The organism is Tolypothrix tenuis PCC 7101 (assembly GCF_963874875.1).
Lineage (GTDB): Bacteria > Cyanobacteriota > Cyanobacteriia > Cyanobacteriales > Nostocaceae > Aulosira > Aulosira tenue.
Genome location: NZ_CAWNJS010000001.1, coordinates 6762362 through 6877704 on the forward strand (window position 1 = coordinate 6762362; position 115343 = coordinate 6877704).

Below are 115343 nucleotides of genomic sequence, written 5' to 3' on the forward strand. Positions count from 1 at the left end.
TATATCCCACGGCTGTTGCGATCGCTTGGCTTGTTCTATCGCTTTGAGCATATAACAGTCACAATGCAAATTGTAGACAGCAGCCCAAGTACTTGGCAGATCCTCATCCGCTAACAGATCGACTAAGTGATGAATTCTCGTTCGCAGCAAGTTCATATTTCTCCTCTTAGCCCTCACCAAACAATAGTATGCCCATTTGTTCAGCAATGGTTATAAACTATGGGGAATTGGGCATTGGGCATGGGGTAATGGGTAATGGGTAATGGGTAATGGGTAATGGGTAATGGGGAACAAACACCAAACCCCAAACACCAAACACCCAACACCAAATGACAATTGACAAATGACTAAATATCTATGTTTGAATATTTAATATTTTTAGCGATTTCTACAGCCACATTTGCATTGTTTAGTTTGGGACTGAATTTGCAGTGGGGTTTTACAGGGTTAATTAATTTTGGTCATATCGCTTTTATGACCCTGGGAGCTTATACAACAGTATTATTAAGCCTCAAAGGTGTTCCTATACTTGTTTCAGCTATTGTGGGGGCGATTGTGGCGGCGTTGTTGGGGTTGGTAATTGGGTTTGCTACTCTGCGCCTGCGGGAAGATTATCTAGGAATTGTCACCATTGGGGTGGGAGAACTAATTCGGTTGGTAGTAAATAACCAAGATTTACCAGTAGGTGATACTTGGATATCTGGGGCATTTGGTGTACAAAGTTACCCTATTCCTTTCTCGGAAACGCCCAATCTATTTTTCAGATTTGTGATGATGGGATTGCTAACGCTGCTTTTAGCGGTGACTGCGTTTTCATTGTGGAGATGGATTAACAATACCCGTATTTCTGGTGCTACTGAGAACGTAACGCGCAAAACCAACAAACAGGAATTTGTATCGCGTTTAGTTGTGGGGATAATCTTGGGGCTGCTGGCAATAGCTGTTTATGTTTCTGGCATCATCAGTTTATATAACTACATCCCTAAAGCAGGTTTAATGCTGGTGGCGCTGTTAGTCTTAGCATTTGTTTTCTGGCGATTGGAAATGTTAGTGCGATCGCCTTGGGGTAGAGTACTAAAAGCCATCCGCGAAGATGAGGAAATTCCCAAGGCGCTGGGAAAAAATGTCTTTTGGTATAAACTACAATCACTAATGTTAGGCGGTGCGATCGCGGGGATTGCTGGTGGTTTCTTTGCTTGGCAACTCAGTGCTGTTTATCCCGATAATTTCCAACCACAGCTGACTTTTGACGCTTGGATTATGGTAATTTTAGGCGGTTCTGGGAATAACATCGGCACAATTTTAGGTACGGTGATTTACTTTGCTTACGATGCCATTACCCGCGAACTTTTACCGAAAATTATTCCCCTGGATGAAGCCCGTCTCGGCGCATTCCGCATCATGGTGATTGGTTTAATTTTGATGGTACTGATGATTTGGCGGCCACAAGGTATCTTAGGGAAAAAGGAGGAACTTACCCTTGGTAAATAACCCATCACCCCCACTTCCCCTACTAGCGGCTACTGGACTTTCTAAAAGCTTTGGTGGCATTAAAGCTGTGAATAATGCCAATATCGAAGTAGCTAAAGGCAGTATTACAGGCTTAATTGGCCCCAATGGTGCTGGTAAAACCACCTTTTTTAACTTACTTTCTAACTTCATTCGCCCAGATAAAGGACGAGTGATTTTTGACGGTGAACCCATTCATCACCTGCAACCATACCAAATTGCCCAGCAGGGAGTAGTCCGCACTTTTCAGGTAGCCCGGACTCTTTCGCGGTTGTCGGTGTTAGAAAATATGCTGCTAGCGGCGCAGAAACAAACCGGGGAAAATTTTTGGCAAGTACAATTGCAACCCCACATTGTCGCCAAAGAAGAAAAGCAACTACAAGAACAAGCAATGTTTTTGTTAGAGTCAGTTGGTTTAGCCAAAAAAGCCCATGACTACGCTGGTGGTTTATCTGGGGGACAACGCAAGCTGCTAGAAATGGGACGCGCCTTGATGACAAATCCCAAGCTGATTTTATTAGATGAACCAGCAGCCGGGGTAAATCCCAGATTAATTGATGATATTTGCGATCGCATCCTCAACTGGAATCGCCAAGATGGTCTGACATTTCTGATTATCGAACACAACATGGACGTAATTATGTCCTTGTGCGATCGTGTTTGGGTACTTGCTGAAGGACAAAATTTAGCCGACGGTACACCCGCAGAAATTCAAACTAATCCCCAAGTTCTCGAAGCGTATTTAGGAAAATAATATATTGGGCACGGGGCATGGGGCATGGGGCATTGGTAATTGGTAATTGGTAATTGGTAATTGCTGTTCGTTATTTATTCCCCTTTCTCCCTTCCCCCTTCCCCCTTCCCCTCTTTCCCCAATCCCCAATCCCTCATATCCGCCAATAAACTCCTTCTTCTCGCGTCATTAGTTTATAGCCAATTAATTCTCGCCTTAAGGTAGCGTAGTCAGGATGGTAAAGCTGCAGAGTTTCATTCACTACTCTTTCTGGATACTGAACCCCCTCGTCAAATTTACTCGCCAGCCACTTGAGAATGACTAAGCGCTTTTTGCGGCTAGCGGGAATCTCCTTGAGGCGTGGTACTTCCTCAATATTCTTGCTGTCACTCTCCAAATAGTTTTTTAAGACTTTGCTTTCCCAAGCTGCAACATCTACATCCTCTATTAACGATGCCATTTTCTCAGGGGTGAAAATTTCTTGGCTGAGATTTTGTAGAACTTCGCTATCCAACTGGTAAAAGCGGCTGTTACCCTCTGGGCGCATAGTGACTAAATTTAATTCCTTGAGTTTTGACAGGTGATGTGACACCGTCGGTTCTTTAAGTTGCAATAGCACTGCTAGCTCTTCAACACTACACTCTTGGTTTGCTAATATACCTACAATTTTTAATCGACTCTCGTCTGCCAACGCTTTGAAAAATTGCAGTAGGGTTTGAAACTGTTCTTTCCTCATAATTTGTTATAATCGAATTCGATTCCAATCTAATTAGAGAGAAATCGAATTGGTTATCTTGTCTCCCTCTAAACAAGCGGGGGGGTGTTTTGTCGTGATTGTGAATTATTGTTAATTCTGCGATTTGTTCGGTCAGAAGTTGAGATTTCTTAAGTAGTTCTTCACATTTCGCCATGTTCAGATCATTCACAAATCGAAAGAGAAGGAACGGAAGTATACCCAAACAGGGTACTTCATTTGTACAGGCTGCTAGGTTTTTAGGTGTAGATCAAAGTACTCTCTATATGGCTTTGCAAAAAGGGCAAATTCCCACTAGCAGAAGAAATGGACGCACTGTAATTAGTCAAGGCGCTTTAATGGACTATAAAGCTAGAACTCGTCCTATCTTATAAGCTATTCTGAGCGCAAGTATTAACAATTTAAAACAGTGGCTATCATAACTACCACAAATTCATGTACCCCGAACAAGGATTTATAAATTTGGTAGTGAGGTATTTTCTATTCCAACAATTTTCAATTTAAGCAGCCACCTATAAAGGCACAACATTGTTTGTGTCTTTATTTATAATAATAGGACTTACGCAAGTGTCATATTTTTTTCGTTGAGGTTTGTCCAGGGGAGTCAGTCACGTGCGGAGGTTCCCTCCGTTGAGTGAACTGGCGTTCAAATGTCAAGAGTCCAAAAAACCTAAATTTTTGACCCTTGACTCTTGACTCTTGACTCTTATGCCAGAGGATCACTGTGCCAGTTGCGTAAATCCTGAATAATTTAGGTTGCACTATCAATTATTAATTACAAATTTTCTTAATCTTCTTCATCTTCTGCAAAATTAACTTTCTCATAAAGGTCTCGTAATTCAATTTGAAAATCCACAGTTTGCAGTGATAAAGTTGCAGATTCACCTTCAATTTCTGTAAATGACCATTGGCTTGCGGCAGTTTTTACATATTGCATTACATGATACTGATATTGGTCAATTAAAATATATTCTTGGAATTCTGGAAGAGAGCGATAATAAAGAAATTTATCGCCTTGGTCATAGTTTTTGGTAGATTTAGAGAGAACTTCCGCAATTAATAACGGATTCATAACTGTTGTTGTGCTAGTTCCTGTGTAAATCGGTTCTCCTGCGATTACCATGACATCTGGATATGTATGTTGCCGATAACGGGGTATCCACAAACGCACATCACCAATATAAACATCATAATTTTTGCGTCTTAAAGCAATTTTTAAAGATGCTGCTAAATTCAAAGCAATTTTATTATGATTGGTAGTTCCACCCGTCATCGATACAATTTCTCCATCCCGGTACTCGCTTTTATATTCTGCTTTTTCTTCAAGTTCCAAATATTCTTCAGGTGTGTAATAGCGCTTTTGGGTTTCTAACTGCATATAGCATCTATAATTGTTTGACTATACTAAATTATTTTGACGCAAGTGATAATTTGCAAGTTTTACTTTGCTGCTTATTCCTATCGTACTCAATATTTTTTTGTGGGACACTTAAAGGGTAAATAAAAACTTTTGACCCTTACCCTTCTAAACTAAATTATGAGTCCAAAATCTTTCACTTAAGACTTATTTAATAGGAATTACACAAGTGTTACATTTTTTTCGTTTAGGCTTTCAAGAGTCAAAAGTCAAAAGTCAAAAAAAACTGGATTTTTGAACGCCAGTCGCCTCAAGTCGGGAAACCCGCCCACGGCGCTGGCTCCCCTTGACCCTTGACTGTTGACTCTTAAACCAGAAGATTGATCTACCAGTTGTGTAAGTTCTATTTAATTGTAATAATTTCTTCTTTTGATAGTTCTACTATCATACCAATATTCTTGCGCTGTTTTAATTAAGACTATGGTATGAGTATAAACATTATATTACCATATAGTATAATAGTAGAAAATAACCCATAAAGTATTATTACTTTTCTATGTCAGAAGTTTTTCCTGGGGCATTAAGCCCAGTTGCTGACTATTTTAAAGTCTTGTCTGAAGTTAGTCGGCTACAAGTTTTATGTTGTTTGAAATCGGGTGCCAAAAATGTTACGGAAATTATCGCCTTAACAGGACTCGGACAGGCAAATGTGTCGAAGCACCTCAAAGTCTTGACTCAGGCGGGTATTGTTAAAAGAACACCAGAAGGTGTCAGCGTCATTTATGAAATCGCTGATCCTATATGTTTGCGATTATGTGAGTTAGTATGCGATCGCCTCGCGGAAAGATTAGAGGAGCAAACCCAACAGCTACAAAGCCTTAAGCCTCTAGCTACTGCTAGCAAAAGGTTCTAATCTGGAGTCATTGCTGGTGCGTGGGAGCAAATCCTAACGCACCAATGATGTCTGTAGACTTAGCTAAACTGTTCCTCTGCATCTAGGTTAAATAACATTTGCAGAGTCTGCATACATCGCCGTCTAGCTTCTACATCTTGCTGCGCTCGCAATTGCACCATCGGATCGTGTAAAATTTTGTTAACGATACCTCTCGTTAAAGCTTCGATGACTTCTTGATGCTTTTCTGCGAATTCCGAACCCAAGCGCGACAAAGCTTTTTCCAATTCCTGTTCGCGGATGGTTTCCACTTTATTTCGCAGACAGCTAATGGTAGAGACAGTTTCTAGACTGCGCCACCAAATATCAAAAGCTTCTACTTCCTCATCCAGAATTTTCTCAGCTTCTTGAGCCATTTTGCGGCGGCTTTCATAGTTTTGTGCCACAACCGCCTTCAAATCATCCACGTTAAACGCCTGGACATTTTCTAGCCCATTTACATCAGAATGGACGTTGCGGGGTACAGAAATATCAAATAGCATCAGAGACTGGTTAGGCTCTAACACCATTTCTAATTTCGCACGATCCAAAATGGGGTCTGTAGCGGAAGTGCTGGTAAATACCAAATGACTGTTGGCAATTACTGCCATCATTTCTGATAGCGGATGAATTTCAATTGGCTGATCTGGAAACAGTTTAGCCAATTCTACGGCTCGTTGATTTGAGCGATTTAAAATACTAATTTGCCCAGCGCCTTTAGAAACAAGGTGCTGTACTAGCAAGCGAGACATTTTACCAGCACCGAGAATAGCGACTCGACAAGCTGCTAAGTTTTCTACCTTCATGTGCGCCAATTCCACAGCCGCCGAACTGATGGAAACTGCGCCAGTACCAATGCTAGTTTCCGTACGAACTCGCTTACCCGCTGTTAAAGCTTGTTTAAATAATCGATTGAGAATTGTTTTTATACCGTTATATTGTTGTCCCAGTTTGTGGGTATTTTTCACCTGAGCGAGAATTTGCCCTTCTCCCAGTACGAGACTATCTAACCCAGCAGCTACGCGCATCATATGCATCACAGCATCTTCATGCAACAGCATGAATAAGTGTTGGCGTAAAGATGTGACAGGTAATTTGCTGTATTCGCCCAGAAACTGAGTTACTTCCCGAATCCCATGTTCGGTTTCACCAGTGACGATGTAAATTTCCAGACGGTTACAAGTGCTGAGAATAGCAACTTCGTCAATATGGGGAAAGCTGGTAAGTTGAGCGATCGCGCTTTCTGTTTGAGGTTCTGGAATACTCAGCTTTTCCCGGATTTCTACTGGGGCTGTTTTATGGCTTAACCCCACCACTGCTATATTCATCTGCTAATTAGTAATTGCTAAATGGTGATTGGTAAGTGGTGATTGGTCAGTTAGGAGTTCATAGAATTCATAACTCCTAACTGAAAAAGTGCTGAGGAATAATCAAGAGACTATAGTCTGGGAGTACTACTGGGTACTCAATACCTCAGCGGTTCAGTCAGAGTGGCGAAAGCCGCCACTCTCAACTGCGGTGACTCCGCGCTACAATTGATTACCGCAATTGTACGGTCTTAGGATTATCAAACATGTGAATGGTATCCACAAACCGAGCGGTGTTTGATTGGTTGGAAATAACTAGACTTTGAGTTCTGGCTCCACCTTTGAAGAAGCGTACACCTTGCATCAGATTTCCAGAGGTAATACCACTAGCAGCAAAAAGTACAGTTTCACCAGATGCGAGTTCATGAGCATCATAGACCTTATCAGGGTCGTTGATATTCATGGATTTCAAACGATCTAGGTTAGCTTCTTTGCTTTCGCCAATTAAGCCTGTTTTGACGATCGCAGGGTCATAAATCAACTGACCTTGGAAATGCCCACCTAGAGCGCGCATAGCGGCGGCGGAAATTACTCCTTCTGGTGCTGCACCAATACCCATTAGGGCATGGATATTAGTTCCAGCGAAACCACAAGAGATGGCTGCACCCACATCACCATCGGAAATTAGTTGTACTCTCGCCCCAGCATCGCGGATTTCTTTAATCAAATCGTTGTGGCGTTCGCGCTTCATGACAACTACCACAAGTTCTTCAATAGAACGATCTAGACACTCGGAGAGAATTTTGAGGTTTTCCGTTGCTGACTTGTTAATGTCCACCTTGCCTTTAGCTGCTGGTGGTGCTGCTAACTTCTTCATGTAGAAGTCAGGAGCAGCAAATAAGCCACCTTTTTCAGAAATTGCCAATACAGCCATTGAGCCAGGTTGGCCGTATGCTACCAAGTTCGTACCTTCACATGGGTCAACGGCAATGTCAATTTCAATCAATTCATCTGGGTTACAGAAGTCCTTAGCATCTGGACGGGCGCAGATACCCACCTCTTCCCCAATATATAACATGGGAGCATCATCACGTTCGCCTTCGCCAATGACAATGCGACCACGCATATAAATTTTGTTCATTCTTTCCCGCATAGCTTCCACTGCAACTTGGTCAGCAGTGTTCTTTTCGCCCTTACCCATCCACTTGGCGGATGCGATCGCGGCTTGCTCTACTACCTCAATAATCTCTAATCCAAGTGTATTTTCCACAGAGTCGCCCTCTCAACTGCTTGACTTCGCGTCGTTTTTTCTAGCTATTCCAGTCTTCAAGTCTACCAAAGGGCGGATACACGTGGAAAATAGTCTTAATGAGGCTCTATGTTAAGTTTTAATGCTAACTAAATTTTAAAGTTATATTTATAACTCGTTATTACTTGAATATACTTACATAAAATTGCTAAATATTCCTAAAAGATAAAGCTGTATCTTTAGAGCAATATACAAAACATCAACTCAAAGGTATTTTCTAGTAAACGCTCTGGAGATAAATCATGTTTATTGACTACATCACTTTGATGTTAATCAATATGGTAGCTGGATTATTTCTACTAGCAGATTATGTCTATCGGGGGATAGTTAGCGATCATCAGAAACATTGGATTCCTGGCTTTGGGGTAACAGGAGCGATCGCATTAACTACGGGGTTACACATGAGTTTTACTTGGCCCATTGGCGGTAGTTTTAACATCGCTTTTGGTGAAACCACAATTTTATTAGGAATATTATTTATTGGTGCTGCGATCGCGCTGGCTTTGGGATGGGATTTACTCACACTTGCAATTTACGCATTCTTTGCGGGGTTAGTTGCAGTTGTTATCGGTTTCCGTATTATTAATTTGGGACTGACAAAACAACCTTTAATTTCAGGAATAGGTTTTATCCTTACAGGCTTAGGAGGTGTTTTTGCTGCACCTACTCTCTATTTGAAAACCAACCGAACTTGGCGCTTAATTGGCGCAGCCGTTCTCATCGCAGCAGCCCTAATTTGGGCATTTATCGGTTATATGGCTTACTGGAATCATTTAGAAAGTTTCCAACAATGGGTTCCTGCGCCAATGCGGTAACCTACAATAGCTTCAAAAATTAGTAATTTGTAACTCTCATCTACTTTTCAATTACGAATTACGAATTACGAATTAATAATTGTCATGTTTTAAGCTAGAGAAAATTCAGATAAATCTACCATCTCTTAAAATATGCTGGACTTTCTCAATCCGCTTTTAAATCGACACCCAGAGCGAGTAAAAGCCAACGTCGAAATTTATACTTGGCAAACTTGCCCTTATTGCATTCGCGCTAAAATGCTGCTGTGGTGGAAAGGTGTGCAATTCCAAGAATACAAAATTGATGGCAATGAAGCTGCTAGAAGTCAAATGGCAGAACGTGCTAACGGTCGGCGTACAGTACCACAGATTTTTATCAACACTCAACATATTGGTGGTTGTGATGACCTTTATGAGTTAGATACCAAAGGTCAACTTGACCCCTTATTAGCTGAACCGGCTTAACTTGCAATACTTGTCGGTTAAGGGGAAAAGGGGAAGGGTTAAAGGGGCAAGAAAAAACCTTTAACCCTTACCCTTTCTCCTGTGGAGACGCTACGCGTAGCTTGCTTCCCCGAAGGGGTACACCTTTTCCCCAAACCAAATTCCGAGTTGAAAATCCTTAACCGAGCAGTATTGGCTTAACTTGCATTTCTCACAAGCAGCAGATGTAGGTTGTTTTAAGCGCAACGCAACCCAACATGGATTTTGAAAGCTGAACCTATATTTCCTTGTTGGGTTTCCTGACTGGCTCCCCAACCTACTAATCTGGTGAGAAATTTGGGTCATGCTTCCTATTAATTTATCTCGGCAACTTCTGGAAAAATATTACTGATGTCATGATGGTTCTGACCCCTCATAATTAACAGTTTTATAAACTTTTCAAAAACAACACAGAAAGTTTATCTAGTCTTGTCTTTACGAAAATAAAAAATTCAATAACTGTCACTACATTGAAAATTTAAATATAACAAAAAATTAAACTTTAAATTTTATTAAAAATTGCATTAAATTTCATTTAAAAGACCACACTATTTGCACTTTTTAGCGGTTAATTGTGGCAGATTTCAATGTGTCATAAATCCGGAAATGTTCCCAAAAAATGACTACAATAAGTATATATAGTTACTTATAAAATTGCTTGGTGGAGGACTACTATGAAAGATTTTCGCCTCCGGATTAAATCTCAATTAGCCTGGCTTTTAGCTCTAGGTGCTGCTATCGTCGCGCAACCCGTAATAGCACAGACAGCAAACTTTGGCACACTGAAGCTATCAGCAGGCTTTAATCCAGCGCAAGGAGTTGTGGAAGGATACACAGGCGGATCTTACTCACTATCTGCCATTAGTAACCGCGATCGCGAGAAAAAAGCCTGTATCGGTTTTGCAGATCCCCAGCCAGATCACATCATTACCTTAGAGAAAGACTTTGCTCGCCTCAAATTCCTAGTTAATAGTGGCGGATACGACACCACTATGCTCATCCAAGGCCCAGACGACTCAACAATTCGCTGTGGCGATGATACTGGTAAAAGTAAAGATGCCAGCATCGATGATCGCGACTTCAAAAGCGGAACTTATCGGATTTGGATAGGTACCTTTAACTCTGGAGACAAGCATAACTACACTCTGACAGTGCAGCAGCCGTAGAGGGATTGGGTATTGGGTATTGGGGACTGGTGACTGGGGACTGGGAAGAAAAGGAAGAAATAACCTTTGACTTTTGACCTTTGACTCTTGACTCTTGACTCCTACCCAATTTGTTACGAGTTACACCGAGAAAGATAATATGGGAAGGTAGCTCGTTTTGCTTTCCGAGGTTACTATCTCGTGCTATCTACAATGCGTGCCGACTTTAGCATCATCTTTGAACGTGACCCAGCTGCTCGCAACTGGTTGGAAGTTTTATTCTGTTACCCCGGTTTGCAAGCTTTGCTATTTTATCGGCTGGCTCACTGGCTGCATATGATTGGTATTCCTTTTATCCCCCGGTTGATATCTCATTTAGCTCGGTTTTTGACGGGGATTGAAATTCACCCAGGTGCAACCATTGGACATGGCGTGTTTATTGACCACGGTATGGGTGTAGTAATTGGCGAAACTGCGATCGTGGGAGACTATGCCCTAATTTATCAAGGTGTCACCCTTGGTGGTACTGGTAAAGAAAGCGGCAAACGCCATCCAACTTTAGGCGAAAACGTGGTAGTTGGTGCAGGTGCAAAGGTACTAGGAAATATCCAAGTTGGTAATAATGTTCGCATCGGTGCTGGTTCGGTAGTGCTACGTGATGTACCTTCTGATTGCACCGTTGTTGGTATACCTGGCCGGATTATCTATCGTTCTGGAGTTCGGGTTGCACCTCTAGAACACAACAACTTACCAGACTCCGAAGCTGAAGTCATTCGTGCTTTAGTAGACCGAATTGAAGCATTAGAAGAACAAATACAAGTTCTTCAGCGTAAACAACCTGCTGATAAAACACCTGTTTTTGCAGGTCACTTAGCTGTTGAGGAACAGGAACACACCAAAGAAACTGCTTGGTGTAACCTCAGAGATAAAGCCATTCAGCAGTTCTTAGATGGTGCTGGTATATAGCAATTGTCATTGGTTATTGGTCATTTGTCATTTGTCATTAGTTATTTCTTCTCGTACCCCTACCTTTTAATTAGGGATTAATTTCTTCACTAGACCATTCTTGCTGCTCATGGCGATGGTACAACCAGCGATTTTGGGGTTCACCACGTAACTTTAAATGATCTACTTGTGTAGGGTCTAGTAGGAGTAAGCAAAAATTGGGTAATGGCTGACTGGGATCTGGTGGGGGTGGAGAAAAGGTAGCTTGTTCATCTTTATTTCTCACTTTACCTGGATGAGGCCAAGCAAATTGTATCCGCGCTGCATCGCTTAATTCTCTCCAAGTAGAAATACGTGCTAATGCTAATTCTGGTTGAGAATTATCGCTTTCGACTAAGGTTAAGTTACCAGTAATCCTAAATTGCTCTCTGGAATTGGGGAAGTACCAGCAGACTTCTGCCCAAGACTGTTGCTGTATCTGTTCAGCTTTCTCACTGCGAGAATCAGTAATAAATTTTAGCTGGTTGGTATCTGCTAAAAAGCCACGAAAAACTATAGTTCGATTGGCAGGTGTACCATTTGCCCGTACTGTTGCTAATTGTACGTAACGGGCATAAGCCAGACTACGATTTTGATGGAGGGCGTGAGCGATCGCACTTCGCCAAGGAGCAAGAGACATGACGCTGAAAAACGGAAACAATATTATACATTATTGCCGAATGTTGCATTTTGTACTGTTGTGAAGTAAGCGCAAGTTGTCCCTTTTGGCAATCTTTCATCCTAAATCTACTTAGTCTATAGTCTTAATCTGTCAGCACGCAACAAGACTGGATTTATGGTTCGAGAGCTTGAAAGAAAACGCCAGAGTACAAGGTTTCCCGAAACTGCCCCTGCAGCTAATCCTGTATTTTTCAGAACCTATAGCCGCCGCAGCCCGGCAGGTTTGAGAGAAACTTGGGATGAAGTATGCGATCGCACTCTTCAAGGCTTAGTGGAATTGGGGAAACTCAGCCGCGAAGAAGCCGAGATTTTAGACAAGATGCAGCGTAATATGAAAGCCCTACCTAGCGGGCGCTGGTTATGGGTTGGTGGTACCGATTGGATAGCCAAGCCAAAAAACTTTTCTGGGGCTTACAATTGCACTTCTACCAACCTACAGGACTGGAAAGCCTTTGGGTTGATGATGGATTTAGCAATGATGGGCTGTGGTACCGGAGCCATCATCGAACCAAGATATATTAATCAGTTACCGCCAATCCGCAATCGCCTTAATGTCAAAGTTCAGGGTGAAATTGGTGCTACTCCCAAAGACCAGCGTCGAGAGTATACGGAAATTTCTATACAGGGTAATCAAGTTACTATCTACGTTGGCGATAGCCGTGAAGGTTGGGTGGAATCTTATCAAACCTTATTAGAACTTTCTACAGATGAGAAATTTAGTGGAGAAGTTCAAGTATTTGTTGATATTAGTGATGTTCGCCAAGCTGGAGAAACCTTAAATGGCTTTGGTGGGGTGGCTAATCCAGTTAAATTGCCCGTCCTTTACCAAAATTGTGCATCTATCCTAAATAAAGCTTTAGGAAGGCAATTAAATTCTGTTGAGTGTTGTCTATTAATCGATCAGGCTGCTGTAACAATTGTTGCAGGTAACATTAGAAGAAGTGCGGGCATGAGGCAGTTCAAGTCTGACGATGAACTAGGCGCTACTGCCAAAGATAATTTATGGCAGCAAGATGCAGAAGGTAACTGGAGCATTGATCCAGAGCGTGATGCTCTCCGGATGGCAAACCATACCAGAGTGTTTCATCGCAAGCCAACATTAGAAGAATCTATTGATGCTGTTCGTAAACAATATTACAGCGGTGAAGGCGCAATTCAATGGGCTGGAGAAGCTGTAGCTAGATCTAACATTGATTTACTACCAACATCAGCATTGAAAGTTGATTTCTTGAAGGCTTACGAACAGGGAACAGCAAAAGATTGGTTGCAAAAACGTTATCCAGAAATGGATGCTGAGGAATTAGAGCATCGTTTAGCTCGGTTTGGCTTAAACCCGTGTGGTAAGTAGTTTTGCCTCACGTAAAAAACCCTGCAAATACGGGGAAAGCTGAGATGCTAATCCCGTGGTAATCAATGGATCTAAAAAGCCGTTGACACCGTACAGCGTAGAGAGTGAAACTAGATTGCAATGAAAATTGTTTTTTAGAATATAACCTCTCCAAGAGTGTGGGGGTACGTGTGACTAGTACTTTCTACGGCTACTCAGGTTTTTACGGTGAGCATTGTCTCCGGTCTAGTCTTGAATACATTTACGCAAGATATTTAGACTATATGAACATTGGTTGGACATATGAACACAAAACCTATTCACTCTCCAACGGAGTTAGGTATAAACCTGATTTTCTGCTGGAGACAGGAGAATATGTTGAAATCAAGGGTGCTTTCAACTTTCAGTATGACCTACCAAAAGTTCAGCTTTTTGAGTCTGAGTACAATGTAAAAGTTAGCATTCTGCAAGAAAAAGACTTAAGACAACTCATCAAACCAACTCCTTTTATATTTGAACACTTAAAACACGAATGGAAATCTCTTGCTAAAGTCAGAGGTATGAATAGCTTTGGGAATAAAAACCCAATGTATGGTGTTAATCAAACTCAAGAAACCAGAGCAAAAATTCGTGCCCAGGCAATAGCCAGATTTGCAGATCCTGAATTTAAAGAGAAGTTTCTCAATAGTCCCAAAAGGAAAGCTTATCACCAGTCTCGAAAAGGGCAAAAAACAGGTCTAATTGCCCCTAGATATACTTTAATTTGTGAGTTCTGCCAAAAAAACTTTGAGGTAATACGGCATAAAGTATCTCAACGACGTTTTTGCTCAAAGCATTGCTCAGTCCAAGCGCAACATGGCAAAACATCAATCACAAATCCAGGTATCCAAGCCCTAGCCTATACTTTTGCATTAGACAATTCTGAGAAACTGTATTCTTTAAAACTCAATAAGCTGAAGGAAGTTTTTCAGCCTTTGTGGGATTTAATTCAAGAGGAGTACAACATTTTGGATATCAGGACTATCTGCCAAATTGTTGTAGGAAAACCCTGTAGTCGTAAGGAATTTCTCTATTATTTACGGTCATACGTACAAAATGTACGCGGAGCTACAGGGAATATAGAACCTGTAGAACTAGAGGATAAAAAGCCTCTAGGTTAACAAAAATGGAAATTATTGGTAGTAACTTTCACTGTAATTTGTCAGAAATTCACCTGAATCAACTTGACCCAAAAAATTACAAAGAACAAGAGGAAGCTTTCACTGCTGGGGCGCTTTCTGTAGCCTCACTTTTAAACCATAAATTCCTCGAACCTCGCTATCAAAAAAGCCGGGAATTAGACCCAATTGTTGGGGTTTCTTTTACAGGCTTATTTGATTTCTTTGTTCATGCTTTTGGTGTTGATTGGTTGCGTTGGTGGGAAGCAGGAAGACCTGCTACGGAACAAGGATTAGCATTTAAGCGCCAAGAAGCGGAATACCTGAGTTACTGGAAGGATATTGTACATCGGGCAGTTTGGGATTATTGCGATCGCCATCATCTCAAACGTCCCAATCGCTGTACAACTGTCCAACCTAGCGGTACTAAAGCACTATTAACAGGTGCTAGCTCCGGTTGGCATCCCCCCAAAGCGCAAAGATTTATTCGCCGCATTACTTTCCGCAAAAATGACCCCGTAGCCTTAGCTTGTATTGACTATGGTTACAATGTGATTCCTTCTCAATCTGATAAAGATGAAAATGGTCATTTGCTCAATGATCCCTTTGATCCTCGTGTCAGCGAATGGTTAGTAGAAATCCCAGTTGCTGTACCTTGGGCTGATTTACCAGGAGCAGATCAAATTGATGTTTCTAAGTTCTCTGTTTTAGCTCAATTAGATTTTGTGATGCAAGTTCAGAAGCATTATGTCACTCATAATACCTCTGCAACTTTAGAACTACGTTCTGAGGAAGTAGAGCCTCTGGGACAGCGGATTTACGAAGCTATTCAAAATGATGAAGGATATATTTCTGCAGCGCTTTTAGCTCGTTTTGATGATTTACAATCCTTCCCTCGTTTACCTTTTGAACCAATAGATAAATCCACCTACGAGCAATTGAATCAAGAAGTCAAAGCACGAAGAATTACAGATGATTTCTGTGCAGTACTAAGTCGCTATGATTTAGGTGAATTGTCTGAAGCAGGCCCATCTGGTTGTGATTCTGATAAATGTATGTTCCCTGAACAGCAGCCAACCTCATAATGCACAATAACAAGCAAATTAGGATGAGGTAAAAATCTAGATACCCGACTTAATTTAATAAGTCGGGTATCTACGTATTCGGGACTTTTGTATACTACGCTACTAATAATCTAATTTTGATTTCCACGTTACGATCAATAAAGAAGTAATAATTTTATAAGGCTATTACCAGGAGACTCTTAATGTTCATTGATGAATTGTCACCTATTTTCAAAGAATTTACCCAGCACCCAGCCTCATTTTTGGGAGGGTTTTTTTCAGGTGTGTTTCGGCTTAACCTTGCAGATGATCCCGTGAAAAGCTGGCTAGATAAACAAACTGGCTCAACCACTTACACGCCAACTGGAACTGACGCTCATAATGGTAAAGCATCTGGGCCTCAACAGATTACGATTGATTAAACCTCCGCATCAGGCAAATCCAGCTTGAAAAACAAAGCTAAGGATTAGCAACTAGTAGTCCACCACTTTGATTCATCTATCAAATTTAATGTGGTGTACTACTAGTACCGCTGTGCTAAATTCAAAAGTCAAAAAGTTTATAGTTCCAGGCTGTTAGCTCGTTGACCTACGTAGCACTGTACTAGACAAATTTACAATCTTTACTATTAAGTAATTCTTATATATAATCAGTATAAAAATTAACTATTATACGATAAAATTAGAAAAATATATAATAACTATTAATTTTATGTTATGAGGGTTTGTAAAATCTCATACTTTGAAAAATATCACGATCAGTTATTATATGAGCGTATGAGTAAGTTCAGCCACATGGCCCATCTAGTTGTACACCACCCTACAATTAGGGTTCCAGCGCTACAACATTCGCCATATGTGAATCAGAGGAAACTGTGCCAGAGTTGCAAGTTATATATATCTGTTTTTTAGCTGAACTCATCGCTCCTTGTTGAAACTTACGTGATCCCACATGACTATTTACGTTGGAAATCTCTCCTACCGCGCTACCGAAGCGGATTTAAGAGCAGTTTTTACAGATTATGGTGAGGTAAAAAGGGTAGTTTTACCTACAGATCGAGAAACTGGCAGACTGCGGGGCTTTGCATTTGTTGATATGACTGAAGATGCCCAAGAGGATGCTGCTATTACTGAATTAGATGGTGCAGAATGGATGGGCCGTCAACTCAGAGTCAATAAAGCTAAACCACGAGAAGATAATCGGCGAGATAGCTGGGCTAAAAAACAAGAGATATAAAATCTATGAGATACGATAATAGCAAATAGGTTTCTAGTTACGCAATACCTGAGTAGGTAAAATATACTAGAAGCAATTTTCCATCATAGTAATTATCTAAAAATTAGACCCGACTAGTTGCGATCGCTAAACAGATTCCGATCTCTGGTCGGTTTTTCGCATTTTCAGCAAAATCAATACATGGCTGTGCAGGCTACATAAACTTTGAGATGGGATGTAGCTACAGGATAAAATTGCCAAATAATTTAAGTATATTTGCTTAAATCTATTACTTAAGGCGTAACAGCCAATAAATTTTCATTTCTTTAGTTTATCTAAAAACAGATATAGGTTATCAAATTACCTTTCTAAGATAGAGGCAGAGACTAGATAATTTGCCATCAACGGCATCAGCCGAACGAACACAAAATCCTAGGGAGAACAACAAAATGGCTCAAGCACCTGAATCTTTAGATTTGTCTAAAAAATTCGGTGGAGATAGGGCTTTAGATCGTGATTGTACAACGTTATCCCGTCACGTTTTACAGCAATGTCAAAGTTTTGCAGCAGAGGCGCAGGATTTGAGCGCGCTGATGAATCGCATCGCTCTAGCAGGCAAACTAATTGCTCGTCACATGAGCCATGCTGGATTGATGGAAGGTGTTTTGGGATTTACTGGGGATGTCAATGTCCAGGGAGAATCCGTCAAAAAGATGGATGTCTATGCCAATGATGTATTTATTGCAGTTTTTAAGCAAAGCGGCTTAGTTTGTCGCCTAGCATCTGAGGAAATGGATAAACCTTACTATATCCCCGAAAACTGCCCTATTGGTCGCTATACCTTACTCTATGACCCAATTGATGGTTCATCGAATACCGATATTAATCTCAGTTTAGGTTCAATTTTTTCTATTAGGCGGCAGGAAGGCGATGATACTGATGGTAAAGCATTAGACCTACTCACCAATGGACGCAATCAGATAGCGGCGGGATACATCCTTTATGGCCCCAGCACTATGCTTGTCTATACTATAGGTAAGGGCGTTCACTCATTTACCCTCGATCCCAGCTTAGGTGAGTTTATTCTCACAGAAGAAAATATCCGCATTCCGAATCACGGCGCAGTCTACAGCGTGAATGAAGGGAATTTTTGGCAGTGGGAAGAATCTTACCGAGAATATATCCGTTATGTCCATCGTACAGAAGACTATACTGCTCGCTACAGTGGGGCGATGGTCAGCGATATTCATCGAGTGTTGATTCAAGGTGGAGTGTTCCTCTATCCAGGGACAATTCAAAAACCAGAAGGTAAGTTGCGCTTACTTTATGAAACTGCTCCCCTAGCTTATGTGATTGAACAAGCAGGTGGCCGGGCGACGACAGGATTGGTAGATATCTTGGATGTAGTACCGAAAAAACTGCATCAGCGCACACCTCTAATTATTGGTAGCAGAGAGGATGTAGCTAAAGTGGAGTCTTTTATTCAAAACGGCCACTAATACTCAAAGGTCAAACGTTAAAAAGCTGATAATGTCAGCTTTTTAGAGATTTTAACTTTATTGCATGAGGAGTTAGAAGCTGATACAAAGACACTGCGAACATCAGCCTAAAGTAAATAAAAGTTAACTATGGCGATTGGGAATGCAGAATAGCACTTTTGGCAAGTGAATTAAACATTATCTCACGTGGCCGATGCAATAAGTGATTGGCAACGCCAGAATTCAAAAGTCACCATCAAACTTTGATGGGTTTTGCCAAATTCACTTAGAAACATCTTTACAGGAGTGAAACAAACTAGAGCTATGGCAACCAATCATTTATTGGAAATTAAACAATACGGTCAAAGTATCTGGATGGATAACTTGAGCCGTGACATTATCCAATCCGGCGAACTCAAGAACTTAGTGGAAAATCAAGGGATTTGTGGAATTACCTCCAACCCTGCGATTTTTGAAAAAGCGATGTCTGGCGACAAGACGCAAGGCGTCAACGCCGGTAATGTGATTTATGATGCCGATATAGAAGCAGGAGTTCGTGCTGGTTTACCAACATACAAAATTTATGAATCTCTAGCTTTTGCAGATATCCGCAATGCTTGTGATATTTTGCGCCCTGTATATGAAGCATCAAATAGGCTAGATGGTTATGTGAGTATAGAAGTACCACCAACCATTGCCCATGATACTGAAGCCACCATTAAAGAAGCCCGTCGCTATTTCCAAGAAATTGAGCGGGAAAATTTGATGATTAAGATCCCTGGGACAGAGGCTGGTTTACCAGCAGTGGAACAGGTGATATCTGAGGGGATGAATGTCAACATTACATTGCTATTCTCAGTAGATAGCTATATCAATACAGCTTGGGCTTATATTCGCGGCTTAGAAAAACGGGCCGCAGCAGGTGAAGACATTAGTCGCATAGCTTCCGTCGCTAGTTTCTTCCTCAGCCGCATTGACAGCAACATTGACGCTAAGATTGATGCTAAGTTGAAAAAAGGCGTTGATGATATTGCCATCGAGGCAAAACTGAGAGCTGTGAAAGGGAAAGTGGCGATCGCAAATGCTAAGATTGCTTATCAAGAATACAAAAAGATTATTGAGAGCGATCGCTGGCAAGCTTTAGCCGCAAAAGGAGCTAAAGTACAACGCTTACTTTGGGCCAGCACCAGCACTAAAGACCCTCACTACAGCGATGTGATGTATGTCGATGAGTTGATAGGGCCTGACACCGTTAATACCGTACCACCTGCCACAATTGCTGCTTGTGCAGATCATTGCGATGTTGCTAATCGCATTGAAACAGGTATAGAAGAAGCTTACAACCTGATAGCCAACCTCAAAGATCCGGACATCAATATCAATATCGATGATGTGATGGACGAACTTTTGGTTGAAGGAATTGACAAATTTGTTCAGCCTTTCCAGTCCTTAATGAACTCTTTAGAAGACAAAGTCAAGCTATTGTCACCAGTATAGGGACTAGGGACTAGGGGCTAGGGACTGGGGACTAAGGAAGATTAACCAATCCCCTTTTTCCCCTTCACCCTTCCCCTTTTCCCCTTCCTACATCCCAAATCTCAACCCTCAAATTGCAAATTCCTATGGTCAGTCTCTTAGAAAATCCCCTGCGCGTTGGTCTGCAACAGCAAGGGATGCCCGAACCCCAGATTATAGTTATTTTTGGCGCTTCCGGTGACCTTACCTGGCGCAAACTCGTACCCGCACTTTTTAAATTGCGGCGGGAACGGCGTATTCCCCCAGAAATCACGATTGTGGGTGTGGCGCGCCGTGAGTGGAGCCATGAATACTTCCGCGAACAAATGCAGAAGGGGATGGAAGAGGCTCATAGTGATGTCGAACTAGGAGAACTCTGGCAAGATTTCTCTCAAGGTCTGTTCTATTGCCCAGGGGATATAGATAACCCAGAAAGCTACCAAAAACTGAAAAATTTATTGAGCGAATTAGACGAGAAACGGGGAACAAGGGGAAACCGGATGTTCTACCTTTCTGTCGCTCCTAACTTCTTTCCGGAAGCGATTAAGCAACTAGGGGGAGCAGGAATGCTAGACGATCCCTACAAACACCGTCTAGTCATTGAAAAACCCTTTGGTAGAGACTTAGCTTCTGCTAAAAGCCTCAATAAAGTGGTGCAGAAATTCTGCAAAGAAAACCAAGTTTATCGGATTGACCACTATTTAGGGAAAGAAACTGTTCAAAATTTATTGGTATTTCGCTTTGCCAATGCGATTTTTGAACCTTTGTGGAATCGTCAGTTTGTTGACCACGTACAAATTACCGTGGCAGAAACCGTAGGAGTAGAAGACCGCGCTGGCTACTATGAAAAAGCTGGGGCGTTGCGGGATATGTTGCAAAACCACTTGATGCAACTGTATTGCTTAACCGCGATGGAAGCACCAAACGCAATGGATGCTGACAGTATCCGTACAGAAAAAGTTAAGGTGCTACAAGCTACGCGTTTAGCAGAAGTAAATAACTTGTCGCGTGCCGCAGTTAGAGGTCAATACAGTGCTGGGTGGATGAAAGGTCAACCTGTACCTGGGTATAGAGAAGAACCAGGGGTAGACCCCAACTCCACAACACCCACCTATGTGGCAATGAAGTTTTTAGTCGATAACTGGCGCTGGCAAGGCGTACCCTTCTACCTGCGTACTGGCAAACGGATGCCGAAAAAAGTCAGTGAGATTGCGATTCACTTCCGGGATGTCCCTTCTCGGATGTTCCAATCTGCCGCACAACAAAGAAATGCCAATGTTTTAGCCATGCGGATTCAACCGAACGAAGGAATTTCCCTGCGTTTTGATGTCAAAATGCCCGGGGCTGAATTCCGCACCCGTTCTGTTGACATGGACTTTAGCTATGGTTCCTTTGGGATTCAAGCAACTTCTGATGCTTACGATCGCTTGTTCCTTGATTGTATGATGGGCGACCAAACATTGTTCACCAGAGCTGATGAAGTAGAAGCAGCTTGGCAGGTAGTGACACCAGCCCTTTCCGTTTGGGATGCACCCGCAGATCCCAATACCATTCCTCGGTACGAAGCAGGTACTTGGGAACCAGCAGAAGCGGAATTCTTGATCAACCAAGATGGTCGTCGCTGGCGCAGACTCTAAAATTTTAGATTTTAGATTTTAGATTTTAGATTGGGGATCAGGGGACAGGTAATTATTTCTCGGTGATGTCACAGACTATTACCAATTAGCGATTACCTACTACCTACTACTAAATTCTTAATCCAAAATCTTAAATCACAAATCCAAAATCCAAAATCCAAAATCCAAAATTGACTATGACTTCTCAAGCTCCTACGATTTTCTCACTGCAAGCACCAAAGGATATTTCGCTCACAGAAATTGAAGCGGAATTAAATCAAATTTGGCAAAGTTACGGGATCGCTGGTGATGATGGTGCGCTACCTGCGGCGACTCGCGCCACGACTTTTACTTTAGTTGTGTATGAACCAGAAGAAACCCAGTATCTTTTGGCGACTTTAGGGTTTTACAATGGCCCTATGGACGGTATTTTAGGGCCTCAGACTCAAGCAGCAATAAGGGAAGTACAGCGCAAATTTGAACTGCCTGAAACCGGAAATGCTAACCCTGAAACCCTGGCTGTATTGCGCGAACAATTCACTAAAGGTCACCGGGGATCTGCTGGAGATGGTGCTGTTTCTTATGCAGACACAGCTAGTCCCAGAATTGCTGATGAAATTGCCATTCGGAACCCATGCCGGATTATTGCCCTGTTTCCCATTGCGGGAGAGGATGAAGGGGTAAAAGCCCAAGTTTCTGCTTATTGCCCAATTCAAAAGCAATCCTCAAGCACACTTATTTGTTGCGAATATATCACTTTGTCTGGAACTGCTAGCGCCTTAGAACGGATAGGCGGCATGATTCCAGCTTTGTTGATTGGTGGTTTGCCTAAGTTTTTGTGGTGGAAAGCAACACCAGATCCCAACAATTCTTTATTCAAGAAGCTGGCGGCAATCTGTAATAATGTCATCGTTGATTCTTGTAATTTCAACAAACCAGAAAGTGATTTGTTGAGTCTGCAAGAATTGGTAGAAACAGGCGTACCTTTAGCAGATTTGAACTGGCGGCGTTTGTCAGCTTGGCAAGAATTAACAGCGCAAGCTTATGACTCTCCCAATCGTTGCGCGGCTTTGAAGGAAATTGACCGAGTTAACATTGACTACGAAAAAGGCAACCCCACACAAGCATTGCTGTTTTTAGGTTGGCTGGCTAGTCGATTGCAATGGGTACCAGTTTCCTATCAAAAAGAAAGCGGAGATTATGAGATAGGCAAAATTCGCTTTGTTACCAACGACCAAAAGCAAGTGGAAGCTGAATTAGCAGGGGTTCCTGTTGCTGATGTGGGTGAAATCGCAGGTGATTTAATTGCCTTGCGCTTGAGTTCTACTAATCCCCAAGCTGACTGCGGTACAGTGATTTGTTCTGAAACTGGCGGTTGTATGCGGATGGAAACCCACGGTGGGGCGCAGTCTGCTGGTTTGTTCCAACAGGTTAGTTCACTGTCGGAACAAAAGGCAGAAGCCTTGCTAAGTCAGCAGGTACAGCGCTGGGGACATGAATCACTGTTTGAGGACAGCTTAGGAGTGACAGCGAAAGTATTGAACTTAGCAGGGAAAAATTAGCACCGCTATGCGGAAGTCAAAAGTCACAGAGACGCGATGAATCGCGTCTGTACTTAAAAGTGAAAAAAATTGTATATCAAGGCTTTTAGGTAATTGACACTGATTTCTTGATTTGCACTTGCTGTAATAGGTTGAAGGGAGTTTCCCTAAATAAAGAAATACCTCCAGAATATGGAGGTATTTTTATATATACGCACTTTGAAAAACATTTGCTCTTTTTGAAACGAACCGCAAAGACACTAAGGAAACGAAGTTAAGAGAATTACAGGGGTAGGTCGCGTAGGTAGTAAAAGCGATCGCTCCTCCAATCACTTCCTTTTTCTCGCCCTAAATAGCCTGTTAAAGGTGATGATAATTCAATCAGAATTTCGTGCATCTCTTGAGTTTTTAGTGGCTGCGGGGGATTTGAGCCAAAATACGCACCATGTAAACTATCGACACCAGCAGATTCTATACCTGAGTTTTGCAAATAATTTTTGACAAGCTGGATGATGTGCGATCGCAATTTAATCTCTTTCTCAGCTTTATCAATATATTCATCAAGTTTATAGTCAATTTGACCAGGTTCTAGATATTGCTTTAATTCAACTAAATTAATAGCACCTGGATATTTAGATTTTAATTCAACTAACTTTTGTAGAGTCATAGCATTAATAATACTTACTTCCCATTCTTTAGCGGCTTTTAGTGTATCTGTAGATGGATTACCAGGGCCAATTACTAACTTAGCTGAAGTTAATAGTTGAGTTTTACCTAAATGCATCCCACCAAGTTTGAGTAATTCCTCAACAGTACGACTCGGAATAAGCTTACCTGCTTTACACTCGCAAACAATAGGGTAAGGTTTTGAACAAAATAAATCTAAGCCTCCAGCACCACCTTTGAAAGCACTTTCAACCTTGAAGCCTAAAAACTCTAGACTTTGACGTGCGATGTTTTCAAAATCTGTACCAGCTTGATAATTGCTTTTTTTCTCATCTTTTTCGATGCTGCGATCGCCCAATTTTGCAATATCATTTATCCAAGCTAAATCTGGATCGGGTTGTTTAATTAGCTTGTCACTACTCCAACCCAAAAATACTTTGATATCGTCGTCTAATTGTTTCGCTGCTGGTTGGCTAATGCTTAGGGATGTGATCGCACTCTGTAATTCTTCCAACTCAGGATGCAGGGGGGATTCTAGCTTTTCTAATTGGCGTTTGCGTTGAGCGAAGATGCGATCGCTTAATACAGGTTTGTCTTCAGAACCAGAAATATTTGATACACTAACAAATTTACCTATTTTCTCCTGAATATTTGGATTTGCAGTAACTTGGCATATCTTAGGTAAATCATAAATTCGTAAGTAAGCTAAAAAAATATTCTGTTGTTTCTGTATTATTGCCTCAAAAGCTTCTGGTCTCCATATTGTTAACTGAGATAAAACATCTAAAGGTTTAGTTTTATCTAGAATTTGGCAAAGTTCACATTTAGCCCAAGCTTTAATTGAAATTGTCTCAGAATTAACTTGTTTGATAGCAGTTTGAGCAATGGGCAAAAAATTTGCGCGGTAGTATTGCTCAATTGAAAGTAGATTAGTTGAAGTATCTAGGGGATAAATTGCAAATCTTTGTCCAGGACGAAGAAACATTCTAGGTAAAGCTGCAATTGTTCGTCCCTGTATTAATGCTTCAATATCAGGGACGGGTAAACACAGCGCTGTTGGTAGTGAAAACAGCTGATTCATTATTTTAGCTATAGTGTTAGTTCGACATTATCAGTAGTAACAATGCTTTGCGGAATACTAATAGGTAAACCATCATCAGTTAAATTAGTAGGTTCTTGTCCAGAAGGATCACTGAGAATTTCTCTAATTAAAGGATTATTTATTGCTAGTTGCTCATGCTCGATAAAGTCTAATATCTGTTCTTCTGTCAGTTCATAGCTTTCACGATTATAGTAAACAAGTAATACTGCTAACAGAGGTTTAATGTCTTCGCTTTGTAAGGCTACCCATTCTCCACCTTGTTCTTGTAACAGTTTTCTCAAATGCTGTCTAGCTAATGCTGCACCTGAATTAATATTCTTTGAACGTACCAAACAACCGCGAGTTATATCAAATTTTTTGTAATTAGTTAATCGCTTTAATGCCGCACCTATAAACTTACCATCTTGCTGAACTACAGAAACTCCAATCCTCACTTTTCTATTTTCACTAACAATTCTGAAATCGATATAACCTTGGTCTGCTACATCAGTTTCTATTCCTTCAAGCTCTTCAATTGTAACTCCTTCTATACTTTTACCTATTAAGCTACTAAAAGCTAACCAAAGAGCATCAGCAATTATTGCTTCTTCTTCCATTAATGAATCAATAGAAGCTTCAACATTTGCAAATTCATTCTTAAAGGATGCATTAACTGGATCACCAATAGTAGGTAGAAAATTCTCTGCACACCACTTTAAAACTGACCTAACAGTAGGTCTACCCTTACCCAGTTCTCTAAGTTTCGTCTCATCAAATGGGTAAAGAGGATGAGATGGTTTTTGTTGATTTTCATCATAAAAATCCTGTAACCATCGACTAACTAAAGCAACAATATCATCAGAGTTGAGAAAGTTTAATTTTACTGGTTGTCTGTCAGCTTGTTCACTTGCTAATCTATCTATAACTGCCTCAGCTTCTGGTAAAGCTTTAATTTGGTCTTCCCAGGTGCGAGGATACATTGCTAATACTAGAACACCTCGCTTAAGAGTGTTATATAAATCCTTCACTAAACTAGCAATAACTTGTGCAGCTAAAAAACCATTATCGGCCATATCTGCTATATCTAATTCATCGAAGCAAATCACCGGGATTCGATAATGGCTAGTTATATCTAAAATTTGACGAACAGTGCTTAATGCTTCGGCTTCTCTATCCTCAGTTTTAGGATTTGGTAAACCCATTGCTTCAGCTTGTGCTTGTGTTAATTCCAAACCAGATAGCCAGTAGGTTGCAAAATTAGCATGAACTGTAGAAAGTGTCCATAATATTGCTCTCACTATATAAGGATTGGTTATTTCAGGCTTAACTTGTAGAACAACTTCTGTCAAATGATCCAGTGCTTTAGTTGAGTGTTTTCCTAACCAGCTTGGATACAAACTAATATATTGTTGTGGTGTATAGTTCCATTGCTTCGCTTCATTTATTAAAGCTGCTGCAATTTCTTGCCATTGCATTAACTTTTGGCTACCAAATGCTCTAAGGCTAGAAGCAACTGTTTGCAGAAATTGATACTTAATTTGATTCAAGTTATCATACTTACTCATATACACAAATAAGCAAGTCTCTTCTGTCTGCAATTGGTGGCGAATTCGACTAATAATATGGCTTTTACCTAATCCTTTTTCTGCTGTAATGGTAATACCTACAGTTTCACGTTGACCTTTACGTATCTTTGCAACTGCTTCAAAAACTGCATTAGAGGCGTGAGAATTAATTGATGGTACATCTGGAAAACTTTTACCCCATATTTGTTGTGGTCTAACTACAATATGTCCTGCAAAAGGGTTCTGATTTCTAATCAGATCATCAATGGTAGATATGCTAATAACCATAGGTTTGTGATTTTAATGTGTGAAGAGTCAAATAAGGTTTAAGGTTACAAACGTGTGGCGTAACAGCGTAATCCATCTAAAACTGTTGTTACGGAATCCTCTATTTTGTCGGGTGCACTGTCTTCTACACTCCCGCCTTGTAGTTGGAAAATATCATCAGCTTGCATTTCTAGTAGCCAATTATTAAACTCAGTACGACTCAAACGATCGCCTATTTCTCTCCTAATCCGGTAAATTGGTACTAGATGATTAAAGTTGTATTCATAGTTCAGCTTGTCGTAGACTTCCAAAGCTACTGGTTTGAACTCTTCGTAAGATGCGATCGCATCTCTCGTTTTACCTTTTACTGATGCAGATGTACTAGCTACTGCCACATTTATCTGATTAATCCACCGCAACAATGCATTTGCAGCCCAAGTACCAACCATTGTCCCTTCAAACTTAAAATTGCTATCTTTCAGACCCTCACCTAATACCTCTAAACCCTTGGGAGATGCTAAAGAGTATCCTTTTTTGGAGACAGCGATCGCTCCTTGTTGTTGCAATTCCTCAAAAATGATTTGATAATCTGCTACCTTCTTACCCTTGGGTACAATTCTCTTGGCTAGTAAACCTTTTGTTACTTCTTGCTGCGTTCCTCCCAAATCCCACAAAGCTAGCAGCAAACGTGTTTTAGTTTGATTTACCGCCTGAAAATTATTCTGTTTCATACCCATTTTATGTAGCCTATTTAACTTGCTTACACTATGATAATTTTAATTTTTTTACATTGCCTACTTAGAAAACACGGAAAAATTGCTGAAAAGGTTTGAATAATTCCTGCATTTATCAAATTAAAATAGATACTAAAATTTTTATTAAGTAATAATGCTTAGTAAATAAATTAACACAAATTAGATTTGTAAATTTTTAAAGCTTATATGTAGTGAGTGGGATAGAATCTGTGCGCGAAAAATAGCGATCGCATCTCCCAAGACAAAGTTAGTTGGTTAATTCCCAACATATTACCTAGGGATGAAGGCGGTTTATTTCAAAGGCGGGATGGAATAGTTGCAAATCTGCATCACCATAACAGTGAAACGCTTTACTTGTGCTGTTGTGAATGAGCTACCAATATTTTTTCAACTTCAGAAAAAATACTTGGAATTCTAATTCTGTATTTTGCAACAGCACGGCTTGAGCAAATGCAGGTCATAAAAAACGATGAACACAACTTACAAAGAGCGTAAATGGGTTTCGCGGCTGCTGGCGGTTTGTCTGTCAGCATTACTAATAGTACCCGTGCTGACTAGCTGTGGCGGTTCTCGCAACGCTTCAGTTCCCCCACCAGTTGATGATACGGCTGGAAGAACAGTGAGCGATCGCAACATCTCAAACCAAACCCAAGCTAAGAAGGGACTAGGTACAGGACAGAAAGTAGCAATTTTGGCTGGAGCAGCAGCACTTTACTATCTCTACAACCAGCATAAAAATGCTTCACAAGAAGGAGCGCAAGGTAAGTACTACCTTTCCAAGAATGGACGTGTCTACTACCGCGATGCTGAACATCGCGCCCACTGGGTAACTCCACCCTCAGAAGGAATTCGAGTCCCCGAATCGGAAGCGCAGAGATACCGTGACTATCAAGGCTATAACGGGCGCTCTACAGGTAGAGATTTAACTGGCATCAGTGCAACTGAAGCGCCAGCATTATAGATAAATAAAACGTGTGTGCAATTAACAGCGGCTTCCCGAAGGATAACGCCTGTCGCGCACGTGGAAACCACGAATTAATCAGGAGATAGATCATGGTAGATGATTTTTTCCGCAAAGCGAAGGATTTTTTCTTAGGGAACAACAATCAAGCTGAAGAAGATTACCGCGATCGCGATGTCCGTCCAGCTAGCGAAGATCCCTATGGCGATCCCGCAGACCAGGATGTTTACGGTAACGCCATCCCCGCTAGCCAAGACCCCTACGGCGACCCTGCTGATGTTTACGGTAACGCCATCCCTGCTAGTCAAGACCCTTATGGCGACCCCGGAGATTATTACGGTAACGCCATCCCCGCCAGTCAAGACCCCTACGGCGACCCCGCCGACCAAAACATTTTCGGCGATGTCCGTCCAGCTAGCGAAGACCCCTATGGCGATCCTGCGGATGAAGAATACCGCCGCTAAAGCCAACTAAGGTTGTGATGTTGCTTTTGATGTGTCGGTAATTGGGACAAAAGAATAACTTGATGGAATAGCAATCACGGCAGTAGCATTTAATGCTACTGCTTTTTACTGTACAAATGATTTCTTAATTACGAATTACGAATTGCAATTTATACCAATTTGAAAAAAGAACACGACAGTAGGGGCAAGGCAGTGCCCACCTGTGTCAACTTAAGCTTAAAGCTATATAGGGCGGGCGTTGTACAAATACCTCGCGCCCTCATCCCCTAACCCCTTCTCCCGCAGGAGAAGGGGAACTAAATCTCTTGCTCCCTTCTCCCTGAGGGAGAGGGGCTGGGGGTGAGGGCGAAACCTTGCAACCAAGCTCTTTTCACGTTAAGTTGACACCAATGGGCCGTGCCTTGCCCTCTAGAATATATTGATTGTCGCAAACATTATTTGAATTGGTATTAAATTAAATTTTGGCAGCAGTTAATATTTCCTGTGCGCGGTCAATATTTAAACCTACCGATTGAGCAGAAACACGTAAAGCAGCTTTTTCTTCATTGGTGAGATTTAATTCCAATACACTTTCAATTCCGCCGCAACCTAAGCGACAGGGAACGCCGATCACAATGTCGTTTAAACCGTATTCACCTTGAAGATATGCGGCTACAGGCAATAAACGTGATTGATTCAGCAAAATTGATTCCACCATTACGCTGACAGCAGAGGCGGGAGCAAAAAAAGCTCCTCCTGTTTGCATCAATTCCACTATTTCTGCACCACCATTACGGGTTCTCTGTACTAAGCGTTCTATGGTGGGTGCATCTAATAATTCTGTAATGGGAACGCCGTTAACATTGGCATAACGGGGCAAGGGAACCATTAAATCGCCGTGGCTACCTAATACCATTGCTTTGACATCGGCTGGTAAAACCCCTAATTCGAGGGCAATGAAGGTTTCAAAGCGGGCTGAGTCTAAAACGCCAGCCATCCCCATAACGCGATGTTTAGCAACAAATCCCTGCTGGTTGGGGCGGGTTAAACCTGTAGCTTGCCCAACTAAATAAGTCATCACATCTAAGGGATTGGTGACAACAATAAAAATAGCATTAGGAGAGTGAGCGATCGCATTCTTGGCTGCTTCCACCACAATCTTGGCATTGATGATCAGTAAGTCATCCCTAGTCATACCTGGTTTGCGGGGAAGTCCGGCTGTAATCACCACAATTTCCGAACCTGCAGTATCAATATAATCGTTAGTGCCAATAATCCGACGATTATGTAATTCAATGCCCCTAGACTCCATCAAATCCAATGCCAATCCTTGAGGCATTCCAGGGACGATATCTAATAAAACTACATCTGCAAGATTTTTCTCAGCAATTCGTTGGGCTAGGGTACTACCAACTCTACCTGCGCCAATAATGCTGACGCGAGGAAAACTACAAACAATAGACGGATCGGATGAATAAAACATAAGCTGGGTTAGGTAGTGCAATTTTGTATAAACAATAAGTCTTAGTAAGGATTTGAGTGCTTAAAATCAAGACTCAAACCTTTACTACCAACTTAACGTACCCCTGAAGCTTAGGTTTTATTGAAGGTGGCGAAAAAATTCATTGAAAGCGACGGGAAACTCCGCTCAGTGAGTGGACAAGGTTATTCTCTCCATCACTTAGGGTATTGAGCATTGGTAAATTCTTCCCCATGCCCAATGCCCAATGCCCTATTCCCTTATTTAAATTCTTCTAGCTGATCCAAACGTAACCAAATATTTGGTGTTGGAACTAGTCCAAACTTCACTAAAGCGTAATCACCTTTGACATCTACAATTTCGCCTTTGCTATCAAACAAGTAAGCCGGAAAGCGAGAATCACTGGCTTGTGCTTCTAAACTATTTTCTAATTTTTCGCGGATAGCGCGAACCATATCTCCTTTTTTAACTGCCATGAGATTCCCTCGATTTTTTGTTAATTGTTTTATACAGGATCTTAGCTTGCAGTAATACTCAAAAATACAAGCCTACTATTTATATGTTTCTATGATTAGAGTTAGCTAAACTAATGCTGACATTCGGGGCAAAAATGACTAGATCGCCCTGCTAACTTAATTCGCTGTATCACATTACCACAAACTCGACAAGGTTCTCCCGTGCGGTTGTATACTAACGCCACACCGCCATAATTACCATTAACACCTTTGACATTGAGGAAATTACTAAAAGTTGTACCACCAGCCGCGATACTGGCTTCTAATACTTGAATAATCGCAGTTCGCAAAAGCTCTATTTGCTTTGGTCGCAAATCGGTACAAAAAGTTTCTGGTAAAATCCCACTCTTAAAAAGCGCTTCATCAGCATAGATATTACCTAAGCCCGCTACCACTGACTGATCTAATAAGGCAGTTTTGATAGGACGGCGGCGATTTTTGAGTTTTTGCGCCAAATATTCAACCGTAAATTCTGGTGAAAACGGATCTACAGCTAATTTTGCTAAACCAGTAATGATACTTTCCACCGCTACATTTGGCGGAACCCACCACATTTGACCAAAAGTACGCTGATCTACAAATCGCAATTCCTGTTGATCCCCGAAAAATAATCTGACTCGCGTGTGCTTATGTAGTGGTTCATCACGATGCAGCCATAGTAATTGACCAGTCATTCGTAGATGCGCCCCTAGCCAAGCGGGGGATGAGGGAGAATTTGGGTGTTCTCCTTGTATTTTGGCTTGGGGATCGGGAGTTAGTTGGGCGAGGAGATATTTACCACGACGATACCAACTGGTAATAGCACTCCCTTTAATGCCATCAATAAATTCACCAACAGAAAACGGGTAGGCAATGGTGCGATCTAGCAACACATCACCACCCGTAATTTCTTGATTCAGGGTCAACTGATTGAGACCCCTGCGGACTGTTTCAACTTCAGGCAGTTCAGGCATTCAAACAGAGTTAAGCAAGCTATTTGCTTATTGAGGATAGGGAGTAGAGAGTGAGGAAGTAGTAAATTACCTCCAAAGTTCTCAGGGTTGGCTTGTGACCCTAGAACTCCTCTCTATCATCCCATTAAAGAATCCCCTTGTAGCTTCAGTGCTTACTTTTTAGCTTTTGCTGCTGGAGGTGCAACTTCCAATAATTCGCTTTCAGCAAAGTTATTGGTGTTGATCCCTGAGTAATTGACATTGTCAAAACGGACAATCACAGAATACTTGATACCGCTTTGGTCAATAGACGCTACGGTACCTACATCTTGAAACCAGTAGGACTCTGGTCTGAGAATACGTACTTTAGAACCACGTTGAACCATGAGTTTTTTCCCTTTTAGTTATCAATCGCCAATGTATGAAGGCTAATTGATTTCACTCTACAACCTGAAGGACGTAGCAAGAAGCATTGTTAAGTTATTTTTCCTATTGGGGCATCGGTAATGGGTAATGGGTAATGGGTAATTGGTAATGGGTAATTGGTAATGGGTAATGGGTAATGGGTAATTGGTAATTGGTAATTGGTAATTGTGCCCCTTATCTCCCTCATCACCCCAGTCCCCAGTCACTAGTCCCCAATCCCCAATCCCTTTTTATAAATACCTGTGAAATATTACTTGACAAAGGCCCCGTTATCGCTTAAGTTCGTCTCGTTCGCACATAAAACTTTAGGAAACGCTCACACTTTGCTTAGTACAAATAAACTCCCCTCATTACCTCTACCGATTCGGAGATCCTTATCTAAATAAGTGATATCCAACCATCCTTGTTGTCTATCACTGTTAATCGCAGTATCAATTGCCGTAAATTTACTACCAGCTTCAATTTCTTGAATAAAATTTTCTGGGGAATTGTAACCTAATAGACGTTGCCAACCAATGATACTTCGATTAAATTTAACTTGGACGCGACGACCTGAGAGTGGCTCAAATTTGGCAGCAACACTGACCAATCCTTCAAGATAAGGTAGGCCATAAATCTCGGCTATATTGTAAACGCTAGTATTTTCTACGCGGATGTACTGATAAATTTGTCCGAGTTTAAAGAAAGGTAATCGATCCAGATTTAATAGTGCCTTACTTGTGGTATATATTAATCGCCAATTACCATCAAGTAAGCTACTAGCTTCTACAGGAAGTGGTGTGGGATTAAGGTCTTCCAAAGTGGCGATCGCAGCTAAAATAGCTTGTTTCTGCTTTTCACTAGCCAGTAAACCGCGATTAGTACCAGCGATCGCATCTAAGAGAGCCGTTTTTCCAATCATCGCTAATCACCTCAAAATCATCAGGATGAAATCAGCATTAAATATATAGAAATCGCAAATGTATATAGCCTAACTACATTAGTATTAAACTCCTGCCATCTACCATAAGGTAATTAAATAAATCTCTTTTGATAGATTGCGGATTATTCAACTTTTGAGTTGAATCAATAACTAAATTATCTCGTATCCAGTGATAGACTCTAAATGTCTAGCTACTCGAATGTATTCGTTTATTGTGCGATATGTTGAATTCTCCATTACGTGAAGAACCCCGCAACCAGCGAGCTGCTGTGATTCCCTTAAAACAAGAGACTTCTCTTATAGACTGGTTACAATCTAGCGGTCGGATTATTGCGCGTGACGTTCACGAGCCTGATTTTCAGGATGAAGAAGAAGAAATTTCAGAGTTTCTCGGTGGAGAAGACGGTATCGCTGACTTTGATGATGATGACGACGATATCGGTATTGCCGAAGATTAATTTTGATAGGTGGCATCAATCGCCACAAATGTTCAGTTTTGTAAGTGTGGAGTGAAGGGAAATATCCGTGGACGCTAAACTATCTCCTGACCAAGAGTTAAACTTTTCTGGAATCGGTATCGCTTCTTGTTTGGCTTTAGGGCTAGGCGGGGCTGCATTGGTTTTGGATTATATAAGTAATAGATTGCCTTGGCAGGGTATGTCTCTGACCCTGCCACTACTATTGGGTGCGCTATGTTCGGCAGCTTTAGGCTTCTGGGTAGTTCCACTGCTACAGGCACTCAAAACTGGGCAAATAATCCGTGAAGATGGCCCCCAAGCCCATCTGAAAAAGGCAGGTACTCCAACAATGGGGGGTATATTCTTTATTCCCGCTGGTGTAATTATTGCCTGTGTATTGTCGAATTTTGCCACACCAGTGCTTGCGGTTTCCGCATTGACACTCAGCTATGGTTTGATTGGCTGGTTAGACGATTGGCAAATTCTCCGCCGCAAGTCGAATAAGGGTATATCCCCGAAGATGAAACTGGGTTTGCAAATTGCTTTTGCATCACTGTTTTGTCTGTGGCTGATGTTTAATCAACCAACCGGGATTACAAATATTGCTTTACCCTTGCTAGGTGTTTCAATTCCCTTAGGATTACTCTTCTGGCCTCTAGCTGGTTTTGCTTTAGTAGCAGAGAGTAACGCCACAAATCTCACCGATGGTATTGACGGCTTGGCTGGTGGAACAGCCGCGATCGCATTTTTAGCACTTGGTGCTGTAATTGCACCCAACTCACCAGAATTAATGATTTTCTGTGCTGCTTTAAGTGGTGGTTGTTTAGGTTTCTTAGCCCATAATCGCAACCCAGCTCGTGTTTTTATGGGAGATACTGGTTCATTAGCTTTGGGTGGCGGTTTAGCTGCTGTAGCGCTGCTAACTAACAGTTTGGTTATGCTGTTCATTCTTAGCGGTATCTTCTTTGTAGAAACCTTGTCTGTAATGGCGCAAGTAAGTTATTACAAAGCTACTAAAGGGCCAGATGGCAAAGGTAAGCGCCTCTTCAAAATGGCACCCCTACACCATCATTTAGAATTAACAGGCTGGTCAGAATTACAAGTGGTCTCCGTGTTTTATATCATCGCCGCATTCTTAGCCACAATCTCAATGGCGATCGCTTAATTCTCAAGCTGATTTAAGAAAAATATTTGAAATCAAATTACCTAACCCCGCATCTAGTGGGGTTTTTTATTAGGGTTTGGTAATGGGTAATGGGTAATTGGTTAGTGGTAATTGGGTATTTTATTTTGCGCTGCTTCCTCATCTCCCTCATCCCAATCCCCAGTCCCCATTACCCCTAATCCCCACTCCCTACGGTCGTGGGGGCCCCGAGTTCCCCAGTCCCCAGTCCCTAATACCCTATCCCCTCACCTGACTGACTAAATGAACCAGTTCTGGCACAATTAGCTTTTCCATACCCAGACGCACGGCGTTACTGGAACCAGGGAGGGAGAAGATTAATTTATTTTGGTAAACACCAGCAACGGCGCGAGAGGCGATCGCACGGGAGCCGATTTCTTGATAACTTAAAAACCGAAACAATTCGCCAAATCCGGGTAAGGTCTTCTCCAGCAATTTTTCAATCGCATCATAGGTGGTATCTCTGGGTGCAATACCTGTACCACCATTGAAAATCACCACATCTAGGTTTGCAGCTTGACCAAGCTGTTCTATTTGTTCTTGAATTTGTGTTGGTTCATCTTTAATAATTTTGTAAGCTGCGATCGCATGATTAGCAGCCACAAGTAATTCCTGAATTAACTGACCGCTTTTGTCTGTCTCTGGGGATCGGGTATCGCTGACAGTCACAACAGCACAATTTACCGCAATCCCTGGTGCGTCTGGGTGAGGTTTTGTCATACCAATTTATTAAAATGCTACGCTGTTTGGGAATGGGGAATGGGGAATGGGGAATGGGGAATGGGTAATGGGTAATGGGTAATTGGTAATAGGAATTTCTTTGTTTGTCCTCCTCATCTCCCTCATCTTCCTTATCCCCTTGAAGCCTTGTCCCTTAAGACTTACTAAATCCCAAGTCATGTTCATCGGCGTATCGCTCCATGAAGCGCATAAAGCGATCCCATTCGTCGGCAGATTTCATGAGGTAAACTGCTTCTAATGCTTCTGGTTTGCCGTTCACAAATCTTGCCTTAACTTCGCGGGTAATGATTTCCCCTTCTTGATCAATCATGTACATCCCGGTGATATCGTCGGTAGTGGTTTGAGCTAAGGCTTTAGGATTTTCAAAAATAAATGTTGCAGTACCACTCTCACCTGTACGCGATCGCGTCAAGCGCACATCAGGAACTACATCTTCGTCTATACCTCTAGAAAACTGGATTTTCGCCATGATGAGTGAACTTAAAGTTTTGTAATGTTTAATTTAATATTCTCTCATCATTTTAGAACTAAGCAATCTAGCTATTACCGAACTTCTGTATTTACCGATAAATACTTAATTCGCTTCTCGCTCAAGTATTAAAGTTACAGGCCCATCATTTTCGATAGCAACTTGCATCATGGCACCAAATTCACCAGTTTCTACTTTCAAACCACTGATGCGTAATTTGGTAACAAATTTTTCATATAAGTCTTGGGCTAATGTCGGAATAGCCGAACGGTCAAAGGAGGGACGGCGACCTTTGCGACAATCACCATAAAGTGTAAATTGGCTGACTACTAGCAACTCACCGCCAATTTCTTGTACAGATTTTTGCCAACGGTCACCACCTGCTTCATCAGGAAACAACCGCAATTCCAAACATTTGCGTACCATCCAGTCGAGTTCCGCATCGGTATCACTATTGGCAATACCTACAAGTAAGTTTAGTCCATGACCAATTTTGCCAACAATTTCACCATTAACGCTAACTTGAGATGATTTCACTCGCTGGATAATAACGCGCATAGAAAAGAAGAAGGATGAAGTAATTAATATTATTAAATTACTTCATCCTTCATATTTCATTCTTCAGATTGTATTATTTTCCAAATCCCTTACCCCGGCTCACAGAAGGAATACAAAGACACTTTTCTAGTTGACTCAGCAAAGTATCGGTATCTAAGTTTTGACCAATCAAAACTAGTTGGTTTTTAGGTTGACCTTTCCATTCATCATCATCCATTGTGAAACGCTTACCGCACAAGTGGAAAATATGGCGTTTGGGGCTTTCCTCAAACCACATAATTCCCTTAGCGCGAAAGACATTAGTAGGTAGCTGATTATCTAAGAAATATTGGAATTTCCTAATAGATAAAGGCTTATCACTTTGGAAAGATATGGAGCTAAAACCATCATTTTCTAAGTGGTCGGAATGATGGTGATGATGCTCATGATCGTGATGGTCATGGCCACAGGTAGAATGGTCGTGGTCGTGGTCGTGATGGTCATGACCGCAGGTGGAATGGTCATGATCGTGGTCGTGGTCATGATGAGCGTGATCGTGATGATCGTGTTGCTCTTCCGCATTATCAAAGTACTTATCGGACTCAAATAAACCCACACTCAAAATTAAGGGAAGCGGTACTTCGGAACGTGTAGTACGGAGAATTCTTGCCCCTTCTCTAACTTCACCAATTTTCTTTTCTAATTCATTTAAAGCAGTTTCATCAACTAAATCTGCTTTGTTGAGAATAATGACATCACCATAGGCAATTTGACTATATGCAGCCTGAGAATTAAATAAATCTAGGCTATAATTTGCCGCGTCTACTACGGTAATAATTGAATCTAATCTAGTTAAATCCCGTAATTCTGTGCCGAGGAATGTTAAAGCTACAGGCAATGGATCTGCTAGTCCAGTTGTTTCCACAACTAAATAATCTAACTTTTCTTCTCGCTCTAGAACTTTATAAACGGCATCAACTAAATCACTATTAATTGTGCAACAAATACAACCATTACTTAATTCCACCATGTTTTCTTCGGTGGATACAATTAATTCGTTATCAATGCCAATTTCACCAAATTCATTGACTAAAACAGCCGTTTTTAAACCCTGCTGATTAGTCAAGATATGATTCAGTAAAGTTGTCTTACCACTACCGAGGAAACCTGTAATAATGGTTACAGGGATGCCTTGTTTCGGAGCATCCATTGCTTGAGATTCGGGAGTAACTGCTGATTGCATAGCGCTGTAATCAAAAACAAAAAATTCAAAAATTTAGAAGTGTAGCGCAGATAGTATAGAAAACACTAGGATAGGGATGCTGGACTATCATCCCAAGTGCTTTACCCTATTATTACGTATCTACTTATTGCCAAATTACTGTGTTAACTTGCCCTTGCTTGAGGTTGAATAAACATAAGTAGCCAGGATGATTGGCAGAACTAGGTTTTACCATTTTGAATTGCGAATTGAGAATTTTGAATAGCTTATGACCCTAACCCTTTACAATACCCTCACCCGTCGTCAGGAACCCTTTGAAACAGTAGAACCAGGCAAGGTTAAGATGTATTACTGCGGGGTGACGGTATACGACTACTGCCATTTGGGTCATGCTAGAGCTTGTATTGTTTGGGATGTAGTACGCCGATATCTCCAGTTTAGCGGCTATGAAGTTCGCTACATCCAAAATTTTACTGATATTGATGACAAGATTTTAAACCGAGCCAGAGAAGAACGCTCATCAATGGAAGCGGTGGCGGAACGCTATATTAAAGCCTATTTTGAGGATATGGCGAGGCTGAGAATCAAAGAAGCTGATGAGTATCCCCGTGCTACCCATACAATGAACGGTATTCAACGGCTGATTCACGATTTAGAAAATCAAGGCTATGCTTACCCCGCCAATGGCGATGTTTACTATGCCGTGCGGCAATTTGCTGATTATGGTAAGCTTTCTGGACGCAAGCTAGAAGATATGCAAGCAGGTGCTAGCGATCGCGTCAATATAGAAGATGCCGAATATAAAAAAAAGAAAGACCCCTTTGATTTTGCTTTGTGGAAAGCTGCAAAACCTGGCGAACCTTCATGGGAATCACCTTGGGGTGCAGGTCGTCCAGGTTGGCATATAGAATGTTCGGCAATGGTGCGCGATCGCCTGGGCGATACCATAGATATTCACGCTGGTGGTGCTGACTTAATTTTCCCCCACCACGAAAACGAAATTGCCCAATCGGAAGCGGTAACAGGCAAACCTTTATCTCGTTACTGGCTGCACAACGGCATGGTAAAGGTAGATGGCGAGAAAATGTCCAAGTCTTTGGGCAACTTTACCACCATTCGCGACCTCCTGGATCGAGGAGTGGAACCAATGGCGGTGCGGTTATTTGTCCTGCAAGCCCAATATCGTAAACCCATAGATTTTACCGACGAAGCGATCGCCGCCGCCACTAACGGTTGGCACACATTGAAGGAAGGATTGCTGTTTGGTTATGAGTATGGGGACAAGTTGGGAAAAGGGGAATGGGGAATGGGGAATGGGGAAATTTCCGAAACTAATCCCTTTGTGCAGCGATTTAAAGAAGCTGTAGACGATGACTTTAATTTTCCAGGTGGGTTAGCAGTGATATTTGAATTAGCCAAAGAACTGCGGCGCGAGGGAAATATTATTGTCCATGAAGGCAAAACTGCAACACCTGCTGAAGAATTGCGTCAACAATGGCAAACACTTGTTACCTTAGCTGGAGTCTTAGGCTTAGAAGCCAAGCCAGAAGCAGAAAAACCAGCGAGTAATGGTTTAAGTGATGCAGAAATTGAAGATTTGATTGCACAACGCCAAGCAGCCAGAAAAGCCAAAAACTTTGCCGAAGGCGATCGCATTCGCAATGAACTGCAAGCCCAAGGTATTACTCTAATTGATAGTAAAGATGGTACTCGTTGGCATAGAAGCTAACAATTCAATCAAGATGATTAGATGCTAAATCAGAAACCGTAGGATTGAAAACAATATGTCTGCCCAATCAGCACATACCTTAGACTTAAATATTCTTTTGGAAAAAGATACAACTGGCAAAGAAACTGCCATTGTACTAGAAATTCCCGACTGTCGAATTACAGCCGACACCCGCCAACAAGCATTAGATGGAGTCCGTCAGCTACTTTCAGAACGTCTGGCTAAAGCAGAAATTGTTTCTTTAAAAATGCAACTACCCGAAAATCCTCATCCATGGATGAAATTTGCTGGTATGTTCCAAGCTGATCCCCTATTTGCCGAAATTACTAGAGAAATTAGACAAGAAAGACAAGAAACAGCACAGGAATCTTTGCCAAATACTTTATGAGCAGATGGATACTTGATACCGATCATGTATCGCTGTTCCTGGAAGGCGATCGCACAGTCATCACAAAAGTTATTCAAACATCCTCTGTAGCGATAACGATTATTACAGTTCAAGAGATATTCAACGGTTGGATGGGTAAGCTTAACGATCCATCACAAGCTGATAACTTGGTGAGAGTTTACACAAAGCTTTGGCAGACAACAGATTATTTCAAGAGTGTGGTGATTTTGAACTTTGATGAAGCCGCCAATACTTGTTATAAAAGCCTGTTGCAGCAACACCCAAAACTCAACAAGAAAAGACTGAACAAAGACCTGCGTATTGCCTCAATTGCTCTGTCGACAAACAGTATTATGGTGACACGTAATTATCAGGACTTTTCTCAAATTCCCAACCTAGTTATAGAAGATTGGACAGTGTAATCTGATGTCGCTGAGGAACTGTAGCAAAATCAAAGCGATCGCATCCCCAGTCCCCAATCCCCAATCCCCAATCCCCAATCCCCAGTCCCCAGTCCCCAATCCCTAATCCTATGTGGTCAGAATTAACAAAAGCGATCGCGCATATTAATGTTCCGGCTGATTGGGTCGGTATTAGAGTAGTTAAAGAAACATCCTCTAACCGCCATGTTCGTGATGGTTTACCCCAAGCTAATGGCAAATACTCCACAATGGGGGCAATGCTGGAAGTCTTGGTTAATGGCTGTTTGGGTTATGCAGCTACCAATTCTCTAGACCTTGCTAGCTTACAAGCAGCGGCAGAAATAGCGTATAAACAGGCACTTGTAGCTAGTGAATGGCGGATCTATGATTTCGGTGTCACTGAACGTCCCAAGGTGGTTGGGGAATATAACTCCCCGTTTTTGGAACCCTTGGATAGTCTCTGTCCTGGGGAAATTAACGATTTACTAGTGCGGATTTGCCAAACCCTCAAAGTCAGCGACAAAATAGTCCAGGCTACAGCCAGCATTACCAGCAGCGAGAAAGAAAGCTGGTTTGCCAGTAGCAATGGCTCCCAAGTGTACCAAAAATTTCTTTCCTTCGGTAATCATTACGGAGCCATTGCCCAAGATGGTGCAATTGTTCAGCAGCGTACCAACAACGGCTCCCACGCCAACTGTTACCAAGGTGGACTGGAACTCTTAAAAAGAGATACCTTATGGCAGCAAGTCCGGCAAGTTGGCGAACAAGCTGTTGAACTTTTAACAGCAGAGGAATGTCCCACCACTCGCACCAATTTAGTGTTAGCACCCGATCAAATGATGCTACAAATTCATGAAAGTGTCGGGCATCCCCTAGAAATTGACCGGATTTTAGGAGATGAGCGTAACTACGCTGGTGGTAGCTTTGTTAGTAAAAGTGATTTTGGCAACTTAGTTTATGGTTCGCCACTCATGAATATTACCTTTGACCCCACTGTTCCAGGTGAATTTGCTAGCTATGGCTTTGATGATACGGGCGTTGTCGCCACACGCGAATATGTAATTAAAGAAGGCGTACTACAACGAGGTTTAGGTAGCCTAGAAAGCCAAGCTAGAGCAAGTGTAGCTGGTGTTGCCTGTGCCCGTGCTTCCTCATGGAATCGTCCCCCAATCGATCGCATGGCTAACTTAAATTTAGAACCAGGAAACGCCACCTTTGCGGAAATTATTTCTGACATAGAACATGGGGTTTACATGGAATCTAACCGTTCTTGGTCAATAGATGATCGCCGTTATAAATTTCAATTTGGATGCGAATATGCCAAATTAATTGAAAATGGCAAACTCACCAAAACCCTACGTAACCCTAACTATCGAGCCACAACTCCAGAATTTTGGCAAAGTTTAACTAAAGTAGGTAATGCTGCCAATTGGCAAATGTATGGTACTCCTTTCTGCGGTAAAGGTGAACCAAATCAGGCAATTTGGGTAGGACATGGTTCCCCCGTGTGTCTATTTGCGAATGTCGAAGTATTTGGCGGTGGTAGTTGAAAAGTAGGATGCGTTAATAACGCATCCTACATCTGAGCAATATTTTTTTCAATTTACTTGAGTTCCCATGAAAATTGATGATCTCGCGGCTTTAGAGACCAGCTTTAATCAACTAATCGAAACATTAATTATCAAGAAAAATTCCACTGAAGAATTCACTGTCAAACTTAGCAGTGAAAGAAGTCAGTTTACGCGATTCAATCATGCCAAAGTACGCCAAACTGGTCATGTTGCTGATGGTTGGATTGAATTAACTTTAATGGAGAATCAGCGCAGTAGTTTTCGGCAATTTCCCTTTACAGGAAATTGGGAAATTGATTGGCAAACAGCATATCAATCTCTACAAGAACTGCGTCAAGAAATAGGATTATTACCTATCGATCCATATTTAGTTTTACCAACAGGAAACAACACCAGCCGCGAAGTCCATTTTGGGAAATTATTACCCATTGATGAGGTAGTACCCTCAATTGTCCAAGTAGTTACAGAATTAGATTTTACTGGGATATACGCTGGCGGAGTTGTCATTAAAGGCTACGGCGATTCCCAAGGGCAAAAACATTGGTTTGCTACAGATACTTTTACCTTAGATTATTCTTTATTTACTCCCTCTGGGCAAGCAGTTAAAGGTACTTTCGCAGGTAGTAATTGGGATGAATCTGCTTATATTCAAAAAATTAGCCAAGATAAAAAACAATTAGAATTACTTGCTTTTTCTCCTAAAGAATTACCGCGAGGACAATATAAAACTTACTTTGCACCTGCAGCAGTTGCTGATTTATCAATGATGCTTTCTTGGGGTGCGGTTAGTGAAGCAGATTTACAACAAGGTAACAGTGCTTTAGCTATTTTATCTCGCAAAGATAAAGTTTTATCACCAAAATTTAACTTAAAAGAAAACTTTCAACTGGGGTTAGTTCCGCGCTTTAATGCTTGGGGAGAAATGGCAGAGCCAGAGTTACCTATTATTGAAAAAGGACTTTTAGTTAATACTCTAATTAATTCGCGTACTGCTAAAGAGTATCAAAAAACAGCCAACGGTGCTAATAGTTCAGAAACCTTACGCGCACCAGAAATAACCCCAGGAAATTTAGAATTTGCAGAGATTTTACCAAGATTAGATACAGGCTTATATGTCTCTAACTTGCATTACTTAAATTGGAGCGATCGCCCCAATGGTAGAATCACAGGTATGACTCGCTATGCCTGTTTTTGGGTAGAAAACGGAGAAATTATCGCCCCCATAGAAAATCTACGTTTTGATGAAAGCCTCTATCGCTTTTGGGGAGATAACTTAGTGGATTTTACCAATTTCCAAGAATTTATCCCCGAAGTCGGCACATACGAGAGTCGCGAACTCGGAGGTGGTTTAGTTCCAGGAATGTTGGTAGAAGACTTTACTTATACCTTGTAATAGTTTTTGACTTTTGAGTTCCATGCAGCACTAGCTACAAGATCACCAAAGTCTCTACAATTCCTTTGTTAGTTACAAAACTTTTGCCTAATTTATGACGAATCAAGCTCCTATCCCTGTTATTGTCAACGGTGCTGCTGGCAAAATGGGCCGCGAGGTAGTGAAAGCTGTGGCGCAAGCATCTGACTTAAATTTAGTCGGTGCAATAGACAGCAGTCCCGAACATCAGGGTAAAGATGCTGGAGAATTGGCGGGTTTAAGCGAACCCCTAGAAGTGCCAATTACCAATCAATTAGAACCAATGCTGGGATACGTAGCTGGCGACAGACAAGGGCCGCCAGGGGTGATAGTAGACTTTACCCATCCCGATTCAGTTTATGACAATATTCGCAGTGCGATCGCTTACGGTATTCGTCCAGTTGTCGGTACTACTGGCTTAAGCGCAGCACAAATTGAAGACTTAGCTGACTTTGCTGAAAAAGCTAGCACTGGTTGTTTGATTATTCCTAACTTTTCCATAGGTATGGTACTGCTACAACAAGCAGCGATCGCCGCCTCGCAATATTTCGATCATGTAGAAATTATCGAACTACATCATAATCAAAAAGCCGATGCACCTAGCGGAACAGCAATCAAAACCGCACAATTGCTAGGAGAACTAGGTAAAACTTTTAACCCTGCTGTTGTGGAAGAAACGGAAAAATTAGCAGGCGCTAGAGGCAGTTTAGCAGACGAAGGTATTCGCATTCACAGCGTGCGCTTGCCGGGACTGATAGCCCACCAGGAAGTTATTTTTGGCGCACCAGGGCAAATTTATACCTTACGACATGATACAAGCGATCGCGCTTGTTATATGCCAGGAGTACTACTAGCAATTCGCAAAATCTTACAGCTAAAGTCGTTAGTATATGGATTAGAAAAGATAATATAAACTTCAACATTATGGGGCATTGGGCATTGGTCATTGGTAATGGGTAATTGGTAATCGGTAATTAGTGTTTGTCATTAATTATTTCTCCCCCTGCTCCCTGCCCCGTTGCTTTTCCTAGTCCCCAGTCCCCAGTCCCCAGTCCCCAGTCCCCAATCCCCAATCCCCAGTCCCCCAGAAATCACTCATGTTAGTTCCACTGACTCGACAGAAATTTGAACAAATAATTCCCTTAATTGCCAGTGGGCCACAATACAAGTACTACTGGGGAAAGTTTTCTAACTTCATACAGAGGCTATTAATTTCTGTAGTTGCTGTAGTTGTAATTTTGCTGGTTAAAGTCTTTTTTAGGATTGAATTAGATTTAGTCGTATTTCTATTAGGGATAATTGGCGCATTTTTTTGGCTGTGGTATCCCGTATTTCAAGCAAGTGTGCGGAATGTACAATGTCGCCGTTACAAATACAGTGGCTTTTTCCGGGGTCGCATACTTGATTGGTGGATTACAGACCAGTTAATCGGTAAGCAGGAAACTGTTAATAGCAAAGGGGAATTAGTAATTGTAGAAAATCGCGAAAAGCGGATTAACTTAGAAGTCGGAGATGACACAGGATTTAGCATTGAATTTAATGCACCACTCAAACCTGCTTACAAAGTGATTACACGTGGTCTAATTGCCGAAATGATAGTCATGTCCAATCGCCGAGATTTAGGCAGGATTGAAGAGTTCAGCGATATTTACATTCCCAGTCGTGACTTGTGGGTTAGCGATTATCCCGTTGTAAGACAAGATTTCTTTAGCGAAACAAGCCGCCGCTTGCGTGAAGACCCAAATGAAAGACCACGTCGCCGTCGCCGTCAAGAAGAAGAGAGATACGACGACGATTATGATTATTAAGTTCTGAGTGCTGAGTATTTCAGTTATTTTTTATTATTACCAATTACCCATTACCAATTACCAATTCCCCATTCCCCTTTCACCTTCCCCTATTCCCATCTTGCCCGTAAGCTTGCCAAGCCAAGTCTACCAAGCCATCGACAATCGCAGATGCTACCACTGCATTACCTTTGCGCCCTTCAATTGTAATGTGGGGAACTAAAGCCTCTTGTAAGCGTTGTTTAGCCGCATCTACATTCAAAAACCTCACTGGTGTCGCAATTACCAAAGCGGGGCGAATTTCTTCAGTCTCGATTAGATCCATCAGTGCTGTTAGTGCTGTTTGCGATTGACCAACTATAAAAATACCTTCTGGATAGCGTCTCGCTAGGGTTTCTATTCCCCAAGCTACCCGAGTTTTTTCTGTTTGCGGGCGTGTGGCTGTGTCAAAACTACAATATACCGGATTAGCAAAGGTATTTTGGATATCGTAGCTAATACCTACTTGTACCAAGGGTACATCTGCCACAATCGTAGTACGTGCTGCTAAAGCTGCTGCGCCAGATTGCAAAGCATGTTCAGAAAACCAAATTAAAGACTTATACTCAAAGTCGGCTGTCGCGTAAATAACTCGCCGAATAATCTCATATTCCGCTGGTGAAAAGACATGATCGCCAATTTCACTATCAATTATTGCCAAACTTTGAGCATCAGTTACGTGCCATTCCATTTCCATATAGCTCTGAGATCTCAGCTTACAGCTTATCAGCTTCAGAGCTTTCCGAGTACTGAGTGATCCAGCACCCCTAATTCATAACTACCCAATATCTAGTAGCGTGCGTTGTGGCGGAAGCGATCGCGCACCGCCGTAAAATCAAGATATTGCTTGATGATGAACGCTTTGATGTTAACGCACCCTACCTGAAAATATTGGATCTTTTTAGTTTTTGGATTTTTTCTGATTCCCCTTAGGATTCAGCATTAGAAGAAGAACGATTGAAAATTGGAGATAGATAGGCAACCAAAGCGCCAATCAAAAATCCAGCAATATTGCGAAATAGCGGTAACCAGTCGCTAGTACGTGTCACTACAGGCCCAATGCCGAAGGCAATAAACAAAATTCCCCACAAAGGCGAGAAAATCAAAGCCCATTGCCAAGCGAAAATTTGTCCCTCACGTTGGGGTTGAGCTGCAAATCCACAAATTACTCCACCGATAACTGAGGTAATCAAAGTGAGAATCCACTGTTCCCTAGGTAATCCGGGAACAACCTTGCACCCACCTTGAAGTAAACAACCCTTAACGGAATCTAAAGCCTGCAGAATCGCTTGATCTTCACCTTGTTCTCGTACAAAGTACAAATTGCCAAAGCGTGTTTGTAGTTCTATCCAGAAAGTCCGGGGTAAAAGCTCATAAACTGCATCGCCAACGCTAAAGCTGAGGATATTACCACCCCTAGCATCAGCAACTAGCAGAATGCTTTTATCATCCAAACCCCAAAAATTGATTACTGCCCGGCCTGGTGTACGGTCATATTGAGTCAATACTCGCAGTTTCCAACCAGTATCTGTTTCAAACTGCTCTAAATCGTGAACAAGCTTTTCTTCTTGTACATCTGTAAGAGATTTGGCTAAGTCTACAACTGGGGTTGTTTCCTTAGGGAGCAGATCCGGATTGTCATAAGCCAGCGCTGGGGGAGAATGCATCACCCAAATTGACCCAGCCAAGAAAAATGCAGCAATAGATAATAGAATTCGTCGCCAAAAACAAGACTGCATGGACGTTTTTATACAAATATCAAAGGTAGAAGTGAACAAGTTGTTTTAAAAGGTACGGGAAAAGTGATACTTCTTTACACTTGTTTACTTTACTCTAATCTTAGGGATCAAAGCTATAACGATCGCAGCAAAAAATGACGGAGGGCATTGGGCATTGGGCATTGGTAATTGGTAATTGGTAATTGGTGTTTGTTATTTGCCCCTGCTCCCTGCTCCCTGCCCCCCTGCTCTTTCCCAGTCGCCAATCCCCAATCCCAACTACTCCTCATCATCAAAACTAGCTTCCCAACCAGGAGCTTCGCTGTAACCGTCATTACTGCGGTAAACTTCTGATTTGGCACGGCGATTTTCTGCTCTGAGTGCTTCTCGTTCTCGTGAAGGGAGGGATGTTTTCTCAGGATTTGGCAGACGATCGAGCGATCGCTTCGCAGGTTTTTGGCGTGTGAAGGTTTTCCAAGCGGTTTTTACACCCACAACCAGACTGCGTGTGCCTACTTGAATGTTTTGAGCCTGCTTTCTAGCAGTTTCTAAGCTTTGATCGACTTGTTTAACTACTTGACCTGCGCTTTTCACGCCTTCGCTGACATCATCGGTTAAATCAGTAATTTCTAAGCCTGTGGCCCGAATTGCATTCAGAGTAGGTGGTAACTCTCGCGAAAGAGTATCAAATAGCTTTTCTGCACTGCGCGCTGCGCGTGCTACTTCCTGCAAAGCCGGTATAGCCGCCACTAAAACAGCAGTCAGACTAGCGGCGACTAAGAGTATGGACAGTCCCAGCCAAAACAGGGGATCGATCACGGTTATTCTATCTATGAACGTTCTAGTTGCTGGGCAAGAGAATCTGAGTCTTCCTCGGGTTCAGAATCAGCCCTGCGGTTTTCGACGGCGTTTTGCCGCTTTAAGAGTTGACTTTCTCTGTTAGTAGCATCAAGACCTGCAGCGATCGCTTCCCGTAGTCGGTCTAAAGTTTCATCCCAATTGCGTAGTGCATTGGCTGAGAGACGATCTGCTTGGATCTGCACGCTGGTTGATAAATCTTCTGCCAATTCTGGTAAAGCATCGGCAGATTTTTTTAATAGTTTACGCGTTTCGCGCCCTGTGCGTGGAGCGACGAGCAAACCTGTCAAGGCCCCGATAGTTGCCCCTAGCATCAAACCGCCAAAAAATACTCCAGAACGCTTGTTAGACATTGTGATATTGTTTCTCTCCCTAAACTCATTTTAGGTGGGTTTTCTTCTGTTGCAAGACTCAAGCAATTTTTATTATTTAAACTTGCAGTGACTAGATGTGCCGCAGAAATGTTGCTTTACTTTTAAATGGGGGGCCGAGGTTAGAAGTTTGGGGCTAAAGAAGAGAGTTTGTCTGGCTCTACTCTAATTTTGTGATTGTCTTCTTACCATTTGTAGATCCTAGCCTGGGAAAAGAGCGCCGCCACACTTGCCTTCCGAGAAACAAGAGACTGACAATTTGCCGCACTTGCTGGATTTGCTCTTCTAGCCTTTGATTTCCCTGTCGCAAGTGATAAATATTTTGCTGGGCAGCAGAGATTTTTTCTGGTGCTGTATAAAGTACAGCATGGCTACAGCGTTCATAATGGGTAAACCTATCTGCTATCTTGCCAATCTCTTGTTTTAGCTGCCACACACGCCAAGCTACACAGAGTAATATCAGCGATATTAAAGTATTAATTACGACAACTAATATTACCATTGTTTACCTTTAAAGAATCATCACTACCAGCTGCGATAATTTGTTGAAGTTTTGTGATCAATTAAGTTCAGATAACAACAGTACTAAGAAGAAATCCTGATTTAATTAACAAATTTAAGCTGAATCTTGTTTTTTATTTCCATAATTTTCAGACTTCAAAGACAACTAAATCAATCTCAGCCTGTACTTGTCATGTAACTTTATCAATTTTTTACCAAGGTTTCATCACCTTTTTTGTTGATAGTCTTGATAAATTGAAAAATATACACATTACTCTGAGAGCAGTAGAGACTGCTAAACAACAAAATATAGATGAGTATTTGATTACTGAACGCAAATTAGTATAAGATTGAATCAAGATCTACATTTGTACGTAAATAATTACTAAACTCAAACTGGATTGCCGATATATTAGGAATCACTTATGAGACCACCAAAGGCGATCGCTAAGATTTTCGGCTAGTTAGGAAAGACAGTTACTCCTGCCGCAATCTCTACCAAAGCAGGCACATGAAAAGCTAGATTGTCAGTATTTTCCAGTAACATACTAATTTTAATGTGCTATAAATTACAAATCTAGGAAAAAATTGACGCGTCTGCTGGAAAGCCCATAGTTTTTTCAGAATCGAATTTAATAGCATTTTTCTCAATTCTGGTTGACAAATCTCTCCCTGCTGTGTAATGGTAGCTTGATTTTGCAGAATTGGTGTAATTTGCCGTTCGCTTTGAAAAAGCTATTTTAGAGATGATTAACCATCAGCGACAACTCAAAGTTTTCACTCAAGACCAGCGATAAATTGAGTTTTAGCAGGAAATTATGGCTGAAAAACAACGAATTTAGTCATATTTCGTGGCTAATCTCTATCTTTAGGAAAGCTAACCGAATATCTGTAATTGCCCGAAAAAGTTGGGATTGTAGTTAATAACCTGGGCACAATTAAATTCACACTCACTCTTGGCTGAATGAGCGTTTGAGTCAATTTTGATGGGCAATTGAATTTGCGTCAGTACATATGAATCAAGAGACTTTATCTAACCAAATCAATCAGCTTCGTGCCACCCTAGGAAAAATGGAGATTGCTCTAGGGACGGTAGATGAAGCGATTGTCTGGACAGATAGCCAGGGCAGAGTAGAGTGGTTTAATGTAGCTTTTTCTCGCTTGGTAGTTCAGCCAAACATTTCCATTTTAGGTAAGCAGCTATCCCGTATATTGCCTTTACAACAAGCAGGGCAAGATTTGACAACTGCAGCTCATCCCGTCTCAATGGCGTTGACAACCCAAGTTAAGCATCGAGGCTATTATGAATTTATCAAAGATTCCCAGGAGTTAATTCTAGAAATTTCTGCATCTCCCTTCCAAGTGGAAAACACTTTAGAAGCTGAACCCAGTCAAACAAGCGTAGTTTTAGTGATTCGCGACATTACTGAGCATCAGCGAACAGAAAAAGCCCTTTTGTTAGCGAATCAACATTTAGAACAGCGAGTTGAACAGCGTACCCAAGAATTAATTTTTGCTAATCAGCAATTACAGACAACAACATCACGTCTCAGCGCCCTGATACAAAATCTACAGGCTGGGGTTTTGGTAGAAGATGAGTCAGGGAAAATAGTTTTAGTCAATCAAGAATTCTGCCGCTTGTTTGGCTTTGCAGCCGCACCAGAAGCGTTAACTGGAGTTGATTGCTCAAAGGCTGCTCAAGATGCTCAACAACTGTTTACTGAACCAGAACGCTTCATGACACGTGTAGCAGAAATTTTGCTGCATCAACAAATAGTGACAAATGAAGAACTACAATTGCGAGATGGGCGAATTTTTAGCCGAGACTACGTACCGATTTTTATCGCAGAGCAATACTATGGTCATCTCTGGTTATATCAAGATATTAGCCCCCGCAAGCAGGTAGAGGAAGCATTAAAACGTCAAAGTCAGCGATCGCATCTGTTTGCTGAACTCACACTCAAAATTCGTGAATCTCTGCAAATCAATGAGATTCTACAAAACAGTGTGAAAGAAGTGCAAAAGCTGCTCAAAGCTGATAGGGCATTAATCTTGCAAATACAACCACAAGGCGCTTTAACTGTAGTGCAAGAAGCAGTACTTCCTGGTTTACCTGTAGTCATGGGACAAAATATTGATGACCCATGTTTTACAGAGGGCTACATCGAAAAATATACTCAGGGAAGGATTAGCGCCATCACTGACATAGAAAAGGCTGATATCCTACCTTGTCATATTCAATTACTACAAAAATTTGCTGTCAAAGCTAATCTGGTTGTTCCCATAATTCTCAAAAGCGAACTTTGGGGATTGTTAATCACCCATCAATGTTACTATCCTCGCCAATGGACTAGTTGGGAAACTGAGCTATTACAGTCACTAGCCGACCAAATTGGTGTAGCATTAGCCCAAGCCCAATTACTAGAAGCAGAAACATTTCAGCGCCAAGAGCTAGAAATAGCCCGTCAACAAGCTGAGATGGCTTCTCAGGCTAAAAGTATGTTTTTAGCAAACATGAGCCATGAAATTCGTACCCCGATGAATGCTGTGTTAGGGATGACTGGGTTACTGTTAGAAACTCCCTTAAATGAAGAACAGCATGATTTTGTAGAAACAATCCGTACAAGTGGCGATGCACTTTTATCTTTGATCAACGAGATTTTGGATTTATCTAAACTTGAAGCAGGGGAGATGCTGCTAGAAAATCTCGCCTTTGATTTATCTACTTGTGTTGAGGAAGTTTTGGACTTGTTAGCGCCCCTGGCTCATCATAAGGGATTAGAAATTGCGGCCTTGATTCATCGCAATGTACCTACACTTTTACAAGGTGATGCTAGTCGTCTGCGGCAAGTTTTGATGAATTTGATTGGAAATGCGATTAAGTTCACTGCTACAGGAGAAGTAGTAGTACAAGCAGAACTCAAATCAGAAACCTCTACTCAAGCTACCATCTACTTTGCAATTATCGATACTGGACTAGGTATTACTCCACAAGAACAGCGCAAACTCTTTACACCATTTACCCAAGTTGATGCTTCCAATACCCGCCAATATGGTGGTACTGGTTTGGGATTAGCTATTTGCAAACAAATCGTAAATTTAATGGGTGGAGAAATTGGCGTACAAAGTAATTTCGGTAAAGGATCAAAATTTTGGTTTGAAGTTCCTTTTACCAAACAAACTCAGCTAACTTTACCAGGAAAAGAACGCGAATCGCTGAAAAATCGCCGCTTGTTAGTAGTAGATGATAACGCTACTAATCGCAAAATTATTCACCATCAAGCTAGCAATTGGGGAATGCAAGTAGATGGAGCATCTTCTGCTGCAACAGCACTGCAAATGCTAGAAGAAGCAGCCCTAATGAGAATCCCTTATCATATCATCTTAATAGATATGCAAATGCCACAAACAGATGGCATGACTCTGGCACAACAAATTAAATCGAATCCTATTATTGCTGATATACCGTTAATTCTGATCACTTCTACCAATCAAAAGAGTGAATTAGAAAACTCTCGTAGAAGCGGATTTGCGAGTTATTTAATTAAACCCGTCAAGGCATCCCGACTGCTTGATACAATTTTAAATGTTCTGGAAAGCCCATCAACTATTGAACAACGTTCATGTCCATTACCGATCAAGAAAATTGCTAGCTCTACTAAATCCAAGTTAAGATTATTGCTAGCAGAAGATAATCGGGTAAATCAAAAAGTTGCTCTCAAGCAGCTTCAGAGTTTAGGCTATGAAGCCGATGTTGCTGCCAATGGCGAAGAAGTTTTACAACTGATAGAAAAAGTTCCTTATGACTTAATTCTCATGGACTGCCAAATGCCAATTCTTGATGGCTTGGAAACTACCAGAGAAATTCGTCGGCTACCAGAAAATTACTTTGCTAGTCATTCCCAACCTATAGTAATTGCCATGACAGCTAATGCGATGGCAGAAGACAAACAACTTTGCTTGAATGCAGGGATGGATGATTATTTAAGTAAGCCTGTAGTTAAAGATAAATTGGCAGTATTGCTGGAGCATTGGAGTCACATGATACTTACGCCAGCAGAAGAAATTGCTGCTGCGGCAACAGTTACTACTACAAATGAAAATTTATCTGAACTGCCGATTGATTGGGAAGTATTAAACCAAATATCAGGCAATAATCAAGAATTTGAATTTTATTTATTGCAAATATACGTGAAAGATTGTCTATCTCATTTAGAGGACACTAAAGCTGCGATCGCATCTCGAGATTTTCCGCAAATGGTATACACAATCTCTCAACTAAAAGTCTCTAGTTCCTATATCGGAGCTAAAGCCATCCAGCAAACTATAGAAAATTTAGAACAATTAGCCCACAATCAAGAACTGGCAGATACATCTCAATATATAGAAGAGTTAGAAAATTTTGTTCATAGAATTCAATCTTTTTTAATTAGTAAACAGCGGCCTTAATTCAACAAATATACAGTTATTATCGGGTCTATTACTTTTGTGTAGTAGATGTAGGTTGAATTACGCTGTACTTAACCCAATCTACAGATGCCAGGTAATCGGCTGTTCCACATTTAACTTGCATATATTGGGCGGGCGTTGTACAAATACGTCGCGCCCTCATCCCCTAACCCCTTCTCCCCCTGGAGAAGGGGAATTGAATCTCTTGCTCCCCTCTCCTGGTGGGAGAGGGGCTGGGGGTGAGGGCGAAACCTTTCAACCAAGGGGGTTTCACGTTAAGTTGACACCAATGGCAAGATGCCCACCCCACAAGATGTATAGACATTGTGTATATGTAGTTGTGCAAAATTAATTATATATATTTAATTTTGCGTGGGTACTTATATCTGCTGCTTGAGAAAAATGCAGGTTTTACTCTTGATTAAGAGTTGCTGCCATTCTTTGCAGCTTTCTCCCTACTTCTTCCATGATGTAAAAGAAGGTGAAAAACCGCAATAGCTCATCAATGGGATAATTTGACTGGTGTGTTGTTTGCAAATGATTGAATTGCTCTGTAGCATTTGTCAGTGCAACTTCCATCTCTGAAATAGATAATTGTGGCTGATGAGATTTTACTGCTGTTGCTAGCACGAGCATGACATTTTGAGTTTCTTGCGCCAAAGGAGTCAATTGGGGTGAAAGCATTTGCCAAAATGTATCCTGTTGTCTAGCGAGTACAGTATGTTCCATTGTGAGAATATGCTCCCAAATTCGCCGGATGAGAAATTCCCAAGCAGGATTAACGCGCATTTCTGGCGGTTCATTGCTCAATCCTTGTCTAACTTCTTTCCAAAGTTCCCGTCCTTGACCAAAAGAACGAATAATACTAATTTTTAAAGCATCTGCATAAGAGCGATCGTAGTTTCCTGTAAAGGCGCAATTAACTACTAATCTGTAAAACTTTTCTAAATCTACTAAGGTTTGAAATAAACATTCTCGCAACTGTACACCAGCTGCAGCCGGAAAAATAAACTTGTTTACCAACAGTGCGACACCAATACCTAACAAGGTTTCTAGTAACCTACCCCAGGCGTACAACCAAGGCGAATGATTGTAACTTAAGATGACGATCGCAGATACATACCCCGCTAACTTTGCAGCTTCGTTGAATTTTCCACAAGAAGTAGCAAAGATGGTGATAAAGACACACAATCCTAATGACCAGGGATGAGTACCTAATGTAACAGCAAAAACCGCTCCAGATAAAGCACCAATAATGGTTCCGATTAAACGCTGTATCCCTAATGTTAAAGTGCTGCCATGAGTTGATGACATGACAATAATCGCCGCAATCACTGCATAAAAAGGATATTCCCAGCGCAACCCTTGAGCAATCACTAAAGAAATTGTCGCCGCGATCGCCATTTTTCCTGCCATCTTCGCTAACTGTAGCCATGAAATCGCCTGGGGGGAAAGCATCCAGTTTTTGATATGAGCGATCGCATTCCTGAGGCGTGATCGCTTGGCTGGGTTATTTGAGCGTGACAAGCTACGAGAGGATTTTGCCATGCTTGAAATAATTCGTAATTCGTAGTTCGTAGTTCGTAATTAAGGCTATTTGAGATAGTTCAACAAATTTAATTACACATCCTTTTCTCGATGAGACTTCCAGATATTAAATTATTCAAATTTCTGAGAGAAAATATTTTCTTTATCCCCCCTGCTCCCTGCTCCCTGCTCCCTTGCCAAAAAAGCGATAGTATATTTTTTTTAGTTGGGAGTCCCTGTTCCCTTTCCTAAAAACTAGCTACACTGTTTCGCGGAAGCAGGGTTTACAAAATCATGTAAATCTGCGTCCCAAATACTGATGTAAATAAAATCACAGTCTTGCCGTACAATCTGACCCTTGACTCCACCTTGGCTAAATGTAAAATTATCAGACTGACGGCTTTGTATTTGTTGTAATCCCTGTTTAATTTCTGACGTAGCTTGACCGCCTAACATTCCATTTAAAGTATTCTGCATGACTTGGGGATCTACCGATTGGGCAAAAGCTGCCTCAGTTTGGCGCAACGCTCCGGTTTTGCGGTCGAATAAGTAGCCTAAGTCAATTTGGTCTGGTACTACGTTATAGGTGACAGCGCGAGTATTGCGCCACACTCCTCTTAAATCTTTTTTTGGTCTACCAAGAGTAGCTTCTACGCTGCTTCTAGAAGTACCTGTAGGAAATGCCGGAATACTTTGGCTAACATTGCTACTAGCCGATTTACGAGGCTCATCGTTGTTCTTTGGTGTGGAACGCGCCTCTGGTGTAGCAACTACAGGCGGCGGATTTTCTGCTTTTGACTCTGGTGCAGTTGTGGCGACTGGTGGAGGAGTATCAGAATTTACAGGCTCTTGCTCTGGTGCTGATGTTGTGGTGTCTGGGGGATTGGATTCGACTCTGGGGTTGAGAGGGGGAATTGGTGCAGGAATAACTTCCACTGGTGATGGTGATGCACCGGGTGAAGTTGCTGTAGGGGTAGGGGTTTCGGTAAGTGGGGTAATGCTAGCAGAGGGTTCTGGAGAAGGAGTGGAATTTTGCACAATGGGCGTTTCCACTTCTGGTTGACGGGTAATATTAGAAATTATTAATCCACCAATCAAACCACCCACAACTAAACTCCCAACAATTGCAGCAGGTTTTTGCCAATTACTGGGAGCAATGGTTTGTGGTTGCGGTGCGTATAATGGCTGAGTTTTCCCAATTGAGGCGTTAGCTGTAGTAGGCCGTCTGGTGACTGTGGCTGGTGCAATATAGCTAGCGGACTGCAAAGCATAGAGCATTTTACTAGCAGTGGTGTAGCGATCGCTAGCATTTGGTTTAACTGACTGCTCCAATACTGCAGCTAAACTAGGCGACACATTAGGCGCATAATCTCGCCAGAGGATTTCCCCTGTTTGTTGGTTGGTTTCTAGTTCTTGGGGTTGTTTACCAGTTAATAAATAAATTGCTGTTAAGCCTAAACCATAAATATCAGTAGCATACACTGGTCTTCCTAAAGCCTGTTCGCTAGACATATATCCTGGCGTACCAATTACCATTGAATTTGCATGAATTCCTGGGGAAGTCACTACAGAACGGATAGTTTCTTTAACCGCGCCAAAATCAATCAAAACTGGTTTGCTATCGGGAGAACGAACAATAATGTTATCTGGCTTGATATCCCGATGAATAATACCTTTGCTGTGGATATATTCTAATACTGGTAAAAGACTAAACAGAATTTCCCTCACAGCCGTTTCACTGACGTGATTATTAGCTGTAACAATATCTCTCAAGGTTTGACCGTGAATCCATTCTTGAACGAGGTAAAATTGCCCTTTTTCCGAAAAATAGGCATAAAGTTCCGGAATTTGGTCACTATTTTTACCCAGGGACTCTAAAGTAGCGGCTTCTCGCTCAAACCGCTGTTGAATGATTTGGTAAGTTTGCGGATCATTACTGATGGGCTTTAGCTGTTTAATTACACAGCGTCGGCGAGAAGGCATATGAGTATCCTCAGCCAGAAAGGTTTCGCCAAAACCACCCGCACCGAGTACCTGGATAACTTGATACCGATTGTTGAGAAGGGTTATTGTCATGCTCTTTAAAAGCGTGAATGCCTAGTTGCTGGTCGTTAGAGTTTGCCCTTTCCAATGTATACCAGATAGACTATGACAAAAATTTTATGGCATTGACAATACAAATACAGCTAGTTGCAAGTTGCTAAGGTAAGACTATGCAATTTCAATGCTTAACAGCTTATTGGGTGGAAGTCTTGCTGATTTTTTCGAGTGCGATCGCCTATCAAATGCTCAAAGCGTTTGTTAGAGTTGAAATGCAAAAGATTTTTTAGCTCAATGCGCGGATGGGTGGGTGTAGAAAATCTCTCTGTTGAACAAATGGTTGTATTCCTTATAGGACAGTCTGTTGGAGAAAAATTAAATTAAAACCATGCGCGCACTTTACCCAGCTTTAGTTTCAGCATTTTTAAAAAAATCAATTGACATTTTCATGTGCTATGATTAGCCCATCCGCGAAACTGAACCTTGAAAACCAAATAGAGATTAGCTTTCCGGCTTCCGGGATTGCAATTAACATTAATCCCTATTAGGGATTGAAACAATTAAATTTTTCGCATCAGCCCCAGAAATCAGATATTGCAATTAACATTAATCCCTATTAGGGATTGAAACACCCCACCATAAACCACAGCTCCACGAATCAACCATTGCAATTAACATTAATCCCTATTAGGGATTGAAACTAAGCAGGGGATAAGATTCAATCCCGAAACCTATCACATTGCAATTAACATTAATCCCTATTAGGGATTGAAACTGCTAACATGATAGTCCCATGCGGCATTTCTAAGTATTGCAATTAACATTAATCCCTATTAGGGATTGAAACTAATATTCTTTACCAGAGTGAAATATTAGTTCATCATTGCAATTAACATTAATCCCTATTAGGGATTGAAACGATTCATCCTATCCTCACGGTAACGGGTACACCATTCACACTAATTGCAATTAACATTAATCCCTATTAGGGATTGAAACATACAAGTCCCAGCATCCTGCAATGATGAACTCATTACATTGCAATTAACATTAATCCCTATTAGGGATTGAAACATTAGCTATGAAAGGAATACTGCACGGGTTTGGCAATTGCAATTAACATTAATCCCTATTAGGGATTGAAACGAGGTTGCGCCTGCATACCAAACCACCCTACGGTATTGCAATTAACATTAATCCCTATTAGGGATTGAAACTGTTGGAGGTGGGAGAAAAAAAGCCACAAGTCCAGAGCCATTGCAATTAACATTAATCCCTATTAGGGATTGAAACAATAAAATAGCCCTCACGCGAGGGCTATTGCTTAAAATTGCAATTAACATTAATCCCTATTAGGGATTGAAACCAATCGCCTCATCCTCGACCAAAGTAATATCCACATTGCAATTAACATTAATCCCTATTAGGGATTGAAACGTACTTTTCTCTGCTTTTCATGTATGTAGTGATTGCAATTAACATTAATCCCTATTAGGGATTGAAACAGTGCAAAGCCCCAAATATTCTCATTGAATCTTGTAATTGCAATTAACATTAATCCCTATTAGGGATTGAAACTTAACTAGAGTGAATCCATCAGGGACGCGATCGCCATTGCAATTAACATTAATCCCTATTAGGGATTGAAACAATGTCGCACAAGTTTTTAGCACATTTGTTAAGCTCGACTTTATCCATTCAGACATTCTACTGTAGGGTGTGTTAGGCGCATATTTTCGATATGATTTGCCACGAAATAATTATCCTAGCGCCTAACGCACCATCCATGCGGCGGTGCGTTACGGCTAAATTTTGTTGTCTCTTTGTCCAAAATCCTTTCATAGCCGTAACACACCCTACTGAAGATTTACTTTATAAATGGTCTTTTAGGGATTGAAACGCTCTCATCATCTCTGCTCGTTCCTATGGTGCTGAATTATATATAAGACTAATCTTTAGTGCAAAAGAATTCCTATCTTTGAGCTCTGCAAGATATTTGACTTTTAAATAAGTAGAGCTAATATGTTTTATTACATTTACAAAAGTTAAAGTACTTGATTAACTTTTGTAAAGCAGTGTAAATTACTCACATAGGCAAAAACACGCCTAATTCATACATACATATAACCGCAATCATAAAACAATGACAGCAACCTTACAACAGCGCTCGAGCGCTAACGTATGGGATCGCTTCTGCGAATGGATCACCAGCACCAATAACCGTTTATACATCGGTTGGTTCGGTGTCCTCATGATCCCAACCCTACTAGCTGCAACCGCTTGCTTCGTAATCGCATTCATCGCAGCGCCTCCAGTAGACATTGATGGTATCCGTGAACCTGTTGCAGGTTCCTTAATCTACGGAAACAACATCGTCTCTGGTGCAGTTGTTCCTTCTTCTAACGCTATCGGTTTACACTTCTACCCCATTTGGGAAGCAGCTTCCTTAGATGAGTGGTTGTACAACGGTGGCCCTTACCAATTGGTAATATTCCACTTCTTACTAGGAGTATTCTGCTACCTAGGTCGTGAGTGGGAATTGTCTTACCGCTTGGGAATGCGTCCTTGGATCTGCCTAGCATTCTCTGCACCAGTAGCAGCAGCGACCGCAGTATTCTTGATCTACCCCATTGGTCAAGGTTCCTTCTCCGATGGTATGCCCTTGGGTATCTCTGGTACCTTCAACTTCATGATCGTGTTCCAAGCAGAACACAACATCCTCATGCACCCCTTCCACATGTTAGGTGTGGCTGGTGTATTCGGTGGTAGCTTGTTCTCTGCAATGCACGGTTCTTTGGTAACAAGCTCCTTGGTTCGTGAAACCACCGAGAACGAATCTCAAAACTACGGTTACAAGTTCGGTCAAGAGGAAGAAACCTACAACATCGTAGCTGCACACGGTTACTTTGGTCGTTTAATCTTCCAATACGCTTCTTTCAACAACAGCCGTTCTTTACACTTCTTCTTGGCTGCATGGCCAGTAGTCGGTATCTGGTTCACCGCGTTGGGCGTAAGCACAATGGCGTTCAACTTGAACGGTTTCAACTTCAACCAATCAGTGATTGATTCTCAAGGTCGTGTAGTAAACACCTGGGCTGACATCATCAACCGCGCTAACTTGGGTATGGAAGTCATGCACGAGCGTAACGCTCACAACTTCCCCTTAGACTTGGCTGCTGGCGAGCAAGCACCTGTTGCACTAACCGCTCCCGCTATCAACGGCTAATTTCTGAGACAAAAGTAATAGCTTCTCTGTGAAATAAAAGCGCTCTCCCAATTGGGAGGGCGCTTTTAGCGTTAGTGTAAATAAATTGCTAAAAGTATAGAGCGATCGCACCTTGTCAACTAATACCGATTTGAAGTACGAAACCCAACAACGCCGCTTTCAATGAACCAATTTACTGAGCATCACTGACAACCCATCTGCTATTTTGAGCATCCCATAATAGAGAAAAGCGCACGGAAGCTGGGGTTACTTTGCCGTTTTTTAAGTAATATCGCAAACTTGCGTCAACGGTTGCTGTTTCTGCGTTCGCTTGTACTAAACTCACTTGTGTGACATCGACGCTTTGCACTCTACCTCCCCACCAATCTATATAGGAAAGATAACCATTAGGGTGAAGTTTGCGATTATTTTGTAAGCTGGGGGTTAGCAGATTCCAAGAAGTTTGAAATTGTCCTTGATTAATATTGGCGTAATAATTTTGGATTGCGGCTTCTGGTGATGGGCGATCGCTTGTTGTTGGTGTTGCAGTTTCCTGGGGTTGATTGCGGATTATGTTAGATTCCGTGGCTGCGGGTGTTGATTCGCCTGCAATTTGGGGTTGTTTGTTGTTGTGGAGCGCAAAAGCAATAATTATGGCAGCGCCAATCAAACCCCCGGCGATTAAACTGGCAATAAAGACTCCTCTTTGTCCATTGCTGGGATTGCTGGGATTGCCAGGTTGATAAGATGGCGGTGAATTAACAGGAATTGTATTTGGTTGATGAGATGCTCCGGGGCTGACGGGGATTGTATATTGAGTAGGTGCTGGTGTGTTGGCTACTGTTGGTGGTACATAAGGGACAGTTGGCGGAAAGGTATTTGCCCCAATTTGCAAGGCTTGTAGCATTTCTCTAGCTGTGGCGAAGCGATCGCGCGGATGATAGGCGATCGCTTTATCAATCACTCCTGCAAATGTGGGACTGACGCTTAAAGTATGATGAGACCAAATAATTTCGCCGGTGCGCGGATCTGTCTCTAATTCTTGCGGTTGTTTCCCAGTCAGCAAGTAAATTGCTGTCATGCCTAAACTATATAGATCACTGGAAAACACTGGCCTACCCATTGCTTGCTCGCTGGGCATATATCCTGGTGTGCCAATCACAATCGAACTGGTAGGATTACCTTGAGAATTGAGTACTGTTCCCATTGTTTCCCGCACTGCACCAAAATCAATCAGCACAGGTTTATTGTCTCGCGCACGCAAAATAATATTATCTGGCTTGATATCGCGGTGAATGATCCGCTTTGAGTGGATATACTCTAAAACTGGTAATAAATTTACTAATATTTCCTTAACTGAACTTTCGCTTAATAATCCCTGCTGTTGAAATTTGGCGGTGAGAGTTTGCCCTTCAATCAATTCTTGTACGACATAAAATTGCCCTTCTGACTGAAAATAAGCATATAAAGAGGGAATCTGGTCAGTAGCGCCACCCAAATCTTCTAAAATTGCGGCTTCTCTTTGAAAACGTTCTCTTACCAGTTGATAAATCTGGGGGTTATTTTGAATTGGTTTGAGTAGTTTAATTACACAGCGACGCTTGGATGGCATTTGGGTATCTTCTGCCAAGAAAGTTTCCCCAAATCCACCCCCTCCTAAAGTTTGAATAACTTGATAGCGATTGTTCAGCAGGGTTTGCATAAATTGGCGTGAGCCAGTCAGAAAAAGGGTGTTTGTTGTATACTTTACCTCGTTTCTGGTACTGGGTCATGCTTGAAGCTACTTTTTAATCACAGTTAATCACTTAATTGAACCCGTGAAAAACTAGGCTGTTTAGTATTACCAACAACTCTATTAATGAGAAGAAAAGCGATCGCATATCATCTTCGCGATCGCTTTTCTTCTCATATCTGCAAATGTCGGACTTCCTCTGAAAACCTCTTTAGACCCAATTATTTCTCCAGTACTTGGAGTCTGTCTCCAATCAGTAATTGAAGCAGGCAAACCAATACGGTTCGGATAAGTATTTTGTATCTCCCTCGTGATTTGGGAAAAGGGTAATGGAAAAAGGGGTAAGGGTGAATTCAATCCTTTTCCCCTTTTCCCTTTGCCCCTTAACCAAACTGTATTGAAAGGCAGCTATGCTGGAGCTATAACAGGCCAAAAGTGCAAAAACTGCTCAACTTTTGAATATATCCCGTTTAATAATCTTGTCCATGCAACGTTCTGCTAGAGCGCCAATGGTCATAAAAGGATTGGTGCAAGCTGTTGAGCCGGGAATCAGCGCACCATCAACAACATAGAGTCCTTTATAACCCAAAACTCTGCCATAGGAATCACAAGCTTTCCCGATGACACATCCTCCTAAAGGATGTCCAGTAATAGCAGCATCATTATTTTGAGAAGATGCCGATGGGGTTGGATTATTTTGAGAAGATATATGTTGGCGTGGTATCATCCCTCGGTGCCCACGATGTTTGGGTTTTCTGCCATAATGATTGCCATTGAAATTGGCATATTGGTCAAGATTTTGGAACAAGCTTTCTGTGCTACTAATAAGTTGTTCATCTGCACTTTGATCCCAAATTAAGTTGACAGAATCTGTAGCTTGATTATATTCAAATCTGCCTGCTGGAGGCGTTAGGCCTAAACCCAAGGAAGTTTGTGTACCATCAGGATTAATTCCTAGTTCCAGACTTTCAACCACAAAAGGCACAGGAGCATTAAGTTGTTCAATCACAGCGCCTGCAGTTCCACCGTTACCTGATACAGTACCTAACTCTGTTCTGGTTGTGATGTTGTCTCCATTAGTTCCCCAAAATTGACCAACAAACTGATTCAATTTAGGTAATGTGCCTTTAGCTTTAGCTTTAACCAATAATTTGGAAGTACCAACAGAACCAGCCGCCATGAATAAATAACGACAAGTAAAAGATACTTTACCGGTCACGTTTCCAAATTCATCAATTTGATCACAAGAGATGCGATACCCTCGCTTTTCGCCAGGAATTTCGGCAATTTCGGTAACTATATGTAAAGTCTGAACATCTACGTTACCTGTATATTCTGCCTGTCGTAGATAGTTATTATCTAAGCTATTTTTGGCTCCACTATTAACACCCCACCAGTGTTGTCCATCAATTACAGAAGCTACTCTTGTGCCTTTGATTTCATCCCGCACTTTGTTCCAATCTACTGCCAAATCTAACAAGAAACTGTTATAGCCTGCTCTACGAGCATTTTCTATAAAGAATCTTGTTTTGCCATAATATTTAGTATTTAAAACATCACGGGGAATTGGCGATGGTTGCAGCATCTGTCTGACTCTGGGATAGTAAACAGAATCCAATTCGTCATAATCAACTAATTTCCGATCAAAAACCCGATAGAATATCTCTTTCTTTGGTTGATAAGCAATAGCGTTATTAACCAGTGAGCCTCCACCATAGCCAGCACCACCAACAACAATAATTCCTGTTTCTACAAGGGTTTCAAAAACGCCTGTATAGACTTGTGTCGGGGTTCCAAATACAGTTGTTGGACTCAGCCAAGTAGAGCGCTTATCAGGATTAACTAAATTGAAATTAGCAAAAGTATAGTCTTCTGGATTGAGGCCAGGTTTAACATTCTTAATTGGCCAGCGTCTTCCTCGCTCGATAATCAGAGTTTTTACACCAGCTTGTCCTAAACGTAAAGCAGCTATGGCTCCTCCATATCCACTACCAATGACAATAGCCTTGTAATCAAGCTCATCAGCAAGAGTTTTACGAGAAGTAACCACTGAGGTTGCTAAACCAGCAGAAAAGAAAGCAGCTGTTTGAATAAATTGACGGCGATTATAAGCTCTGTAGACCATATTTCTGCATCCAAGATGTAACAAGCAATGATTTGACAGAAAAAAGAATTGGAGAAGCTTAAGCTAAATTCCCCATAGCAATTTTCACGTAGTATAAATACACCCGTGTAACTTCTAGCTCCTATTTTTTAGTGCTTATTTAGAGTCGATTTCAGCCCCAGGCAAAGCATTATAGTGAACAATTACGCAATGTCCAAATTGGCAATCTTAATTGTGTGTGACAACCAATTTGGTAGTTTCAGGCGTTTGATAGTAACCTTCAGAAAGATTTGACTCAGTGCTAAAAAATTGTTGAAAAATTAGGTTTCAATTCCTGATACTTACACCTCATATTGAGATATTGGGTATTTACTGTCAATGCGTAAGTTGTATTTTTTAAATTCTCTACTGAATTTGGTAATTTTTTTGTCAAGTTTATGTAAAGTTTTCACTGAGTAAAGCAACACTTCGTTCCATTAATCACTATTTAACCAAAAATCAGGGTAATTGCAGTGAGTCATGATGTGGTAATAGTAGCCAGATTATTGATATAACAGGCTTTTTATGGCATCGATTAGCTATTCAAGAATAAAGAAATATAAAGACATAGTATGTGGTTGTTGAGAAAAACTAAGAAATAATACGGATAAGTAATTTTATTTAACAGTAAACTATGCTAAACAACAAATACGTAAAGATAACTTTAATATCTCGTTGTCTAATAGTAAACAATACTCAACAATAATTTAGGATCTGTTTTGGTGCTTGATTGTTCACAGTTGACCATCAACAATCCCTAATGTGAGATTTCACAATTTATAATAATTACTCTATAGCTATATATATAAATAAAAAACTAAGAAGTGAGATTGCCTTGGTAATTCACCAAATGTCCCATGATATTAAGTCCGGCTAATTACTTACGATATGGTTGGTAATTGGGAATTGGTCATTGGTAAACTGTATTTTTCTTTCCTATTACCCATTCCCGACCCTCATACATATGATAAATATTTAAGCCCCTAGTGATAGGATTTTTTTAATTATCGTTGACTTCTCGCATTAGCAAATACAGCAGTTGCATTAGCTGAACCTACATATCGCCAGTGCCAAGGCTCAAAACTTACACCTTGAGAATTGTTACGAGGAAACGATAATTCAAAGCCAAATTCTTTAGCGTGGCTAGTCAACCAACGATAAGCATCTGTATTTTCAAATGCTAAAGTAATATCTTGTTTGGGAAATTTACCATCTGTTAAATCTAAAGCAAAACCTGTATGGTGTTCGCTGTAACCTGGTGGTGCGCTAATTTTTGCAGCTTCTTTTTCAGAACCCCGGCGCTTAATTTGTTGTAGAAATAATTTTTGTTGTTGTTCGATAGTACGAAATCCAGACACAGGAATGATCCAAACACCTACTTCTCTAGCTGCATAAGTCATTTTCATAAATGCTTGTACAGCTTCAATATTTAAAGATTCAAAACGCTGATCTGCACCAGTAGCATAGCTACCTACATACCTCATTTGATTTGGATCAGCTTGTGTGTAGGAAAAATGCCCATAAGCTAGCCGATTAGAGTTAATTTTTTGATTAACTGAATTAGTTTTAGCTACTGTTAGAGGAGTAGAATTCGTTGGTAATGCTTCTATTGGGAGTGCAGGTAAATCTGATGTTGGTTGTGATGTTGGTTGAGTAGCAACTACACTCGGTGTAGTTGGTGCAGTTGTAGCTTGAACTGCTGGATTTGATGCTGAAAATCGCATCATTAATGTTCCAGAAATTACTATAATAAAGGCAACAATTGTGGCAATAATTAAGATGCGGGCAAGATAAGGTAACTTCGAGAAAAATCTCATAATTATTTGGTAAGAATTTCAGTAGCAGATATTTTCCAGCGATGATCTATAAGCTCGAATTCATAGCGCACTGTTCTAGTTTTAAAGTCGGTTTCTTTGGGTAATATATTGCCATTTCTATCAAAAAGTTTCCGGTCTTCCGTAACTTTTACTTGAATCATGGCTTCTTTTCCTTCTACAAAGAAATCATCTACGCTGTCAATTTGTTGTAAGCCATATTTATAATAATGACCGTCTGTTTTGAGAGAATTAATTGAGCCATCATATCCGGCAACTTGTTCATATTGTTTCCCCGTAGTTAATTCCTCAGCCGGCTGCGGATTGTAGGGAGGTGCAAACATGACTTTTTTTGCTTGTAGCCAGTTATTAATTAAATTTTTGGCTTCTGCTTCTGTTAATACTTCGATTGTATCTTCAGGGTTTTCTGTTGTTTGAGGACTGGGAATTGGAGTATTTGTTTGAGCAGGAATTACTGCTTTAGTAGTAGGTTTAACAACTGGTGTATCTGTGTTAGTTTTAGTTGAAGAATTACCTGATGATGTATCTGTATTCGTTTTCGTTGAAGAATTACCTGATGATACTTCTGTATCTGTGATTTGTGGAGAAACAGAAGGTGAACTCGAAGGGGAAACACTAGCTACAGGTTGGGGTTGATTAGATAATTTTCCTTGCACTAACCATAAACCACCAACCACAACTATACCTATGGCACCACCAATAATTACACCTTGTTGCCAAGTTCCTAAGCTTTGGCTAGTAGGTACGGGTGGATTGGGATAAGGCGAGGGGGGAGGAGTTGGTGGTTGATATTGCGGTGCTGGCGATGCGGCGACTGTTGGTATTTCTGCATAGCCAGAGGAAACTGGTGGAGTAGGTGTAGTGATGATTGTGGGCGCGATAATCGGTACAGTGGGTGCAGATGGAGTCTGCAATGCGGCTAGCATATCTCTAGCACTGAGATAGCGATCGCGTGGTGATTGTTGTATTGCTTTATCCAAAACAACCGCAAAATCTGCACTGGTATTCGGGGCAGCATTTCGCCACAAAATGTCCCCTGTACCATGATCTGTAGGAAATTCTGATGGTAATTTACCTGTAAGTAAATAAATTGCTGTTAGTGCTAAACTATACAAATCACTAGAAAAAACTGGTCTGCCTACCGATTGTTCCATTGGCATAAACCCTGGCGTACCAATGACAATTGACTGACTGGAGTTACCAGAAGCAGTCATAATTGTACCCATTGATACCTTCACTGCACCGAAGTCTATTAAAATTGGTTTGCTATCTGCAAAACGCAAAATGATATTATCTGGTTTAATATCTCGATGTACAATGCGCTTACTATGGACAAATTCTAATACTGGTAAAATATTAATTAAAATATCTCTGACTGCACTTTCACTCAACAATCCTTGCTGTTTAATAATTTGAGTTAAAGTGTTACCTTCAATATATTCTTGCACTAAATAAAACTGCCCATTTTCGACAAAATAAGCATACAACTTAGGAATTTGATTACTGCGATCGCCTAATTCTTCTAAGATGGCTGCTTCCTGTTGAAATCGTTGCTGTACTAATTGGTAAACTTGTGGATTATTCGCCACAGGTTTAAGTTGCTTAATTACGCAACGGCGGCTAGAAGGCATTTGAGTATCTTCAGCCAAAAAAGTTTCCCCAAAGCCGCCACTTCCAAGCACGCGTAGTACTTGATAACGATTATTCAATAGTGTTAACGTCATAATATTTGGGCTGGTCAACGTTTATGTATAATTTGTAATTAGCTTTTCAATATCATAAGCTTTTGGTATATTAATTGAATATATTCTCTTCAAATAAAATTAATTTTTGATAAGTAAATAAGTATTAGATTCAATCAGTTTAAGATTCATAGTAATTACAGAGCATGAACTACATCGAATTTTTTGATGATGTTATTTGATGTTTGATGTTGGTATTTGGTTTTTGCTATTTGCTTTCTCCCCTGCTCCCTGCTCCCTGCTCCCCTGCCTTTCTCCAGCCCCCAGTCCCCAAAGATTATGGTACAGCTACCTTTACAAAGTCAGACTGTTCTCAGCACGAATCCTTATTTAGAATTAAATAATCAAGGTGAGGTTTTATACTTTGAGCTAAAAAAGCCACAGCATATTTTGGGACGCGATCCCAATGTAGCTGATTTAGTTGTTCCCCAACACTGGAATGTTGTTTCGCGTTGTCAAGCAGTATTACGACAAGATGGCGTTGACTACCGCATCTATGATGGTGATGGACAACAACCCAGTAGTAATAAGCTATATGTCAGTCATTCTCTGATTACCCCCACAGAAGGCTATTACTTAAACCACGGTGTTGAACTGCAAATTGCCCAAAACCCAAATCAATTAATTCAGGTAAGATATTTCAATCCCAGCAACGCACATTCAGTTACTACACCAACAACTTATACAATTCCGCTAAAACAGCGTTCGGTGTTATTAGGACGCGATCCCCAAGCTAACTTGCAGTTAGATACGCCTACGGTTTCTCGTCGCCACGCCATAATAGATACGGATAATCAAGGACGCTACATTTTACGGGATTACAGTACTAACGGAGTTTTCGTCAACGGTAAACAAGTCACTGGTTCTGCAGTATTGACAAATGGGGCAAAAATCCGCATTGGCCCTTATACATTGGTAGTACGAGATGATAACTTAGAAATTCTCGACCAAGGCGATCGCATTCGTCTAGAAGCACATGACTTAATTCTAGAAACCAAAGGTAAACGGCGACTTGATGATTTAACTTTTGCCATTGAACCAGGACAGTTTGTGGCTTTAGTTGGCGGTAGTGGCGCGGGGAAGTCAACTTTGATGCGGACATTGTTGGGGATTGAGAAAATTACTCAAGGTACTGTGCAGATTAACGGCGTAGATTTACAGAAAAACTTTAATTTGTACCGCACTCAAATTGGTTATGTCCCCCAAGATGATATTATTCACCGCGAATTGACCGTTGCGGAAGTGCTAACCTATGCAGCCAAGCTGCGGTTACCACCGGATAGTAATTTGCCAACTGTGGTAGAACAGGCTTTAGCAGCCATTAAAATGACACATCGCCGTCACGCTTTAATTAGTGATTTGAGCGGCGGACAACGCAAACGAGTTAGCATTGGCGTAGAATTGCTAGCCGATCCCAAATTGTTCTTTCTCGATGAACCTACCTCCGGACTCGATCCTGGCTTAGATAAACAGATGATGCAGCTATTAAAAGACTTAGCGCATCAAGGCGGGAGAACAATTATTTTAGTTACTCATGCGACAGCCAACATTACCGAATGCGATCGCATAGTGTTTCTCGGTTTGGGTGGGAGACTCTGCTATTTTGGTACACCCCAAGATGCATTACAGTTTTTTGGTGTTAACGACTTCTCAGATATTTATATCAAACTCGAGCAAGAGTTAGAAGTGGTTAAATATGCGCTGCAATTCCAGCAATCTAGCTATTATCAAAAATATATAGCTAGTCAAATCAGCTTTGGTAATATCCAGTCAACTAAATCCTTTGCACCGACTCCCAAGCAAATATCATTTTGGCAGCAGTGGCTGTTATTAACGCAACGTTACTGGCAATTAATCGTACGCGATCGCGTGAATTTGGGGTTAGCGCTGTTCACTGCACCCATCGGTATTGGCTTGATTATGTTAGCGCTGCGGGATAAAACCCCCTTTGTTGCAGGCGACGAAGCCGATTCCACCCTCGCATCATTAGCCTTGCAAGTATTATTTGTCTTTACTTGTGCAGCTTTATGGGTAGGACTTTCTAGTTCTTTGCAAGAAATAGTCAAAGAATCAGCAATTTATATTAGAGAACGCTTAGTTAATTTAGGATTATTAGCTTATCTTGCTTCCAAAGTCACAATTTTATCAGCTTTGGCAATTGTGCAAACCTTATTGATGGTAGCAATAATTCTCTTAGGATTTAAATCGCCCGAACCCGAAATCATTTCTTGGCCATTAGGATTAGGAATTACTACATTTCTCACCTTATTAGCGAGTTTTAGTTTGGGACTACTTGTTTCAACAACTGTCAAAAATAGTAGCCAAGCAAATAGTGCTTTACCATTACTCCTGCTACCACAAATTATCTTTTCTGGAGTTTTATTTAAAACTGAAGGTGCTATCAACAAATTATTGTCTTGGCTGATGGTAAGCCGTTGGTCAGTGGGAGCTTATGGTACTTTAGTTAATGTTAATAGCCTTGTACCATTACCAACCCAATTACCTGATGGCAGTACAATTCCCCAACCCTTTAAACCCTCAGCAGTTTACAATGCTACTTGGGAAAATTTAACTGAAAATTGGGGATTGTTATTATTACATACATCTGTTTATTTATTGCTTACCTTGTTATTGCAAAAGCGGAAAGATATTTTTTAGGTTTGGTAATGGGTAATGGGTAATTGGTAATGGGTTATTCTCTGCTCTCTGCAAACATTGGCTCTGGTAAATATAGCCTTTCTTCTCTAGAGTCATACTCAAATAATTCTGCATAACGACCCCAGTCAACGGCGGTAGCAAATTGTCGTTCGGCTTCTATGTGAGGAAAATGTTCATCCAGTAAATCTACAAAGAAATCTGCCCGCATTGACCCAATACGTTTCTCTCGTAGTGTTTGTAATATACTGACCAACATCGGTACATTTTGCAGAACTTGCTGCCGAAATAGGTCTTTACTTCGGAGAATAGTTGTGGTTGCAAAGTCCCGTCCAATGTCAGTCAGTTGAACATCACCTTGTGTCACCTCAGCAAAACCTAACAAAACCGCAGCATCTAGAATTGGCAATAAGTCATCTACTGCCAGTTGTATTCGCTCTGCTAACTTAAAAATATCTTCCCTACTTTCTGGCTGTTCAACAATTAATTCTAAAAGACCACTGATTCCCCCAACTCTTGCATGAGGTAGTGTCTGGGAGTAGGGTGATTTAATTTTTTCTTTTGGTGTATCGGACTGAGCAACTGTGACTTCTCCAGTAACTTCAGCATCTGGATTTGTCATCACAGTATATATATAGTCTACTAAAGCTTTGAAACGAGGGTGTGTGCGATCATGAGGGCGAGGTAAATCAATCACAACTTCACCGCGCACCCGTCCCGGATTTGCCCCTAAAATAATCACCCTGTCTGCTAAAAATACTGCTTCCTCAATATTGTGGGTGACAATTAAGATACTTTTAGAAGGGAAACTGCCAGCATTCCAGAGGTCGTCAATTTCACCCCGCAGGTTCTCAGCCGTTAGCACATCTAAGGCACTAAATGGCTCATCCATAAATAATACTTGCGGTTCAATCACAAATGCCCGTGCAAAGCCTACCCGCTGTTTCATCCCACCAGATAATTCTTTGGGATAGGCACTTTCAAAACCGTCTAAACCCACCAAGTCAATAGCTTTGAGAGCGCGTTTTCGTCGTAGTTCTAAGCTGACTCCTTGTGCTTCTAGCCCTAGTTCTACATTTTCTTGTACTGTTAACCAGGGTAACAGGGCAAAGCTTTGAAAAACCATTGCCACATCTTTGTTAGCACTGCGTAAGGGTTTGCCATTGCTAATAACTTGTCCATCGCTGGGAGGAATCAAGCCTGCCATAATTCGCAGCAAAGTACTTTTACCGCTACCACTACGCCCTAATAAAGCAACAACCTCACCTGCATTGACTTTCGCATTAATTTGACGCAGAACTGTAAACTCGCCTTTACCATCGGGAAGAGGAAAACTTTTGTTGACCTGTTCAACTGCAATTAGGACTTGCTCTGTGGTTGGAGCTGTTTTTGTCATGGTTAAACTACTTTTTACTTTGGTTGACTATTGCAGGATTGAGAGGCTATCAATCATCTCTGATGCTGTGAGTATTTAGGTTAAAAGTAAATTAAGAAAAGATATTTATTAATAACCGACTGACTTACATACTGAAACATATTCAATAAATGTCGCAGTAGTGTAAGTTGTAAGTTGCATAGCTCAACTGAGCTTTTGAATAGGGATACTAAATTACAAACAAATCAGCTTGATTTATTTCTATAAATGGTATTTGGTTTCTGCCAGATGATACAATCTTCGCCAGAATAATCGATTTAAACCAACTACATATAGACTCATCATACCAATTCCCAAGGTGATGCGAGGCCAATCACCTGCTGCGGTTGCCTCGGCAATATATGCTCCTAACCCGGTTGCTGTCAAAGTGGTTTGTCCCCAACTGACAATCTCAGACACAATGCTGGCGTTCCAGGCTCCGCCACTAGCCGTAACGCCACCTGTGACCCAAGAAGAGAAAATACCCGGGATAATCAATTTACGCCATAGTTTCCAACCATGTAAACCCACATCTGCTGCCATTTCTCGCAGATCGGTAGGTATGCTCATGGCTCCGGCGATGGAATTAAACAGAATGTACCACTGTGCGCCTAGAGACATTAACAAGATGCTACCGAAATTGATGCTGATGTTGGCACGAATGAAGAACAGGGTAGCAAAGGGAAATATAAAGTTAGCGGGAAACGATGCCAAAAATTGCACTACTGGCTGTAAGAGACGTGCTAATTTGGGGTTAAAGCCGATCGCTACACCAATCGGCGTCCATATTAGTGATGCTGCTATCAATAGCACTAGCACGCGTCCCAAGGTCATTAACCCTAGCCAAAATGCTTTGAATACTTCACCTAACCCGACTGTAATCAGAATAAAGTGCAACCCAGCAACCAGAAGTGCGCCAATTAGCACTAATAAAGCACAATTGTAGAGGCGATCGCTCAATACCTGCTGATTTTCATCTACCTTATGGATGGGGCTTGGTGGTGTCAATGATGATAGAAAACGGTTGACAACTTCACCTACTGGTGTGAATAGTTGAGCAATCAAACTAGGAAGTCGTGCCGCTTTGATTAAATCTAGTAGCCAAGATTCTGGTGCTTCTGCGGCTGCGCTTGTTTCTAAACGAAACTTATCTGCCCAAGCAATCAACGGTCGCCAGAATAGTTGATCTACCAATAAAATTATGACCACAATTACCAGTAATGCCCAACCTAAAGCAGACAAGTTTTCTTTGGCAATGGCAGCTGCCACATAAGAACCAAGTCCCGGTAAAGTATACTTCTGGTTTAAGACACTGATCGCTTCACTTGCGGCGACAAAGAACCAGCCACCCCCAAAACTCATCATGGCATTCCACAGCAGCCCAATCATTGCGGAAGGTACTTCTAATTTTGTAAACCTTTGCCATGCTGATAGGTGGTAGAGTCTTGCGGCTTCATCAAGTTCTGGTGGTACTGTTCTCAGTGATTGGTAGAACGAAAAGGTCATATTCCAGACTTGGCTGGTAAAAATCGCAAAAATCGAAGCTGCTTCTAATCCCAATAAACTACCAGGAAATAGGGCGATAAACCCTGTAACTGTAATTGATAAAAAGCCTAAGACGGGAACTGACTGTAAAATATCCAAAAGGGGAATGAGAACTCGCTCTGCTCGCCGATTTTTGGCAGCAATGTAGCCATATATTAAAGTAAATAAAGTTGAGCAAAACAGGGCAATAAACATTCGTAGAGTTGAACGCCCTGCATAATATGGCAAATTAACTGGATCTAAGTTGACACTAGGTACAACATCTGGAGGTACAAAGCTGATCAGCGTCCCTGCGCCTACACGGGCAATTAGTCCTACTAATACTAATGTACCGAGAATCAGAGCCACATCAGCCAAACCAAATGGTAAGCGTCGCAGAGCTTCTGGCGAGGGAAAAGTCCGCCTCAGCATGATATTAGCTTCCTTTTTTCTACAAGCAGCCTTGTTTGTTACACCAATATCACATTGTTTTGAGCTTATACAAGAGACTGCTGGCAAAAGTCGAGAAAAGGAAGAAAGGTTTTACAGCAAATTCGATGTTTATGAGGGACAGCAACTAATTGAAAAAAGTAATGAGTAATAAGTAGTGAGTAATAAGTAAATTTCCTACTCATTACTCATGATTTACCTCACTTACTTCAAAAGTGCTGTATATTTTCTCTTTGAGCGATCGCTCTCGTGCAACTATAGTTAAAAAACTCTTATAATCCACCAAAATGTTGATTTAACTTGCAGACTTTAAGGCATCTAAAGCGAGATTTAATTGCAAAATATTGACCCCAGGCTCACCAAAGATTCCCAGAAAACGACCATCAGTATTTTGAATAATTAAAGTTTCTAACTCTTGGGGTGAAATTGCTCGCGCTTTAGCGACACGGGCAATTTGTGCTTTAGCGGCTTCTGGGGTAATGTGGGGGTCAAGGCTGGAACCAGAAGTGTAAACTAAATCTGCGGTAGGTGGGACACCTGCTTTTTTCAAACGGTTTAAATCGCCTTCAACTCGTTTGCTGGGATCGGGATCGTCTTTACCTTTGATGCGTTCTAGTAAGGCGGAATTACTGGGAGCAAGGTTACTAGCACCGGAAACCCCTGTTTGTAAGACTTTAGCATCATCTTTTGCAGGATTGGCGGTGCTGTAGCTGGTGGTGCTGGGGCGAGAGTTAAAATAGCGATCGCTACTAAATGGTTGTCCAATTAAGGCAGAACCGACAACTTGACCTTGGCTATCTTTGATTAAACTACCATTGGCTTGATAGGGAAATACAATCTGTCCTACAGCAATCATCACAAATGGATAGATAATTGCGCCAATAATCCAAAGTACAAAGGTAGAACGAATTGCTCTGCTGGCTTCTCTGGTAAAACTCATTAGAATTTCTCCGGTACAAACATCACAAAAAATAAATAGATAGAAAGACTCAGGGTTACTAGTCCTAATAATCCCAAAGCCCAGGCTTGTGTGCGAGAAAATTCCTCACCTGTGGCTGCATACACAACTGGCGCAACCACCAGGTTGAAGCACATTCCCAGAAATATGGATAAGGGCAGTTTTTGTTTGCGCCAGTCTGAGAATATTTCGGTGAAATCTGCAATTATTTGGGTGGAAATTTGAGGTTTCATAACAGTGTTAAGTCGTTATTTTCAAGAAAACGCACCACAGAGACACAGAGAACACAGAGAAATTATTTTCCTTTGTAACTTTGCGCCTTTGCGTGAGATTCTTTTTTCAATGAACCAAGAATGCCAAGAGAAACAGAGTATTTGAGGTTAAGACAAAGGTAAAATTACATCGATGAGTTTAATGGCGATGAAAGGTGCAATAATTCCGCCCACACCATAAATAAAAATGTTACGTTTTAATAGTTGATCGGCTGTGAGAGGGCGAAACTTCACGCCTTTAAGAGCTAAAGGAATGAGTACAGGGATAATTAAAGCGTTATAAATCAAAGCTGAGATAATTGCCGATTGAGCACTTTTTAACGCCATAATATTCAGTGCGCCAATACCTGCTGCTGCAAAGATAGTAGGGATAATGGCGAAGTATTTAGCAATATCGTTGGCGATAGAGAAAGTGGTTAACGCCCCACGGGTAATGAGCAATTGTTTACCAATAGTCACCAAATCAATTAGCTTGGTGGGGTCAGAGTCTAAGTCCACCATGTTTGCAGCTTCTTTGGCGGCTTGAGTCCCAGAGTTCATGGCTAACCCGACGTTGGCTTGGGCTAATGCAGGTGCATCGTTAGTACCATCTCCTGTCATTGCCACTAGCTTACCTTGAGATTGTTCGCCACGAATCACGCTAATCTTGTCTTCTGGTGTAGCTTCGGCAATGAAATCATCAACTCCGGCTTCTTGAGCAATTACACTAGCAGTGATGCGGTTGTCACCTGTGAGCATGATAGTTTTTACACCCATGCGCCGCAGTTGGTCAAACCTTTCTCTTAAACCAGGTTTGACGATATCTTTGAGATAAATCACGCCGAAAATTTGGTCATCTTGGCAGACTGCTAAGGGTGTACCACCTAAACGAGAAACTCGCTCATAAGCTGCATCCACATCATCAGGAATACGACCACCGCGAGAACGGACAAAGCCTTTAATCGCATCGACTGCACCTTTACGGACTTCCTTTCCGTTGGGTAAATTAGTACCACTCATCCGGGTTTTGGCGGAAAATTCCACTCCTTCGGCTTGTTTAGAGTCGAAATCAACCCTGACCCCCAAACTATCGGCTAGTGAGACAATTGATCTGCCTTCTGGTGTTTCATCAAATACACTGGCAGCTAAAGCAACTCTGGCTACATCTTGAAGAGTGTAACTATTTACAGGGATAAACTCATCAGCCATGCGGTTACCCAAGGTAATTGTCCCAGTTTTATCTAAAACTAAGGTGTTAATATCACCGCAAGCTTCTACTGCCCGTCCAGAGGTGGCAATGACGTTAAATTGGGCAACTCTATCCATCCCAGCAATCCCAATTGCACTGAGCAAACCACCGATAGTTGTGGGTATTAAAGCTACCAACAGCGAAATTAAGATAGCAATGCTAGCACCTGCACGTAAACTGTTGCTTGCTTCCGCCCCAAATACAGTACTGATAAAGTTAGCAATGTAGTTAACAAAGGGCGGCATGGTTGCCACGACAATTAAGAAGACTTGGGTAAGTACGGCTAACAATACTGTTAAGGCAATCTCGTTAGGTGTTTTAGTTCTTTCAGCCCCTTCCACAAGCGAAATCATCCGGTCAATAAAGCCCTGACCGGGATCGGCGGTGATGCGAATTGTTAATTCATCTGAAAGTAAGCGTGTACCTCCAGTTACAGAAGAGGCAATATCTGTACCTGGTTGCTTGAGTACAGGCGCAGATTCCCCCGTAATTGCCGACTCATCCACCGAACCGATGCCTTGAATGACTTCGCCATCGGCAGGAATCATGTCATTGGCAATGACTTTCACTAAATCATTGCGGCGTAATTCTGTAGAATTAACTTGTTGAATCGTACCATCGGGAAGAACTTTCCGAGCGATCGTATCAGAACGTGTTGACCTTAAAGAATCTGCTTGGGCTTTACCTCTTCCTTCGGCAACAGCTTCCGCAAAATTAGCAAACACCACTGTAAAAAACAGAATTAAGGTAATTAACCCGTTTAACAAGCGTTGCTGATTGACATCTACCTGTAACGTCCCAAATAAACTGGGATTCAGAGTCACTAAGAAAGTAACAATTGTCCCCACCCACACCACAAACATCACAGGGTTCTTGACAGCAATTCGGGGATGCAGCTTGACAAAGGACTCTTTAATTGCCCTTTGATAAAGCCCCCGCATATCTGCTTTAGGCGTGTGTCTGCGCGAGTCACGCGTTCCCTGGGGAACACGAGGCGGGCGAGGTGAAGGGGATGAGTCGATATTAGTTGTCATAAATTATGGGAACTGAGGAGATAATACCAATTCAAAATTCAAAATTCAAAATTCAAAATTAAGAATCAAGACAGCACAAACTTTTGGGGCTGTGCATCTGTCGCATTCTTTTTTCAAAAAGGAAGACAACAGGAGTAGAAAACAAACTGTGTGATAAATTTATGAGGTCTTTTGCTGCCTTGAGGCTGATAGTTGAGCCTTAGAACCTGAACGTCGAGCCTTTGAGGCTGACAGTTGAGCCTTTGAGCCTGAACATTGAGCCTTAGAACCTGAACGTTGAGCCTTTGAAGCTGACAGTTGAGCCTTAGAACCTGAACATTGAGCCTTTGAGCCTGACGATTGAGCCTTGAAACCTGAAAGTTGCACCTTTGAGCTTGAAAGTTGCGGTTTTGAGCCTGAGAGTTGCACCTTTGAGCTTGAACATTGCGGCTTTGATGTCGGAAGTTGCACCTTTGAGCCTGAAAGTTACACCTTTAAAACCAATGCCCAATGCCCCATGCCCCATGCCCTATGCCCTATCCCCCATGCCCTAGATAAAAAGCTTCACCGATGGGGCCAAATGCTAGAACTGGGAAGAATGTCAGTGCACCAAGGATTAAAATTACGCCTGCGGTTACGCCTGTAAATAGTCCGGTGTCAGTTCGTAATGTGCCAACGTTGAAAGGAACTTGCTTTTTGCGGGACATACTATCTGCTAATAACAGCAAACCGATAATGGGGATGTAGCGTCCAGCCAGGAGACTGAAGCAAGTACTCAGGTTCCACCACAAAGCAGTTGCGGTAGTTTTTGCACCAGTGGCGATCGCTATTGGTGAGGGTTGAGAATCGCCTAAGCCTTCAAATCCCGAACCATTATTAGCTGCTGCGGAGGCATATTCGTAAATGACTTGGGCAAAACCATGAAAGCCGGGGTTGCTAATTCCTGCTAATTGGTCAGGAAATGCTAAAGCGATGCCGGCAGGAATCATAATGGCAATGGGATGAACTAAGAGAATCAAAAAACTCGCCAGTACCACTTCCCGCTTTTCGATTTTGCGTCCCAGAAATTCTGGTGTACGCCCTACCATTAAACCTGTAGCAAATACTGCCAAAATCAAGTAAGCAAATAAGTAAGCTGTGCCTGTACCTTGTCCACCCCAAATAATTTGCAGAAACATATTTGACAGGGTGACAAAACCACCGTTAGGCATAAAAGAGTCATGCATACTGTTAACAGCACCAGTCATTGTGCCTGTTGTCACTGTGGCAAACAGCGCTGACTGCGCCCAACCAAACCGCACTTCTTTACCTTCTAGATTTGGTTGCGTATTTCCCAGCAGTGCATTGACTGCCGGATTACCGTTATATTCTCCAATAGCATTAATAATTACAAATGCTATGAAGATTACAGCCACCATCCCGTAGACTAACCAAGCTTGTTTGGTGTTGTTAGCAAACAAGCCATAGGTATAAATCAGAGATGTGGGTATGGAAATCATCGCCACAATCAAAATTAAGTTAGAAAACCCATTGGGATTTTCAAAAGGATGTGCTGAGTTGATAGCGAAAAAGCCGCCGCCGTTTTCTCCTAATTGCTTGATGATTTCAAAATGAGCCACCGGGCCGCGTGCGATCGCCTGACTAATGTTAGGGTCTTCTAAGGTGGGTAATACAACTGCCCCTGCTAAGGTTTCGGGAACACCCGCCGCCATCAAAGCAATACCGCCGACAATACAAATAGGTAGCAAAACCCGCGTAATTGTGCGAATTAAATCTACATAGAAATTGCCCAAAGGTCTACCAGTCAACCCCCGAATAAAAGCAATTCCTACCGCCAACCCTGTGGCGGCTGAGGTGAACATATGATATCCCAGCCCCCACATTTGACTGGCATAGCTCAGATAAGTTTCACCAGAATAATGCTGCTGGTTGGTGTTAGTAATAAAGGATATGGTTGTGTGTAATGCTGTATCCCAAGTAGGCGCACCTATCTTAGTAGGATTAAAGGGCAACCATCCTTGGCTCATAATAATGAAGAATATCAGCAACCCCATCACCACATTGCTGTACAGAATAGCTCTTGCATACTGCCATCCTGTCATATCTTCTTTTGTGGCAACACCAACCAAAGAATAAAGTATTCGTTCAATTGGGTTTAAAACTGAGTCAAGAAAAGTGCGCTGTTCTTGATAGACACGCGCCATATATCGCCCAAAAAAGGGAGTAATTACTACCACAATTAATAGCGTTAATGCTATTTGAATCCATCCTTGTAGCATGAGTTATACCAATTGATAATTCTTAATTCGTAATTTTTCATACAAATTGTTAATTTACTTCCATCATCAATTGGCTTTTGAGAAAATACAAGATATAGAAGATATAAAAACAAGTTTATTTTTGATTTAGGGAGCGTTTATTATTTCTATATCTAGCGTTTAGAGCGTTTAGATAAGTAACTAAACAAAAATATTCACAGCTTTAAATTGCATCATTTTCATGTTGGTAAAAGCTGTAAGCTCTCTCCCTTGCGCCCTGCCCCCTGCCCCCCTGCAGCGTCAATATGCTTTCTTATATGCTTAGACAGCTTATCTTTAGGCTGGGCATTGCCGACATAAATCTTGCCTCTTTAGAATGAAATTAATAGTTAAATTGCTGTGGAGCAAAATATGATTACACGCCCTAACGCAATTATCATTCCTCTCTCAACCCTTCCACCTTTAGAAAACGGTGATAAACTTACCCGCGCTGAATTTGAGCGTCGTTATCATGCTATGCCGGAAGTGAAAAAAGCGGAACTCATTGAAGGAACTGTATATATGGCATCTCCATTACGAGTTACAGGTCATGGTGAACCCCATGCTGATATTATTACTTGGTTGGGACTTTACAAAGTGGCTACACCAGGCGTTAAACTCGCTGATAATTCCACTGTACGCCTAGATGCAGATAACGAACCTCAACCAGATGTCTGTTTAAGAATCGCTAACGGGGGACAAACGTGTGTTAGCGATGATGACTATATCGAAGGTGCGCCAGAGTTAATTGTGGAAATTGCAGCTAGTAGTGTTTCTTTAGATTTACACGACAAGTTAAAAGTATACCGTCGCAATCAAGTACAAGAATATTTAGTTTGGCGAGTTTATGACGGTGAATTTGATTGGTTTAAGTTACAAGAAGGCGAATATATAAAGCTTACACCTAATGCTGATGGTGTGATTTGTTCCCAAATATTTCCGGGTTTATGGTTAGAAAAAGCGGCATTATTAACCGGAAATTTAGCTAGAGTCTTAGAAGTTTTACAGCAAGGTTTGACAAGTGTAGAACACCAGAGTTTTGTAGAAAATCTCAGGATAAAGGATGAAGTATGAAGGATAGCTGACAAATGCCCAATGCCCAATGCCCCATGCCCAATGCCCCATTCCAATGAAACTATTTTCTGCGAAATTACTATCTAATAACTCCCAATTGAGCAGATTGACAGTCATATCAAGCCTGTTTGTTGCTGTCATGCTGATGGAGTTTTCTACACCAACTGAATATGTATTTGGCTATCTTTATACAGGGCCAATATTATTAACAAACTCATGGTTTGGGGGGATTGCAACCTTACAAGCAACCTTGATTGCTGTATGCTTAACGATTTTAAATCTTTGGTTACCAGAGGGTGGAGTGATCAAAGCATCCACAATTGCCAGTCGTGCGATCGCTTCAATGGCGTTGATCGTCACAGGTATTTTAAGCGATCGCCTGCGTCGTTCTCAAGATGCGATCGCCCTCACCCGTGCCAAGCTAGAATCGCAAGAGGAATTAGTCAAACTCCGAGAAGATTTCGCCTCAACGCTTACCCATGATTTAAAAACACCATTGCTAGGTGCAATTGAAACTATCAAAGCCTTTCAACAAGAAAAATTTGGCCCGGTATTACCAACCCAGCAACAAGTCTTAGCCACAATGGCGCGCAGCCACCAAACTTCCCTACAACTTTTAGAAACTTTATTAGATATCTATCGCAACGATACTGAAGGCTTAAAGCTGGACTTAGCACCTGTAGATTTAACCAACTTAGCTGAAGATGCATCTAGTAGTTTAATCGAATTAGCTGCTAATCGTCGTGTTCATCTCTCGATGAGTTATGGTGATTCTGATTGGCGACGTGCATTGTGGGTTCAAGGTGATGCACTGCAACTCCAAAGAGTTTTTAATAATCTGTTATTGAATGCAATTAATCATTCCCGGCGGGGTGCAAGGGTAGAAGTAGTTTTAGAAACCCAAGCCTCTTACCAAGTAGTCAAAATTTTGGATACAGGTGCAGGTATTGCGCCAGAAGAGTTTCCTTATTTATTTGAACGATTTTACCAAGGACATAGCGATCGCCAAGCCAAAGGTTCAGGATTAGGGCTTTACCTATCTCGGCAAATTATTGAAGCTCACGGAGGTATAATTTGGGCAGAGAACAAAGTACCCACTGGTGCGATGTTTGCTTTCAAACTGCCTGTTTACCCATTTCAATCTGCTGTTACTGTGTGAAATGTCCTCTACCCCAATCAAAATTCTCCTTGTCGAGGACGATGAACTCTTCCGCTTGGGTTTGCGCGTACGATTGCAACAAGAACCAGGGTTAGAGATTATCGCTGAGGCTGAAGATGGTGAAACAGCTATCGAGTTAGTTAAGCAAACACTTCTAGATGTGGTGCTATTAGATGTGGGTTTACCAGGGATTGGCGGCATCGAAGCTTGCAGACAAATTAAGCAGCAAAATCCCTCACTACCAATCTTAGTTCTCACTTCGCATTCCCAAAAGCCGCTAATTACCCGATTAATTGAAGCAGGCGCGCAAGGCTACTGTCTCAAAGGAATTGCGGCAGAAAAATTAGTGTTAGCACTGCGTTCCGTCGCCGCAGGTGCTTCATGGTGGGATGCAACTGCAACCCAAGAAATTCGTTCTTCTTTGACTGCTGAACCATCACCATCTGAATTAGAAAGCATCACAAAGCCTTCCAATCCCCTAACTGTACGCGAACAGGAAATTCTATCGCTATTAGCTGCTGGTAAAACTAATCAAGAAATTGCTCATGCACTATATATTGCACCGGGAACAGTGCGAGTTCATATCCATGCGATTTTACAGAAATTAGAAGTGAGCGATCGCACTCAAGCTGTGATTGTTGCTTTACAAAAACAGTTAATCAAAAGTAGCTCTGAGGCTAACAAAATTTTATAGTGTACAGCAATGGACGTAACTGGATTCGAACCAGTGACCTCTACGATGTCAACGTAGCGCTCTAACCAACTGAGCTATACGTCCGTAACACACGATTAATGAATATAGCAGATCTATTTACTATAGGCAAGCAATTTTTGCGATCGCCTGAAAATTTACCCACTCATCTACACTCCATTTGTTGTCTATTTTGTCAATGAGTAAATATTCAACCTCACCTTGATGATATTTCTCAAAATATGGTTCTGAAATATAGCGAAAGATAAATATTTAATATTCTGAAAAATCAGTATCATGAGATACTTCGCCATTTAAATAGATTGTGATAAATATTTCTGGGATAAATATGTTGAATATAAACTGGAAAAATTGACTAATTCACTGACTATTTAGCAAATTATTGTCTTTGGCTGTTGATTTATTTTCACAATAATTTCAAAGGTTTGCCAGCAGGGTAAGCAGGTAATTATACGGTAAAGCTAGTAAAAAAATATGGTGATGAATGCATTCCTGCCAGCAACTTTTATTACATTTTGTTAAATTAAATAGAGCCAACCTTCCCCAACTTCTTGTTGAGAACGATGGGGTTGTTTATCAATCAGGAAATTAATAGTAAAACATGGGCAATTATCGAATGACTTTTTGAGACAGCAAGTTATTTTAAGTATGCTTCTGCAAGCAACATTACCGTGGGAAAATCAAAGAATATTCAGAAGTAGAGATTAGAGAGGAAAACCCTATAATATGCATCTGAGCGAAATCACCCATCCTAACCAGTTGCACGGTTTATCGATTCGGCAGCTACAACAGATTGCGCGTCAAATCCGAGATAAGCACTTACAAACAGTAGCAGCAACTGGGGGACACCTGGGGCCAGGTTTGGGTGTTGTAGAGTTAACTTTAGGGCTTTACCAGACACTGGACTTAGATCGGGATAAAGTTATTTGGGATGTAGGGCACCAAGCTTATCCCCATAAACTAATTACAGGTCGTTACAGCAACTTCCACACTTTGAGGCAAAAAGAGGGAATTGCTGGTTATCTCAAACGGTGTGAAAGCAAGTTCGATCACTTTGGTGCAGGACATGCTTCTACCAGTATCTCAGCAGCTTTGGGTATGGCTTTAGCCCGTGATTTAAAAGGGGAAAAATTTAAAGCCGTAGCTGTAATTGGTGATGGTGCTTTAACTGGTGGGATGGCCCTAGAAGCCATCAACCATGCAGGACACTTGCCAAAAACTAACCTATTAGTTGTTCTCAATGACAACGAGATGTCTATCTCGCCCAATGTGGGTGCAATTCCCCGCTACCTGAATAAAATGCGTCTCAGCCCACCTGTGCAGTTTATTAAGGATAATTTTGAGGAACAATTCAAGCATATTCCTTTTGTTGGTGAATCCTTATCTCCGGAACTGGGACGCATCAAAGAAGGGATGAAGCGGCTGGCGGTTCCCAAAGTTGGGGCTGTTTTTGAAGAACTCGGCTTTACCTATATTGGGCCAGTAGATGGGCATAATTTAGAAGAATTAATTGCTACCTTCCAACAAGCACATCAGATCCCAGGGCCAGTTTTGGTGCACGTAGCGACTGTCAAAGGCAAAGGTTATGAACTTGCCGAACAAGACCAAGTTGGCTACCATGCTCAAAATCCTTTCAATCTCACAACTGGTAAAGCGATTCCTTCTAGCAAGCCTAAACCACCTGCTTATGCTAAAGTCTTTGCCCACACTTTAGTTAAACTCGCTGAACAAAACCCCAAAATTATCGGGATTACGGCGGCGATGGCTACAGGTACAGGTTTAGATAAACTCCAAGCTAAATTACCCAATCAATATATTGATGTTGGTATTGCCGAACAGCACGCCGTTACTTTAGCGGCTGCACTTGCTAGTGAAGGGATGCGCCCCGTAGCCGCTATCTACTCTACTTTCTTGCAACGCGCTTACGACCAGATTATTCATGATGTCTGCATTCAAAACCTGCCTGTATTTTTCTGTTTAGACAGGGCGGGAATTGTGGGTGCTGATGGCCCCACCCATCAAGGTATGTATGACATTGCTTATCTGCGTTGTATTCCTAACATGGTCTTGATGGCACCCAAAGACGAAGCTGAACTACAACGGATGATTGTCACAGGTATTAACTATACCAAAGGTGCGATCGCTATGCGTTTCCCCCGTGGTAATGGCCATGGCGTACCCTTGATGGAAGAAGGCTGGGAACCTTTAGAAATCGGTAAAGCCGAAATTCTCCGCACCGGGGATGATGTGTTAATTCTCGGCTATGGCACAATGGTTTACCCCAGTATGCAAGCTGCAGAAATTCTCAGCGAACATGGTATTGAAGCTACTGTAGTTAATGCTCGTTTCGCTAAACCATTAGATACTGAGTTAATTTTGCCATTAGCTAAGAAAATTGGTCGCGTCGTCACCTTAGAAGAAGGCTGCGTCATGGGTGGCTTTGGTTCTGCGGTAGCTGAAGCTTTACTTGATGCTGATGTTGTCGTTCCCGTGAAGCGCATCGGTGTCCCAGATATCTTAGTAGATCATGCGACACCAGATGAATCTAAGGCTGAATTAGGTTTAACTAGCCATCAAATCGCAGAAAGAGTTTTGCAAGCTTTCTTTGAGCGGCAACTATCTACTGTTAGCTAGTTAATTGTTACCGAGAATTACTGAATTAATCAAGGATAATAGCTATAAAATACACTCTACGGTTAAGCTGTAGGGTGTATTTTTTTGGGAATAGTTAAGATGAAAATTATACCAATTCGTAATTTATAGTTCGTAATTCGTAATTAAGAAGGCTAGATATATAACAGGTTGAGTCCTTTGGATCTGTTGGTGATTGTAGAGAATTGGTATTAGCGTAGTAGGATGTGTTAGCGATAGCGTAACGCATCAGCACCAAAGCTGAGATTTTTTCAGAAATCAAATCGGATTCCTATCGAGAATGGATATGAGAGTAACCCTAGCACAATTGATGAATTTGAATTGAGTGCGATCGCACAGCATCTTTCTTTAAAACAGCAGCGAATCTCACGATTTTTTATGATTTATTATTGCAGATGTTCAGGCAGAAATAGTGATATATCTAATGCCATGAGATAGTGCATCTATAAATCTCTTAAGGTAATCATAAATGCCTGAGATCCAAAATTTTTTGCAAAAATTTTTCATACCTTCCCTGCTTTTCCTTGTCAGCACACCAGCTAAGGCACAAATCACTCCTGACAATACCCTGGGTGCAGAGGCTTCTACCATTACACCAAACACGCTGATTAATGGTGCAAATGCAGATTTAATTAATGGTGGCGCTCAAAGGGGTAGCAATCTTTTTCATAGTTTTACTGAGTTTAATATTAATGATGGGCAACGTGTATATTTTGGCAACCCCTCTGGAGTACAAAATATTTTAACGCGGGTGACAGGTGGGAATGCGTCAAATATTTTGGGGACTTTGGGTGTCAATGGAATTGCAAATTTATTTTTAATTAATCCTAATGGCATTGTATTTGGAAATAATGCCAGTTTAGATATTCGGGGTTCATTTTTAGCAACAACAGCGAATGCTTTACAGTTTGGCAATCAGGGAATTTTTAGCGCCACAAATCCCCAAGCACCGCCATTGTTGACAGTGAATCCTTCGGCGTTGTTGTTTAACCAAATTAATCAAAATGCAGCGATTCAAAATAACTCCATTGCACCAGCTGGAATAGACCCTGCAGGTGTGAATGTATTAGGTTTGCGCGTTCCCGATGGCAAAAGTTTGCTTTTGGTCGGTGGTAATGTGAGTATGGATGGAGGATGGGCGATCGCAAATGGTGGACGCATCGAGTTAGGCGGTTTAAAAGCAGCGGGAAGTATTGAAATTCAAACTAATGGGGATATTTTCAGTTTGAGTTTTCCCGATGGTGTACAACGGGGAGACATATCGCTCAATAATAAAGCTATAGTGGGCGTTATTGGTGCTGGTGGCGGTAGCATTGCAGCCAATGCTAGAAATATAGAAATCTTAGCAGGTAGTGAGTTTTTTGCTGGCATAGGGTTAGGTTTAGGAAATGCTAACGCTCAAGCCGGAGATATTACAGTTGATGCTACAGGGAAAATTCTGCTTGCAGGGACAGATAGCCTAATTTTTAACTCAGTACAATCTCAATCAGTCGGTAATGCAGGTAATATAACAATTAAAACTAGCTCTCTTGAAGTAACAGATGGGGCTCAAATTGATTCTTTAACTCGTGGAAGAGGTAATGCAGGAAATATTACGATTCAAGCAAAGGATGCAGTTACTTTTGATGGGGTAGATAGCAATGGATTTCCTAGCGCTTCTTTCAGTGATGTACAACCTGGAGCTATAGGAAACGGTGGCAAAATAAATATTACGGCTGGTTCATTGTCTTTAACTAATGGTGCTGAGTTAGGGGTTAGTGTCCGTGCAGCCACTGATGTACTTGCTGGTGGTCAAGGTATTGGTGGAACTATAAATATTGATTTGCGTGATGACCTGACAATTTCAGGTGCAAATAGCGGAATATTTGGTGATCTTGGTACTGGTGCTACAGGAATTGGAGGAAATCTCAATATTAAAGCTAGAAACATTTTTGTAAAAGATGGTGGGTTAATAAGGTATAGCACTTTTGGTAATGGTAATTCGGGTAATATTTCCATTACATCTAGTGAGGCAATTTTTATAGATGCTGCGGATATCGTCAACAATGTTCAGAGTAATGAATCTGTAGGAAATGCTGGCAATATTGACATTACGACTGGTTCACTTTCTGTAACGAATGGTGCTCAAATTAACTCCTTTACTCGCGGACGAGGTAATGGGGGAACTATCACAATTCAAGCCAGAGATGCAGTCACTTTTGATGGAATAGATAGTAATGGTAATAAAAGTGGATCATTTAGTAGTGTACAAGCTGGTGGCGTGGGCAATGGTGGCAATATAAATATCACTGCTGGTTCATTATCTCTGACTAACAATGGGCAATTAGGGGTTAGTGTGCGCGAAGCTTTTGACACAACTGCTGCTGGTGAAGGTATTGGTGGCACAGTAGATATCAATGTGCGTGATGCATTCACAATAGGAACAAATAGTGGGATCTTTGGGAGTTTGGGTAGTGATGCTGTAGGACGTGGTGGAAATATTAAGGTTCAAGCTGGAAATATTTTTCTAAGAGATGGTGGAGAAATAACTTCTAGTACTTTTGGTAAAGGTGATTCGGGTAATATTTCTATTACAGCCCGTGATGCAATTTCTCTAGATAAAGAAGGTATTTACAACAATGTTCAGAGTAGTGATGCTGAAGGAAATGCTGGCAATATCGATATTATTACTGGTTCACTTTCCGTAACCAATGGCGCTCAAATTAATTCCTTTACTCGCGGACGAGGAAATGCAGGAAATATCACGATTCAAGCCAGGGATGCAGTAACTTTTGATGGAGTAAACATTAGCAACGGATTTCCCAGTGGTTCATTGAATAATGTAGCTACTGGAGGTATAGGAAACGGTGGGACTATCAACATCACAGCTGGATCTTTGTCGATCACAAATGGTGGAAATTTACAAGTTGCTGTCCGTGAAGCATCTGATGCACTTTCCGGCGGGAAAGGTATTGCTGGTACTTTAAACATTAACGTCCGCGATGCTTTAACCATCTCTGGGGTAGATAGTACAATATTTTCAAACTTAGGCTCTGGTGCTGAGGGGCGTGGTGGTGATATTAACATTTTTGCTGGAAATGTTTTTATCAAAGATGGTGCAGAAATCAGTTCCAGCACCTTTGGTGAAGGTGATGCAGGTAAAATTTCCATTACAGCTCGTGACACGGTTTCTCTATCTGGAAAAAAATTCAGCGCGATTTTAAATAGTGTTGATTCTGGAGGAATCGGTAACAGTGGAGGTATTAGCATTAATACAGGTTCACTATTTGCCAGTGATGAAGCCAGAATTTTATCAAGTATTTCTGGACGCGGAAATTCGGGAGGAATATTCATTGAAGCTCGTGATACTGTTTCCTTAACAGGAGTAGGCGATCTTAATCTTGGTAGAACTAATTTTGATGCAGATGGAACTATATTCTCCAGCAGTGTTAATTTTGGGGGTGTAGGCAACAGTGGTGGTGTAGTTATAAAAACTGGCACTTTACGCTTAGATAGTTCTCAAATCAATGCCAGTACAGCAGGAACAGGTAATTCCGGTAGCATAATAATTGAGGCAAGAGACCAAGTAGCCCTAGTACAAGGCTCAGATATGTTCTCTGAAGTGACCTGTGCTTGTGAAGACAATGGAGGGGGAGTGGGTGGCATTGGGAATGGAGGAGATATCCAGATTACAACAGGTTCCTTCTTGCTAGATGTAGGTGCTAATTTACGTGCAGATACAGAGGCTCGTGGTAATGGCGGCAATATTATCATCAATGCACGAGATAGTGTTACCTTTAGCGGAGATTTAAAACCATTTTGGGGTGGTGCCTATACCCAAGTTGAACCTGAAGCAGTTGGTAAAGGTGGTGATATCATCATCAATACACCTAATTTATCTGTTTCTGGCAACCAAGAAATAAACACCAGAACTCAAGGACAAGGAGATGCGGGGAATATATTGATTAACGCAAACTCTATTGCTATTGCAGGTTCTGATGTTTTTATTACCAGTGGGGCTAGTCAAGACGGACGGCTTTCAGGAACATCAGGTAAAGGTGGAGATATTAATATCTCTACAAATTCCCTACTTGTAACTGATGGTGCCACGCTATCAGCTAATACAGAAATTCAAAATGCTGCTGGAAATATTAATATCAATGCATCTCGGCTGACTCTAAACAATCGAGGCTCTATCACTTCGGAATCGATCGCTGATGCTAATGGTGGCAATATTAAACTTAATGTTAACGACTTTTTGCTGATGCGTCGTGGTGCTCAGATTTCCACTACCGCAGGCACTACCCAAGCTGGCGGCAATGGCGGTAACATAACTATAAATACACCTTTCATAGTTGCTGCACCTAACGAAAACAGTGACATCACAGCTAACGCCTTCTCTGGTGCAGGTGGCAATATTAACATTTTTACTCAGAATATTTTCGGTATAGAGTCCCGCCTCAAACCATCACTGCAAACAAATGATATTACGGCTAGTTCTGAATTAGGGGTACAAGGACAAATTGAGATTCAGCAACCAGAAGTCCAACCAACGCAAGAATTAATCCAACTACCCAACGAATTCATTGACGCGAGTACTAAATTTTCCCAAATCTGCCCCACAGACCCTAACCCGAAGCCGTTAGGCAAATTTATTGTGACTGGACGCGGTAATTTACCACCTACCCCACTGGAATTTTTAACGGGTACAAGTATCCAAATACCCTTGGCGACTCTGGAAGAGCAAACCGCGACGCTAATCAATAAGCCGACTGCGGTAAGTAACAATGCGAATCCAGAAATTATCGAGGCGCAAGGTATGATTAAAACTGCTAACGGTGAAATAGCGCTGGTTGCCAATGCACCGCAGGCAACTCCATCATCGCCTCCAACGGCTGCTGTATGCCCTGTGTCTAGGTAAAAATTTCAGCGATCGCAATTACTATATTGGCGATCGCAATTACTATATCGGCGATCGCAATTACTATATCGGCGATCGCAATTACTATATTGGCGATCGCAATTGCTATATTGGCGATCGCAATTACTATATCGGCGAACTCAATTACTATATTGGCGATCGCAATTACTATATCGGCGAACTCAATTACTATATTGGCGAACTCAATTACTATATCGGCGATCGCAATTACTATATTGGCGATCGCAATTACTATATCGGCGAACTCAATTACTATATTGGCGAACTCAATTACTATATCGGCGATCGCAATTGCTATTTCGGCACAAAATTCAATTCTGAATTCTGACCGAATCAAAAAGGATACAAGCCCCTAAATTTATTTATGGAGAGGAAAGAAAGTGAAACAACATTAATTCAAGCCCCCGGATTTATCCTGGTCGTGCTTTAATTTTGAATTTTGAATTTTGAATTTTGAATTCGGAGCGCAGCGACGTGACTCCTGAATTCTGTTTTGATAAAAATTACTGATTCTAAACCAGATTGAGTGTGTGATTACTGTATAGTAAAGTACCATTGACTATTACAGGTGCGTTAGCCTGCGGCGTAACACACCCTACGTTTTATGAGAATTACGAATTATAAATTACGAATTATAAATGAACCTGTTGAACGATCGCTATCAAGTTATTCGCACTTTGGGTGCTGGTGGGTTTGGCGAAACCTTTCTAGCAGAAGATAGCTATATGCCTTCTAAGCGGCGTTGTGTAGTCAAACAGCTGAGACCAATTCAAAATAATCCGCAGATTTACCAAATAGTCAAAGAACGGTTTCAGCGAGAAGCGGCGATTTTAGAAGAACTCGGCGGAGCAACTGACCAAATCCCCACTTTGTTTGCTTATTTTGAAGCAGCAGGGCAATTTTATCTAGTTCAAGAATGGGTAGAAGGTGATACCCTCACAGCAAAGTTGCAGCAGCAGGGGTTATTTAGCGAACAAGCTATACAGGAATTATTGCTAAATTTATTACCCGTATTGGAATATGTTCACGGTAAGTATATTGTTCACCGCGATATTAAACCGGATAACATTATTTTGCGGCATCGTGACGGCAAACCTGTATTGATAGATTTTGGTGCGGTGCGGGAATCGATGGGAACGGTGGTGAATTCTCAAGGTTTACCTACCAGTTCGATTGTCATTGGTACGCCAGGCTATATGTCCAGTGAACAGGCTGCGGGAAGACCAGTTTATTCCAGCGATTTATATAGTGTGGGGATGACAGCAATTTATTTGCTAACTGGGAGACAACCGCAACAAATAGAAGCAGATCCCCAGACGGCGGATATTATGTGGAGACAATATGCGCCACATCTAAGTCCGATGATGGCAGATATACTCGATCGCACGATCGCCTATCATCCACGCGATCGCTTTCCTACAGCTAGAGCCATGCTGGATGCTCTGCTGAGTATAGCAAGTCCGATTCCACCAACACAACCAGTTTTCCATCAACCGCCTGTGGTGACTGTACCACCGACTATGCCTGTATCGCCTCGCCCCACTGAACCGCCAAAAACCGAACCACCAAAACCAGAAACTAACAATCGTAATAATGGTTTGGTGATGGGTGGTTTAATTGCAGGTGGCTTAATTGGTGCGGCTGTAATTATTAGTCAGGTTTTACCAAAACCTACAGTAACATCTTTAAATCAATCTACGCCTTCTGTCGCTTCCCCATCGCCAAGCGCATCTGCAAGCAATACTCCTGTGCCTCAGCAAACAGAGGTCTATAATAATGCACAGCCTAGTGCGTTTTATTTCCTGTCAGATTCAGCCTATGCTAAATTACCTGCGGCGAATCTGCGAGTGAAAGCTTTATATAATCAGGGTTACCCTCAAGCGGGTAGCTTTTGGGTACCAGACTATCCCAATTTATCAGGGCAGCAATTATATGTAGTTTATGTAGGTCATTTTAGCGATCGCAACAGTTGCATAGACCAACTCAAAACTTACGGACAAGCTAATCCTAACGCTTATTGTGCTTTTGCTAGTAAAAATGCCAATGTATCGGCGGATAGATTTTATTTTAAACAAATTGCAGGTACATCTACACCCGACCCTACGCCATCTAACACAGCAGTTACTAACACTACGACCAGCAATTACTCTTGGCTTTCCCAAAGATATGTCACCGATGCAGATTTGCAAGATAAAGACGGGTTTCAATTAGATATTATGCGAAATTGGATATTTGCCGTTCATGGTCGGCGGTTTGACACTCCAGGTATACAGGATTATTTTAATCAGCAGCCGTGGTATCAACCGACTTATTCACCTAAAGAATTTCCATCTAAATTACTCACAAAATTAGAACAGTACAACGTCGATTATATTGCCAAATATCAGGACAGTTATAACTTGAGACATTTTAAAAAATAAACTTTTTTTTAACATAATTAAAATATCAAGGGTTTTTAAGCTAGTTTTGCCCATATAGTGTTTTTTAACTCTGCATCCCATCCCAATACTACTCATACCAATTTAAATAATGTTTGCGACAGATAAATTGTTTGTAAGGGCACGGCATCCGAAATCTTTTGGCATATCAAATATCTTACTGGTGCCGTGCCCCTACCCATCTGTCGCGTTCTTTTTTCAAAATGGTATCAGTTAAGCGTTTTGAACCCAAAATTGGTTTTGGGGAAAAGGCTTCCCTGCGGGACGCTGTTCGCGAACGCCGTGAATGTCAGCCGAATGGTTAAAGGTTTTTTATTTCCCTTTTCCCCTTCCCCATTTACCCATTCCCCATTCCCCATTTACCCCTTCCCCATTATTAAAAAATTAGTTGCCTTCCAGAATCGAGAAATTTTAGTTAGGCTATCTATTAGATTCACTTTCTACGCTTTTGCCATAGCTTGGATATATGGGACTCAGTGATGAGTTCCTTAATAAGCGTGCTTTTCCTGAAGAAATGCATAACACTGTTCGCTTAAACCAAATCCGCGTCTTTAGCTTGGTAACAAATGCTCAAAGCCAATTGAACAAAGTATAAATAACCACTATTTATATCAGTGGTTGATTTGGTTTTTGCCTTGGTACTAATAGCTGCGGAGTATCGTAGTGAATGATGTTGATGTTATCGAATTATTTGTGTTGATGGTTTGCTCGCTCAATTAAGTGTGCCGATTCGCACATCTACAGCAGTTGCAACCAACCTGAGTCTATTGTGTAAGTCCGTCCGGAATTTCTTTTACGTAGCAAGAGAAGGAATCAATAGTAATGGCACACCTGTTTGAACCATTTAGTATTCGTGATGTGACATTTCGCAACCGCATTGCCGTTTCACCTATGTGCCAATATTCTAGTACGAATGGTTTTGCTAATGATTGGCACAAAATTCATCTAGCTTCTCGTGCTGTTGGCGGTTCAGGGTTGGTGCTAACAGAAGCAGCAGCAGTAGAGGCGCGGGGACGTATTAGTCCGCAAGATTTGGGAATCTGGTCAGATGAACACATTGAAAATTTAGCCCAGATTGTGGAATTAATTCATAACTTTGGTGCTGTGGCGGGAATTCAACTAGCTCATGCGGGGAGAAAAGCCAGTACAGCCAAACCCAGCAAGGGAGGAAAATTTTTAGATGAATCCCAGGAGGGGTGGCGACCTCTTGTGTCCAGCAGTGCGATCGCTTTTAGTAAAGATGCTCCCATACCAGAAGCTTTGACTTTAGAAGGTATTCAACAAGTTACTCAAGCTTTTATCCAAGCTGCTCAACGTTCCTTGCAAGCCGGGTTTAAAGTTATTGAAATTCATGCTGCTCATGGCTACTTGCTGCATCAATTTCTCTCACCACTAGCGAATACTCGTACAGATGATTACGGCGGTAGTTTTGAAAACCGAACTCGGCTGATAAGGGAAGTTGTTGAAGGAGTGCGAGAAATTTGGCCGCAAAGCAATCCATTGTTTGTGCGAATCTCCGCTACTGATTGGGTAGATAAAGGTTGGGATATAGAGCAAAGTATCGCTTTAAGTGACAAACTGAAGTCTTTGGGTGTGGATCTAATTGACTGCTCATCTGGTGGCATTATCCCAGGAATTAATATTCCCTCAAAACCAGGTTATCAGACTCAATTTGCCGAACGCATCCGCAAAGAAGCCAAGATTGAAACAGGGGCCGTTGGCTTAATTACATCTCCTGAACAAGCTGAAAAAATTATTAATACAGGAGTAGCGGACATAGTATTGTTAGGGCGGGAATTACTTCGTAATCCTTACTGGCCACATCTTGCAGCTAAACAGCTAGGACACGAAAAACTTTGGCCTGTACAATACGATCGCGCTTGGTTGTAATCATGATCAAATCCCCTGAAATCATCCTAAATTAAGCACAAAACCCACCTCTAACTCTTTCTGTTAAACAGCAAGAAATTAGGGGTGGGTATTTTCAAATTTCATAATTCTCTATACCTGTATTTATGTACTCTAGATATGACATTTACGAAACATGAATGTCATAAAATTGTCATACCTATAATACTTCTCTAGATATATATTTAATAAATCTCTTCTGATAATATTTTTTTAACTGGTGATTTTTCCAGCACAGCATGAAAAGTTGACAGAATTTTGCATTGTTGCAGATCATCGGTAACCGAATTTTGTCAAAGTTGTCAAAAATCAAAGTTTTTATATGCTTGCTAAAAAGAGTTGATATAAAAAATTAATAACGCAAAAAAATTAAACTGTTAAATAAAGTATTCCAAAAATATTGAAAAATTGCCGCAAATTACAAAGCATTGAAGTACAGATAATCGTAGGGGCGTAACATATTGTGCCCCTATTTATTTTTGTACATCACTGTTTATCTCTCTGTTCAACAAAGCAATTATACCAATTTGAAAAAACAATACGACAGATTGTAGGGGCAAGGCACTGCCCATTAGTGTTAACTTAAGCTAAAAGCTATATACGGTGCGTGTTGTACAAAAACCCTCGCCCTCATCCCCTAACCCCTTCTCCCTCAGGGAGAAAGGGAATTAAATCTCTTGCTCCCCTCTCCTGGTGGGAGAGGGGCTGGGGGTGAGGGCGAAACCTTGCAACCAAGAGGGTTTCACGTTAAGTTGACACGTATGGGCAGTGCCTTGCCCTCTAGAATATTATTGATGTGTTGCAAAAAATATTTGATTTGTATTAGTTATTTTTTATTTGGAAGTCCCCTATTGGCGCTTTGACCAATTTTTGAATTACTTCTATTACTTAAAGCTGATGAACTTTCGTTTTACCTTCCTTAATATTGCTAGCATCCGCTTTGACGCTTTCTAGCAATACGGTTTAATATTTCCCTCTTTCCCAAATTAAGGGAAAAAAATGCTGATCTAACAACACCTAGCACATCTGATCAGTACAGGGAAAATTCTCAAAATCTTTATTTGGAGGTAACAACGATGAGATCACTAGTGAAACGAGAAACGCAAATGAAATACCGCCAACTCGGTAACAGCGATCTGCGCGTTTCGGAAATTAGCCTTGGCTCATGGCTCACTTATGGGGGTGCAGTTGAGCAGCAAAATGCAGAAGCTTGTATCCACAAAGCTTTTGAAGTGGGAATTAATTTTTTAGATACTGCTAATGTTTACGCTACTGGTGGCGCTGAATCCTTTTTAGGCCAAGTCTTACAAGGAATTGATCGTTCCTCATATATCTTAGCTACTAAGGTATTTTTCCCCATGTCACCTGATGACAGAGGACTATCAGCAGCCCAAATCCACAAACAAATCGATGCTTCGCTGAAACGCCTACGTACAGATTACGTTGACCTTTACCAATGTCACCGCTACGATATCAACACACCCCTAGAAGAAACAATGACAGCGCTCACTGAGGTAGTACGTCAAGGAAAGGCGCGTTACATCGGCTTTAGCGAGTGGAGTCCTGAGCAAATTCAAGCAGCATTAAATCTTTCTGGTGTTGAACGCTTTGTTTCCAGTCAACCCCAATATTCTATGTTGTGGCGCAAACCAGAAGCAAAGGTGTTTCCATTATGTGCAGATAACGGTATCAGCCAGATTGTGTGGTCACCACTAGCTCAGGGCATACTTACTGGCAAATATCGCCCAGGAGAAGCGCCACCATCAGATTCTCGTGCAGGTAACGAGAAAATGAATATGTTTTTTACCAAAGATTTATTTAGCGATCGCATCCTTTCTGCAGTACAACAACTCAAACCTATCGCCCAAGACTTAGGCTTGAGTATGCCACAGTTAGCTTTAGCTTGGGTACTACGCGATCAACGCGTAGCTTCAGCAATTATCGGTGCTAGCCGTCCCGATCAAGTTGTTGATAATGCTGCTGCATCTGGTGTCGAACTAGATGCTGATGTACTAGCAGCGATTGATCAAGCACTTGCATCGGTGATTCAAAGGTAAGCTGGGCATGGGGCATGGGGCATGGGGCATTGGATAATGGGTAATTGGTAATGGGTAATTGGTAATGGGTAATTGGTAATAGGGATTTGTTATTTTTCTGTCTTCCTCATCTTCCTCATCTTCCTCATCCCCCAATCCCCAGTCCCCAGTCCCCAGTCCCCAGTCCCCATTCATGTTTAATTCCTCTAATTCATCCCCTGACGCTTCTTACAACCGCCCGCAGCGACGGGGGAAGCATAAAATTTTCATCGGTATGGCTCCTGGTGTGGGCAAAACTTACAAAATGCTAGAAGAAGCACATCAGCTCAAGCAGGATGGTATTGATGTGGTAATTGGCATTTTGGAAACCCACGGACGCAAAGATACGGCTCAAAAAGCCGCCGGATTAGAGGTAATTCCCCGCAAAACCAGTATCCGCCAAAATATTACCTTAGAGGAAATGGATACAGAGGCTATTTTAGTGCGATCGCCTCAATTGGTTTTAGTTGATGAACTTGCTCACACCAATATCCCTGGTTCCCCACGGGAAAAGCGCTACCAAGATGTAGAAGTAATTTTAAATGCGGGAGTTGATGTTTACTCTACTGTCAATATTCAACATTTAGAAAGTTTAAATGATGTAGTCGCCAGAATCACCAGTGTAGTGGTGCGCGAACGAATTCCCGATCGCCTGCTCGAAGAAGCTGACGCTGTTGTTGTAATTGATGTTACGCCGGAAACTCTAGAAGAGCGTTTGCGAGAAGGTAAGATTTATGGAGCTAATAAAATCGAGCAATCTTTAGAAAACTTCTTTCAGCGTCGCAACTTAATTGCCTTACGGGAACTGGCTTTACGAGAAGTCGCAGACACAGTAGAAGAAGAAGCAAACACCTCTGTCGTTGCTGGACAAACTTGTAATATTCACGAACGAGTTTTAGTTTGTATTTCTACCTATCCAAATTCTGTGCAATTGCTGCGTCGAGGCGCACGCATTGCCAATTATATGAATGCGCGACTTTACGCCGTCTTTGTCGCCGATACCGAACGTTTCCTGACTAAAGAAGAAAGCCTACACATCGATACTTGTGAAAAACTGTGCCGTGAATTTGGCGGAGAATTTTTGCACGTTAAAAGTCAAACTGTTGCCCAAACAATTGCTCAAGTTGCAGCAGATTATCACATCACGCAAATAGTCATCGGTGAGAGCCAGCAACCCAGATGGAAAAGGTTCTTTAAACGACCTTTTACTCAACGATTAATGGAATTAATTAGGCAACAAAATATCGATTTACATATCATTGCTACAAAAAATTAATTAGCTATTTATATTGATAAAAATAACCTGCTTCAATATTCTAGAATCTGTCAACGAGCTTGCGTTGTTTCAGGCATTTAAGCTTGAATAAACCTCCTTAACCAAAACTGAGGTTAAAAAAATAAATTGACAACAAAAACAATAATTTTGGAGGGGGTTTGGGGGACGCAACCGTCACCCAATCGGGGGTTTGGGGGATTCTCCCCCAATTGAGCTAGCTGTTTCCACAACTGACCAATCACTAATGATCTTATTTGAACTGTATTAGTTTATAAATGCAACTTTTATAGGGTTTATGACGCAATGTAAATAATGCGATCGCACCCGCAAAACCTGGTTTTCTCGTTTAATTGAGGGGTGTAAACCTCTATTCGCCAAATGAGTCCTCTAAAGCTACAAGAAGCAAGGGAGCAGGGAGATCTTAGCAAGGCGGAGAAATTAATACAGAGCTTTTACTCTGCCCCAATCAAGCGTTCTGGAAGGACGGGGCTTGTACCCATGTTCCGCACCGCACTCGCGTTGGGGGAGCAAGCCGTTTCCCCCTGCTCCCTGCTCCTTTTCCCCCTGCCTCTTCCGGTCAGCGAAAGTCTTTCTTTGCTGTGCCCTTCATATTAAGGAACCTCAATCGGAATCAAAGCATTTTCTGGTAAATAATTGCAGAAGCGTCCTTCATCGGCCAAAACAAACACTAGACGCAAGGGGTAATCGGGTGGAACTTGTAAATCGGCCCAAGGTATTGCCACTTCTAAACAATGGTCAAACGCTACTTGCGCGCGGCTAAAACGCGGATACCATTGAAGGTTTTCTCCGGCTTCACGAAACTGTACCGATTGCGTCAGTAAATTAATTTCTAGATGATGATGATACAGGTAATTAACTGGCGCTACATCTGGGAGTTCTGCCAAAGGAATGGGGCTATTGTGCATGGTTTTGTTGGGATAAAACCACAGCAAATTCAACTCTGTGGGTAAACCCTGCCCTGGTACAATACCGCTTTTGACATCCATCCGCAAATAGAAATTGAGGTGATCTACCCCATACCAAAGTCGTTGAATGGCACTGCTGTTGTGCATTGTACCCCGTGCGCCGCCGATTTCTATGCGTCCGGCCTTATCCCAGTCTTGTTCATCACCTTTACCATCGATAATGGGATGAATAAATCCTTGGGGAGTATGGTCTGTACGGGCTGCGTGTATTTCTAATGGTTGTCTAAGATAAGGCGGTATCGGCTCATTTAATGCTTTGTAAATGCCATAGAGGTGTTCGCGAAATAACTGGTCAAAAATGGCATCTTGATTTGAGGAATGTCCTTCGCCAAACCACCAAAACCAATCAGAACCTTCGGCTGCATATAAAGCTTCCCATGCTTCTGGGTTATTTTCTTCTGTGGCTTCTGGGTGACTAGCAAGCATATTCCTAGCTTGTGTCAGGTAATCCCAGGCACGGTTTTTTACAGGGTCGCCAATCCAAGTTGTAAAGCTACCATCAACCCAAGAACCGCTATGCAGTTGTTCTCCAGGAATAGTGGCTGTAGCAGGAAACTTTTCCAGATATTCTGAAACTGTGACGAGTTTTAAATGCGGTTCGTTACTGAGAGTTTGATATAAAGCCTCTAGAAAAATTTTGCCATCTTGAGGATAAAATTCCCAGCAATTTTCGCCATCCAAAGCAATAGTCACTAACCAAGGTTGTTCGCTTTGTCGATCTCTTTGCATTTTAGCGATCGCTTGCAGGTGTCCGACTAAATCTGCTACAGCTTGTTTTGTCGGCATTGCCCCATAGGTAAAGCCAATCAAATCCGATAATCTATGATCGCGGAAAACAATTGACACATCCCCGGCTGGAGTTTGGAGGCGATAAGGTCGATAGAGTAATTCTGGTTCCTCCACATTCCCCGCCCCATCGCGATGAAAAAAGTGTTTTAGCGTCCAGCCTAAAACCGCTTCATCTGAGCAAATCCACTTAAAACCTTGTTTGATAATATACGGTAATATAGCTGGGCTAACTGATTGTTCCGAAGGCCATAAGCCTCGCGGTTCTTGCCCAAAGCGGTCTTTATATAACTCCCAGGCTTTATTTAAGTGACGGGGAATGTCTTCCGCCCACTGAAAACGCTGCTGTGGTAAATTCATTTGGGGCACAGCTACCCGACCGGAATTAGTATCAGCTAATAAGGGCAGAATCGGGTGAGTGTAAGGCGTAGTTGTGACTTCCAACTGACCAGCAGCCTGCATTTTGCGATGTTGGGGAATAATGCGGCTGAGGATTTCTTTCTGTTTAGAATAAATCCGCTGGCGATCGCTTAAAGTAAAATTGCGACCTTGACTTAACCAAGCGGCAATTTCTGGATCATCCCAAAACAACGGATCGATCCACGCCAGATTATGCCAAGCCAGCAAATCGCTGTAATCATGCTGTTGCCAATTTTCTAAACACCAAGCTTCCCCTTGTTCCTGCTTTTGGTAATACAACTCGGCATAGCGGGGATGGGGGTCAATCAAGGTGTGGTGATTAGCATCAAAAAAATGTTTAACAATAAATTCCCTCTGTTGTAGAGTCAACTGTTCGACTGGTGTCAAACTGGCAGTGAGATAGGGGTCAAAAGCTGTGCCAGCAATGTAATCTTCCAGTTGCAGTATGAGAGATGGCACTAAATTTACAGTTTGGTGCAACTTGGGATATCGCTCCAAAAGTAACACTAAATCTAGATAATCCTTAGTGCCATGTAACCTCACCCAAGGTAAGCGGTACTGTTGACTAGAAGATAAAGAAACGCCGCTGTCAGGAGATTTGTACAGCGGCTGATGTTGATGCCAAATAAAGGCAACGTACAGAGGTTGGGTCATAGAAAATTACGGGGTAATGGGCTTTGGGCATTGGGGATGGGGCATGGGGCATGGGGCATAGGGCATAGGGCATAGGGCATTGAGAAGGAAATTTTTCTCCCCTGCTTCCTGCTCCCTGCCCCCCTGCTCCTTTCTAATCCCCAGTCCCTAGTCCCTAGTCCCTAGATAACTTGCTCTACTTCAGCAATTTCGGGAATCATTTCCCGTAGACGACGTTCAATACCCATTCTTAAAGTCATGGTAGAGCTAGGACAAGAACCGCAGGCTCCTTGTAAACGCAATTTAACGATAGGCCCATCAAGTTCTACAAGCTCCACATTACCGCCATCCGAGATTAAATAAGGGCGCATTTCATCCAATACTGTTTCCACGTTGTCAATCGTCAGTTCCATAGTTTCAGACCTGTAAGTTAACTAAGAGGATGGGGAATTAGTCTATAGTCGAGCTAACTCAATACTATAAAGCTACTTCCTAAAATTGTATTTTTTAGCTTTGTTAAAACGATCCTAGATCTAATTGCAGCGAGTTTGTTACTTCTTGGGATTCAGTTGTCTATTTATGATGACTAAGGGGATGGGAAGGGGGAATGGGGGATGGGTAATGGGGAATGGTGGGGATGAGGGAGATGAGGGAGAGAGTCAAGCAGAGGGGCAGGGAGCAGAGGAGAAATAATTAATGACAAACACCCAACACCAAATTACCTAGTCCCCAATCCCCAGTCCTTTCAAGGGTAGGGTTTTCAGAATCTCAAAAATAGTTGAGAAAATTCTCAATTGTTTAACGTGGTTTGGTCGTTTCAGGATTTAAGCATCGGCTGAAATAGCCAAAAAATGGCCAAATACAAAATACCTACCCTTGAGAGAATCCCCAGTCCCCAATCCCCAGTCCCCAATCCCCAATCCCCAATGCCCAATCCCTAGTCCCTAATCGGAATTTTGATACTAAATTCAGTTCCCTGACCAGGCTGAGAATTTACTTTTAATATGCCATTGTGTTTTTCTACAATAATTTGATGGGCGATTGATAAACCCAGTCCAGTGCCTTTACCCACAGGCTTGGTCGTAAATAGAGGTTCAAATAATCGCTCTTGAATTAAATCAGGGATACCCATACCATTATCAGCAATGCGAATGTTGACGCAGTTTTGAGCATCTATATCTGTTGTAATTTGGATTTGGGGGATAGAAGCGCTCATTTTGCTATGTATCATGGCTTCATCAAGGGCATCAATGGCATTGGCCAGAATATTCATGAAAACTTGGTTGATTTGCCCTGGATAACAATTAACCTCTGGTAACTGGCCATAAGACCTGACAACTTCGATGCGAGGGCGATCGCCTACACTTTTCAGGCGATGTTGTAAAATCAACAACGTGCTATCAAGTCCTTGGTGTAAATCCGCAGGTTGTTTGGTGTCAACATCTGCACGGGAGAAGTTGCGGAGTGAGAGAGAAAGATTTCTCAGTCTATCTGTACCTAACTTGAATGAGTTGATAATTTTTACTATATCTTTGAGGGCAAATTCTAGATCCAATTCCTCACTAGCATCTGTAATTTTCGCTGAAGGATGGAGATATTCTTGTTGATAAAGTTGCAAAATTTCGGTAATAGAAGCAATATGTTCTTCTAAATGTTCGATATTGCTGAAGATAAAACTAATCGGATTATTGATTTCGTGAGCCACTCCAGCGATTAACTCTCCCAATGTTGACAGTTTTTCTTGCTGCACTAATTGAATCTGAGCTTGTTGTAAAGCAATAGTGCGATCGCTAAGTTGCCGTTCTAATGATTCGGTAAGCCGTTTCAGTTGTAAATGTACCCGCACTCTAGCAATTACTTCTTCTTGGGAAAAAGGTTTGGGTATATAATCGACTGCGCCTAGAGAAAATCCTTTAGTTTTGCTATCTATATCTGCTAAAGCCGTGGTAAAAATTATCGGAATATGTTGACTATCCTGATTTGCTTTCAGGCGACGACAGGTTTCAAATCCGTCAATCCCTGGCATTTGCACATCTAGCAAAATTAGCTCTGGGGGGTTGCGTTCGACTTGTGTGATCGCACTTTCTCCATTCACTGCTACTCGGAATTTAAACCCAGCACTACTTAAAGCAGCAGAAAGAACGGATAAATTTGTTGGGTTGTCATCAACAATCAAAATAAATCCAGTTTCTGAAGTTGTTGTCATATATATCTGTTGGGGATTTGGGGAATGGATAACTCCCAATACTGCTCGGTTAAGGATTGTCAACTCTTAATTTGGTTGGGGGAAAAGGTGAAAGGGTAAGGGTTAAAGATCTTTTCTTGCCCCTTTCCCCTTAACCGTTTCCCCCTTAACCGACAAGTATTGGGATAACTCCCCACTACCTGCGATCGTGGGGATGAGAGGTACTGGGGATTGAGTACTGGAAGAAAGCAGGAGAGAAATAATTAACTCCAAACACCTAACACCAAACCCCAAATATCAAATTTTTCTCTTAAGTTAAAGGTAGATATTTTTGTACAAATTCTTCTAAAAGTTTGACTTGAAAATTACTCGCAAAGTGAGTAATTTGCTGGGCAAACTTATTGATTTTTTCATCAAGTATAGAAATTTGATTTGCTATTTCTATAATTCCTTCAATATCACCATCTCTTACTAGTTCTAGTAACTTATGTAATACTTCCTGATTAGGAGGAATTATATCTTCTTGATTATCTGTAATTCCCTTAATACTGGTAATCTTGTCATTGGATGTATTATCATAAACCCATTCCAACAGTAAATATTTTCGCAGTAGCTCTAGCAACATCTCAGCATCTATAGGTTTTGGTAAAAATGCATTTGCTCCTGCGTCGATACTTTTATATTGATCGGTTTCAAAAACACTAGCTGAAGAGGCAATAACAGTTGTCTTTTCAAATTGGGAAAACTGCCGTAACTGAGTAATGAATTCAAATCCATTCATTACAGGCATCATTAAGTCAGTAATTACTAAGTCTGGTTGATAAGCGCTGACTTGTGCTAGTGCTTCCTTACCGTTACTAGCTTCTATTACTACAAATCCAATTGGCTCTAGTAAGTTGATTACTACCGAGCGGTTTTGCCATTTGTCATCAACTACTAAAATCGTTCGCTTTTTCCCTTCATAGCCAACAACGGTTCCCTGACGAATTGCTCTCGAAGCTTTTGCCCAATCTTTCGCTTCTGGTAATTCTAGATCAAACCAAAAACTGCTACCTTGACCCAACTCACTTTTCACTTCTATTTGACTACCCATCAATGTAATAAATTTGTGGGTAATTGCTAATCCTAATCCTGTACCTTCAAACTGAAGTTTCTGTTCTCCTACTTGTTCAAAAGGCAAAAAGATTTTTTGCAGTTGCTCAGGGTTCATCCCCACTCCGGTATCCGTTACCTCAAATCTAATTTTGTGAATTGGTAATTGCTGAAATTCTTCTTGAGTGGCTTTAACTTCAACTTTGAAAATGACACTACCTTTTTCGGTAAACTTAATGGCATTACCCAGTAGATTGATCAACACTTGACGTAGACGTTTGTCATCGGCACGAATGCCCACAGGTAAATCTGCTGATAGTTGCACATGAAACCCGATAACTTTCTGTTCTGCGCGGATACGACAAATTTCTGTCACGCTGTCAATAAATGCGGGAAAGTAAAAATCAATCGGATTCAGTTCCAGCTTTCTCGCTTCAATCTTGGCGAGATCTAGTACATCATTAATTAGAGTCAATAAATGGGAACCGCACTGCTGAATAATCTCTACCCCTTTGTATCCCTTCTCGGTTAGCGATTCTGTACGTTGCAGAATTTGTGTATAACCCAGAATGCCATTGAGGGGTGTGCGTAGTTCGTGGCTCATATTAGCCAAAAATTCGCTTTTAGCTTGGCTGGAGTTGGTAGCAATTTCTTCTGCTATACGTAACTCTTGCTCTATTCGCTTACGCTCTACAATTTCACTTTTTAGCGCTTGATTAGCAGCTTCTAACTGTGCGGGACTGGGTATTTTTAAAGCTAGGGGAATGAGATAAACTAATGCAAATGCTGTGTATATGGAAATTAAAGCTGTGAAGGCTTTCAGTCCAGCGGCAATCCAATAGTCTGGATACCATAATGTCCAAATATCCATTAGGTGTCCTGTACCACAGGCAATAATAAAAGCACCAAACAACAGAAAAACTCCGTTGAAAGGAACATCTTTGCGTCGGGAAATAAAGTAAACAAGTAAGCAGGGAATCGAATAATAGGCTAAAGCGATTGTTGCATCTCCTATGATGTTGAGCCATACCAACCCTGTTTGCCAGAGATAACAATGTCCGTGGGGAATGAAACCGATTAAATAGAAGTCTTTCAATAACGTCAACATCATTGCATGAATCACTGATTTGGCTTTATATGATTACCATTTCAGTATTCCCAAATTACTGAGCAGTCAAAAGCGATCGCAAATGATCATTTAAAGCTTTAAAATTAGTAGTTTAGGCAGGCATAAAACAGAAATGAGCTTTGCAGAATATCAGTATATCTATCTAAGATAAAGTTCTCTGTATTTTTTGTATTTTTACTTCCCGTATTTTTACTTTATTAGTTTTTACTTTTTTCTTAAATCAGAGGTTATTTATAAAGTAAAAATAAAATTATTGTAGGATGCGTTAGGCGCTGGTTTCTAATATGATTTATCACGAAAGAACTATCCTAGCGCCTAACGCATCATCCATGCTTACTACAACGCTATTAACCCCTTCAGGTTCGGCAGTCCACTCGGCGGCATAGCCGCACGTGTGGCTGCACTCACCGCGCAACGCAGTGGCTCCCCCACTTAAGATTTACTTTATAAATGGTTCCTAATTCAACTAAATTAGATTCTTATATTATTCACAACTACTTCTTAAATGCCAAATAATTGCAGATGATAATCCATCCCAAAGCGGAGTATTGACATCAGCTTTTCTCAAAGCTTCTCCTGTCCAATTATTACAATTTCTGATTATTGAATAACTACCAACTGCATCATAAAAGCCTGCATTATTAGTATGACCATCTCCAATACGAACTACTTTACCTTGGGCATCTAACTGAAAGGTGGATTGGATAAATTGGATTAAATTTAGGTAATTATTTTTATCAAGTTTAATGCATTTCACCTTGAGAGATTTCGGTATTAATTGATAACCTTTAACATAGATTACAGAAGGGGTTGGTAAAAATAAAGCTTTGAAAATTGTAGACAATCTTAAATCTGCCACAGTGACAGTTGACATATAAAAGTCCCGGTCACCCTACCCAAAACTTAAGTAATTGTAATCATAGAAATTATCTATGCCAATTTTATCGATAGGCAGATACTGATGCCAATCAAAAATATCATTTTTAGTAGGTAATATAATATTAGAATGAATACCTGTATTAGAAATACAAATATCCAAATTGCATTTATCTTTTGGCTGAGTTCCCCATTTCCTAGGTATGAAGACACCAATTGCTAATAAAGATAAGCTAAATAAACATCCCCTAAACAAATAACGGTGACAACCACATAAAAAACGATGAAAACTTGAGTTTTTGGTAACTTTCATAACATACATTGCAGGGGGTTACCATGAAATTCACGCAAAATATCTATACGCTGAGAATGCCATACTTCACCTATAAAAGGTAATACCCATGAGTCCCCGCGCACTGCTGTTAGTCAATCATCACGCTCGCCAAGGACAAAAGCGCTTGAAAGAAGCAATCCAATGTCTCAAGGAATTGGACTTGGATTTGATTGAGGAATCCACAGAAAATCCCCAACGGTTAACAGAGATAATTCAACGTTACCAAAATCAAGTTGACTTGGTAATTATTGGCGGTGGTGATGGCACACTGAATGCGGCAGTAGATGGTTTAGTTGATACTCAGTTGCCCTTAGGTATATTACCTTTGGGAACTGCTAATGATTTAGCCAGGACTTTGGGCATTCCTAATTCTCTATCAGAAGCCTGTAAAATCATTGCTGCTGGGGAACAGCGACGCATTGACTTAGGGTGGGTGAATGGCAAGCATTTCTTCAACGTTGCAAGTATGGGACTCAGTGTCAAAATTACTGAACGACTAACCAAAGAAGCCAAACGTCGCTGGGGTGTATTCGCTTACGTAGCTACGGCATTGCAGGTAATCTGGGAATCTCGACCATTTAGTGCAGAAATCCGCATGAATGGAGAATCTATTAGCGTGCGAACAGTGCAGATTGCAGTGGGTAATGGTCGTTACTATGGCGGTGGTATGGCAGTAGTTCACGATGCCACAATTGACGATCAAAGGCTGGATCTCTACAGCTTAGAAATTAAAAATTGGTGGCAAATTATACTGTTGCTGCCATCCATGCGGCAAGGAAAACACATAAAATGGCGAGAAGTGCGTGCTTACCAGGGTCAAGAAATGGAAGTATATACCCGAAAACCACGACCTATTAATACTGATGGGGAAATCACTACATATACTCCTGCCCATTTCCATGTTATCCCTAAAGCTGTCAGTGTTTTTGTCCCTCCAACACCACAAAGTTAATTTATGAATGTTAAATTAATCACAAGTAATATATTTTGGAGCGGTTAATATTATGTGCAATTAAAGAAAATTTAATTTTTTACGGAATTACTTGTAGAGCTATTGTATACATATATTAAATAATTTACTGAGATAAAGCTGGGGATTGTGGAAACTCGCATAGACTCAAGCCAAAAGCATTTAAGATTTTCTCAAGAAATTAAATCATTGTTGCAACACTTAGCTGAACAACCGCTCACTCTAGGAGATATTTTGGCAGAAACTTCAGAGAGAGGCTTTAGCTTAGTAATTGCATTATTAGTGTTGCCATTTTTGTTTCCGATGCCACCGGGTTTAACAGGGCCATTTGGTGCTGCTTGCTTGTTATTATCAATGCAGATGGTTTTAGGCAGGCGATCGCCTTGGTTACCCAAAAAAATGGCTAACTACAAATTTCCTCGCCGCTTTGCCCATGTTTTGTTACATAATCTGCGCCAAATCACCAGAATAGTAGAGAAAATTGCTCGTCCTCGGTTAGCAAAAATTGCCAATAGTTCTTGGGCTTGGCGGTTTAATGGGTTTTGCATTTCGTGGCTAACACTATTACTAATCTCGCCCATTCCCTTCACTAATCCCATCCCTACTATCGGAATTTTACTGTTAGCAGTTGCCACAATCGAATCCGATGGTTTATTGATGTGTATTAGCTACGTAATTACTATATTGATTACAGGAATCTTTGCATTTATTGGTTATGGTTTATGGTTAGCTCCGAGTTTGCTACCTGCTATTTTTAGGTAAATTTTAGGAGTGAGAATATTAGGAAAGAGATAATCCGTGTTACACTTCGTTAACGCACCATACGCATTAATGATTGATTTTTGATTTCCTTTGATGCGGAACTAAGTTGAAGCGCAACGCGTCTAGTTTAATCTGATACCATTTTTATCAAAGCTGCTGAGTTGATAATTTACTATCAGTCAGCAGTTAAATTGCTTTACTATACAGGGTTTTAATTTTTTTAAATGTGTCCAGTTGGGGTTCGTACTAGTCACTCAACTCATGCTTTAGAAACTGGGGTAGCAAAACTTTGGCTATTACTAGTGGGAGTCAACCAATACGAGGATGAGCAAATACCTGGTTTGCATTACTCGGCGTTGGATTGTCAGGGGTTAGGAGAAGCATTAAACGCCGCAACACAGGGATTTCCGCAAAAAGAGGTGATGATTTATCACGATTTTGGGGAACAGCAACCCAAGTTAGAAAATATTCGCGCCAGCCTCAAACAAATTGCAGCGGCTAGTAAACCGATTGACACAGTTATATTTTATTTCTCTGGGCATGGGATGCTTGACTCTTTGAGTCAGCAGGTGGTGCTATGTCTCCAAGATACTCAAAAAGAACAATTAACTGACACGGGTTTAAAGTTGCAGGAATTGTTGCAACTGTTAGAGAATTGTTCTGCTCAACAGCAACTACTCATATTAGATGCTTGTCATAGTGGAGGAATGACGCTGTTGGGTGCAAGAGGTGAAACAGATCCCCAACTCAACCCGACACTAGAGTTAGTGGAAGTTTTGCGAAAACGAGCTGCCCAAAGAAAAGGATTTTATGCTTTATTATCTTGCGATCGCGGCCAGCAATCTTGGGAATTTCCGCAATTAGGGCATGGTGTATTCACATACTATTTAATTCAAGGGTTAAGGGGAGAAGCTGCTGACTCTGTTGGTGTCATCGAAGCCGATGGACTTTATCGCTATGTTTACCACCAAACACTGACATATATAGATAAAGCTAATCAGCAGTTGCGAGTCATCAATCAGCTAAAAAAAGGACGGGGAGACAATTCCATCCATTCTGAATATCCTTCACAAACACCTAAGCGGATTGTAGAAGGAGTAGGAGAAGTAATTTTAGGACTGAAACCTCAGCAAATACCATCTTCCCAACATCCGCGACAAGCATTAATAGTAGAAGGACTCCCCAAAAGTAAAAATTCCTTAGATTTGAGTAAAATACTAAGTACGGCGGGCAGCTTTGAAGTAAATTATTGGACTGTGCGAGGCAAAAATTCCCAGTTGGATGTCCGCAAGGCGATTCAAAAGTGTTTACTATCACCATCTTTTGCGGAAACGACTACGCCAGAAGCAGCCACAACAGTATTTTTATATCTGCGTGGGCAAATTCGCGAGACAGAGCCAGGAGAAGCGAGATTAGTACTGTCCGAAGATATTTTTATTGAGCGTTCATGGTTAAGAAAACAGCTACGTCGATGTAGATCGCAACAAATCATTATTTTAGACTGTCCAGAACAACAGGGATTAGGGACAGTCTCAGTCCGTGATTGGGTAGAAGAACTGCAAATTGGATTAGATGCAGGACAGTGTTTAATTACGGCTGCTGTACCAGCTAATGACAGTGAAGTATTTGCTCAGACCCTGGTAGAAACTCTCAATCAAGGAATGCAGCCAACAGGACTCACCGCCGCAGCTTGGATTACACAATTGCAAGTGCAGTTAGCACAAACCGATATTCAATTATATTTTTGGTTATCTGGCTCTCAAGGAATTATAGAAATATTACCTGGAAAAACTTTATTTTCTGTAGAAAATTTACATACCAAACCAGAAAATACTGACAATTCCAAACCTGATGATTTGAGTTCAGCATTAGGAATTGACTACACTTATCTGCGCGATTTACTTAAAAATAAAAGGTGGTTAGAGGCGGATAAAGAAACTACAAAACTTATACTGAAAGCATCCGGAAGAAAAAAACAAAACTTTCTTGAAATTGAGGATGTAATAAATTTTTCTTGTAAAGACCTTTATACAATTGATAATCTGTGGGTAAATTATAGTTATGGGCACTTTGGCTTTAGTGTTCAACAACGTATCTGGCAAAGTATTAAAGATACTTCTGCAACTGATCCGCTGTTGGCTTTGATGATTGGTAATGCCAAAGTTGCTGCTTCCGAAACCTGCATTGATTTTGCTAATCGTGTTGGTTGGCGTTTGAAAGACTCATGGGTTGATTATGAAAATCTAGTCTGGCAAGGAGATGCACCTATAGGACATTTACCCTATTTCGGTTTTTTAGAACAGGTTTGGCGTGTCAGGCTGTTAGGTGTGTGGGAATGGCATAGTGCGATCGCAACAGCTTCATGGTGGGAATTATGCGTGGCTTTGTTTTCACGTCTTGAAAGTTGTCAAGTTGATGATTCAGAGACAGCGTAATTAAGAACCAATATTGCTGAGTTAAAAATTTTCAGATCCGAACTTAGTTTAGGGAAAAGGTTAAAGGTTTTCCCCTATTTCCTCTTGCTTTTTTGTCCTGAAATCACAAGTATCTCGATTGAAAATGTTGCAATAACGCATATATGTACAGATCAATATGGTGGTAAAAAAAATAGATGGACATTCAGCATTTTCCCGAAATTCCCCCATAGAGTGCTGTATCCCCATAAAGAATAAAAACTGGGTTTTCTCCTTTTTAAAAAAGTTAATTTTCACAATCGTAGTCACAAGTCAACAATTCTACCTTCATCACTTGAGGCAGGATAATGCAGCAAACAAAATTACATGAAATTCTTCCAGATACCTCTTTTTTGTCTTGGAAATTAGAGCCTAATCCCCATGCTTCAGTAACATCTAAATTCAAACGCTGTTTAGACATTGTAGGTAGCTTGGTAGGGCTGTTGATTCTAGCTATCTTGTTTGTGCCAATTGCGATCGCAATTAAAATCGATAGTTCTGGCCCAATTTTCTTTGCTCAAGAACGGTATGGATTGCAAGGAAAACCATTTCTTCTTTATAAATTCCGCTCAATGGTTACTGATGCAGAAGAATTAAAGGCTTTAGTAAGTAATGAGGCGAATGGACTAATATTTAAAAATAAAAATGATTTCCGAGTTACTAAAGTAGGTCGATTTTTAAGAAGCAGTAGTTTGGATGAACTACCGCAATTTTGGAATGTGTTACGCAATGAAATGAGCTTAGTAGGTACAAGGCCACCTACAGGTGATGAAGTAAGTAAATATACAAAAAGACATTGGCGGCGTTTAGATGTCAAACCTGGTTTAACCGGTGAATGGCAAGTTAACGGACGTTCTCAGGTAACTAATTTTGAGAAAATAGTTGACTTAGATTTACAGTATCAAGCCAGATGGAGTCCAATGTATGATTTGCTGTTAATTGTCAAAACATTTTACGTACTATTTGCGAGAATTGGAGCGTTTTAAAAAATTTCTCATTAGGGATTTATCCCCGTATAAATTTAATTGTAAGAGACCCAAGTTCCTCAAGAACTTGGGTCTCTAATTTTGATGATTTTAGTTGCATCATTCATAACCCTGTTTTCTCATTTTCTGTAGGGGTTTAGCAATGCTAAACCCTCTACCCATGTATTTGTATAATTATCTGTTAGCTGATTGTAGATAATTGGGAGAAATCTAATAGGATAAAATTGCTATTTGCTAACTAAAAGTTCTTGGCTAATGCTCAGATTAAACACTCTGTAGTTATCAAGTAGTTCATAGTATAAACTTAGCGTTTCCTCATGAACTCGGGTAACGCTGAAGCGTTCGAGGTTTTGTTTAGCTTGGGATTTCAATTTTTGTAGTTGTTCCGAATCTTTGAGCAAATACATTAAAGCATTTGCCAAAGTTTGACTATCTTTTGGTGGTACTAATAAACCAGCTTGTCCCCGATCCAAAGTTTCTGGAATACCATCGACATCGCTAGCAATAATTGCACAACCTGCTTCTCGCGCCTCTGTCAGCACTAATCCAAAGGATTCACAGTGAGAAGCGAGGACAAAGATATCAGAGGACAGCATATAGCGTTGCGGTTCTGACTGGAAACCTTCAAAATGAATGCGATTGCCAAAAGGGGTATTTTGCACCATAGCTTCAAACATAGTGCGATCGGGGCCATTTCCGACTAAATATAAATGTGCTTGCGGAACTTCTGCGGCAATTTTGACGAAGGCTTCTATTAATTCCACAATCCCTTTACGGGTATACATTCCAGCTACAGTAGTAATTGCTGGATGGCATAAAAGCATGGGTTGACAATCTTTAATACTACGATTTCGTGGGCTGTTTAATGTACCATTGGCGACGACTCGTAACTTACTCTTAGATATCCCACGCCGTACCATAGAATCAGCTACAGCATTGCTAACTGCAATCACTCGATCCGCTAATCCCATCAAGATAGCGCTGCGCTGAAACTCATTATGTACAGTAGAAACTAAACTATATTCACCACAGTTTCTTAAAAGTCCGGCTAGCACAACTCCTGTCATCATGTGTGCATGAACAATATCTGGCTGAAACTCTTGAATAATCTGGCGATAGCGCCAAGCAGCTTTAATTATATTGATGGGTGTTCTCGATTGATCGAGGTGAAAATGTTGCACGTCGTAATTTGCTAGTAAAGTTTCGTATTCTCCACCAGCTGATGCAACAGCAACATGATGACCATTTTTGGCTTGTAAACAAGCTAAATCTACTGCCACATTGACAATTCCGTTGCCAATTTGTTGTACATGATTAGTAATATGTAGTATCCGCATATAAGTTTTCTCCACAGAAGTTTTAGTTGCTGATTGATGATTTTTGTGGCGCACAAAAGTAGCCCAAAGACGACAATTGTCTTTAATGCTGAGGATAATAGTTGTTTACTACCCATTTAAATAAGGGTAGTATTTAGCTAAAAAATATGTTGATATTCAGCGATTATGAATCAGATTTAAAGAATATTTCATGTGAACTGGAAAATCGCTGAATAAATCCACGAGGCAGGCTTTCGATTTGAGAACAGTATGAAGAAATAGCTTGAGTTTTTTTATCTTGAACTGAGGCAATTGAGAGGTAGTAAGCTGCTGCGATATCCTGCAATTTGAGCAGAATAAATAATGGCGCTCTCCAAAATAACCAAATTGGATATTGCAACAAATCTACTGTGATTCCAGCTTGCGCGATCGCAGCCTTGACTAATTGGTAAGTAGCTTCATGATCTCGATGGCAATCTTTACGATGAGGAACATAAACTTCTTCAGGTTGATACTGCTTTAATAGCGCTGCTACCTGTATAATTGTCTGTTCTCTTTCGCGCTCGTCTAAATAAGGTAAAGTGCCATCAGGCTTTTCTAAAAAATGGATTTCCGAAGATTTAACACCCAGAATTTCTAAAGCCTTTACCGCTTCTTGTTTACGGATTTGGATAATTTTATCTGGTGTATTTACTTCAGAAGTACCTGCTCCTTGTCCATCTGTGAGAAAAGCTACTATTACGGGAATATTATGTTCTCTTTTCAGAGCAATCATCCCACCACAGCCAAATGTTTCATCATCTTGGTGCGGAGAAAATACCATAGCCGATTTCTGGGTAAATGCTATTGGCTGACTGCCTTTTCGCACAATCCAGCGAAATAGTAAGCTAGAGTGAATATCTTGTATTTGCTCCAGCCAAGTATGCGGAATTAATTTTTGTAATCGTTGTAAATAAATTTTGATACTCATAATAATTCACTAGATTAAGGGTTTTGTAATTCATAGTTACAGTTTTGGTTATTTGATTATTATTAAAACAATACTCTCGTATATTAGGAGGATTTATTGCTCCTTTTGTTTTGGTTTCGTTGTTCTAAAATCATAATTCAAGTACAAATTATTTGTCATCAAAGATATTTATTGTTTTCAAAAAGAATTTAATTTCAAGAAAGCAAAATATGAAGTTAGTTTAAACATCAATATATCAAGTGCAAATGATAAAACTTTATATTGCTCATTCTTAGATAATCCAAAATAGCTAATTGAGAGAAATAATCACTATAAAGTATACATATACAGTAATTCGATTGGATTTCTGAAAAAATCTCAGCAAGAAAAGCTTTGGAAGTGATGCCTTACTATCGCTGCTAACACATCCAACTTGAACTTCAAAAATCAAATATGAATCCTATAAACTGTGCAATAAAACTTACACGTATTCTTATGAATAGAATTTTGTAATAACTATGGTAATTTCTATATTAGCTTTGAACTGATGCGTTACGCTATCGCTAACGCATCCTACTGGCGTGGCAAGGCTAAAATAGTGGAGTATGAATTAGTTTGATTTGTTTTCATCTACAGGTAATTTTTTTCAATCTAATGCACTATTTTAGCTGTGTCAGTCCACTACTTGAACTTCAAAAATTAAATATAGGTTATATATAATTGCAAAATTATGTATATAAAAGTCGTACATAATTTGTGAAATTTAGCGGTGTCTAGATACCCAACTTCTTAAAGAAGTCGGGTATCTAAAAACTCGGAAGATGGAAATTGATATTATCCTCGTAGACGATAGATCAGTACTTTGCCTTTCCAGTCTTCTTCTACAAACACTAAATATTCACCATCTGAACGGCGAAAAGCGCGGATACCGTGGGGAATATCAATCCAACCGCTTTCACCTGCAACTTCTGGGCCGGGTTTGAACTGTTGTACTTGCACTCCGGTGGCGGCGTTGTATACATGGACTTCTGCGGTCTTTAATGTCACAGCAAACACATAGTCTCCGGCTACACTCATCGACATTGTGGAAACTTCACGCTTCCCTGTGGTGTCATGAGGTACTACGGTGCGCCATAGAGGAGTAGGATTCTCTTTTTGTTTACTCCAATTATCAAACCGGACAATTTCAGAACCAACCACCCCACTATCATCACCAACTGGCGGATGATCTGCGGTAAAGCCTGACAAATACATCGTATCTGTATCTGGGAAATACTCAATCCGCCGTAAATCGGTAAACAGATTGGGGGTTTTGTACTTTTGCATGGAACTATAAGTATAGATGGGGTTGCCATGCTCATCTAGTCCTTGTAAAGGATAGTGGCGAATACCAATACCATCTTGAGTCCGCAAAGTCTTCCAGACATCGCCTTTACTGTCTACCCACCAGCCGCCGAAGTAGGGATAATCTTCGCTACTATCATATTCACCTGAATCGAAGGCACCATTACCATTGCGATCGCGCCAAATCCATTCGCCTTTTTTTGGTTGATTTGGTGGCCAGTTCCCAGCGATTGATTGTTTACCTTCGGCGTTAGTACCAACAAACATTCCCGATGGGATCGCAATTTTGCTTTTGTTGCTATTATCAAAACGATAAATTTGCAAAAAGCTGCTATACATATCTGTGAGGAACATAAAGCGCTTACCTTTGATACGCCTGATAAAAGTCCCATCTGGGGATGTATGCAGACGTGGATCTTGAGGATATTTGAAGGGATTGAGAGTGTAATTTTTGAAAGTCCATTTCTTCCCAGCCGGCTGGCTGTAGTCCATGACAAAGTGTTCTTGCTTGGCGAACACATCAACGCCATCAGTTTGCGGATCTGCATCTGCATTATCCACAAATAGCAATCCCAACAATTGCCATAGTTTTTTTCCTGAGGGTGAAAACTTCCTTAAATCAGTCCCAGGTCTGTGGAAACCATTATTGCTAACGTAGATATTTCCACCTGCATCTGTACCTACTGCTGTAATTCCGTAAAGTTTCAAATCTTGAACTTCCCCCGGATTACCTGCAAAAATACCCCCTTTAGTACCGAAAGTCCCAACCTGTGTTGGCTTTTCAGTAACGTTATAAATCAATATTTGCTGACGCGGCCCATTCTCGGCTATTAACAGTCTCCCTTGAGGATCGAGTGCGATCGCAGTTGGTTCGACAACTTTCGTAATCTCTTGTGGTAGTTTTTTCCCATCCTGGGAATAATGCAAAATCTTGGCAGGATTACTACTATTTTTATTTTGAATAATCCACAGATTACCTTGGCTATTAATAGCGATCGCACCAGGTCTGATGAAGTTAAAGCTGCGTAATTCTTTCATCGTTTCGGTACTATAAACGCGAATCCGATTTGCCGCAGGGTCACTTATATATAATTCTTTTTTAAAA

The 115343-nt window shown here is 41.2% G+C and carries 86 protein-coding genes, 1 tRNA gene, 4 pseudogenes and 1 CRISPR repeat array (2 of these 92 running past the window's edge); of the genes and pseudogenes, 45 read left to right on the plus strand and 46 right to left on the minus strand.

Annotation, left to right across the window (positions count from 1 at the left end):
- Positions 1-156 carry the 5' portion of a hypothetical protein gene (locus tag AACU25_RS26605; RefSeq protein ID WP_045873390.1) on the minus strand. Its footprint begins 54 nt before the window's first position, so only the first 156 of its 210 coding nucleotides appear in the window; the start codon lies at positions 154-156; its stop codon lies off the left edge, out of view.
- A gap of 201 nt (positions 157-357) precedes the next feature.
- Here AACU25_RS26605 and AACU25_RS26610 point away from each other — a divergent pair, with 201 nt between their 5' ends.
- Complete coding sequence (locus tag AACU25_RS26610; RefSeq protein WP_096580832.1) at positions 358-1491, plus strand: branched-chain amino acid ABC transporter permease; 1134 nt, start codon at positions 358-360, stop codon at positions 1489-1491.
- Positions 1481-2263, plus strand: a complete 783-nt coding sequence (locus AACU25_RS26615; protein WP_045873388.1) for an ABC transporter ATP-binding protein — start codon at positions 1481-1483, stop codon at positions 2261-2263. Before AACU25_RS26610 ends, AACU25_RS26615 begins: the two co-directional genes overlap by 11 nt.
- Positions 2264-2396: 133 nt before the next feature.
- Here the strand turns inward: AACU25_RS26615 and AACU25_RS26620 are convergent, their stop codons facing one another.
- On the minus strand, positions 2397-2978 hold the full coding sequence (locus AACU25_RS26620; RefSeq protein ID WP_096580834.1) for a DUF2087 domain-containing protein: 582 nt from the start codon (positions 2976-2978) through the stop codon (positions 2397-2399).
- A gap of 173 nt (positions 2979-3151) precedes the next feature.
- Here AACU25_RS26620 and AACU25_RS26625 point away from each other — a divergent pair, with 173 nt between their 5' ends.
- The gene (locus AACU25_RS26625) at positions 3152-3370 is read left to right on the plus strand and encodes a helix-turn-helix domain-containing protein (RefSeq protein ID WP_096580836.1); all 219 of its coding nucleotides are present in this window, start codon (positions 3152-3154) and stop codon (positions 3368-3370) included.
- Positions 3371-3783: 413 nt separating this feature from the next.
- Here AACU25_RS26625 and AACU25_RS26630 read toward each other — a convergent pair whose 3' ends face one another.
- Positions 3784-4374 carry a Uma2 family endonuclease gene (locus tag AACU25_RS26630; RefSeq protein WP_096580838.1) on the minus strand — a complete coding sequence of 197 codons (591 nt, stop codon included), beginning with the start codon at positions 4372-4374 and terminating at the stop codon, positions 3784-3786.
- Positions 4375-4909: 535 nt separating this feature from the next.
- Between AACU25_RS26630 and AACU25_RS26635 the strand changes: the two genes are divergently transcribed.
- Positions 4910-5266: an ArsR/SmtB family transcription factor gene (locus AACU25_RS26635; RefSeq protein ID WP_096580840.1), complete on the plus strand. Its 357-nt coding sequence runs from the start codon at positions 4910-4912 to the stop codon at positions 5264-5266.
- 59 nt (positions 5267-5325) lie between these two features.
- Here the strand turns inward: AACU25_RS26635 and AACU25_RS26640 are convergent, their stop codons facing one another.
- Together AACU25_RS26640 and glpX are read right to left on the minus strand one after the other, a co-directional pair.
- Entirely contained in the window at positions 5326-6612 is a 1287-nt protein-coding gene (locus AACU25_RS26640; protein ID WP_096580842.1) for a glutamyl-tRNA reductase, read from the minus strand.
- Positions 6613-6823: 211 nt separating this feature from the next.
- A complete protein-coding gene (glpX, locus tag AACU25_RS26645) occupies positions 6824-7861 on the minus strand; it encodes a class II fructose-bisphosphatase (protein ID WP_096580844.1) in 1038 nt (345 codons plus the stop codon).
- A 281-nt stretch (positions 7862-8142) separates the two neighbouring features.
- Between glpX and AACU25_RS26650 the strand changes: the two genes are divergently transcribed.
- From AACU25_RS26650 to cysE, 4 genes are all read left to right on the plus strand, one after another.
- Positions 8143-8715, plus strand: a complete 573-nt coding sequence (locus AACU25_RS26650) for a DUF981 family protein (RefSeq protein WP_096580846.1) — start codon at positions 8143-8145, stop codon at positions 8713-8715.
- A 132-nt stretch (positions 8716-8847) separates the two neighbouring features.
- Complete coding sequence (grxC, locus tag AACU25_RS26655) at positions 8848-9159, plus strand: glutaredoxin 3 (RefSeq protein ID WP_096580848.1); 312 nt, start codon at positions 8848-8850, stop codon at positions 9157-9159.
- A gap of 692 nt (positions 9160-9851) precedes the next feature.
- A complete protein-coding gene (locus tag AACU25_RS26660) occupies positions 9852-10343 on the plus strand; it encodes a hypothetical protein (RefSeq protein WP_096580850.1) in 492 nt (163 codons plus the stop codon).
- A 180-nt stretch (positions 10344-10523) separates the two neighbouring features.
- Complete coding sequence (gene cysE / locus AACU25_RS26665; protein WP_096580852.1) at positions 10524-11288, plus strand: serine O-acetyltransferase; 765 nt, start codon at positions 10524-10526, stop codon at positions 11286-11288.
- 70 nt (positions 11289-11358) lie between these two features.
- Here cysE and AACU25_RS26670 read toward each other — a convergent pair whose 3' ends face one another.
- A complete protein-coding gene (locus AACU25_RS26670; RefSeq protein ID WP_096580854.1) occupies positions 11359-11946 on the minus strand; it encodes an Npun_F5749 family FMN-dependent PPOX-type flavoprotein in 588 nt (195 codons plus the stop codon).
- 156 nt (positions 11947-12102) lie between these two features.
- Between AACU25_RS26670 and nrdJ (AACU25_RS26675) the strand changes: the two are divergent.
- From nrdJ (AACU25_RS26675) to opcA, 9 genes and pseudogenes are all read left to right on the plus strand, one after another.
- Positions 12103-13332 (plus strand): annotated as a pseudogene (gene nrdJ / locus AACU25_RS26675) (ribonucleoside-triphosphate reductase, adenosylcobalamin-dependent); the annotation flags it as partial.
- A gap of 173 nt (positions 13333-13505) precedes the next feature.
- Positions 13506-14474, plus strand: coding sequence for an NUMOD3 domain-containing DNA-binding protein (locus AACU25_RS26680; RefSeq protein ID WP_190445875.1), 969 nt, complete (start codon positions 13506-13508; stop codon positions 14472-14474).
- 8 nt (positions 14475-14482) lie between these two features.
- Positions 14483-15556, plus strand: a pseudogene (gene nrdJ, locus AACU25_RS26685) (ribonucleoside-triphosphate reductase, adenosylcobalamin-dependent); the annotation flags it as partial.
- Between the two features lie 182 nt (positions 15557-15738).
- Entirely contained in the window at positions 15739-15957 is a 219-nt protein-coding gene (locus AACU25_RS26690) for a ssl0294 family protein (protein ID WP_096580858.1), read from the plus strand.
- Positions 15958-16486: 529 nt separating this feature from the next.
- Positions 16487-16771 carry an RNA recognition motif domain-containing protein gene (locus AACU25_RS26695; RefSeq protein WP_096580860.1) on the plus strand — a complete coding sequence of 95 codons (285 nt, stop codon included), beginning with the start codon at positions 16487-16489 and terminating at the stop codon, positions 16769-16771.
- A 428-nt stretch (positions 16772-17199) separates the two neighbouring features.
- A complete protein-coding gene (gene fbp, locus AACU25_RS26700; protein ID WP_096580862.1) occupies positions 17200-18249 on the plus strand; it encodes a class 1 fructose-bisphosphatase in 1050 nt (349 codons plus the stop codon).
- A gap of 303 nt (positions 18250-18552) precedes the next feature.
- A complete protein-coding gene (gene tal, locus AACU25_RS26705) occupies positions 18553-19725 on the plus strand; it encodes a transaldolase (protein WP_096580864.1) in 1173 nt (390 codons plus the stop codon).
- A gap of 125 nt (positions 19726-19850) precedes the next feature.
- A complete protein-coding gene (gene zwf / locus AACU25_RS26710; protein WP_096580866.1) occupies positions 19851-21380 on the plus strand; it encodes a glucose-6-phosphate dehydrogenase in 1530 nt (509 codons plus the stop codon).
- 176 nt (positions 21381-21556) lie between these two features.
- Positions 21557-22921, plus strand: coding sequence for a glucose-6-phosphate dehydrogenase assembly protein OpcA (gene opcA, locus AACU25_RS26715; protein WP_096580867.1), 1365 nt, complete (start codon positions 21557-21559; stop codon positions 22919-22921).
- A 262-nt stretch (positions 22922-23183) separates the two neighbouring features.
- On the opposite strand, the gene AACU25_RS26720 is transcribed toward opcA, so the two are convergent.
- Genes AACU25_RS26720 through AACU25_RS26730 form a run of 3 tightly spaced genes read right to left on the minus strand, consistent with a single transcriptional unit; the run spans position 23184 to position 27216 of the window.
- Positions 23184-24647, minus strand: coding sequence for a DUF1802 family protein (locus AACU25_RS26720; RefSeq protein ID WP_190445876.1), 1464 nt, complete (start codon positions 24645-24647; stop codon positions 23184-23186).
- An 8-nt stretch (positions 24648-24655) separates the two neighbouring features.
- Positions 24656-26500: a hypothetical protein gene (locus AACU25_RS26725; protein WP_096580869.1), complete on the minus strand. Its 1845-nt coding sequence runs from the start codon at positions 26498-26500 to the stop codon at positions 24656-24658.
- Positions 26501-26544: 44 nt separating this feature from the next.
- Positions 26545-27216 (minus strand): hypothetical protein, encoded by a 672-nt coding sequence (locus AACU25_RS26730; protein ID WP_096580871.1) that lies wholly within the window; start codon positions 27214-27216, stop codon positions 26545-26547.
- Positions 27217-27703: 487 nt separating this feature from the next.
- Between AACU25_RS26730 and AACU25_RS26735 the strand changes: the two genes are divergently transcribed.
- Both AACU25_RS26735 and AACU25_RS26740 read left to right on the plus strand, forming a co-directional pair.
- Entirely contained in the window at positions 27704-28195 is a 492-nt protein-coding gene (locus AACU25_RS26735) for a hypothetical protein (RefSeq protein ID WP_096580873.1), read from the plus strand.
- A 92-nt stretch (positions 28196-28287) separates the two neighbouring features.
- Entirely contained in the window at positions 28288-28659 is a 372-nt protein-coding gene (locus tag AACU25_RS26740) for a translation initiation factor (RefSeq protein ID WP_096580875.1), read from the plus strand.
- 454 nt (positions 28660-29113) lie between these two features.
- On the opposite strand, the gene mdh is transcribed toward AACU25_RS26740, so the two are convergent.
- From mdh to AACU25_RS26765, 5 genes are all read right to left on the minus strand, one after another.
- The gene (gene mdh / locus AACU25_RS26745) at positions 29114-30121 is read right to left on the minus strand and encodes a malate dehydrogenase (RefSeq protein WP_096580877.1); all 1008 of its coding nucleotides are present in this window, start codon (positions 30119-30121) and stop codon (positions 29114-29116) included.
- Positions 30122-30378: 257 nt separating this feature from the next.
- Positions 30379-30594: an NAD(P)H-quinone oxidoreductase subunit O gene (ndhO, locus tag AACU25_RS26750; protein ID WP_045873363.1), complete on the minus strand. Its 216-nt coding sequence runs from the start codon at positions 30592-30594 to the stop codon at positions 30379-30381.
- Between the two features lie 110 nt (positions 30595-30704).
- Positions 30705-31586 carry a DNA-formamidopyrimidine glycosylase gene (locus AACU25_RS26755; RefSeq protein ID WP_096580879.1) on the minus strand — a complete coding sequence of 294 codons (882 nt, stop codon included), beginning with the start codon at positions 31584-31586 and terminating at the stop codon, positions 30705-30707.
- Positions 31587-31738: 152 nt separating this feature from the next.
- Positions 31739-31951 (minus strand): photosystem I reaction center subunit IV, encoded by a 213-nt coding sequence (locus tag AACU25_RS26760; protein WP_096580881.1) that lies wholly within the window; start codon positions 31949-31951, stop codon positions 31739-31741.
- A gap of 356 nt (positions 31952-32307) precedes the next feature.
- Positions 32308-32892, minus strand: a complete 585-nt coding sequence (locus AACU25_RS26765) for a PAP/fibrillin family protein (RefSeq protein WP_096580883.1) — start codon at positions 32890-32892, stop codon at positions 32308-32310.
- A 242-nt stretch (positions 32893-33134) separates the two neighbouring features.
- Between AACU25_RS26765 and AACU25_RS26770 the strand changes: the two genes are divergently transcribed.
- A complete protein-coding gene (locus AACU25_RS26770) occupies positions 33135-33371 on the plus strand; it encodes a DUF3134 domain-containing protein (RefSeq protein WP_045873359.1) in 237 nt (78 codons plus the stop codon).
- 67 nt (positions 33372-33438) lie between these two features.
- Entirely contained in the window at positions 33439-34536 is a 1098-nt protein-coding gene (gene mraY / locus AACU25_RS26775) for a phospho-N-acetylmuramoyl-pentapeptide-transferase (RefSeq protein ID WP_096580885.1), read from the plus strand.
- Positions 34537-34773: 237 nt separating this feature from the next.
- Here the strand turns inward: mraY and AACU25_RS26780 are convergent, their stop codons facing one another.
- The 4 genes from AACU25_RS26780 to AACU25_RS26795 all read right to left on the minus strand — a co-directional run bounded on the left by AACU25_RS26780 (position 34774) and on the right by AACU25_RS26795 (position 37544).
- On the minus strand, positions 34774-35274 hold the full coding sequence (locus AACU25_RS26780; RefSeq protein WP_096580887.1) for a MogA/MoaB family molybdenum cofactor biosynthesis protein: 501 nt from the start codon (positions 35272-35274) through the stop codon (positions 34774-34776).
- Positions 35275-35428: 154 nt separating this feature from the next.
- Positions 35429-35764, minus strand: a complete 336-nt coding sequence (gene psb28, locus AACU25_RS26785; RefSeq protein WP_096580889.1) for a photosystem II reaction center protein Psb28 — start codon at positions 35762-35764, stop codon at positions 35429-35431.
- A 105-nt stretch (positions 35765-35869) separates the two neighbouring features.
- Complete coding sequence (gene dtd, locus AACU25_RS26790; RefSeq protein WP_096580891.1) at positions 35870-36322, minus strand: D-aminoacyl-tRNA deacylase; 453 nt, start codon at positions 36320-36322, stop codon at positions 35870-35872.
- Positions 36323-36395: 73 nt separating this feature from the next.
- Entirely contained in the window at positions 36396-37544 is a 1149-nt protein-coding gene (locus tag AACU25_RS26795) for a CobW family GTP-binding protein (protein ID WP_096580893.1), read from the minus strand.
- 247 nt (positions 37545-37791) lie between these two features.
- Here AACU25_RS26795 and cysS point away from each other — a divergent pair, with 247 nt between their 5' ends.
- The 7 genes from cysS to AACU25_RS26830 all read left to right on the plus strand — a co-directional run bounded on the left by cysS (position 37792) and on the right by AACU25_RS26830 (position 44852).
- Entirely contained in the window at positions 37792-39252 is a 1461-nt protein-coding gene (gene cysS, locus AACU25_RS26800) for a cysteine--tRNA ligase (protein ID WP_096580895.1), read from the plus strand.
- Between the two features lie 55 nt (positions 39253-39307).
- Entirely contained in the window at positions 39308-39640 is a 333-nt protein-coding gene (locus AACU25_RS26805; protein WP_096580897.1) for a hypothetical protein, read from the plus strand.
- Complete coding sequence (locus AACU25_RS26810; protein WP_096580899.1) at positions 39637-40062, plus strand: type II toxin-antitoxin system VapC family toxin; 426 nt, start codon at positions 39637-39639, stop codon at positions 40060-40062. Before AACU25_RS26805 ends, AACU25_RS26810 begins: the two co-directional genes overlap by 4 nt.
- A gap of 110 nt (positions 40063-40172) precedes the next feature.
- Positions 40173-41612 (plus strand): TldD/PmbA family protein, encoded by a 1440-nt coding sequence (locus AACU25_RS26815; protein ID WP_096580901.1) that lies wholly within the window; start codon positions 40173-40175, stop codon positions 41610-41612.
- A gap of 67 nt (positions 41613-41679) precedes the next feature.
- Positions 41680-43026 carry a TldD/PmbA family protein gene (locus AACU25_RS26820; protein ID WP_096580903.1) on the plus strand — a complete coding sequence of 449 codons (1347 nt, stop codon included), beginning with the start codon at positions 41680-41682 and terminating at the stop codon, positions 43024-43026.
- Positions 43027-43120: 94 nt separating this feature from the next.
- Positions 43121-43957 (plus strand): 4-hydroxy-tetrahydrodipicolinate reductase, encoded by an 837-nt coding sequence (gene dapB / locus AACU25_RS26825; protein ID WP_096580905.1) that lies wholly within the window; start codon positions 43121-43123, stop codon positions 43955-43957.
- Between the two features lie 184 nt (positions 43958-44141).
- Entirely contained in the window at positions 44142-44852 is a 711-nt protein-coding gene (locus AACU25_RS26830) for a phosphate ABC transporter permease (RefSeq protein WP_096580907.1), read from the plus strand.
- Positions 44853-44931: 79 nt separating this feature from the next.
- On the opposite strand, the gene AACU25_RS26835 is transcribed toward AACU25_RS26830, so the two are convergent.
- The 5 genes from AACU25_RS26835 to AACU25_RS26855 form a co-directional block, all read right to left on the minus strand.
- Positions 44932-45561 carry a precorrin-8X methylmutase gene (locus AACU25_RS26835; RefSeq protein ID WP_096584105.1) on the minus strand — a complete coding sequence of 210 codons (630 nt, stop codon included), beginning with the start codon at positions 45559-45561 and terminating at the stop codon, positions 44932-44934.
- A 238-nt stretch (positions 45562-45799) separates the two neighbouring features.
- Positions 45800-46609 carry a TPM domain-containing protein gene (locus AACU25_RS26840; RefSeq protein WP_096580909.1) on the minus strand — a complete coding sequence of 270 codons (810 nt, stop codon included), beginning with the start codon at positions 46607-46609 and terminating at the stop codon, positions 45800-45802.
- 258 nt (positions 46610-46867) lie between these two features.
- Complete coding sequence (locus AACU25_RS26845; protein ID WP_096580911.1) at positions 46868-47407, minus strand: hypothetical protein; 540 nt, start codon at positions 47405-47407, stop codon at positions 46868-46870.
- 11 nt (positions 47408-47418) lie between these two features.
- Positions 47419-47799 carry a YtxH domain-containing protein gene (locus tag AACU25_RS26850; RefSeq protein ID WP_096580912.1) on the minus strand — a complete coding sequence of 127 codons (381 nt, stop codon included), beginning with the start codon at positions 47797-47799 and terminating at the stop codon, positions 47419-47421.
- 178 nt (positions 47800-47977) lie between these two features.
- Entirely contained in the window at positions 47978-48319 is a 342-nt protein-coding gene (locus AACU25_RS26855) for a hypothetical protein (protein ID WP_096580914.1), read from the minus strand.
- A 1070-nt stretch (positions 48320-49389) separates the two neighbouring features.
- Here AACU25_RS26855 and AACU25_RS26860 point away from each other — a divergent pair.
- Positions 49390-49737 (plus strand): annotated as a pseudogene (locus AACU25_RS26860) (diguanylate cyclase); the annotation flags it as partial.
- Positions 49729-52767 (plus strand): response regulator, encoded by a 3039-nt coding sequence (locus tag AACU25_RS26865; protein ID WP_339382118.1) that lies wholly within the window; start codon positions 49729-49731, stop codon positions 52765-52767. The pseudogene AACU25_RS26860 and the gene AACU25_RS26865, both read left to right, overlap by 9 nt.
- Before the next feature lie 411 nt (positions 52768-53178).
- On the opposite strand, the gene AACU25_RS26870 is transcribed toward AACU25_RS26865, so the two are convergent.
- Positions 53179-54315 (minus strand): aromatic acid exporter family protein, encoded by a 1137-nt coding sequence (locus AACU25_RS26870; RefSeq protein WP_096580918.1) that lies wholly within the window; start codon positions 54313-54315, stop codon positions 53179-53181.
- 234 nt (positions 54316-54549) lie between these two features.
- Positions 54550-56370, minus strand: a complete 1821-nt coding sequence (locus AACU25_RS26875) for a serine/threonine-protein kinase (RefSeq protein WP_096580920.1) — start codon at positions 56368-56370, stop codon at positions 54550-54552.
- A gap of 485 nt (positions 56371-56855) precedes the next feature.
- Positions 56856-57984: a CRISPR direct-repeat array (repeat unit 37 nt; unit sequence ATTGCAATTAACATTAATCCCTATTAGGGATTGAAAC).
- Positions 57985-58477: 493 nt separating this feature from the next.
- On the opposite strand from AACU25_RS26875, the gene psbA reads away from it, so the two are divergent.
- Positions 58478-59560 (plus strand): photosystem II q(b) protein, encoded by a 1083-nt coding sequence (psbA, locus tag AACU25_RS26880; protein WP_096580461.1) that lies wholly within the window; start codon positions 58478-58480, stop codon positions 59558-59560.
- 172 nt (positions 59561-59732) lie between these two features.
- On the opposite strand, the gene AACU25_RS26885 is transcribed toward psbA, so the two are convergent.
- The 4 genes from AACU25_RS26885 to AACU25_RS26900 all read right to left on the minus strand — a co-directional run bounded on the left by AACU25_RS26885 (position 59733) and on the right by AACU25_RS26900 (position 66973).
- Positions 59733-61241 carry a serine/threonine-protein kinase gene (locus AACU25_RS26885; RefSeq protein WP_096580922.1) on the minus strand — a complete coding sequence of 503 codons (1509 nt, stop codon included), beginning with the start codon at positions 61239-61241 and terminating at the stop codon, positions 59733-59735.
- A gap of 478 nt (positions 61242-61719) precedes the next feature.
- Positions 61720-63396, minus strand: a complete 1677-nt coding sequence (locus AACU25_RS26890; RefSeq protein ID WP_096580924.1) for a GMC oxidoreductase — start codon at positions 63394-63396, stop codon at positions 61720-61722.
- A 1022-nt stretch (positions 63397-64418) separates the two neighbouring features.
- Positions 64419-65231, minus strand: a complete 813-nt coding sequence (locus AACU25_RS26895) for a M15 family metallopeptidase (protein WP_321206752.1) — start codon at positions 65229-65231, stop codon at positions 64419-64421.
- Between the two features lie 2 nt (positions 65232-65233).
- Positions 65234-66973, minus strand: coding sequence for a protein kinase domain-containing protein (locus AACU25_RS26900; protein WP_199347362.1), 1740 nt, complete (start codon positions 66971-66973; stop codon positions 65234-65236).
- A gap of 297 nt (positions 66974-67270) precedes the next feature.
- On the opposite strand from AACU25_RS26900, the gene AACU25_RS26905 reads away from it, so the two are divergent.
- Positions 67271-69649, plus strand: coding sequence for an ATP-binding cassette domain-containing protein (locus tag AACU25_RS26905; protein ID WP_096580926.1), 2379 nt, complete (start codon positions 67271-67273; stop codon positions 69647-69649).
- Between the two features lie 34 nt (positions 69650-69683).
- Here AACU25_RS26905 and AACU25_RS26910 read toward each other — a convergent pair whose 3' ends face one another.
- The 7 genes from AACU25_RS26910 to kdpA form a co-directional block, all read right to left on the minus strand.
- The gene (locus tag AACU25_RS26910; protein WP_096580928.1) at positions 69684-71042 is read right to left on the minus strand and encodes an ABC transporter ATP-binding protein; all 1359 of its coding nucleotides are present in this window, start codon (positions 71040-71042) and stop codon (positions 69684-69686) included.
- Positions 71043-71282: 240 nt separating this feature from the next.
- Positions 71283-73016, minus strand: coding sequence for an ABC transporter permease (locus AACU25_RS26915; RefSeq protein ID WP_096580930.1), 1734 nt, complete (start codon positions 73014-73016; stop codon positions 71283-71285).
- A 313-nt stretch (positions 73017-73329) separates the two neighbouring features.
- Positions 73330-73974: a K(+)-transporting ATPase subunit C gene (gene kdpC / locus AACU25_RS26920; protein ID WP_096580932.1), complete on the minus strand. Its 645-nt coding sequence runs from the start codon at positions 73972-73974 to the stop codon at positions 73330-73332.
- The gene (locus tag AACU25_RS26925) at positions 73974-74225 is read right to left on the minus strand and encodes a potassium-transporting ATPase subunit F (RefSeq protein WP_190445824.1); all 252 of its coding nucleotides are present in this window, start codon (positions 74223-74225) and stop codon (positions 73974-73976) included. Before AACU25_RS26925 ends, kdpC begins: the two co-directional genes overlap by 1 nt.
- A 147-nt stretch (positions 74226-74372) precedes the next feature.
- Positions 74373-76526 carry a potassium-transporting ATPase subunit KdpB gene (gene kdpB, locus AACU25_RS26930; protein WP_096580934.1) on the minus strand — a complete coding sequence of 718 codons (2154 nt, stop codon included), beginning with the start codon at positions 76524-76526 and terminating at the stop codon, positions 74373-74375.
- Between the two features lie 304 nt (positions 76527-76830).
- Positions 76831-77031 carry a hypothetical protein gene (locus AACU25_RS26935; protein WP_096580936.1) on the minus strand — a complete coding sequence of 67 codons (201 nt, stop codon included), beginning with the start codon at positions 77029-77031 and terminating at the stop codon, positions 76831-76833.
- Between the two features lie 10 nt (positions 77032-77041).
- Entirely contained in the window at positions 77042-78784 is a 1743-nt protein-coding gene (gene kdpA / locus AACU25_RS26940; protein ID WP_096580938.1) for a potassium-transporting ATPase subunit KdpA, read from the minus strand.
- Positions 78785-79174: 390 nt separating this feature from the next.
- Here kdpA and AACU25_RS26945 point away from each other — a divergent pair, with 390 nt between their 5' ends.
- From AACU25_RS26945 to AACU25_RS26955, 3 genes are read left to right on the plus strand one after another with little or no spacing between them, the layout of a single operon-like run.
- A complete protein-coding gene (locus AACU25_RS26945; RefSeq protein ID WP_190445825.1) occupies positions 79175-79876 on the plus strand; it encodes a Uma2 family endonuclease in 702 nt (233 codons plus the stop codon).
- Positions 79877-79931: 55 nt separating this feature from the next.
- Positions 79932-81035 (plus strand): ATP-binding protein, encoded by a 1104-nt coding sequence (locus AACU25_RS26950; protein ID WP_096584118.1) that lies wholly within the window; start codon positions 79932-79934, stop codon positions 81033-81035.
- A gap of 1 nt (position 81036) precedes the next feature.
- Entirely contained in the window at positions 81037-81729 is a 693-nt protein-coding gene (locus AACU25_RS26955; RefSeq protein ID WP_096580940.1) for a response regulator transcription factor, read from the plus strand.
- Positions 81730-81739: 10 nt separating this feature from the next.
- Here AACU25_RS26955 and AACU25_RS26960 read toward each other — a convergent pair.
- Positions 81740-81813, minus strand: a tRNA-Val gene (locus AACU25_RS26960).
- Between the two features lie 660 nt (positions 81814-82473).
- Here AACU25_RS26960 and dxs point away from each other — a divergent pair.
- Positions 82474-84381 (plus strand): 1-deoxy-D-xylulose-5-phosphate synthase, encoded by a 1908-nt coding sequence (gene dxs, locus AACU25_RS26965; protein WP_096580942.1) that lies wholly within the window; start codon positions 82474-82476, stop codon positions 84379-84381.
- Between the two features lie 487 nt (positions 84382-84868).
- On the plus strand, positions 84869-89299 hold the full coding sequence (locus AACU25_RS26970; protein ID WP_096580944.1) for a two-partner secretion domain-containing protein: 4431 nt from the start codon (positions 84869-84871) through the stop codon (positions 89297-89299).
- Here AACU25_RS26970 and AACU25_RS26975 read toward each other — a convergent pair.
- Positions 89292-89657: a hypothetical protein gene (locus tag AACU25_RS26975; protein ID WP_190445826.1), complete on the minus strand. Its 366-nt coding sequence runs from the start codon at positions 89655-89657 to the stop codon at positions 89292-89294. The two genes, AACU25_RS26970 and AACU25_RS26975, sit on opposite strands and share 8 nt — an antisense overlap.
- 301 nt (positions 89658-89958) lie before the next feature.
- Here AACU25_RS26975 and AACU25_RS26980 point away from each other — a divergent pair, with 301 nt between their 5' ends.
- The 4 genes from AACU25_RS26980 (at position 89959) to AACU25_RS26995 (ending at position 97017) form a co-directional block, all read left to right on the plus strand.
- On the plus strand, positions 89959-91740 hold the full coding sequence (locus AACU25_RS26980; protein ID WP_096580946.1) for a protein kinase domain-containing protein: 1782 nt from the start codon (positions 89959-89961) through the stop codon (positions 91738-91740).
- An 840-nt stretch (positions 91741-92580) separates the two neighbouring features.
- Positions 92581-93648, plus strand: a complete 1068-nt coding sequence (namA, locus tag AACU25_RS26985) for an NADPH dehydrogenase NamA (RefSeq protein ID WP_096580948.1) — start codon at positions 92581-92583, stop codon at positions 93646-93648.
- 1094 nt (positions 93649-94742) lie between these two features.
- Complete coding sequence (locus AACU25_RS26990; RefSeq protein WP_321206753.1) at positions 94743-95723, plus strand: aldo/keto reductase family protein; 981 nt, start codon at positions 94743-94745, stop codon at positions 95721-95723.
- 172 nt (positions 95724-95895) lie between these two features.
- Positions 95896-97017, plus strand: coding sequence for a sensor protein KdpD (locus AACU25_RS26995; protein ID WP_096580950.1), 1122 nt, complete (start codon positions 95896-95898; stop codon positions 97015-97017).
- A gap of 611 nt (positions 97018-97628) precedes the next feature.
- On the opposite strand, the gene AACU25_RS27000 is transcribed toward AACU25_RS26995, so the two are convergent.
- The 5 genes and pseudogenes from AACU25_RS27000 to AACU25_RS27020 all read right to left on the minus strand — a co-directional run bounded on the left by AACU25_RS27000 (position 97629) and on the right by AACU25_RS27020 (position 105446).
- The gene (locus tag AACU25_RS27000) at positions 97629-99863 is read right to left on the minus strand and encodes a glycoside hydrolase family 57 protein (protein WP_096580952.1); all 2235 of its coding nucleotides are present in this window, start codon (positions 99861-99863) and stop codon (positions 97629-97631) included.
- 161 nt (positions 99864-100024) lie between these two features.
- Positions 100025-100255: a NifU family protein gene (locus AACU25_RS27005; protein WP_010995481.1), complete on the minus strand. Its 231-nt coding sequence runs from the start codon at positions 100253-100255 to the stop codon at positions 100025-100027.
- Positions 100256-100779: 524 nt separating this feature from the next.
- Positions 100780-102048, minus strand: coding sequence for a hybrid sensor histidine kinase/response regulator (locus tag AACU25_RS27010; RefSeq protein WP_096580954.1), 1269 nt, complete (start codon positions 102046-102048; stop codon positions 100780-100782).
- Between the two features lie 289 nt (positions 102049-102337).
- On the minus strand, positions 102338-104227 hold the full coding sequence (locus AACU25_RS27015) for an ATP-binding protein (RefSeq protein ID WP_422641120.1): 1890 nt from the start codon (positions 104225-104227) through the stop codon (positions 102338-102340).
- Positions 104228-104732: 505 nt separating this feature from the next.
- A pseudogene (locus AACU25_RS27020) lies at positions 104733-105446 on the minus strand (TIGR02117 family protein).
- 79 nt (positions 105447-105525) lie between these two features.
- On the opposite strand from AACU25_RS27020, the gene AACU25_RS27025 reads away from it, so the two are divergent.
- The 4 genes from AACU25_RS27025 to AACU25_RS27040 all read left to right on the plus strand — a co-directional run bounded on the left by AACU25_RS27025 (position 105526) and on the right by AACU25_RS27040 (position 110629).
- Positions 105526-106410: a lipid kinase gene (locus AACU25_RS27025; RefSeq protein WP_096580958.1), complete on the plus strand. Its 885-nt coding sequence runs from the start codon at positions 105526-105528 to the stop codon at positions 106408-106410.
- Between the two features lie 147 nt (positions 106411-106557).
- A complete protein-coding gene (locus AACU25_RS27030; RefSeq protein WP_096580960.1) occupies positions 106558-107190 on the plus strand; it encodes an exopolysaccharide biosynthesis protein in 633 nt (210 codons plus the stop codon).
- 224 nt (positions 107191-107414) lie between these two features.
- On the plus strand, positions 107415-109625 hold the full coding sequence (locus AACU25_RS27035) for a GUN4 domain-containing protein (protein WP_096716312.1): 2211 nt from the start codon (positions 107415-107417) through the stop codon (positions 109623-109625).
- 326 nt (positions 109626-109951) lie between these two features.
- Positions 109952-110629 (plus strand): sugar transferase, encoded by a 678-nt coding sequence (locus AACU25_RS27040; protein ID WP_096580962.1) that lies wholly within the window; start codon positions 109952-109954, stop codon positions 110627-110629.
- A gap of 227 nt (positions 110630-110856) precedes the next feature.
- On the opposite strand, the gene AACU25_RS27045 is transcribed toward AACU25_RS27040, so the two are convergent.
- The 3 genes from AACU25_RS27045 to AACU25_RS27055 all read right to left on the minus strand — a co-directional run.
- The gene (locus AACU25_RS27045; RefSeq protein ID WP_096580964.1) at positions 110857-111966 is read right to left on the minus strand and encodes a glycosyltransferase family 4 protein; all 1110 of its coding nucleotides are present in this window, start codon (positions 111964-111966) and stop codon (positions 110857-110859) included.
- A gap of 163 nt (positions 111967-112129) precedes the next feature.
- A complete protein-coding gene (locus tag AACU25_RS27050) occupies positions 112130-112915 on the minus strand; it encodes a PIG-L deacetylase family protein (RefSeq protein WP_096580966.1) in 786 nt (261 codons plus the stop codon).
- 813 nt (positions 112916-113728) lie between these two features.
- Positions 113729-115343, minus strand: partial view of an NHL repeat-containing protein gene (locus AACU25_RS27055; protein ID WP_096580968.1) — the 3' portion only. The gene runs 614 nt beyond the window's last position; only the last 1615 of its 2229 coding nucleotides appear in the window; its start codon lies off the right edge, out of view; it ends in the stop codon at positions 113729-113731.

Bases quoted from the DNA above. Each gene is read 5' to 3' on its own strand.
- AACU25_RS26610 (WP_096580832.1), top strand. From the start codon at position 358: ATGTTTGAATATTTAATATTTTTAGCGATTTCTACAGCCACATTTGCA.
- AACU25_RS26620 (WP_096580834.1), bottom strand. From the start codon at position 2,978: ATGAGGAAAGAACAGTTTCAAACCCTACTGCAATTTTTCAAAGCGTTG.
- AACU25_RS26625 (WP_096580836.1), top strand. From the start codon at position 3,152: ATGTTCAGATCATTCACAAATCGAAAGAGAAGGAACGGAAGTATACCC.
- AACU25_RS26630 (WP_096580838.1), bottom strand. From the start codon at position 4,374: ATGCAGTTAGAAACCCAAAAGCGCTATTACACACCTGAAGAATATTTG.
- AACU25_RS26635 (WP_096580840.1), top strand. From the start codon at position 4,910: ATGTCAGAAGTTTTTCCTGGGGCATTAAGCCCAGTTGCTGACTATTTT.
- AACU25_RS26640 (WP_096580842.1), bottom strand. From the start codon at position 6,612: ATGAATATAGCAGTGGTGGGGTTAAGCCATAAAACAGCCCCAGTAGAA.
- AACU25_RS26650 (WP_096580846.1), top strand. From the start codon at position 8,143: ATGTTTATTGACTACATCACTTTGATGTTAATCAATATGGTAGCTGGA.
- grxC (WP_096580848.1), top strand. From the start codon at position 8,848: ATGCTGGACTTTCTCAATCCGCTTTTAAATCGACACCCAGAGCGAGTA.
- AACU25_RS26660 (WP_096580850.1), top strand. From the start codon at position 9,852: ATGAAAGATTTTCGCCTCCGGATTAAATCTCAATTAGCCTGGCTTTTA.
- AACU25_RS26670 (WP_096580854.1), bottom strand. From the start codon at position 11,946: ATGTCTCTTGCTCCTTGGCGAAGTGCGATCGCTCACGCCCTCCATCAA.
- AACU25_RS26690 (WP_096580858.1), top strand. From the start codon at position 15,739: ATGTTCATTGATGAATTGTCACCTATTTTCAAAGAATTTACCCAGCAC.
- AACU25_RS26695 (WP_096580860.1), top strand. From the start codon at position 16,487: ATGACTATTTACGTTGGAAATCTCTCCTACCGCGCTACCGAAGCGGAT.
- fbp (WP_096580862.1), top strand. From the start codon at position 17,200: ATGGCTCAAGCACCTGAATCTTTAGATTTGTCTAAAAAATTCGGTGGA.
- tal (WP_096580864.1), top strand. From the start codon at position 18,553: ATGGCAACCAATCATTTATTGGAAATTAAACAATACGGTCAAAGTATC.
- zwf (WP_096580866.1), top strand. From the start codon at position 19,851: ATGGTCAGTCTCTTAGAAAATCCCCTGCGCGTTGGTCTGCAACAGCAA.
- opcA (WP_096580867.1), top strand. From the start codon at position 21,557: ATGACTTCTCAAGCTCCTACGATTTTCTCACTGCAAGCACCAAAGGAT.
- AACU25_RS26720 (WP_190445876.1), bottom strand. From the start codon at position 24,647: ATGAATCAGCTGTTTTCACTACCAACAGCGCTGTGTTTACCCGTCCCT.
- AACU25_RS26725 (WP_096580869.1), bottom strand. From the start codon at position 26,500: ATGGTTATTAGCATATCTACCATTGATGATCTGATTAGAAATCAGAAC.
- AACU25_RS26730 (WP_096580871.1), bottom strand. From the start codon at position 27,216: ATGGGTATGAAACAGAATAATTTTCAGGCGGTAAATCAAACTAAAACA.
- AACU25_RS26735 (WP_096580873.1), top strand. From the start codon at position 27,704: ATGAACACAACTTACAAAGAGCGTAAATGGGTTTCGCGGCTGCTGGCG.
- AACU25_RS26740 (WP_096580875.1), top strand. From the start codon at position 28,288: ATGGTAGATGATTTTTTCCGCAAAGCGAAGGATTTTTTCTTAGGGAAC.
- mdh (WP_096580877.1), bottom strand. From the start codon at position 30,121: ATGTTTTATTCATCCGATCCGTCTATTGTTTGTAGTTTTCCTCGCGTC.
- ndhO (WP_045873363.1), bottom strand. From the start codon at position 30,594: ATGGCAGTTAAAAAAGGAGATATGGTTCGCGCTATCCGCGAAAAATTA.
- AACU25_RS26755 (WP_096580879.1), bottom strand. From the start codon at position 31,586: ATGCCTGAACTGCCTGAAGTTGAAACAGTCCGCAGGGGTCTCAATCAG.
- AACU25_RS26760 (WP_096580881.1), bottom strand. From the start codon at position 31,951: ATGGTTCAACGTGGTTCTAAAGTACGTATTCTCAGACCAGAGTCCTAC.
- AACU25_RS26765 (WP_096580883.1), bottom strand. From the start codon at position 32,892: ATGATTGGAAAAACGGCTCTCTTAGATGCGATCGCTGGTACTAATCGC.
- AACU25_RS26770 (WP_045873359.1), top strand. From the start codon at position 33,135: ATGTTGAATTCTCCATTACGTGAAGAACCCCGCAACCAGCGAGCTGCT.
- AACU25_RS26780 (WP_096580887.1), bottom strand. From the start codon at position 35,274: ATGACAAAACCTCACCCAGACGCACCAGGGATTGCGGTAAATTGTGCT.
- psb28 (WP_096580889.1), bottom strand. From the start codon at position 35,764: ATGGCGAAAATCCAGTTTTCTAGAGGTATAGACGAAGATGTAGTTCCT.
- dtd (WP_096580891.1), bottom strand. From the start codon at position 36,322: ATGCGCGTTATTATCCAGCGAGTGAAATCATCTCAAGTTAGCGTTAAT.
- AACU25_RS26795 (WP_096580893.1), bottom strand. From the start codon at position 37,544: ATGCAATCAGCAGTTACTCCCGAATCTCAAGCAATGGATGCTCCGAAA.
- cysS (WP_096580895.1), top strand. From the start codon at position 37,792: ATGACCCTAACCCTTTACAATACCCTCACCCGTCGTCAGGAACCCTTT.
- AACU25_RS26805 (WP_096580897.1), top strand. From the start codon at position 39,308: ATGTCTGCCCAATCAGCACATACCTTAGACTTAAATATTCTTTTGGAA.
- AACU25_RS26810 (WP_096580899.1), top strand. From the start codon at position 39,637: ATGAGCAGATGGATACTTGATACCGATCATGTATCGCTGTTCCTGGAA.
- AACU25_RS26815 (WP_096580901.1), top strand. From the start codon at position 40,173: ATGTGGTCAGAATTAACAAAAGCGATCGCGCATATTAATGTTCCGGCT.
- AACU25_RS26820 (WP_096580903.1), top strand. From the start codon at position 41,680: ATGAAAATTGATGATCTCGCGGCTTTAGAGACCAGCTTTAATCAACTA.
- dapB (WP_096580905.1), top strand. From the start codon at position 43,121: ATGACGAATCAAGCTCCTATCCCTGTTATTGTCAACGGTGCTGCTGGC.
- AACU25_RS26830 (WP_096580907.1), top strand. From the start codon at position 44,142: ATGTTAGTTCCACTGACTCGACAGAAATTTGAACAAATAATTCCCTTA.
- AACU25_RS26835 (WP_096584105.1), bottom strand. From the start codon at position 45,561: ATGGAATGGCACGTAACTGATGCTCAAAGTTTGGCAATAATTGATAGT.
- AACU25_RS26840 (WP_096580909.1), bottom strand. From the start codon at position 46,609: ATGCAGTCTTGTTTTTGGCGACGAATTCTATTATCTATTGCTGCATTT.
- AACU25_RS26850 (WP_096580912.1), bottom strand. From the start codon at position 47,799: ATGTCTAACAAGCGTTCTGGAGTATTTTTTGGCGGTTTGATGCTAGGG.
- AACU25_RS26855 (WP_096580914.1), bottom strand. From the start codon at position 48,319: ATGGTAATATTAGTTGTCGTAATTAATACTTTAATATCGCTGATATTA.
- AACU25_RS26870 (WP_096580918.1), bottom strand. From the start codon at position 54,315: ATGGCAAAATCCTCTCGTAGCTTGTCACGCTCAAATAACCCAGCCAAG.
- AACU25_RS26875 (WP_096580920.1), bottom strand. From the start codon at position 56,370: ATGACAATAACCCTTCTCAACAATCGGTATCAAGTTATCCAGGTACTC.
- psbA (WP_096580461.1), top strand. From the start codon at position 58,478: ATGACAGCAACCTTACAACAGCGCTCGAGCGCTAACGTATGGGATCGC.
- AACU25_RS26885 (WP_096580922.1), bottom strand. From the start codon at position 61,241: ATGCAAACCCTGCTGAACAATCGCTATCAAGTTATTCAAACTTTAGGA.
- AACU25_RS26890 (WP_096580924.1), bottom strand. From the start codon at position 63,396: ATGGTCTACAGAGCTTATAATCGCCGTCAATTTATTCAAACAGCTGCT.
- AACU25_RS26895 (WP_321206752.1), bottom strand. From the start codon at position 65,231: ATGAGATTTTTCTCGAAGTTACCTTATCTTGCCCGCATCTTAATTATT.
- AACU25_RS26900 (WP_199347362.1), bottom strand. From the start codon at position 66,973: ATGACGTTAACACTATTGAATAATCGTTATCAAGTACTACGCGTGCTT.
- AACU25_RS26905 (WP_096580926.1), top strand. From the start codon at position 67,271: ATGGTACAGCTACCTTTACAAAGTCAGACTGTTCTCAGCACGAATCCT.
- AACU25_RS26910 (WP_096580928.1), bottom strand. From the start codon at position 71,042: ATGACAAAAACAGCTCCAACCACAGAGCAAGTCCTAATTGCAGTTGAA.
- AACU25_RS26915 (WP_096580930.1), bottom strand. From the start codon at position 73,016: ATGCTGAGGCGGACTTTTCCCTCGCCAGAAGCTCTGCGACGCTTACCA.
- kdpC (WP_096580932.1), bottom strand. From the start codon at position 73,974: ATGAGTTTTACCAGAGAAGCCAGCAGAGCAATTCGTTCTACCTTTGTA.
- AACU25_RS26925 (WP_190445824.1), bottom strand. From the start codon at position 74,225: ATGAAACCTCAAATTTCCACCCAAATAATTGCAGATTTCACCGAAATA.
- kdpB (WP_096580934.1), bottom strand. From the start codon at position 76,526: ATGACAACTAATATCGACTCATCCCCTTCACCTCGCCCGCCTCGTGTT.
- AACU25_RS26935 (WP_096580936.1), bottom strand. From the start codon at position 77,031: ATGGGGCATGGGGCATTGGGCATTGGTTTTAAAGGTGTAACTTTCAGG.
- kdpA (WP_096580938.1), bottom strand. From the start codon at position 78,784: ATGCTACAAGGATGGATTCAAATAGCATTAACGCTATTAATTGTGGTA.
- AACU25_RS26945 (WP_190445825.1), top strand. From the start codon at position 79,175: ATGATTACACGCCCTAACGCAATTATCATTCCTCTCTCAACCCTTCCA.
- AACU25_RS26950 (WP_096584118.1), top strand. From the start codon at position 79,932: ATGAAACTATTTTCTGCGAAATTACTATCTAATAACTCCCAATTGAGC.
- AACU25_RS26955 (WP_096580940.1), top strand. From the start codon at position 81,037: ATGTCCTCTACCCCAATCAAAATTCTCCTTGTCGAGGACGATGAACTC.
- dxs (WP_096580942.1), top strand. From the start codon at position 82,474: ATGCATCTGAGCGAAATCACCCATCCTAACCAGTTGCACGGTTTATCG.
- AACU25_RS26970 (WP_096580944.1), top strand. From the start codon at position 84,869: ATGCCTGAGATCCAAAATTTTTTGCAAAAATTTTTCATACCTTCCCTG.
- AACU25_RS26980 (WP_096580946.1), top strand. From the start codon at position 89,959: ATGAACCTGTTGAACGATCGCTATCAAGTTATTCGCACTTTGGGTGCT.
- namA (WP_096580948.1), top strand. From the start codon at position 92,581: ATGGCACACCTGTTTGAACCATTTAGTATTCGTGATGTGACATTTCGC.
- AACU25_RS26990 (WP_321206753.1), top strand. From the start codon at position 94,743: ATGAGATCACTAGTGAAACGAGAAACGCAAATGAAATACCGCCAACTC.
- AACU25_RS26995 (WP_096580950.1), top strand. From the start codon at position 95,896: ATGTTTAATTCCTCTAATTCATCCCCTGACGCTTCTTACAACCGCCCG.
- AACU25_RS27000 (WP_096580952.1), bottom strand. From the start codon at position 99,863: ATGACCCAACCTCTGTACGTTGCCTTTATTTGGCATCAACATCAGCCG.
- AACU25_RS27005 (WP_010995481.1), bottom strand. From the start codon at position 100,255: ATGGAACTGACGATTGACAACGTGGAAACAGTATTGGATGAAATGCGC.
- AACU25_RS27010 (WP_096580954.1), bottom strand. From the start codon at position 102,048: ATGACAACAACTTCAGAAACTGGATTTATTTTGATTGTTGATGACAAC.
- AACU25_RS27015 (WP_422641120.1), bottom strand. From the start codon at position 104,227: ATGTTGACGTTATTGAAAGACTTCTATTTAATCGGTTTCATTCCCCAC.
- AACU25_RS27025 (WP_096580958.1), top strand. From the start codon at position 105,526: ATGAGTCCCCGCGCACTGCTGTTAGTCAATCATCACGCTCGCCAAGGA.
- AACU25_RS27035 (WP_096716312.1), top strand. From the start codon at position 107,415: ATGTGTCCAGTTGGGGTTCGTACTAGTCACTCAACTCATGCTTTAGAA.
- AACU25_RS27040 (WP_096580962.1), top strand. From the start codon at position 109,952: ATGCAGCAAACAAAATTACATGAAATTCTTCCAGATACCTCTTTTTTG.
- AACU25_RS27045 (WP_096580964.1), bottom strand. From the start codon at position 111,966: ATGCGGATACTACATATTACTAATCATGTACAACAAATTGGCAACGGA.
- AACU25_RS27050 (WP_096580966.1), bottom strand. From the start codon at position 112,915: ATGAGTATCAAAATTTATTTACAACGATTACAAAAATTAATTCCGCAT.